The organism is Paraburkholderia sp. BL27I4N3, from assembly GCF_003386115.1.
Taxonomy (GTDB): domain Bacteria; phylum Pseudomonadota; class Gammaproteobacteria; order Burkholderiales; family Burkholderiaceae; genus Paraburkholderia.
This window is the reverse complement of record NZ_QREJ01000001.1, coordinates 7,870,957-7,985,044: the sequence shown is the minus strand read 5'-3', so window position 1 is coordinate 7,985,044 and position 114,088 is coordinate 7,870,957. Positions and strand designations below refer to the sequence as shown.

General features: G+C 63.7%; 105 protein-coding genes and 3 pseudogenes (1 of these 108 cut by a window edge). 46 read left to right on the top strand and 62 right to left on the bottom strand.

Annotated features, from left to right (window positions below; genetic code table 11):
- The 4 genes and pseudogenes from B0G71_RS36230 to B0G71_RS36215 form a co-directional block, all read right to left on the bottom strand.
- A pseudogene (locus B0G71_RS36230) lies at window positions 1-2,626 on the bottom strand (efflux RND transporter permease subunit) (it extends 452 nt beyond the left edge of the window).
- Between the two features lie 53 nt (window positions 2,627-2,679).
- A complete protein-coding gene (locus B0G71_RS36225; protein WP_116148003.1) occupies window positions 2,680-3,789 on the bottom strand; it encodes an efflux RND transporter periplasmic adaptor subunit in 1,110 nt (369 codons plus the stop codon).
- Window positions 3,779-5,350: an efflux transporter outer membrane subunit gene (locus tag B0G71_RS36220; RefSeq protein ID WP_116148001.1), complete on the bottom strand. Its 1,572-nt coding sequence runs from the start codon at window positions 5,348-5,350 to the stop codon at window positions 3,779-3,781. The genes B0G71_RS36225 and B0G71_RS36220 overlap by 11 nt, the downstream gene beginning before the upstream one ends.
- 112 nt (window positions 5,351-5,462) lie before the next feature.
- Entirely contained in the window at window positions 5,463-5,753 is a 291-nt protein-coding gene (locus tag B0G71_RS36215) for a hypothetical protein (RefSeq protein WP_106282331.1), read from the bottom strand.
- Between the two features lie 410 nt (window positions 5,754-6,163).
- On the opposite strand from B0G71_RS36215, the gene B0G71_RS36210 reads away from it, so the two are divergent.
- Both B0G71_RS36210 and B0G71_RS36205 read left to right on the top strand, forming a co-directional pair.
- Window positions 6,164-6,499 carry a hypothetical protein gene (locus B0G71_RS36210; RefSeq protein ID WP_106282332.1) on the top strand — a complete coding sequence of 112 codons (336 nt, stop codon included), beginning with the start codon at window positions 6,164-6,166 and terminating at the stop codon, window positions 6,497-6,499.
- Between the two features lie 371 nt (window positions 6,500-6,870).
- Complete coding sequence (locus B0G71_RS36205; protein ID WP_116147999.1) at window positions 6,871-7,116, top strand: hypothetical protein; 246 nt, start codon at window positions 6,871-6,873, stop codon at window positions 7,114-7,116.
- Window positions 7,117-7,164: 48 nt separating this feature from the next.
- Here B0G71_RS36205 and B0G71_RS36200 read toward each other — a convergent pair whose 3' ends face one another.
- A complete protein-coding gene (locus B0G71_RS36200) occupies window positions 7,165-8,415 on the bottom strand; it encodes an arsenic transporter (RefSeq protein WP_116121920.1) in 1,251 nt (416 codons plus the stop codon).
- A gap of 147 nt (window positions 8,416-8,562) precedes the next feature.
- Complete coding sequence (locus tag B0G71_RS36195; protein ID WP_116147998.1) at window positions 8,563-9,588, bottom strand: sensor domain-containing diguanylate cyclase; 1,026 nt, start codon at window positions 9,586-9,588, stop codon at window positions 8,563-8,565.
- Between the two features lie 208 nt (window positions 9,589-9,796).
- Between B0G71_RS36195 and B0G71_RS36190 the strand changes: the two genes are divergently transcribed.
- The 3 genes from B0G71_RS36190 to B0G71_RS36180 all read left to right on the top strand — a co-directional run bounded on the left by B0G71_RS36190 (window position 9,797) and on the right by B0G71_RS36180 (window position 11,639).
- A complete protein-coding gene (locus tag B0G71_RS36190) occupies window positions 9,797-10,351 on the top strand; it encodes a cytochrome b (protein ID WP_116147996.1) in 555 nt (184 codons plus the stop codon).
- Between the two features lie 88 nt (window positions 10,352-10,439).
- A complete protein-coding gene (locus tag B0G71_RS36185; RefSeq protein ID WP_106282543.1) occupies window positions 10,440-11,015 on the top strand; it encodes a YceI family protein in 576 nt (191 codons plus the stop codon).
- Between the two features lie 45 nt (window positions 11,016-11,060).
- Window positions 11,061-11,639, top strand: coding sequence for a YceI family protein (locus B0G71_RS36180; RefSeq protein ID WP_116147995.1), 579 nt, complete (start codon window positions 11,061-11,063; stop codon window positions 11,637-11,639).
- A 106-nt stretch (window positions 11,640-11,745) separates the two neighbouring features.
- Here the strand turns inward: B0G71_RS36180 and B0G71_RS36175 are convergent, their stop codons facing one another.
- Complete coding sequence (locus B0G71_RS36175; protein ID WP_116147993.1) at window positions 11,746-12,729, bottom strand: hypothetical protein; 984 nt, start codon at window positions 12,727-12,729, stop codon at window positions 11,746-11,748.
- Between the two features lie 432 nt (window positions 12,730-13,161).
- Here B0G71_RS36175 and B0G71_RS36170 point away from each other — a divergent pair, with 432 nt between their 5' ends.
- The 3 genes from B0G71_RS36170 to B0G71_RS36160 all read left to right on the top strand — a co-directional run bounded on the left by B0G71_RS36170 (window position 13,162) and on the right by B0G71_RS36160 (window position 16,139).
- Window positions 13,162-13,767, top strand: coding sequence for a hypothetical protein (locus B0G71_RS36170; RefSeq protein ID WP_258875798.1), 606 nt, complete (start codon window positions 13,162-13,164; stop codon window positions 13,765-13,767).
- A gap of 362 nt (window positions 13,768-14,129) precedes the next feature.
- Window positions 14,130-15,029: a hypothetical protein gene (locus tag B0G71_RS36165; protein ID WP_116147989.1), complete on the top strand. Its 900-nt coding sequence runs from the start codon at window positions 14,130-14,132 to the stop codon at window positions 15,027-15,029.
- A gap of 189 nt (window positions 15,030-15,218) precedes the next feature.
- Entirely contained in the window at window positions 15,219-16,139 is a 921-nt protein-coding gene (locus B0G71_RS36160) for an AEC family transporter (RefSeq protein WP_116147987.1), read from the top strand.
- Window positions 16,140-16,202: 63 nt separating this feature from the next.
- On the opposite strand, the gene B0G71_RS36155 is transcribed toward B0G71_RS36160, so the two are convergent.
- Window positions 16,203-16,586, bottom strand: coding sequence for a hypothetical protein (locus tag B0G71_RS36155; protein ID WP_116121927.1), 384 nt, complete (start codon window positions 16,584-16,586; stop codon window positions 16,203-16,205).
- Between the two features lie 246 nt (window positions 16,587-16,832).
- On the opposite strand from B0G71_RS36155, the gene B0G71_RS36150 reads away from it, so the two are divergent.
- The 3 genes from B0G71_RS36150 (at window position 16,833) to B0G71_RS36140 (ending at window position 18,490) form a co-directional block, all read left to right on the top strand.
- A complete protein-coding gene (locus B0G71_RS36150; RefSeq protein ID WP_106282544.1) occupies window positions 16,833-17,276 on the top strand; it encodes an Hsp20/alpha crystallin family protein in 444 nt (147 codons plus the stop codon).
- Between the two features lie 28 nt (window positions 17,277-17,304).
- Window positions 17,305-17,712: an Hsp20/alpha crystallin family protein gene (locus B0G71_RS36145; RefSeq protein WP_116147985.1), complete on the top strand. Its 408-nt coding sequence runs from the start codon at window positions 17,305-17,307 to the stop codon at window positions 17,710-17,712.
- A gap of 214 nt (window positions 17,713-17,926) precedes the next feature.
- Window positions 17,927-18,490: an Hsp20/alpha crystallin family protein gene (locus B0G71_RS36140; protein ID WP_116147983.1), complete on the top strand. Its 564-nt coding sequence runs from the start codon at window positions 17,927-17,929 to the stop codon at window positions 18,488-18,490.
- Window positions 18,491-18,718: 228 nt separating this feature from the next.
- On the opposite strand, the gene B0G71_RS36135 is transcribed toward B0G71_RS36140, so the two are convergent.
- Window positions 18,719-21,127, bottom strand: a complete 2,409-nt coding sequence (locus B0G71_RS36135; RefSeq protein WP_116147981.1) for a PAS domain S-box protein — start codon at window positions 21,125-21,127, stop codon at window positions 18,719-18,721.
- A 136-nt stretch (window positions 21,128-21,263) separates the two neighbouring features.
- Here B0G71_RS36135 and B0G71_RS36130 point away from each other — a divergent pair, with 136 nt between their 5' ends.
- Window positions 21,264-21,617 carry a HAMP domain-containing sensor histidine kinase gene (locus B0G71_RS36130; protein ID WP_258875734.1) on the top strand — a complete coding sequence of 118 codons (354 nt, stop codon included), beginning with the start codon at window positions 21,264-21,266 and terminating at the stop codon, window positions 21,615-21,617.
- On the opposite strand, the gene B0G71_RS36125 is transcribed toward B0G71_RS36130, so the two are convergent.
- Window positions 21,580-22,755, bottom strand: coding sequence for an aminotransferase class V-fold PLP-dependent enzyme (locus B0G71_RS36125; RefSeq protein ID WP_116147977.1), 1,176 nt, complete (start codon window positions 22,753-22,755; stop codon window positions 21,580-21,582). The two genes, B0G71_RS36130 and B0G71_RS36125, sit on opposite strands and share 38 nt — an antisense overlap.
- A gap of 270 nt (window positions 22,756-23,025) precedes the next feature.
- Here B0G71_RS36125 and dinB point away from each other — a divergent pair, with 270 nt between their 5' ends.
- Complete coding sequence (dinB, locus tag B0G71_RS36120; protein WP_116149188.1) at window positions 23,026-24,171, top strand: DNA polymerase IV; 1,146 nt, start codon at window positions 23,026-23,028, stop codon at window positions 24,169-24,171.
- A gap of 80 nt (window positions 24,172-24,251) precedes the next feature.
- On the opposite strand, the gene B0G71_RS36115 is transcribed toward dinB, so the two are convergent.
- The 6 genes from B0G71_RS36115 to B0G71_RS36090 form a co-directional block, all read right to left on the bottom strand.
- Complete coding sequence (locus B0G71_RS36115; RefSeq protein WP_116147976.1) at window positions 24,252-25,709, bottom strand: heavy metal sensor histidine kinase; 1,458 nt, start codon at window positions 25,707-25,709, stop codon at window positions 24,252-24,254.
- Window positions 25,706-26,392 (bottom strand): heavy metal response regulator transcription factor, encoded by a 687-nt coding sequence (locus B0G71_RS36110; RefSeq protein ID WP_064269182.1) that lies wholly within the window; start codon window positions 26,390-26,392, stop codon window positions 25,706-25,708. Before B0G71_RS36110 ends, B0G71_RS36115 begins: the two co-directional genes overlap by 4 nt.
- A 112-nt stretch (window positions 26,393-26,504) precedes the next feature.
- Window positions 26,505-28,001, bottom strand: a complete 1,497-nt coding sequence (locus B0G71_RS36105; protein ID WP_116147974.1) for an efflux transporter outer membrane subunit — start codon at window positions 27,999-28,001, stop codon at window positions 26,505-26,507.
- Window positions 27,998-29,221, bottom strand: coding sequence for an efflux RND transporter periplasmic adaptor subunit (locus tag B0G71_RS36100; RefSeq protein WP_116147972.1), 1,224 nt, complete (start codon window positions 29,219-29,221; stop codon window positions 27,998-28,000). The genes B0G71_RS36105 and B0G71_RS36100 overlap by 4 nt, the downstream gene beginning before the upstream one ends.
- Before the next feature lie 74 nt (window positions 29,222-29,295).
- Complete coding sequence (locus B0G71_RS36095) at window positions 29,296-32,526, bottom strand: efflux RND transporter permease subunit (protein WP_116147970.1); 3,231 nt, start codon at window positions 32,524-32,526, stop codon at window positions 29,296-29,298.
- A 321-nt stretch (window positions 32,527-32,847) separates the two neighbouring features.
- The gene (locus B0G71_RS36090) at window positions 32,848-33,282 is read right to left on the bottom strand and encodes a VOC family protein (protein WP_012427720.1); all 435 of its coding nucleotides are present in this window, start codon (window positions 33,280-33,282) and stop codon (window positions 32,848-32,850) included.
- A gap of 145 nt (window positions 33,283-33,427) precedes the next feature.
- On the opposite strand from B0G71_RS36090, the gene B0G71_RS36085 reads away from it, so the two are divergent.
- From B0G71_RS36085 to B0G71_RS36075, 3 genes are all read left to right on the top strand, one after another.
- Window positions 33,428-34,312 (top strand): LysR family transcriptional regulator, encoded by an 885-nt coding sequence (locus B0G71_RS36085; RefSeq protein WP_116149186.1) that lies wholly within the window; start codon window positions 33,428-33,430, stop codon window positions 34,310-34,312.
- A 164-nt stretch (window positions 34,313-34,476) separates the two neighbouring features.
- Window positions 34,477-35,115 carry a LysE family translocator gene (locus B0G71_RS36080; RefSeq protein WP_116147969.1) on the top strand — a complete coding sequence of 213 codons (639 nt, stop codon included), beginning with the start codon at window positions 34,477-34,479 and terminating at the stop codon, window positions 35,113-35,115.
- Between the two features lie 70 nt (window positions 35,116-35,185).
- A complete protein-coding gene (locus B0G71_RS36075) occupies window positions 35,186-35,530 on the top strand; it encodes a hypothetical protein (protein WP_116147967.1) in 345 nt (114 codons plus the stop codon).
- Window positions 35,531-35,579: 49 nt separating this feature from the next.
- On the opposite strand, the gene B0G71_RS36070 is transcribed toward B0G71_RS36075, so the two are convergent.
- Entirely contained in the window at window positions 35,580-37,292 is a 1,713-nt protein-coding gene (locus B0G71_RS36070) for a SulP family inorganic anion transporter (protein WP_116147965.1), read from the bottom strand.
- A 491-nt stretch (window positions 37,293-37,783) separates the two neighbouring features.
- Here B0G71_RS36070 and B0G71_RS36065 point away from each other — a divergent pair, with 491 nt between their 5' ends.
- Complete coding sequence (locus B0G71_RS36065) at window positions 37,784-38,641, top strand: PA4780 family RIO1-like protein kinase (RefSeq protein WP_116147963.1); 858 nt, start codon at window positions 37,784-37,786, stop codon at window positions 38,639-38,641.
- A gap of 63 nt (window positions 38,642-38,704) precedes the next feature.
- Here the strand turns inward: B0G71_RS36065 and B0G71_RS36060 are convergent, their stop codons facing one another.
- The 8 genes from B0G71_RS36060 to ftrA form a co-directional block, all read right to left on the bottom strand.
- On the bottom strand, window positions 38,705-39,748 hold the full coding sequence (locus tag B0G71_RS36060) for a substrate-binding domain-containing protein (RefSeq protein ID WP_116147961.1): 1,044 nt from the start codon (window positions 39,746-39,748) through the stop codon (window positions 38,705-38,707).
- 50 nt (window positions 39,749-39,798) lie between these two features.
- Window positions 39,799-40,962: an ABC transporter ATP-binding protein gene (locus B0G71_RS36055; RefSeq protein WP_181916887.1), complete on the bottom strand. Its 1,164-nt coding sequence runs from the start codon at window positions 40,960-40,962 to the stop codon at window positions 39,799-39,801.
- A 4-nt stretch (window positions 40,963-40,966) separates the two neighbouring features.
- Window positions 40,967-41,884, bottom strand: a complete 918-nt coding sequence (locus B0G71_RS36050) for a carbohydrate ABC transporter permease (RefSeq protein ID WP_116147959.1) — start codon at window positions 41,882-41,884, stop codon at window positions 40,967-40,969.
- A complete protein-coding gene (locus B0G71_RS36045) occupies window positions 41,884-42,831 on the bottom strand; it encodes a carbohydrate ABC transporter permease (protein WP_106282546.1) in 948 nt (315 codons plus the stop codon). The genes B0G71_RS36050 and B0G71_RS36045 overlap by 1 nt, the downstream gene beginning before the upstream one ends.
- A 9-nt stretch (window positions 42,832-42,840) precedes the next feature.
- Window positions 42,841-44,079, bottom strand: coding sequence for an ABC transporter substrate-binding protein (locus B0G71_RS36040; RefSeq protein ID WP_116147958.1), 1,239 nt, complete (start codon window positions 44,077-44,079; stop codon window positions 42,841-42,843).
- A gap of 85 nt (window positions 44,080-44,164) precedes the next feature.
- A complete protein-coding gene (locus tag B0G71_RS36035; RefSeq protein WP_116147956.1) occupies window positions 44,165-45,577 on the bottom strand; it encodes a GH1 family beta-glucosidase in 1,413 nt (470 codons plus the stop codon).
- Between the two features lie 263 nt (window positions 45,578-45,840).
- Window positions 45,841-47,055, bottom strand: coding sequence for a DUF2252 domain-containing protein (locus tag B0G71_RS36030; RefSeq protein WP_116147954.1), 1,215 nt, complete (start codon window positions 47,053-47,055; stop codon window positions 45,841-45,843).
- Window positions 47,056-47,218: 163 nt separating this feature from the next.
- On the bottom strand, window positions 47,219-48,184 hold the full coding sequence (gene ftrA / locus B0G71_RS36025) for a transcriptional regulator FtrA (RefSeq protein ID WP_116147953.1): 966 nt from the start codon (window positions 48,182-48,184) through the stop codon (window positions 47,219-47,221).
- A 132-nt stretch (window positions 48,185-48,316) separates the two neighbouring features.
- On the opposite strand from ftrA, the gene B0G71_RS36020 reads away from it, so the two are divergent.
- The 3 genes from B0G71_RS36020 (at window position 48,317) to B0G71_RS36010 (ending at window position 51,800) form a co-directional block, all read left to right on the top strand.
- On the top strand, window positions 48,317-48,751 hold the full coding sequence (locus B0G71_RS36020; RefSeq protein ID WP_116147951.1) for a rhodanese-like domain-containing protein: 435 nt from the start codon (window positions 48,317-48,319) through the stop codon (window positions 48,749-48,751).
- A gap of 80 nt (window positions 48,752-48,831) precedes the next feature.
- Window positions 48,832-50,901 carry a bifunctional diguanylate cyclase/phosphodiesterase gene (locus tag B0G71_RS36015; protein ID WP_116147950.1) on the top strand — a complete coding sequence of 690 codons (2,070 nt, stop codon included), beginning with the start codon at window positions 48,832-48,834 and terminating at the stop codon, window positions 50,899-50,901.
- Between the two features lie 92 nt (window positions 50,902-50,993).
- Entirely contained in the window at window positions 50,994-51,800 is an 807-nt protein-coding gene (locus B0G71_RS36010) for a hypothetical protein (protein WP_116147948.1), read from the top strand.
- A 25-nt stretch (window positions 51,801-51,825) separates the two neighbouring features.
- Here the strand turns inward: B0G71_RS36010 and B0G71_RS36005 are convergent, their stop codons facing one another.
- The 4 genes from B0G71_RS36005 to dapA all read right to left on the bottom strand — a co-directional run bounded on the left by B0G71_RS36005 (window position 51,826) and on the right by dapA (window position 55,024).
- Entirely contained in the window at window positions 51,826-52,266 is a 441-nt protein-coding gene (locus B0G71_RS36005) for a polymer-forming cytoskeletal protein (protein ID WP_116147946.1), read from the bottom strand.
- 136 nt (window positions 52,267-52,402) lie between these two features.
- A complete protein-coding gene (locus B0G71_RS36000) occupies window positions 52,403-52,801 on the bottom strand; it encodes a hypothetical protein (protein WP_116147944.1) in 399 nt (132 codons plus the stop codon).
- Window positions 52,794-53,777, bottom strand: a complete 984-nt coding sequence (locus B0G71_RS35995; RefSeq protein WP_116149182.1) for a M23 family metallopeptidase — start codon at window positions 53,775-53,777, stop codon at window positions 52,794-52,796. Before B0G71_RS35995 ends, B0G71_RS36000 begins: the two co-directional genes overlap by 8 nt.
- A 323-nt stretch (window positions 53,778-54,100) precedes the next feature.
- Entirely contained in the window at window positions 54,101-55,024 is a 924-nt protein-coding gene (gene dapA / locus B0G71_RS35990; protein ID WP_116147943.1) for a 4-hydroxy-tetrahydrodipicolinate synthase, read from the bottom strand.
- Between the two features lie 385 nt (window positions 55,025-55,409).
- Between dapA and B0G71_RS35985 the strand changes: the two genes are divergently transcribed.
- Entirely contained in the window at window positions 55,410-56,702 is a 1,293-nt protein-coding gene (locus B0G71_RS35985; protein ID WP_106282371.1) for an aspartate carbamoyltransferase, read from the top strand.
- A gap of 54 nt (window positions 56,703-56,756) precedes the next feature.
- On the opposite strand, the gene B0G71_RS35980 is transcribed toward B0G71_RS35985, so the two are convergent.
- Window positions 56,757-57,608 (bottom strand): alpha/beta hydrolase family protein, encoded by an 852-nt coding sequence (locus B0G71_RS35980; protein WP_116147941.1) that lies wholly within the window; start codon window positions 57,606-57,608, stop codon window positions 56,757-56,759.
- On the opposite strand from B0G71_RS35980, the gene B0G71_RS41105 reads away from it, so the two are divergent.
- Window positions 57,600-57,827 (top strand): hypothetical protein, encoded by a 228-nt coding sequence (locus B0G71_RS41105; RefSeq protein ID WP_147308741.1) that lies wholly within the window; start codon window positions 57,600-57,602, stop codon window positions 57,825-57,827. The two genes, B0G71_RS35980 and B0G71_RS41105, sit on opposite strands and share 9 nt — an antisense overlap.
- Window positions 57,828-57,842: 15 nt before the next feature.
- Here the strand turns inward: B0G71_RS41105 and B0G71_RS35975 are convergent, their stop codons facing one another.
- Window positions 57,843-58,334 carry an Lrp/AsnC family transcriptional regulator gene (locus tag B0G71_RS35975; protein WP_116147940.1) on the bottom strand — a complete coding sequence of 164 codons (492 nt, stop codon included), beginning with the start codon at window positions 58,332-58,334 and terminating at the stop codon, window positions 57,843-57,845.
- Window positions 58,335-58,673: 339 nt separating this feature from the next.
- On the opposite strand from B0G71_RS35975, the gene B0G71_RS35970 reads away from it, so the two are divergent.
- The 5 genes from B0G71_RS35970 (at window position 58,674) to B0G71_RS35950 (ending at window position 64,310) form a co-directional block, all read left to right on the top strand.
- A complete protein-coding gene (locus B0G71_RS35970) occupies window positions 58,674-59,342 on the top strand; it encodes a haloacid dehalogenase type II (protein ID WP_116147938.1) in 669 nt (222 codons plus the stop codon).
- Between the two features lie 240 nt (window positions 59,343-59,582).
- A complete protein-coding gene (locus B0G71_RS35965; RefSeq protein ID WP_220377336.1) occupies window positions 59,583-60,581 on the top strand; it encodes a phosphotransferase in 999 nt (332 codons plus the stop codon).
- A 127-nt stretch (window positions 60,582-60,708) separates the two neighbouring features.
- Window positions 60,709-62,025, top strand: a complete 1,317-nt coding sequence (locus tag B0G71_RS35960; RefSeq protein ID WP_181916946.1) for an aspartate aminotransferase family protein — start codon at window positions 60,709-60,711, stop codon at window positions 62,023-62,025.
- Window positions 62,026-62,247: 222 nt separating this feature from the next.
- Entirely contained in the window at window positions 62,248-62,982 is a 735-nt protein-coding gene (locus B0G71_RS35955) for a cupin domain-containing protein (RefSeq protein WP_116149180.1), read from the top strand.
- A gap of 2 nt (window positions 62,983-62,984) precedes the next feature.
- A complete protein-coding gene (locus tag B0G71_RS35950) occupies window positions 62,985-64,310 on the top strand; it encodes an FAD-binding oxidoreductase (RefSeq protein ID WP_116147933.1) in 1,326 nt (441 codons plus the stop codon).
- A 17-nt stretch (window positions 64,311-64,327) separates the two neighbouring features.
- On the opposite strand, the gene B0G71_RS35945 is transcribed toward B0G71_RS35950, so the two are convergent.
- Both B0G71_RS35945 and B0G71_RS35940 read right to left on the bottom strand, forming a co-directional pair.
- On the bottom strand, window positions 64,328-64,543 hold the full coding sequence (locus B0G71_RS35945) for a hypothetical protein (protein ID WP_116147932.1): 216 nt from the start codon (window positions 64,541-64,543) through the stop codon (window positions 64,328-64,330).
- 40 nt (window positions 64,544-64,583) lie between these two features.
- Window positions 64,584-64,781: pseudogene (locus B0G71_RS35940) on the bottom strand (RidA family protein); the annotation flags it as partial.
- Between B0G71_RS35940 and B0G71_RS35935 the strand changes: the two are divergent.
- Window positions 64,765-64,875 (top strand): annotated as a pseudogene (locus tag B0G71_RS35935) (LysR family transcriptional regulator); the annotation flags it as partial. The pseudogenes B0G71_RS35940 and B0G71_RS35935 sit on opposite strands and share 17 nt — an antisense overlap.
- Before the next feature lie 140 nt (window positions 64,876-65,015).
- Here B0G71_RS35935 and B0G71_RS35930 read toward each other — a convergent pair.
- Window positions 65,016-65,894, bottom strand: a complete 879-nt coding sequence (locus B0G71_RS35930; RefSeq protein ID WP_116149178.1) for an aldo/keto reductase family oxidoreductase — start codon at window positions 65,892-65,894, stop codon at window positions 65,016-65,018.
- 105 nt (window positions 65,895-65,999) lie between these two features.
- Between B0G71_RS35930 and B0G71_RS35925 the strand changes: the two genes are divergently transcribed.
- The gene (locus tag B0G71_RS35925; protein ID WP_116147930.1) at window positions 66,000-66,899 is read left to right on the top strand and encodes a LysR family transcriptional regulator; all 900 of its coding nucleotides are present in this window, start codon (window positions 66,000-66,002) and stop codon (window positions 66,897-66,899) included.
- 102 nt (window positions 66,900-67,001) lie between these two features.
- Here the strand turns inward: B0G71_RS35925 and B0G71_RS35920 are convergent, their stop codons facing one another.
- Complete coding sequence (locus tag B0G71_RS35920) at window positions 67,002-67,361, bottom strand: PleD family two-component system response regulator (RefSeq protein WP_116147929.1); 360 nt, start codon at window positions 67,359-67,361, stop codon at window positions 67,002-67,004.
- Window positions 67,362-67,642: 281 nt separating this feature from the next.
- On the opposite strand from B0G71_RS35920, the gene B0G71_RS35915 reads away from it, so the two are divergent.
- Window positions 67,643-68,860: a sensor histidine kinase gene (locus B0G71_RS35915; RefSeq protein WP_116147927.1), complete on the top strand. Its 1,218-nt coding sequence runs from the start codon at window positions 67,643-67,645 to the stop codon at window positions 68,858-68,860.
- A gap of 23 nt (window positions 68,861-68,883) precedes the next feature.
- Window positions 68,884-69,372 (top strand): GNAT family N-acetyltransferase, encoded by a 489-nt coding sequence (locus B0G71_RS35910; RefSeq protein ID WP_116147926.1) that lies wholly within the window; start codon window positions 68,884-68,886, stop codon window positions 69,370-69,372.
- A 471-nt stretch (window positions 69,373-69,843) separates the two neighbouring features.
- Here B0G71_RS35910 and B0G71_RS35900 read toward each other — a convergent pair whose 3' ends face one another.
- From B0G71_RS35900 to B0G71_RS35875, 6 genes are all read right to left on the bottom strand, one after another.
- Window positions 69,844-70,860 (bottom strand): hypothetical protein, encoded by a 1,017-nt coding sequence (locus B0G71_RS35900; protein WP_116147922.1) that lies wholly within the window; start codon window positions 70,858-70,860, stop codon window positions 69,844-69,846.
- 296 nt (window positions 70,861-71,156) lie between these two features.
- Window positions 71,157-72,143, bottom strand: coding sequence for a lipoyl synthase (gene lipA / locus B0G71_RS35895; protein WP_116147920.1), 987 nt, complete (start codon window positions 72,141-72,143; stop codon window positions 71,157-71,159).
- A 1-nt stretch (window position 72,144) separates the two neighbouring features.
- Window positions 72,145-73,257 carry an acetoin dehydrogenase dihydrolipoyllysine-residue acetyltransferase subunit gene (locus B0G71_RS35890; RefSeq protein WP_116147918.1) on the bottom strand — a complete coding sequence of 371 codons (1,113 nt, stop codon included), beginning with the start codon at window positions 73,255-73,257 and terminating at the stop codon, window positions 72,145-72,147.
- A gap of 3 nt (window positions 73,258-73,260) precedes the next feature.
- Entirely contained in the window at window positions 73,261-74,265 is a 1,005-nt protein-coding gene (locus B0G71_RS35885; RefSeq protein ID WP_106282388.1) for an alpha-ketoacid dehydrogenase subunit beta, read from the bottom strand.
- Window positions 74,266-74,304: 39 nt separating this feature from the next.
- A complete protein-coding gene (locus B0G71_RS35880) occupies window positions 74,305-75,288 on the bottom strand; it encodes a thiamine pyrophosphate-dependent dehydrogenase E1 component subunit alpha (protein ID WP_106282389.1) in 984 nt (327 codons plus the stop codon).
- Window positions 75,289-75,328: 40 nt separating this feature from the next.
- Entirely contained in the window at window positions 75,329-76,393 is a 1,065-nt protein-coding gene (locus tag B0G71_RS35875; protein ID WP_116147917.1) for an ATP-NAD kinase family protein, read from the bottom strand.
- Window positions 76,394-76,804: 411 nt separating this feature from the next.
- Between B0G71_RS35875 and B0G71_RS35870 the strand changes: the two genes are divergently transcribed.
- On the top strand, window positions 76,805-78,793 hold the full coding sequence (locus B0G71_RS35870; RefSeq protein ID WP_116147915.1) for a sigma-54-dependent Fis family transcriptional regulator: 1,989 nt from the start codon (window positions 76,805-76,807) through the stop codon (window positions 78,791-78,793).
- Between the two features lie 344 nt (window positions 78,794-79,137).
- Entirely contained in the window at window positions 79,138-79,518 is a 381-nt protein-coding gene (locus B0G71_RS35865) for a DUF2917 domain-containing protein (RefSeq protein ID WP_116147914.1), read from the top strand.
- A 133-nt stretch (window positions 79,519-79,651) separates the two neighbouring features.
- Here the strand turns inward: B0G71_RS35865 and B0G71_RS35860 are convergent, their stop codons facing one another.
- The 9 genes from B0G71_RS35860 to B0G71_RS35820 form a co-directional block, all read right to left on the bottom strand.
- Window positions 79,652-80,224, bottom strand: coding sequence for a hypothetical protein (locus tag B0G71_RS35860; RefSeq protein WP_116147912.1), 573 nt, complete (start codon window positions 80,222-80,224; stop codon window positions 79,652-79,654).
- Between the two features lie 513 nt (window positions 80,225-80,737).
- Window positions 80,738-81,940 (bottom strand): 3-oxoadipyl-CoA thiolase, encoded by a 1,203-nt coding sequence (gene pcaF, locus B0G71_RS35855; protein WP_116147911.1) that lies wholly within the window; start codon window positions 81,938-81,940, stop codon window positions 80,738-80,740.
- Window positions 81,941-82,308: 368 nt separating this feature from the next.
- Window positions 82,309-83,289: a D-erythronate dehydrogenase gene (gene denD, locus B0G71_RS35850; RefSeq protein ID WP_116147909.1), complete on the bottom strand. Its 981-nt coding sequence runs from the start codon at window positions 83,287-83,289 to the stop codon at window positions 82,309-82,311.
- Between the two features lie 16 nt (window positions 83,290-83,305).
- Entirely contained in the window at window positions 83,306-84,094 is a 789-nt protein-coding gene (gene otnI, locus B0G71_RS35845) for a 2-oxo-tetronate isomerase (RefSeq protein ID WP_116147907.1), read from the bottom strand.
- Window positions 84,095-84,163: 69 nt separating this feature from the next.
- Window positions 84,164-85,501 (bottom strand): MFS transporter, encoded by a 1,338-nt coding sequence (locus tag B0G71_RS35840; RefSeq protein ID WP_116147905.1) that lies wholly within the window; start codon window positions 85,499-85,501, stop codon window positions 84,164-84,166.
- A gap of 77 nt (window positions 85,502-85,578) precedes the next feature.
- Window positions 85,579-86,241, bottom strand: coding sequence for an aldolase (locus B0G71_RS35835; protein WP_116147903.1), 663 nt, complete (start codon window positions 86,239-86,241; stop codon window positions 85,579-85,581).
- Window positions 86,238-87,548: a 3-oxo-tetronate kinase gene (gene otnK, locus B0G71_RS35830; RefSeq protein ID WP_116147901.1), complete on the bottom strand. Its 1,311-nt coding sequence runs from the start codon at window positions 87,546-87,548 to the stop codon at window positions 86,238-86,240. The genes B0G71_RS35835 and otnK overlap by 4 nt, the downstream gene beginning before the upstream one ends.
- Before the next feature lie 13 nt (window positions 87,549-87,561).
- Complete coding sequence (ltnD, locus tag B0G71_RS35825) at window positions 87,562-88,452, bottom strand: L-threonate dehydrogenase (RefSeq protein WP_116147899.1); 891 nt, start codon at window positions 88,450-88,452, stop codon at window positions 87,562-87,564.
- 68 nt (window positions 88,453-88,520) lie between these two features.
- A complete protein-coding gene (locus B0G71_RS35820; protein ID WP_106282401.1) occupies window positions 88,521-89,225 on the bottom strand; it encodes a FadR/GntR family transcriptional regulator in 705 nt (234 codons plus the stop codon).
- A gap of 204 nt (window positions 89,226-89,429) precedes the next feature.
- Between B0G71_RS35820 and B0G71_RS35815 the strand changes: the two genes are divergently transcribed.
- Window positions 89,430-90,254, top strand: coding sequence for an IclR family transcriptional regulator (locus B0G71_RS35815; RefSeq protein ID WP_116147897.1), 825 nt, complete (start codon window positions 89,430-89,432; stop codon window positions 90,252-90,254).
- A gap of 46 nt (window positions 90,255-90,300) precedes the next feature.
- Here the strand turns inward: B0G71_RS35815 and B0G71_RS35810 are convergent, their stop codons facing one another.
- On the bottom strand, window positions 90,301-91,602 hold the full coding sequence (locus tag B0G71_RS35810) for an MFS transporter (RefSeq protein ID WP_116147895.1): 1,302 nt from the start codon (window positions 91,600-91,602) through the stop codon (window positions 90,301-90,303).
- A gap of 63 nt (window positions 91,603-91,665) precedes the next feature.
- Window positions 91,666-92,856 (bottom strand): M20 aminoacylase family protein, encoded by a 1,191-nt coding sequence (locus B0G71_RS35805; RefSeq protein ID WP_116147894.1) that lies wholly within the window; start codon window positions 92,854-92,856, stop codon window positions 91,666-91,668.
- Window positions 92,857-92,991: 135 nt separating this feature from the next.
- Between B0G71_RS35805 and B0G71_RS35800 the strand changes: the two genes are divergently transcribed.
- Window positions 92,992-93,912 carry a LysR family transcriptional regulator gene (locus B0G71_RS35800; RefSeq protein WP_116147893.1) on the top strand — a complete coding sequence of 307 codons (921 nt, stop codon included), beginning with the start codon at window positions 92,992-92,994 and terminating at the stop codon, window positions 93,910-93,912.
- Here B0G71_RS35800 and phnN read toward each other — a convergent pair.
- The 3 genes from phnN to phnF are packed head-to-tail and all read right to left on the bottom strand — an operon-like array spanning window position 93,906 to window position 95,940.
- Complete coding sequence (phnN, locus tag B0G71_RS35795) at window positions 93,906-94,460, bottom strand: phosphonate metabolism protein/1,5-bisphosphokinase (PRPP-forming) PhnN (RefSeq protein ID WP_106282406.1); 555 nt, start codon at window positions 94,458-94,460, stop codon at window positions 93,906-93,908. The genes B0G71_RS35800 and phnN overlap by 7 nt on opposite strands.
- Window positions 94,461-94,462: 2 nt before the next feature.
- Entirely contained in the window at window positions 94,463-95,185 is a 723-nt protein-coding gene (locus B0G71_RS35790) for a DUF1045 domain-containing protein (protein ID WP_116147891.1), read from the bottom strand.
- Complete coding sequence (gene phnF, locus B0G71_RS35785; protein ID WP_116147889.1) at window positions 95,182-95,940, bottom strand: phosphonate metabolism transcriptional regulator PhnF; 759 nt, start codon at window positions 95,938-95,940, stop codon at window positions 95,182-95,184. The genes B0G71_RS35790 and phnF overlap by 4 nt, the downstream gene beginning before the upstream one ends.
- A gap of 181 nt (window positions 95,941-96,121) precedes the next feature.
- Between phnF and phnG the strand changes: the two genes are divergently transcribed.
- The 7 genes from phnG (at window position 96,122) to B0G71_RS35750 (ending at window position 102,095) form a co-directional block, all read left to right on the top strand.
- On the top strand, window positions 96,122-96,619 hold the full coding sequence (gene phnG, locus B0G71_RS35780) for a phosphonate C-P lyase system protein PhnG (protein WP_116121977.1): 498 nt from the start codon (window positions 96,122-96,124) through the stop codon (window positions 96,617-96,619).
- On the top strand, window positions 96,619-97,230 hold the full coding sequence (gene phnH / locus B0G71_RS35775; RefSeq protein ID WP_116147888.1) for a phosphonate C-P lyase system protein PhnH: 612 nt from the start codon (window positions 96,619-96,621) through the stop codon (window positions 97,228-97,230). The genes phnG and phnH overlap by 1 nt, the downstream gene beginning before the upstream one ends.
- A complete protein-coding gene (locus tag B0G71_RS35770; RefSeq protein ID WP_116147886.1) occupies window positions 97,230-98,372 on the top strand; it encodes a carbon-phosphorus lyase complex subunit PhnI in 1,143 nt (380 codons plus the stop codon). Before phnH ends, B0G71_RS35770 begins: the two co-directional genes overlap by 1 nt.
- On the top strand, window positions 98,369-99,301 hold the full coding sequence (locus B0G71_RS35765; protein WP_116147884.1) for an alpha-D-ribose 1-methylphosphonate 5-phosphate C-P-lyase PhnJ: 933 nt from the start codon (window positions 98,369-98,371) through the stop codon (window positions 99,299-99,301). Before B0G71_RS35770 ends, B0G71_RS35765 begins: the two co-directional genes overlap by 4 nt.
- Window positions 99,298-100,068 (top strand): phosphonate C-P lyase system protein PhnK, encoded by a 771-nt coding sequence (phnK, locus tag B0G71_RS35760; RefSeq protein WP_116121981.1) that lies wholly within the window; start codon window positions 99,298-99,300, stop codon window positions 100,066-100,068. Before B0G71_RS35765 ends, phnK begins: the two co-directional genes overlap by 4 nt.
- A gap of 8 nt (window positions 100,069-100,076) precedes the next feature.
- Window positions 100,077-100,841: a phosphonate C-P lyase system protein PhnL gene (gene phnL / locus B0G71_RS35755; protein ID WP_116147882.1), complete on the top strand. Its 765-nt coding sequence runs from the start codon at window positions 100,077-100,079 to the stop codon at window positions 100,839-100,841.
- A gap of 120 nt (window positions 100,842-100,961) precedes the next feature.
- Complete coding sequence (locus B0G71_RS35750; protein WP_116147880.1) at window positions 100,962-102,095, top strand: alpha-D-ribose 1-methylphosphonate 5-triphosphate diphosphatase; 1,134 nt, start codon at window positions 100,962-100,964, stop codon at window positions 102,093-102,095.
- A 93-nt stretch (window positions 102,096-102,188) separates the two neighbouring features.
- Here the strand turns inward: B0G71_RS35750 and B0G71_RS35745 are convergent, their stop codons facing one another.
- The 5 genes from B0G71_RS35745 to B0G71_RS35725 form a co-directional block, all read right to left on the bottom strand.
- Window positions 102,189-102,635: a lytic transglycosylase domain-containing protein gene (locus tag B0G71_RS35745; RefSeq protein WP_116147878.1), complete on the bottom strand. Its 447-nt coding sequence runs from the start codon at window positions 102,633-102,635 to the stop codon at window positions 102,189-102,191.
- A 55-nt stretch (window positions 102,636-102,690) separates the two neighbouring features.
- On the bottom strand, window positions 102,691-103,044 hold the full coding sequence (locus tag B0G71_RS35740) for a hypothetical protein (RefSeq protein ID WP_241974902.1): 354 nt from the start codon (window positions 103,042-103,044) through the stop codon (window positions 102,691-102,693).
- A gap of 11 nt (window positions 103,045-103,055) precedes the next feature.
- Window positions 103,056-103,364, bottom strand: a complete 309-nt coding sequence (locus B0G71_RS35735; RefSeq protein WP_116123805.1) for a hypothetical protein — start codon at window positions 103,362-103,364, stop codon at window positions 103,056-103,058.
- Window positions 103,365-103,757: 393 nt separating this feature from the next.
- Window positions 103,758-105,566: a diguanylate cyclase domain-containing protein gene (locus B0G71_RS35730; protein ID WP_116147877.1), complete on the bottom strand. Its 1,809-nt coding sequence runs from the start codon at window positions 105,564-105,566 to the stop codon at window positions 103,758-103,760.
- A complete protein-coding gene (locus tag B0G71_RS35725) occupies window positions 105,566-106,714 on the bottom strand; it encodes a PotD/PotF family extracellular solute-binding protein (RefSeq protein WP_116147875.1) in 1,149 nt (382 codons plus the stop codon). Before B0G71_RS35725 ends, B0G71_RS35730 begins: the two co-directional genes overlap by 1 nt.
- A gap of 383 nt (window positions 106,715-107,097) precedes the next feature.
- Here B0G71_RS35725 and B0G71_RS35720 point away from each other — a divergent pair, with 383 nt between their 5' ends.
- The 3 genes from B0G71_RS35720 (at window position 107,098) to B0G71_RS35710 (ending at window position 110,039) form a co-directional block, all read left to right on the top strand.
- Window positions 107,098-107,460: a hypothetical protein gene (locus B0G71_RS35720; protein ID WP_258875733.1), complete on the top strand. Its 363-nt coding sequence runs from the start codon at window positions 107,098-107,100 to the stop codon at window positions 107,458-107,460.
- 434 nt (window positions 107,461-107,894) lie between these two features.
- Complete coding sequence (locus B0G71_RS35715) at window positions 107,895-108,677, top strand: ABC transporter substrate-binding protein (protein WP_116147874.1); 783 nt, start codon at window positions 107,895-107,897, stop codon at window positions 108,675-108,677.
- Window positions 108,678-108,923: 246 nt separating this feature from the next.
- Entirely contained in the window at window positions 108,924-110,039 is a 1,116-nt protein-coding gene (locus B0G71_RS35710; RefSeq protein WP_116149172.1) for a succinylglutamate desuccinylase/aspartoacylase family protein, read from the top strand.
- A 119-nt stretch (window positions 110,040-110,158) separates the two neighbouring features.
- On the opposite strand, the gene B0G71_RS35705 is transcribed toward B0G71_RS35710, so the two are convergent.
- Window positions 110,159-110,965: a MetQ/NlpA family ABC transporter substrate-binding protein gene (locus B0G71_RS35705; protein WP_116147872.1), complete on the bottom strand. Its 807-nt coding sequence runs from the start codon at window positions 110,963-110,965 to the stop codon at window positions 110,159-110,161.
- A 292-nt stretch (window positions 110,966-111,257) separates the two neighbouring features.
- Here B0G71_RS35705 and B0G71_RS35700 point away from each other — a divergent pair, with 292 nt between their 5' ends.
- On the top strand, window positions 111,258-112,412 hold the full coding sequence (locus B0G71_RS35700) for a porin (RefSeq protein ID WP_106282421.1): 1,155 nt from the start codon (window positions 111,258-111,260) through the stop codon (window positions 112,410-112,412).
- Between the two features lie 100 nt (window positions 112,413-112,512).
- On the opposite strand, the gene B0G71_RS35695 is transcribed toward B0G71_RS35700, so the two are convergent.
- Window positions 112,513-113,994: an alkaline phosphatase family protein gene (locus B0G71_RS35695; protein ID WP_116147870.1), complete on the bottom strand. Its 1,482-nt coding sequence runs from the start codon at window positions 113,992-113,994 to the stop codon at window positions 112,513-112,515.
- Window positions 113,995-114,088 lie beyond the last annotated feature (94 nt).

Genomic DNA, 114,088 nt, shown 5'->3' with positions numbered 1-114,088 from the left:
GCCAGCTTTCGTATTGCGCGGCCAGCACGCAAAACACCAGCAGCACGCCCACGGCGAACACCCAGTACGCCGAATTGCCGACCAGTTTCTCCTGATACGACATCGCGGTCCACTCATAGCCAATGCCCGCCGGCAGAACACGCGCGGCTTCCTGCTCGAAGGCCTTGATCGCGTCGCCCGTGCTGTAGCCCGCCGCCGGATTGCCGTTGATGGCCGCGGCGGGCGCGAGGTTGTACAGCGTCGCCACTGCCGGGCCGACGCTCGTGCGCGCGTCGATGAAGGTGCCGAGTTCGACCATGTGGCCGCTGTTGCTGCGGATCTGCAAGCGGCGAATGTCGTCGGTTTCGCGGCGGAATGCGCCGTCGGCCTGCACGAACACGGGGAACGTATGATTGAAAGTGGTGAACTGGTTCACGTAGCTCGAGCCGACATAGTCCTGCAGCAGATCGAACACATTGCCGACCGGCACTTGCAGCGACTCCGCCCTGGCGCGATCGAGCGTGAGTTCGACGGTCGGCACGGTCGCACGGAACGGGCTGAACACGCGCTGCAATTCGGGCCGTTTCGAGACGCCGGCGATCAACGCGTCGGTCGCGTCCTGCAAGCGCCGATAGTTTTGCGAGCCGTCGGTCAGCATGACCTGCATCTGCACGCCCCCGCTGTTGCCGAGGCCCTAGATCGGCGGCGGCACGATCACCACGGAGCGGATGTCCGGCAGCTTCGCCAGCTCGCTATTCATGCGCAAATACAGCGAGCGCAGGTCTTCGCCTTTGCCGCGTTTGCTCCAGTCGTCGAGCGTCACGTAGATCAGCGCGGAATTCGGCAGCGAGGCGTTGTTGTCCAACGGCGAGATGCCGCCAATCGACACCACATGGCTCACGCCCGGAATAGCGCCGACGCGTTTCTCGATCTGCGTGCTCGCCTCGCGCGTGCGTCCGAGCGAAGCGGCGTCGGCGAGTTGCGCGGCGATCAGCACGTAGCCCTGATCTTCGAGCGGAATGAAACTGGTGGGTATGCGCGTCAACAGGAAAGCGGAGCCCGCGCCGAGCACCAGGGCGATCACCAGCGCAAGCCCGCAGCGCGCGACGAACCACGACACGACCCGCACGTAGCCCTTTTCGACGCGAGCGTAACCCTTGTCGAACACGCGATACACGATATTCGGTTTGCCGGGCCGCGCATGCCGCAGCCAGCGCACGCTTTGCACCGGTTTGAGCGTCACCGCGTTGATCGCGCTGATCACAGTGGTGGCGACGACCACCAGAGCAAATTGACGGTACATCTGCCCGGTCACGCCGCCGAGAAACGCCGACGGCAAAAATACCGAGACCAGCACCAGCGTGATGCCGATGATCGGCCCAAGCAATTCATGCATCGCGTCGATGGCGGCCTGCTTCGGCGTCTTGCCCTGTTCGATATGCTGCGTGATGCCTTCGACCACCACGATCGCGTCGTCCACCACGATGCCGATGGCCAGCACGATCGCGAACAGCGTCAGCAGGTTGATCGAGAAGCCAAGCATATAGATTGCACCGAACGTGCCGATAATGGTCACCGGAATCGTCGTGGCCGGCACCAGCATCGCGCGCCAGTTCTGCAAAAACAGCAGGATCACCGCGAGCACCAGCAAGGCCGCTTCGAACAGCGTCTTGTACACGTCGATCACCGATTGCCGCACGAAGGTGGTCGTATCGAACGGCAGCTGATAACTAACGCCTTTCGGCATGTCTTTCGCGAGGCGCGCCATAGTCGCCTTCACCGCGTTGCCCACTTCCAGCGCATTCGCTTCGGGCAACTGATAAATGGCGATGCCCGCGGCCGGCTTGCCGTCGAGATTGAAGAACTGTCCGTAACTCGACGAGCCGAGTTCGGTACGCCCCACATCGCGAATCCGCACGAAATGGCCGCCACTATCCGGATCGGCCTTGACGATGATGTCGTCGAATTCGCGCGGATCGGAGAGCGCGCCGTGCATCGTCACCGTGAGCTGGAACGCCTGGCCGCCCGAGTTCGGCTCGGAACCGAGTTGGCCCGCGCTCACTTCCCTGCTCTGGCTCTGGATCGCGTTCATCACATCGGCGGCGGTCAGATTGCGTTCGCTCAGCTTCTGCGGATCGAGCCATACGCGCATGCTGTATTGCCCCGTGCCGAACACGGTCACGTCGCCCACGCCCGGCAAACGCGCGAGCGTGTCGCGCAGATAGATCACCGCGTAGTTGCTCAGAAACAGCGAATCGTATTTCGGATCCGGCGATTGCAGCGTGTAGAGTTGCAGGATCGCGGTCGAACGCTTGCGCACCGTCACGCCCTGCTGCTGCACCGCCTGCGGCAGTTGCGCGGTCGCCGCCGAGACGCGGTTCTGCACCAGCACCTGCGCCTTGTCGACATCCGTACCGACGGCGAAGGTGACGGTGAGCGTATAGGTGCCGTCGTTGGTGCTGGTCGACTGCATGTACAGCGCGTTTTCCACGCCGTTGACCTGGGTTTCGATCGGCAGCGCCACACGGTCGATCAGCGTCGCGGCGCTGGCGCCGGGAAAGCGCGCCACCACTTGCACAGTAGGCGGCGTGATGGGCGGATATTGCGCGATCGGCAGATTGATCAGCGCGACGGCGCCAAGCAGCATCACGATCAGCGCGATGACATTGGCGAAGACCGGCCGCTCGACGAAGAAGCGGATCATGACTGGCCTTGCGTGTCCGCGGCCACCACTTGCACCCTGGTGCCCTGCGCCACCGCTAGCGCGCCGCCCGTCACGACCTGATCGCCTGCGTTCAGGCCCGACGTGATCGCGCGCAGCGAGCCGAACAGTCCGCCCGTCACGACCGCGCGTTTCTCGATCACGCTCGCGCTGTTCACGATCAGCACGAAAGCGCCGGCCTGTTCGCGCAGCAATGCAGTGTCGGGCACCAGCAAGACATTTTGCGGCGCGCCGGCGGGAATATGCACCTCGACCGACATGCCGGGAATCAGATGCGCGTCTTTGTTCTCGATGTCGGCACGCAGTCTGAGCGTGCCACTATTGGCGTCGACCCGCGTATCCACGAATTCCAGCGCGGCGTCCTCGCCCTTGCCCGCCGGCGCGCCGAGCACGTTCACCCGCACCGTGTGCGGCGGTTTGGTGAACAGGCCGATGCGGTTCGCGTCGCGTTCGTTCAGCGTGAAGTTCACGTACACCGGCTGGATGCGATCCAGTGTGGCGAGCTTGGTGGAATCGGACGCGCCCACCAGATTGCCGACGTCGAACGACCGCGCGCCGATGCGTCCCGCGAACGGCGCGCGAATTTCCGTGTAGCCGAGATTGATGCGCGACATATCGCGTTTGGCGAGCGCCTGGTCGCGCGTGGTCTGCGCTTTCTGCAACGACGACTCCGAGGTCGCGTTATCGGCAGTGAGCTGCTTCTGGCGGGTCAATTCCTGTTCGGCGTTGACGAGTTCGGCCTGATCGTAAGTGAGCTGCGCGCGGTACGTGTCCGGCTCGATGCGGAACAGCAACTGCCCTTGCTTGACGTTGGCGCCGTCGCTGAAGCCGATTTCCTTCAGCACGCCCTGCACGCGCGCCACCAGCGTGACGGTGGCCGAAGGCGCGACCGTGCCGCTCAGATCGAGCTGTTCACGCACCTCGCGCGGCTGCGGGCGCATCACGCTCACTTGCGGCAGGGGAGCAGTGTGGACGGCCGGCGCGTTGCCGTCGCGGCAGGCGGCCAGCGCCATGGCGAGCACGATGCATATCCCCACCACCACACGTCTGGCTATCAGACCGTTTTCTGCCATTTCGTTATTTCCCATTCTCGGGCTCGCCTCCGCTCGCGCGCGCCAATGCGGAATTCGCGGGCGGGTTCAACAGGCGGCCCCAATCCGTGCGCCGCGCCATCTGCTCGGCAATCTGTTCGCTCACCACCTGCTGCCCTTGCGCCACTTCCCAGCCTCCGCCGAGCGCGCGATACAGCGCCACTGCGGCGATCGCCGCGAGCCCCTGGTTCTGCGCGAGCGAATCGCCGTCACGCAAAGCCGAGCGCGACGCGTCGAGCACCGTGTCGTAAGTAACGGAGCCCGAGCGATACTGCGCGTTGGCGAGCCGCAGCGCGCGCTGCGAGGCGTCCGACGCGCGCGCCGACGCGGCCAGCGCGTCGAGCGTGGTGCGCAGTCCGGCAATCGCATCTTCCACTTCTTTCTGCGCCTGCAGCACTGTGTTCTGATAGTCGAGCACGGCCTCCTGAAAGGTCGCGTCCTGAATCCGCACGGCGTTTTTCAATTGACCGCGATCGAAGATCGGCAGCGTGATGCCCGCGGAAAAGAGGCCGATGGTTTTGCCGCCCCACTGCGTCAGTCCAATGCCATGCTGTTCGCCCGACGACAGCCCGAACAGGCCCGTCAACGACAAGGACGGATACAGCTTCGCCTTGGCCGCGCCGATCAGCGCCGATTGCGCCGCCGCGTTGAGCGCGGCCTGGCGCACGTCGGGCCGGCGCCGCAGCAGATCGGCGGGAATGCCGACATCGATCTGCGTGGGCGGCACGGGAATCGCGCTGCTGCCTTTGAGTTGCGCGTCGACGGCGTCGGGCGGATCGGCGAGCAGCACGGCCAGCGTGTCGCGGTCCTGCGCGCGCGCCTTGATGAGCGGCGGAATCTGCGCCTCGGTTTCCGCCACCAGCGTGGCGGCCTGCTCGACATCGAGCTGGCTCGACGCACCATGTTTGTAGCGCGCCTGGGTCAACGTGAGACTCTGCTGGACCGACTTCAGATTCTGCTGCGCGACGACGATGCGTTGTTCGAGCGCACGCAGATCGATGTACGCATTGGCGACGTCGCCGAACAGCGACACCAGCGCGTTGTCATACGCGGCTTCCGACACGCGCAGTTGCGCGCGGTCCGATTCGATCTGCCGGCGGTATTTGCCCCAGAAGTCGATCTCCCAGCCGGCATTCACGTGCAAATGCTCGGCCCACAGATGGGCGGGCGGAATCGGGCCGACGCCGCTCGTGTTGATATGTTCGGCACCCACCGACACGCTGCCCGACTGCGGCAGCAGATTCTCCGTACTGGTCGCGAGCTGCGCGCGCGCCTTGAAGATATGCAGGCCGGCCACTTGCAGCGACAGGTTGCGCTCATACGCGCGCTGCTCCAGCGCGGTGAGCACGGGATCGTTGAAGGCGGTCCACCAGGCGGCTTGCACGGCAGGTGTGGCTTTCGCCTCACCGGGCAGACTTTCGAGCCACTGGTTTTCGAGGGTCGCCTGCGGTTGCTTGAAATCCGGGCCGACGCTCACGCAACCGCTCAGCGCCGCGCTGATCGATACGACGATCGACGCGCCGGCGATACGCAGATAGCGGGACGTGGCAGGTTTCATCGCACGTTGTTATTGGTTCGGGGGACAGCCGACGGTTCGGCGGGACGGCTCGTGCGCCGGCGGCAGACCGCGCCGCGCCACGGCCTCATGGTCCCGCCAATGCCCGCGGGGCTCAGTGCGCTGCCCCGCGTTCCTGCATGAATGCCTCGATCTGCGGCAGAGTGATGTAGCCCGCCTTCTGCGTATCGATCTCGTCGAAGTGCTTGGCGACCATCGGCATGCCGGCGGCGGCCTGATCTTTGGTGAGCTTGCCATCGTGCGTGGTATTGGCGTTCGCAAAGCGCGATTGCAGCTGCTGCACCATACGCTCCATGCGCTGCGGATTGCCACCTTGCGGTGCGGCTTGAGCGAACGTGACGGTGGATGCGCAGCACAGCAACACGATAGCGATCAACTTCTTCATGACTGACTCCTTCGATTGAGCCACCGGGCGTCGCCTGCCGTTTGCCGCGATCCGTTTCGATGACAGGCCGAATTCTTGGGGAAGCGCCGTCGCAAGGCAACTTCAGAATCATGTCGATTCATGTCACGGCTTTTAAGGCATCCCCTCGAGCCGCCACGAACACGGCCACGAGCCCGCACCGCAATGCAGCATGCGCTCCCATTACCCGCACCCATGCCGCAGCGCCGCCGCGGCGTGACATGGAATGAAATGAGTTTGCGATACCGTTTTGACGGCGCTTTGCGTATCTTTCGTCTGCCGGCGCCGTCAGCGCCTCGCCGCAACGGCTGAGTTCTCACGTCACCCGAATCAGCCGGCCCGCTTCTTCACCCGAAGACGCCTCGCGCTGCTCAACGCATCAGGAGTACCAATTGACTATCCGTCTCGTCTGCGCCTCAACTGTCACCGCCATCGGCCTCGCCTGTTCGTCGACAGCGTTCGCCCGCGTGGTCGTCTATCTGCCCGCCGCCGTGGTCTACGCCCCGCCGCCGCGCCCGGTCTACTACTCCGTGCCGGTGAATCCCGTGTACGTGGTGGCGCCGCCGCCAGTGCCCCTGCCCGTGGCGGTTCCGGTCGCGGCCGCCGTGACGGCGCCGAAGCCCATCCCCCTGTACACCACCGTCGTCGTCCCCGCGCCGACCAACTATGCGGTCGTACCCGCCCCCGCGGTGACCTACGCCCAGCCCCTCATGATGATGCCGCGTTAGGCGCGCGTGGCGCGTCACCAGTGAATGTGCCAGTTACAACCCAGGCTGTGGAATCAGCATAGGACATGCTGCCGCCAGCATGCCTGGTGGATTCCCGCTGTCTTGGGCACCGTCCGGCGGCGTGACGTGAGCGCGAATCCGTGCTGCAAAACCGTGAATGTGCCCTTGGAATAAAGCGGTGCGTCTGGCGGTTATAGAGGAAGGCCGAACGCAGCACGACTCCGTTCCAGACGATGTGGAACATCGCTTGCTCACTGTTCGCCATGACCGGGCGCATGTCCATTCGTTGGACACGTCCGTCCAACCTTGGGACTCTCAAGCGGCCTGCGGGCAGATTTCGGGCAGGCCACCGCCCTTTGCGGATACATCAGATGAACTACCAGGAACTCGACAGGGAGATCGCGCACCTCGAACGCGTATTCGAGATGATCTCCGCCAACGATCGCATTCCGCTGTCCTACTGGCACAGTCGCCTGCGAAATCTGCCCAGACCGATGTTGATGCCGATCCAGCGCGCGCGCATCGCGCGGCTGGAGGCGACGCTGCGCTCGCTGACTGAAGCGCACGAAGCGTCGTTCGCCGAACCGCCATTGCGTCCCACCGGCACGCGGTCGTAACGCGGCGGCCCGGACCGGCCGCCGCCCTCGAAACGGGATGCCGCTCCGTCAACCCGTCAGGATTCGCGCGCCGAGCGCCAGCACAAGCGCCGGCAGCATCACCAGCGCGCCCACCTTCAGAAACTTCATGAAGCTCACGTCTTCGCCTTCGCGGCGAATCGCGTTGAGCCAGAGAATCGTCGCCAGCGAACCGGTAATGGACAGGTTCGGCCCGAGGTCGACGCCGATCAGCAGCGCGTCGATCACACGCTCCGGACTGTGCGCCTGCATCACAGTCGAACTGGCGATCAGGCCCGCCGGCAAGTTGTTCATCAGATTGCTGCCGATCGCGATGACGGCGCCCGCCCAGCCCGCCGTGGCCAGTTCGTGCTGCTGCGCGGCGCGCTGCGTGAGTTGCGCCGCCGCCGTGATCACACCGGTGTGATCGAGCATTTCGACGAGCACGAATAGCGCGGCGACCAGCGGCAGCACGCTCCATGAGATTTCGCGGATCATCGGCAGCGGCGATTTGCGCTCCAGAATCAGCACGATCAGCGCGGTCAGCGCGCCGAGTATCGCGGTCGGCATGCCGAGCGGAACGTCGAACGCGGAGACAGTCAGCAGCACGGCGGCCGTCACCGCGATGCCAGCGAGCGCCACGCGGCCGCTGGACGACAGCTCGACCGGATCGAGATTGGCCTCGCAGGTGCCGGCGAGCGCGTCGCGCTGGGTCCAGCGCAGCATCACGTAGGTCGCGACGATCGACAGCAGCGACGGCAGCGTGAAGCGCATCAGCCAGGCGCCGAGCGCGGGCGTGTGGTTGCCGTACAGCACGATGTTGGCGGGATTGGAGATCGGCAACACGAAGCTCGCCGCATTGGCGATAAACGCGCAGACGAACAGCAAAGGCAGCGGATGCGTCTTCGCCTTTTTGGCCGCGGCGAACACGGCCGGCGTAAGGACGACGGCGGTGGCGTCGTTCGAAAGAAACGCGGTGATCACCACGCCGACCAGATAGACGAGCAGGAAGAGTTTGCGCGGCGAACCCTGGGCATGATTGACCGCGAGCACAGCAACCCAGTCGAACAGGCCTTCACGGCGCCCCACTTCCGACAGCAGCATCATGCCGAAGAGGAACAGATAGACGTCGGTGCCCTTGCCGATCGCCTCGAGCGCCAGATGGACCGGCAATAGCCCGAGCGAGACCAGCAGCAGTGCGCCGGCCACGGCCCACACGGCTTCGGGCCATTTGAACGGCCGGGTGATGACGCCCGCCGTGGCGGCGGCGGCGATACCCCAGGAGAGGAAAACGGAATTCACGAAGTGAGCCTTGAATCATTGATGACGCGCGAGCGCGATATCCGGCCTGGCCGGGCGAACGTGCCGATGAGACGGCGGATGCAGGCGCTGATATAGCAAGTTGCGCGCCCATGGCAGCGCCGACGCGCGCGCTTCATCCCACGCGCTTCATCCCACCCGGTTCACCGCCGCGATGCAATCGCGGCCGTTGTCCTTCGCGTGATACAGCTGCGTGTCCACCAGATTGACGAAGGCCACCGGATTGGCCGCCGCGGCGGGAATCGTGGTGCCGACGCCGAAGCTGGCGGTGATGGTCTGCCGGAACGGCGAGCGCTCATGCGGGATCTGTTCGGTCGCAATGCGGTCGCGGCAACGCTCGGCCACCTGGCGGGCGGCATCGGCGCCGGTGTTCGGCATGATCAGCACGAACTCCTCCCCGCCGAAGCGGCCGACAAAGTCGCCCGGCCGAACCGCGTCGGCCAGCACGCCGGCGATCCGCCTCAGGCACTCGTCGCCCTGCACGTGGCCGTAGTAATCGTTGTACGACTTGAAGAAGTCGATATCGACCATGACCAGCGAGAGCGGCGCCGCATGACGCAAAGCCGCGCTCCATTCGCGCTGCAGACTGGCGTCGAACGCGCGGCGATTGCCGACGCCCGTCAGGCTGTCCTTGAACGACAGCGCCTCGAGTTCGCGCTGCAACGCGGCCAGTTTCTCCTCGGTCTTCTTGCGCTCGCTGATATCGAACATGAAACCGACCAGCGACTCCACGTTGCCGCGCGCGTCGCGCACCACATGCACCACGTCGCGCAGCCACACGTATTCGCCCCGGCTCGTCAACGCGCGATAGTCCGCTTCGTGATCGGTGCCCGCCTGCGATTGCGCGACACAGAATTCGACCACTTTCTCGCGGTCCTCGGGATGCATGCGCGCGGCCCAATCCTGCACGGTTTTCCAACTGGACGGCGCCCAGCCCAGCAGGGCTTCGATCTGCGGGCCGATATAGGCGAACTCCATGGTCGCCCAATCGATCTTCCACGGAATCGCTTTGGTCGATTCGAGCAACGTGCGGTAGACAGCCGCGTCGTGCTCCATGTAGCCTTCCACCCCGACCGCGGCAGATGCCGCAGGTGTACTCTCGTGCCGCAGAAAATCCGCGCCCAGCGCGATATTGTTGTTTTCAAGCCTGTTCATCGGTCCCAACTCTCCTCGCGGTTCAGCCGGCAAATTAACACAGCGGACGACCTCCCGGCCCTTTGCAGCCGCCGCACCGTTTTATTCCAGCGACATTAGCGTCACGGCTACAACAATCTGTTCCCTTCTCCCCGGCTATTCAGCTTCCATTGGCATCCCTACTATTCGCACTCACCTGCAATACCCGATAACCCTAGAACGTCAAAGTATGAATTCCAGCCCTGTCCGTTCAGACCGCTACCACGGCGCCGCCATTGCCTTGCATTGGCTGATCGCGGCGTTGATCATCTGCGGCTTCTATATCGGCTGGATCATGAGCGATATTCCCGGCTTCACGCCCACCAAGCTGAGGTATTTCTCCTGGCACAAGTGGATCGGCGTGACGGTATTCGTGCTCGCCGTGGCGCGTGTGCTGTGGCGCGCCACCCACCGCGCGCCGGCGCTCGACAGCGCGACGCCCGCATGGCAGAAGGCCGCGGCTCACCTGGTGCATGGCGTGCTGTACGTGCTGATGCTGGCGATTCCGCTGTCCGGCTATTTCTACAGTTCCGCCGCCGGTATTCAGGTGGTGTATCTCGGCGTCGTGCCGCTGCCGACCATCATCGGCCCGGATCAGGCGCTCAAGGCGAGCCTGCGCACCGTCCACGTGCTGCTCAATTACACGTTGCTGGCACTGGTGGCGATGCATGTGGCGGCGGCGCTCAAGCATCAGTTCGTCGACCGCGACGGATTGCTGGCCCGAATGATTCCCTTCCTCAAATAACAGCCAGCGATTGGCTACGGCTTGTTGGCAATCTAATTCCCAGCCGTGTGCAATTAGCGCACACGAGTTCGATAGGATGCGTACCACCATGAAAACAACCCTTTACCACTCCGTTCAACGCGTAACGCTCGCCGGCATCGCGGCCTTCTCGCTCTTCGGCGCAAGCCTCGCGCATGCCGATGTCGATACGAGCAAAAGCAGCGTGATCGCCACCACGAAACAGATGAACGTGCCCGTCGACGGCAAGTTCAGGAAGTTCTCGGCGCAACTGAATTTCGATCCGGCCAGGCCGACAGCCGGCAGCGCCAATGTGTCGATCGACACCGGCAGCTACGACCTCGGCGCCGACGACTACAACAAGCAGGCCCAAGGCAAGGAATGGTTCGACAGCGCCACCTTCCCGGCCGCGACCTTCGTCTCCAGCGCGATCGCGCCGGCGGGCGGCAACCAGTACAAGATCACCGGCAAGCTCACCATCAAGGGCAAGTCGCAAACCGTCGTGGTGCCGGTCACCATCGCCAGCCAGGGCACTACGCAGACCTTCGACGGCGCGTTGCCGATCAAGCGCTCGCAATTCGACGTCGGCACCGGCGAATGGAAAGACACGTCGGTGGTCGCCGACGAAGTCGTCATCAAATTTCACATCGTCGCTTCGAAGAAATAACTCGATACGAAGCGTCGCAACCCAATCTGAAACCTGGAGAACACCTTGAAGAAACAACTTTCGCTCGCCGCGGGCGCGCTGGCCGCCGCATTGTCGTTCAACGTCATGGCAGCCGATACTTATCAGCTCGACCCGACGCACACCTACCCGAGCTTCGAAACCGACCACTTCGGCGGCCTGTCGATCTGGCGCGGCAAGTTCAAGAAGAGCAGCGGCACCGTAGTGCTGGATCGCGCCGCGAAGACCGGCACGGTCGACGTGACGATCGACATGAGTTCGGTGGATATCGGCAATGACAAGCTCGACGCGGAACTGGTCACGGACAAGTTCTTCGACGCCGCCAAGTACCCGAGCGCCACCTACAAGGGCACGCAGATTCGCTTCGACGGCGACAAGCCTGTGGAAGTAATCGGCACGCTGACGATGCACGGCATCACCAAGCCGGTCAATCTGAAGATCGAGTCGTTCAAGTGCTTCGTGAACCCGATGCTCAAGCGTGAAGTGTGCGGCACGGAATCGACCGCGACGTTCAATCGCGACGACTTCGGTGTCGACTTCGGCAAGACCTACGGCTTCAAGATGCAGACCACGCTGCACATTCAGGCCGAAGGCATCAAGCAGTAAGCGCCTGCCTGTCAGGCTTGCGTTTCGCGGTTGCGGCAACCGGTCTTTCGACCGTCACGTTGCCGCGACCCGCCCCCCTACTATCCACGTCCGCTCGTTGTTCCGCTCAGCCGCTGATCAGCGCGCGGAACGTGTCCGCGCTTTCCGTGTAGGTGCCCGTCTGCCCATTCGACGTCACGGTGATGCCGACCGTCGACGCATCTTTCGGCGTGATGGTCTCGACGGTATCGCTCGTCGAGAGCTGAATCACACCGGCCTGCACGTTGCCGCCGCTGATCGTAACCGGTGCCGGCGTCGCGACATTGAAGGCGATCACCGCGTCGGCCACGTTCACGCTAATACTGCCGCTGGTAGTGAGCATGTCCGTGACCGGATCGGTGCCGTGCACGCGCGAGTAATTCAGCGACGTAATCGTGATGGTGCCGCTGATGTTGCCCGAGCCCGCCGGCTGCGAACGGCTGAGCGTCACGCTCGGCGCGCTCGCGGTGGTGGTGGTGACACCCGTCTTCGCGTCGTAGCTCATGGTGAAGTTGACCGTGCCGTTCACCACGGTCGTGCTGTTCGCGGAAACCAGCGTCAACGCGTTGGCCGTTTCAACGGCGGTGTACGACCAGTTGCTCGACGCGCTGCCGACCACGCCCTGCGAACTCTGAATCTGCACGCTCACCGTGCCGGTAATCGAGGCGCTGTTCGATACGCCGGGCGCCTTCAGCTGTCCGACGCATTGATTGAAGCTGACGGCGGCGCTTTCACCGCCTTGCAGGCCGCTCGCGCCCGCGTTCTGTGTCGCCACGTTGATCGACCCGCCTGCCGGGCAAGCGGTCGTGCTATTGGGCGTCCCGGCTGTGACATCGCTCACCAGCGACTGCACCACCGAGGTATAGATTACCGCGACGCCCGGCCCCGACAGCATGCCGAATGCGCCGGCATAACGCGCGACGTGCTCGCTTTGCACCGCCGAAGACAATTTCAGCACGTTGCTGCCGCTACCGGCGCTACCGCCGCCCGAGCCGCCGCACGCGCTGAGTAGAACCGTTGCGGCGACAACCACGGCTGCGCCGAACGATCGTGATGTTTGAGACGAAAACATAACTGCTCCAGATCCAGAAAAGCGGTCGCGCACACCATCACGACACACCCAAGACGAAGCGCAACGCGCTCCTTTTCTCAGACGAATAGACCCATTTCCCGAGTACCGTGTGCGTGGCAAACGGGTCATCTGCGAGAGTCATTATCAGAGCGCGGCATTCTGTTCGATTCACCGAATATGCCTTTAAAACGGGGCTATTCCGCGCACCACTCGCGATTCAATCGTTCGTTCGGCAGGATTTACAGGTCATAAATTCCGTTTTCCTCAAACCACAAAACTTGAGCGCGAGGAACTGCCATAACTGCCCGCTATTCGTTCCTTTGAACCGCATGGTTAAACCGTACAGTCGCCCCACGGAAATGATCCTTGTCGGGAGACGGTGCGGTGAAACGGGTAATAAATGCAGCTGTCGTCGCGGCGTTCGCGACGGTGATGGTGGGAGCGGCGCAGGCGCAGGAAATTTATGTGCATGGCGGCACGCTCGGCGCGGGTGTCGGCGCCGCCTTGCCGCTGAATTCATGGGCGGGCGTGCACGCGGAAATCGAGGGTTTCGGCCTGTCGCACTCGGTCAACGCCAGCGGCAACGAGTACGACGGCCACCTCAAGCTGTTGCAAGGCGGCCTGTATCTCGATCTGTTCCCGTTCAGCTCCAGCGGCTTTCGCGTGACGGCCGGCGCGCTCATCAACGACGACGAACTGAGCGCGCATGCCGTGCCGAACGCACAAGGCAACTACAAGATCGGCGACGACTTCGTGCCGGCCGTGGGCGCCGCGCCCTCGGCGACGGTCACGCTGCCGCGCGTGATGCCTTACCTCGGCATCGGTTACGGCCACAAGCCGGTCTCGAAAGGCTTCGGCATGACGGTCGATCTGGGTGTGGCATATGGCCGCCCGCGCGTCTCCTACAACGTGCCGGCCATCTATTCGATGTTCACGCCGCAGTCGAACATCGACGAACAGGAGCGCAAGATCACCGACCATGTGGAGCGTTACAAGCTCTATCCAGTGCTGCAGATCGGGGTGAGTTACCGGTTCTGAGCAGCTTTGGGACATGGCAATGAACTCGCCTGCAACCCTTACGGTTGCGGGCTGCTCTGGCACGCACGCGTCCAGCAGGACGAAGGTAGTCGCCGGATGCGCGCGGCTGGTGATCGATCTGTTCGTGGACGCGACAACGCACGTGCGCAAGAAACAAAGTCTGCGAGAAAAAGAAATGAGACCGGCCAGTTGCCTTCAGGCATGCGTGCTACTCATCGCTTCTGCTCGGCCGCGAGATCATAGCTCGAAGCGACCTTCGGTTCCGCTTCGGCTGTAACATTCATACGGCAGGTCGCATTGTGGCGGCGAGCGGCCGCGCTGCCCGAAGCGCACATTCATCCAACTGGCAGGAGCGTGTTGTCATGAACATCCAGCGGATCACGCGAATCATCAAACGGCTCGCACTCGTCGTGCTCACGCTGTCGGGTCTCTGGCCCGGCGGCCTCACATGGGCCGACGACAACGCCGCCGCGCTGAGGGGCGAGTACGACACGCTAGCGCCACAGCTGAAGTCGAACGTGTTCCATCGTCCAATCCATCTTGATTCGCAGGAAGCGCAGAACGCGCTGAAGGGCGATATCTACGCCGTAGTCGATTATCCGTTCGCGACCGTCAACAGCGCCTTCAACGACCCGCAGCGAGGCCCCGCGACCTGGTGCGAAGTGCTGATCCTGCATCTGAACACGAAGTACTGTCATGCCACTTCAGGCAGCAACGGCGCGACCATCAGCATGAACGTCGGGAAGAAGACGGAACAGGAACTTGGCGACACCTCGCGTGTGCAGCTCAACTACCGTTCGGTCGCGACCAATCCCGACTACTTCCAGGTCGATCTGAGCGCCGCGGAAGGACCGCTCAGCACCAGGGACTATCGCATCGTGCTGGAAGCCGTCGATATCGGCAAAGGGCGCACGTTCCTGCATCTCACATATTCATACGGATTCGGCATGGCGGGACGCATCGCGATGAAGACCTATCTCGCGACCATCGGCAGCGCGAAAGTGGGCTTTACGCAGGCGTCGAACGGTGATTACGTGGGCGGTGTGCGCGGTCTCGTCGAGCGCAATACGATGCGCTATTACCTCGCCATCGACGCGTACCTGGGCTCGCTTTCCCTGCCCGCCGACAAACGCGTCGAGCAGCGCTTTGCGACATGGTTCGATGCGACGGAGCAGTACCCGCGCCAATTGCACGAGGTGAGCCGGCAAGAATATCTGCAGATGAAAAAGAACGAATACCAGCGCCAGCAAACGGCGCAATAGAAGAACCGGCGGAGGTCGCCGCGTGCATGTCGAGAAGCCGGTTGCGGGCGGACCGCGCCACCGTCAATGACCGGTTGTCGGCTTGAGGCTAGCACTGCGTTGCCCGTCGCACCACGTTTTCTCCGATAATGAGGTCCGGTCAGGGATGAGCGTTGATGCGCCCAGGTCCCATCGCTACAGGAGATCGCGATGCATCTCGCCGGCACAATACTGCCGATCTTCGCCATCATTCTAACGGGGTGGGTTGCCGGCGCCTCGGGCTACATGCCGCGCGCGCTGGCCGCGCCGCTGATGCGCTTCGCCTACTACGTGGCGATGCCCGCGCTGGTCTTCCTGACGATCGCCGACGAGTCGCTTCACTCGCTCCTTGACTGGCGCTTTCTGGCCGCGTTCGGCGGCGGCTCCATGATCTGCTTCGTGGCGGTCACGATGTTCGTGCGAACGGCGTGGAGCGCGGGCGTCGCGAAGAGCGGAATACTGGCTGCGGCCGTGTCGATGACCAACACCGGATTCGTCGCGCTCCCTATATTGAAGACGCTTTTTGGCCAACCGGGCGTACTCGCGGCGGCGATCGCGACCGTCTTCGTCGGCGCCGTCATGTTTCCGATACTGGTTCTGCTGCTTGAAATCGGGCGATACGATACGTCGCGCAACATACGCACGGGTGCGCTGTTGCGGCAGATCGCGACCAATCCCGTCATTCTCGCGACAATCTTCGGACTGCTTGCGTCGATCCTCAGTCTGAAGCTGTACGGACCGGCCGTGTCGTTTCTCACCATACTCGGCGAAGCGTTGACGCCATGCGCGCTGTTCGCAATCGGACTCGAGCTGACCATCGCCGAACTGCGCGAGCGGCTGGGTTTGTATGCGTTGCTGACGGCCCTCAAGCTGGCCATCATGCCGCTCGTGGTCTATGGCCTTTGCCTCGCGGCCGGGCTCGACCGGACTGCGACCATTGCCGCCGTCGTGTGCGCTGCCGTGCCTACAGCCAAGAGTGCGTATGTGCTCGCGGTCGAATACGACGTCGAAAAGAACGTAGTGGGTGCCGTGATCTCGATGTCTACGCTCTTTTCAGTCCTCACCTTGCTCGCCTGGCTTTACGTTTTGTAGCGTGGATACCACCGCAGCAGCCATCCCGACAACCGCGCTCCTTGCCGTCGTTCTGCCGGGCGATCACTGGATCGGCGGCACCACGCCAAGCTTTTCGGCCAGCATTCTCTCGTAGACACCGAAGTGCAGATCGACCTCCTCCTGCGTCACTACGGTTACCAAAATATTGATCTGCGCGGGTTGCAGACCCAGGACTGTCGCGATCGCCGCTTCCAGCTGCGGCGCGCAAAGGCGGTCGTCGGCAAACGTGGTGCCGACAGCGATTTCGTAAGCGGATTCCCGGTGAAATACCACTTCAACCAGGCGCGCGCGGGCGCTCATATTGTTGTCGATTGCCAGCCGGATGACTTCGACCGCGGTGCGCATCGTCTCGGTCGGAAAGCCCTTGGTTGAGCGCAGCCGGATCCGGTGCCGTCCCAGTGTCAGCCAGTCGTATTCGAATTCCATGGTGTCCTCGCATGGTTCGTCAGGGGTGTCCTGGAGGTAGGGATACGGCCGCCCAAATTCAAGGATAAAAAGTGGCGATACCCTCTTGAAATTTCCGCACGGGATTTCTATCTTGAATTCCGCTGAGGCAGTCGCGCCAGTAGTCCGGCGCGCTGCGTGTTTCTATTTGTTTGCCCGCAGCACGGCAGACGGACTGGAGCGCGTAGACCGGTTCGTCTTCCTGCTGGCTTGAAGGAGGAAATGACCATGAGCGATCTCTACTTCGGGACCGATCTTTCCAGCGAGCTAGACCGTCTGCAACGGCAGATGGCGAGCCTGTTTGGCGGCTTCCCGTCCAGCATCCGTTCCGGGCGCTCCGGCGCGTTCCCGCAGGTCAACATCGGCTCGACCGACGACTCGATCGAGATCGTCGTATTCGCGCCGGGCGTCGATCCGGCGAATCTCGATGTGTCGATCGACAAGGGACTGCTGACCATCAGCGGCGAGCGCCGGACCCCACAGCCGGAAGCGGCCGGCGACGACACCCGTACCTATGCGCAGGAGCGGTTCGCCGGCGCTTTCCGGCGCGTCATTGAACTGCCGCAGCACGCGGACCCCGACAAGGTCACGGCGCAGTACACCAATGGCTGCCTGACCGTGAGTATCGGTAAGCGGGAAACATCAAAGCCGCGGGCCATCACCGTTCAATGAAACCGGTCACAGAACTGAGGAGGACATCATGAACGACACCACAGAACTTGCCAGGAAAGACGAAAAGGCGATGGCGCGGCGCGCAGACGACCCGTCACAACGCCGGATCACGCTAACGCCGCCCGTGGACATCTTCGAGGATAGTCAGGGTGTCACTTTGTGGGCGGATTTGCCCGGCGTGACAAAGGACCGGCTCGATGTGAAGGTGCACGACGGCAACCTGTACATCGAGGCAGAGGCGGTCGTACCCACGCCGGCGGAACTGCGCCTGCACCACGCGGAAATCCGCCAGCCTCACTTCGCGCGGGCGTTCGCTCTTGGGGTTGACTTCGACCCGACGAAAATCGACGCCAACCTGAAGGACGGGGTGTTGACGCTGAGGATACCGCGCCGCGACGAAGCCCGGCCGCGGCGGATAGAAGTGCGCACGGCCTGAACCCGGCAGACAGGCGACAACCATAGGAGAGAACCCGGTGGCGGCCACCAGGCCGCCACCTTTCACTGTGAGGTCAGGACGCTGGAGTGAATGTACTGGCAGCTCGCGGGCAACCGGAAACATCGACGCTCACGCCACTGTTCGCGCCGAATGACCGGCATCCGGCTCTCCTGCCAGACCGGCCTTAAGGAGAAAACTACCGGAGGAAACTACGATGAACACGGATCTGAAGAAGTGGAATCCTTTTAAATTCCTTCGACGCGCAGGGCACAAGTCCGATGCGGACAGCCCGGAAAGCCCGCCGGCCACCGACCCGTGGCGCGCCTCCTGGCCCGACCTGCCGGGATTGTTCATGCGCGAACCCTGGCGCGTCGTGGAGGAGTTTTTTCACGACCCCTTCGCGGGCCGCGGCGCGCTGGAACGATGGTTTGGGGACTTCAGTTCATCGCGCTTCCAGCCGCGCATCGACGTGGTCGACGAAGGAAAAGTGCTGCGCGTGACCGTCGAACTGCCCGGAATGCAGCGGGAGGATCTGACCGTCACCGTCGAGGATGGGGCGTTCGTGTTGCGCGGCGAGAAAAAGCAGGATGTGCGCAGCGAGGAAGACGGATGCTACCGGCTCGAGCGCGCCCATGGCAGCTTCGTGCGTACGATCCCGATGCCGGAGAACGCCGATCCCGATCATGCCCTGGCAAAGTTCGACAACGGTGTGCTCACGTTGACCGTACCGAAATCGGAGCCGCTGCGGTCCGTGGGCCGCACGATTGACATCGGGTAGCCCGGGCGCCGGCAGGAGCCGTCATCGAGGCTGATCGGAACTTCGTCTTGTGGACGGACGCGAGGGCGACAGCGTGATCGCACTGTTCGCCGGAAAAAAGAGGGGGCCGCACGGTTCTTTACGTAGCGGCCTCACGCACAGTTCGACGGGCATCGACGGCAATTCGCGCTGCGCCACAAAACACCAGTTACCGCCAGGCGACCGGGCCGCGCCACGAAGCCTGTCCTTTTAGTTGTCCCGTGTCCGCGCCTGTCCATCGCCGGCGCGCCGCTTCGCCCGTGAGCTGTGGGCCGGCGGCAAGGCGGCGCGCAACTGGTCAAGCGTGAAAGGTTTGCGCAGCGCCGACCATTCGAAGTCAAACCTCTCGTGCGCCGGAACAACGTTTCCGGAAGCGAAAATGATCCGGAGTGCCGGGCGGGCGGCAGCCGCGCGTCGCGCGAGCTCGGTGCCCGACATGTCCGGCATGATGACATCCGTGAACAGGACGTCATAGTCGTCCGCTTCCAGCGCATTCAGCGCGGCCGCCGCGCTTTCTGCGCGCTGCGGACGCATCCCGATCAGCATCAGCAGTTCGCAGGTTGCGTCCAGCGACGCGACGTCGTCTTCCACGACCAGGATGCGCAGGCCCTCGCCGTTTCCGCCCGGCCCGACATCCTCGCCTCGACGCGTATCGGCCGCACCCGCTCCGGTCGCTTCGGTATCGCTTTTACCGAGCACCTGTCGCACCTTGGAGGCGAGCTGCTGGCGGCTGTACGGCTTGCTCAGCAGTTCCACGCCGGGATCGAGCCGGCCACCATGCACGATCGCGTTCTGCGTATAACCCGACGTGAAAAGCACCTTCAATCCAGGCAGCATCTGGACTGCCCTTCTGGCCATTTCCGGACTGCGCAGTGCGCCGGGCATCACCACGTCGGTAAATAGCAGATCGATGTGCACGCCGCTCGCCACGACGCTCAGTGCCTGCTCTGCGTCGTTGGCTTTGAGTACCGCATAACCAAGACCGCTGAGAAGTTCAACGACGGTCGTCTGGACCTTCAGATCGTCCTCCACCACCAGGATCGTCTCGCTGCCGTGCTTGAGGACACCGCCGGTGCTACGTCTGGTTTCAACCGCCGTGCCGCTTGAGCGGGGCAGATAGATCCTGACGGTCGTTCCCTCACCGAGCTCGCTATAGAGGCGGATATGGCCGCCGCTCTGCTTGACGAAGCCGTAGGCCATGCTCAGGCCGAGGCCCGTGCCGCGGCCCTCCGGCTTCGTGCTGAAGAACGGGTCAAAAGCGCGCTCAATCACTTCCCGGCTCATGCCGGTCCCCGTGTCCGTGACAGCCAGCATCACATACTGCCCGGCTGAGACGTCGGTAAGCGCTGAGACGTACTCGTCGTCGAGCGTCGCGTTGGCGAGTTCAAGCGTGAGCTTGCCGCCGTCCGGCATCGCATCGCGCGCATTGATGGCCAGATTCAGGATCACGTTTTCAAGCTGATGGGGATCGGCGATGGTATTCCACAGGCCGCCGGCCACGACGGACTCAATCTCGACCCGCTCGCCCAATACCCGCCGCAAGAGGTCGTCCAGCGCCTGCAACTGACGCGCAGGGTTGATGACAACGGGCTCAAGAGGCTGCTGGCGACCGAAGGCCAGCAGTTGCGACGCGAGCTTCGCGCCGCGATCGACCGCGTCGAGCGCGTTGCCCAGCCGCTCGGCGCTCCAGCCGTCACGGCCGTGCCGGCTTTCGAGCAGTTCCAGATTGCCGCGCATGACCTGGAGAACGTTGTTGAAGTCGTGCGCCACGCCGCCCGTCAGTTTGCCCAGGGCTTCCATCTTCTGTGCCTGGAACAGGGCTTTCTGCGTTTGCTCGAGTTGCTCGCTGGCGCGCCGTCGCTCGGTGATGTCGCGTGTGATTTTTGCAAATCCGACCAGCTCACCGTTTTCATGAATGGCGTCTATCACGACATGCGCGAAGAAACGGCTTCCGTCGCTGCGCACGCGCCAGCCCTCGGCCTCGAAACGTCCCTCCCGCCGTGCTGTGCCCAGGCCCCGGAAGGGAACGCCCGCCGCGACATCCTCCGGGGTGTAGAACCGGGAAAAATGCGAGCCGATGATCTCCTTCTCGGTGTAGCCCTTGATCCTGCGCGCCCCCGCGTTCCAACTGGTGATGTGCCCGTCGGGCGAGAGCATGAAGATGGCATAGTCGGTAACGCCCTGGACCAGCAGACGGAAGCTGCGCTCGCTCTCGAGCACCGCGTCGTGAGCGGCCTTCTTGTCGCTGACGTCGCGGACCACCTTGCCAAACCCGATGAGCTTGCCGCTGCTGTCGCGCAGCGGTGTCATGACGACGTTCGCCCAGAACGACGTGCCATCCTTGCGCACGCGCCAGCCCTCCGCGATGTAGCGCCCGCCCGCGGTGGCGGCGCGCAGCGCGGCCTCGGGTGCGCCCGCGGCACGCTCTGCCTCGGGGTAAAAAAGGGCAAACGACCGGCCTATAATTTCGTCGGGGCGATAGCCTTGAATGCATTCGCCGCCTGGGTTCCAAGTGAGCACCGTGCCTTCCGGCGAAAGGGCGAAGATGGAGTAGTCCTGGGTGGATTCGGCCCAAAGCCGGAGCCACACAGAGCTAAAGGCATCGGATTGCGGGGTCATGGAAGTCATTTCTGATTGAGGCGTGCAGTGGATCTGCCCGTCGGGTGCCCGGCAACAATAGATGCGGGCGCACTTTAGTCCAGATACGGTAGCAATTATCGAACCCGGCGCAGCGGGCGGCCGATCATTGCACCAAATGGTCGATCTTGGCGCGCTGGTGGCCGCCGAACTGGACCAGTTGTGCGCCGCGCACGCGGGCCGGAGGGTCGCGCTCGAGATCACTGGCGAGACCCGAACCACGTGCGACGGTCGGCGCATCCAGCAGATGCTGGGCAACCTTGTCGGAAATGCGTTCAAGTACGGAGAACCGGCCACCGCTGTGAAGGTGCTTGGCGCCGGGAGCGGTGAAGACGTGTCGATTGAGGTGGTAAACCAGGGCCCGGCAATACCGCCGTCAGCAATGCGCCGTATCTTCGAGCCTCTTGAGCGCGGTCCGGAGGCCGAAACGGTATTTACGGTGCGTCTGCCGCGCCATTCTGCGAGTCCGTAAGACGCGAGCGCAGGTTAATACGATCCAGCGCCTTTGCAAGCCTCTCCACCGCACCCTCAACGTCATGCAGTTTGTCCAGGCCAAATAACCCAATGCGGAAGGTCTTAAAATCCTCAGGCTCGTCACATTGCAGCGGAACTCCAGCCGCGACCTGCAACCCTGCATCCGCGAACTTCTTGCCGGATCGAATCCCATCATCGTCCGTGTAACTGACAACCACGCCCGGAGCCTCGAAGCCTTCGGCCGCCACGCTTCTGAAACCGTTGTCCGCAAGGAGTGCGCGAACGCGCTTGCCGAGTTCAAGCTGCTCCGCTCTCACTTTATCGAAGCCGTATGTCTCGGTCTCCTTCATGACGTCCCGCAAGACCGCGAGACCGTCCGTGGGCATCGTTGCGTGATATGCGAACCCGCCGTTCTCGTAGGCTTCCATGATCTGCAGCCATTTGCGAAGATCGCAAGCGAAACTGGTGCTCGTCGTTCCGTCGATTCTTTCGCGTGCAAGCGGGCTCAGCATGACCAGCCCGCAGCACGGTGAAGCGCTCCATCCCTTTTGCGGCGCGCTGATCAGAACGTCGACGCCGCTCGCCTTCATGTCGACCCAGACCGTGCCGGAGGCAATGCAATCCAGTACGAACATGCCGCCGACGGCATGCACAGCGTCGGCCACCGCGCGCAAATAAGCGTCCGGCAGCATGATCCCGGACGCGGTCTCGACATGCGGCGCAAACACCAGATCCGGCTTGTTCTCCCTGATCGCAGCGACCACGTCTTCGATCGGCGGCGGTGCGTAGGCCGCCTGTCTCCCTTGTTCGACCGGGCGCGCCTTCAGCACGATCGATTCAGACGGAATGCCGCCCATGTCGAAAATCTGCGTCCAGCGATAACTGAACCAGCCATTGCGGATGACCAGACATTTCCTGTTCGTTGCGAACTGCCGGGCAACGGCTTCCATGCCGAAAGTCCCGCTGCCCGGGACGACCACGGCCGACTTCGCGTTGTAGACCTTCTTCAGCGAATCGGAAATATCGCGCATGACTCCCTGGAAGAGTTGCGACATGTGATTGATGGATCGGTCGGTGTAGACGACTGAATATTCGAGGAGCCCCTCGGGGTCGACATCGGGAAGTAAGCCTGGCACGTTGGTCTCCGGTTTTAGAAATATAAGGATCGAAAACAGATTCTAACGAAAGCGATCTATGGCTGAGGCAAAAAGCATTTTGCCATTCGGATCGAAGCCCAAAACAGTTCCCGAGGGCCGACGACCTGACAAAAATACTGTATGAATGTACAGTCTAGGTATTTGCGCCGCAGAACGCGACTTCTCGCTATATCGACGTTCATGACTGGGGTCCAGATAAGCGCCCATTGGCCAAGCCAGACCGTGAACGCTATTTTTGAGTATCAAGGCATGCCAGATGACAGGCGCATAGCCCATATTGACATGGACGCATTCTTTGCGTCCTGTGAACTTTCGCAGTATCCGGAACTGCGGGGCCAAGCCATGGTGGTTGCCGGCCGTCGTTCGGACGCGCCCCGAATGAACGCCGATGGGACGCGTGACTTCGCGCGCTTACGCGACTATACGGGCAGAGGCGTCCTGACGACCGCAACCTATGAAGCACGAGCACTCGGAGTTCATTCCGGGATGCCCACCATGCAGGCAGCCCGGCTGGCGCCGGATGCCATTCTCCTTCCAGTGAACTTTGATCTCTATCGAACGTACTCACGACTGTTCAAGGACGCAATCCGGTCTGTCAGTCCGACAGTCGAGGACGTGGGCATCGACGAGGTCTACGCCGATCTATCGCTTCTGAACGACGAATCGGAGCAAATTGCACGGAAGCTGAAATCGGCCGTCTTCGAGGCGACCAATCTCACATGTTCGGTTGGCATTGCGCCTAATAAGCTTCTGGCAAAACTATGTTCGGACATCCAGAAGCCAGACGGCATCACCATTCTGCGGCGTGAGGATCTGCAAGCCAGGATCTGGCCGATGGCTGCCGCAAAAATCAACGGTATCGGGCCGAAGGCTAACGCCAAGCTGACGTCTCTAGGGATAACGACCATCGGTGACATTGCCGCATGCAGCGAGCAATGGCTAATCGAACAGTTCGGACGGAGCTATGGCGCATGGCTTCGCAGAGTTTCCCATGGGCTCGATGACAGACCAGTGGTCACTTATAGCGAGCCTGTCTCGATGAGCCGCGAGACCACCTTCGAGCAGGACCTGCACGCCGTACGACACAGGCGGGAACTCGGTACTGCATTTACCCGTTTATGCGAACAGGTGGCGTCGGACTTGCAGCGTAAAGGCTATCTCGCGCGCAGGATCGGGATCAAGCTCCGCTTCAACGACTTTCAGACAGTGACGCGTGACGTCACACTCCAGGAGCCGGTTGCGGACGCCAAGGCACTGCGCCACGCGGCCACCCAATGTCTGAAACGGGTCGAACTGGTTAAATCCATCAGGTTGCTGGGCGTGAAGGCAGGCGGCCTCCAACGCGCGGGAGCGACAGAGAGCGACGCGCCGGCTCAATTCACGCTGGATTTCTAGTCCATGTATCGGCTTGCCGGGCGAATGTATCGCGACGAGCCGCGAGACGACCTTCGAACGCCGCTGCGGTGTCTGGCGATTCAGGCTGACTTGCTCTTCACCAGTGGCGGATAACCGGTTCCGTCAGCAGCCGCACCCGAATTCGAGCGCGCCGCCGGCACGCCGGCTTCCGTCGGCGAAACCGCCGCGACCGAAAACACAAAGGTGTTGATGCCGTGCGCGCTTTGCGCCGACACGCTGCCGCGATGCATCTCCGCGATCGCCTTCACGATCGCGAGCCCGAGGCCGTGATTTTCGCGGCTATTCGTGCGTGAGACTTCCGCGCGGTAGAAGCGGTCGAACAGATGTTCGAGCACATCCGGCGAGATCGGCTCACCGGGATTGGCCACCGCCACGCGCACCTGACTCTCGTCACTCACGATCGTCACGCTGATCTCGGCGTCCGGCTCGCAATGCTGGATAGCGTTCATCAACAGATTGGTGCAGGCGCGGCCGAACAGCGAGCGGTTCACGCGCGCCAGGGCGTCGCCGCGCAAGTGTGCCCGTACCCGCGCTTCTTCGAGCGGTATCTCCAGAAACTCCAGCGTATGCGCGACTTCCGCGGCCAGCGACACGTCGACGAGACCCGTCGCGCGCTCGCCCTGATCGGCGCGGGCGAGAAACAGCATGTCGTTGATGATCGCCCGCATGCGCTCGTATTCTTCGAGATTCGATTGCAATGTGTGGCGCAGATCGTCGACCGAGCGATTGCGTGTCAACGCCACTTCCGTCTGGCCGATCAGAATCGTCACCGGCGTGCGCAGTTCGTGGGCCACGTCCGCATTGAACGATTCGAGGCGGCCATACGCGCCGTCGAGCCGCTCTAATGCACCATTGAAGGAGTTGGCCAGGTCGTTCAGTTCGAGCGGCAGCGAGGCCGTATTCAGACGCTGCGAGCGGTTATTCGGACTCACGGCGGAAGCGTCGCGCGTGAGACGCGTGAGCGGCGCGAGACCGAGCCGCGTGACCGAATAGCTAAGCAGCAACACGCCAAGACTGCCGAGCGCCGACAGCGCGGCGAGCGCCGAGCCGAACACGCGCATGGTGCGCACATTGGGCGAATAGCTCGCGGCCACCTGCAACTGCACCGCCGGACGCGCGCCGTAAGCCGGAATTGTCACCGTGGAGCTCAGCATGTCCTGGCCGCCGCCCGCCGGCGTCACGCGTGAATAGCCGCCGGCCCAGCTCGTGACCACCGAGCCGCCGACCGGCGTGCCGTAATGGAAATACGGATCGGTGCTCGACACCGCATATACCGTGCTGCCGTCGCGCGGCGTCATGTCGGTAAGCTTTTCGCGCGCCATGCGCCACTTCTCCGGCGTCACGGCGTGATACACGATGATGCGCGCGATCTGCGTGCGGTCGTCGAGCGACTCGCGCAGATGGTGTTCGAGCTGCGTGCGCAGCACCAGAAAGAGCCCCGTGCCGACCAGCGTGAACACGAACAGCGCGACCAACGCGAACATCAACGCGAGGCGCCGGGCAATCGACCTGTTCATGGCTGCTCCGCCTCTTCGCGCACTTCGAGCACGTACCCCATGCCGCGCACGGTATGCAGCAGTTTCGAGGGGAACGGGCCGTCGAGCTTGGCGCGCAATCGTTTGATCGCGGTCTCGACCACGTTGGTATGGCTGTCGAAGTTGACGTCCCAGACGAGTTCGGTAATCGCCGTCTTCGACAGAATGTCGCCTTGCCGGCGCGCCAGCACGCTGAGCAGCTGGAATTCCTTGGCGGTGAGATCGAGGCGCACGCCGTCGCGGGTCGCGCGCCGGCCGATCAGATCGACGAACAGATCGCCGACGGAAATCAGCGTCGACTCCTGCGAACGCGTGCGGCGCGCGAGCGCATGAAGCCGCTCGACCAGTTCGAGAAACGAAAAGGGTTTGGTGAGGTAGTCGTCGGCGCCTTCGCGCAGGCCGCGCACGCGGTCGTTCACGTGATCGCGCGCGGTGAGCATGATGACCGGCGTGGACTTGCGCATACGCAGCGCCTTCAGCACGCTGAAGCCGTCGCGTTTGGGCAGCATCACGTCGAGGACGATCACGTCGTAATCGAATTCGGTGGCCAGATGCATGCCTTCCTCGCCGTCGAGCGCAACGTCGACGACCCACCCCTGCTCTGTCAAACCGGAGCGCAGGTAGTCCACCACCTTGTGCTCGTCTTCAACAATCAGCAATTTCATGCGCGTCCCCTTGTATGTGCATTATACGAAACGCCTTGCAATCGTCTTGCGCACCGCCGCGTGCTCCCGCTGCTGCCCCTGCTGCTGCCCTGCTGCTTCATGATCCGCCAGCTCACCGCGCGGGAGCCATCGCCTCCTTCGTGTCGTCGCGCTGCGCGCCCGCGGGCGTATTCGACATGTCCGCGCCGACGTCCCAGCCGCCGCCGAGCGCCTTCACGAGCGAGACCGACAGCGTCATCTGCTGGCCGTGAATCTGCACGTCCTGGCGCTCGCTGGTGAGCAGCGACTGCTGGGCGGTGATCACGTCGAGGTACGCGACGAGGCCGCCCGAATAGCGGTCGTTGGCGAGCGCCAGCAGATGCTGCGCATCGGTGACGGCCTCGCTCGACTGCTTCGCCGCGCCGTCCAGCACGGACAGTCCGGTGATGCCGTCCTGCACCTGCTGGAACGCGGTGAGCACGGTCTGGCGGTAGTTCGCCTCGGTGGCCTTGTAGCCTTCGCTCGCGAACTTCACGTTGGCCGCGCGGCGGCCGCCGTCGAACAGCACCTGGCTGACTGCCGCGCCGAGCGTCCACATCAGCGTCGGCGCGCTCAGCAGACTGGCGAACTGCGTGCTTTCCCAACCGATGCTCGGCGCCAGCGTGAGACTCGGGAAGAACGCCGCCTTGGCGACGCCGATCTGCGCGTTCGCCGCGGCCATCGCGCGCTCCGCCGAGGCGACATCCGGCCGTCGCTGCAACACGTCGCTGGGCACGCCGAGCGGAATCGACGGAACCTGAACCGCGAGCACCTTGGGCTCGATCGAAAACTGCGGCGCGGGCACGCCGACCAGAGCAGCAATCGCATGTTCGAACTGCGCCCGCTGATTCAGCAGCAGTTGCGCCTGCACGCGCGTCGAGTCGAGCAGCGACTTCTGTTGCAGCACGTCGAGCCCGGACACCGAACCGAGATCATGTTCCGTGGTGACGTAGTCGAGCGCCTTCTGCTGCAGTTTCACCGACCGATTCAGTACGTCGATCTCGGCGTCGAGTTCACGCAGCGAGAAATAGTCGCTGGCGAGATCGGTGGTGAGCACGAGCCGCGCGTTGGCCAGATCGTCCGCCGATTGCTGCGCGGAAGCCGCCGCGCCTTCCACTTCGCGACGTATCCGGCCGAATAGATCGGTGTCGTAGCTGATCGTGGGGCCGAGCTGCACATTGTTTTGCACCGTCGACGTCGTGGGCGTGCCGTAATTCGTCTGTGGACGGTTCTGCGAAATCCGGAAGCGCGATCCCTGCGCCGCGAAATCGACTTCGGGAATCTGCTGTGCGCGGTTATTCGCGAGCGTCGCCCGGGCCTGCTCGTAGTGTGCGCTGGCCGCGACCAGCGTCTGATTCTGCGCGAGCGCCTGCGTTTCCAGCGTGGCGAGCGTCGCATCGCTGAACGCGCTCCACCAGTCCGGCGAAATCGGTGCATGAGACGGCACGGCCACGCGCCAGTACGAATCGGTTTGCCAGCTGGGCGGCACCTCGGCCTGCGGCCTTTCGTAATTCGGCCCGACCGTGCACGCGGCCAGCAGCGCCGCGCCCGCCAGCGTCGTCAACGCACGGCATGTGGCCACGTGCTTCACGACGCCCCCTTGCGGTTGGTTTGCGGCTGCTGGATCTGCACGTGATCGCCGTCCGCGATCGAATCGCTCGGGTTGATGATGATCTTGTCGTTCGCCTCGACGCCGCTTTCGATTTCAAGCGACTGTCCGAGATCCTGCGCAATCACGATCTTGTGCAGCTGCACGTTGCCCTTCGCATCGACCACCGCGACGCGCGGGCCTTCGGCACGAAACAGCAAAGCATTGCCCGGCACCGTCAATCGCGCATGCGCCGAGGCCGGCACCGCCACCTGGACATACGCGCCGGGGCGCAGCTTGTCGTCCGGATTCGGCAAGGTCACTTCGACCTGCAGCGAACGGGTGGGCACGTCGATCGCGCCGGAAATGTGCGTGATCGTGCCGTGGAATTGCTGGCCCGGCAGCTCGGCCTGCGTCACCACCACCTTCTGCCCCGCCGACACGTTTTGCGCATACGCCTGCGGCAATTGCACATAAACGCGCAGCGGATCCGACTGCGCGAGCGCGAAGAGCGCGCGGCTCGTGCCGCTGCCCGCGTCGATCAGGTCGCCGACATCCACATTGCGTTGCGTGACCACGCCCGCGAACGGCGCCACGATCCGCTTGAACGATTCGAGTTGCTGCAGGCGCTTGACGTTGGCGTCGGCAGCGGCGAGATTGGCGACGTCCTGCGTATAAGTGCTCTGCCGTTCGTCGAGTTCCTGTTGCGAGACCGCATCGCGCTGACGCAATTGCTGCCAGCGGTCCAGTGAGCTCTTCGCGAGGCCGAGGCTCGAACTGGTTTGCTGGCGCTGCGCCAAAGCCTGCGCGAGTTCCTGATCGATTTCCGGCGTATCCAGATCGGCGAGCAACTGGCCCTGCTTCACTCGCGCGCCGATATCGGCGTACCAGTGCAGCAGATAACCAGTGGAGCGCGCAAAGATCGGCGATTCGACGTAGCCGCGCAGCGTGCCCGGCAGCAAGGTATCGCCGCCGCCTTCGGTCTGGGTCGGGCTCACCACGTTCACATACTGCGTGGCGTTCTGCTTCGTGGTCTCCGCCACCGCATGGTTTTGCATGACGTTGGCGATCACGGTGCGCAAGGCCCCCGCGGCCAGCAGCGCCAGCACGATCCACACGGCGAGTTTGGCGCGCTTCCATTCTTGATGGCGCGGTGGCAAGGCGTGGCCGCCTTCCGTCTCTCGCGCAGGAATCGCTAGCGATGCATGAGTTTTTTCGGTCATCTCAGTCAGCCATCTCAGTCAGCCATCTCAGTCAGCCATCTCAGTCAGCCATATCAGTCAGCCGTCATTTAACTTTACGCGGGCTTGCCAGCGCCGCCGTGCTCGGGCGCGGGGCCGTCGTCGTGGGAACCCGTGTGATTCGCGCCGCCATGGTCATCGTCGCCGCGGTGGCGGCGCGCGAGGCGGGAGTGAATCGCCGCGAACACCAGCGGCACGAAAAACAGTGTGGAAACGGTGGCGAACAGCAAGCCGCCGATCACCGCGCGGCCGAGCGGCGCATTCTGCTCGGCGCCTTCGCCCAGGCCGAGCGCCATCGGAATCATGCCGATGATCATCGCGAAGGCCGTCATCAGCACCGGCCTGATCCGGCTTGCGCCGGCTTCGAGCGCGGCGGTCAGCGGCGGTGCGCCAGCCGACAGACGCTGGCGCGCGAACGACACCATCAGAATACTGTTGGCGGTAGCCACGCCCATAGTCATGATCGCGCCGGTCAAGGCCGGCACGCTCAGGTGCGTGCCGGTCAGGAACAGCATCCACACAATGCCCGCCAGCGCCGCGGGCAACGCGCTGACGATGATCAGCGGATCGACCCACGACTGGAAGTTCACGACGATCAGCAGGTACACCAGCACGATCGCCATCGCCACGCCGAGTCCCAGCCCGAAGAACGAACTGCGCATGGTCTTCACCTGGCCGCGCACGGTAATCTGACTGCCGCGCGGCAGCGACGCGCGCACGTTGTCCACCAGCTTGTCGACCTGATTCGCCACGCTCCCCAGGTCGCGCTTCTCGACGCTCACATACAGATCGATCACCGGCCTGATGTTGTAGTGCGTGACTTCGGCGAACTGCGTCTGCGGTGCGACCCGCACCAGGTTGCCGAGCAGTTGCGTCGGGCCGTTGGCCGAACCGGAGACCGGCGTGCGCAACAGTTCGTCGATCGACGACACCTGGTACTGCGGCGTTTGCACCGCGACGTTGTATTCCACGCCGTTGCGGTTGTTGAACCAGAAACCCGGCGATGTTTGCGAACTGCCCGACAAGGAAATGAGCACGTTTTGCGCCACATTGCTCGCGCTCAGATTGAGTTGCTGAAGCCGCGTGCGGTCCATCTGAAGATTGATCGCCGGTTCGTCCAGTTTCTGCTGGATGTGCGTGTCCACGGTGCCGGGAATCATGCGCACCTGTTTCAGCAGTTTGCGCGCAACGTCGAAGTTGCCCTCCTGATTCGTGCCGGAAATCTGCACGTCCACGGCAGCAGGCAAACCGAAGTTAAGAATCTGAGTGACGATGTCGGCCGGCTGGAAGAAAAACTCGACGCCCGGAAAGCGCTGCGGCAGAATCGCGCGCAGTTTGTCCATGTAGATTTGCGTGGGCTTGTGATCTTCATTGAGCGCCACCTGGATCTCGCCGTCGAGCGTGCCGATCGTGCCCGCATTGCTATACGAAAGGTTGATGCCGCTATAGGGCAAACCGAGGTTGTCGAGAATCGTGCCGAGTTCTTTCCGCGGCACGACTTCGCGGATCACCTTTTCGACTTCGTCGGCGAGACGCGCGGTTTCCTCGATGCGCGTGCCGGTCGGCGCACGCATATGCAGGCGAATGTCGCCGGCGTCCACGCTTGGGAAGAAGTCTTCGCCGAGCACGAAAATCAGGCCCATCGAGACGACGCAAAAGCCGAGGAACACGCTGCCGAACATGCCGCGACGCACCAGCAAGCTGCTCAGAATCATGATGTAGCCGGCGCGCATGCGCTCGAAGCCACGATCGAAGCGGTGATAGAGGCGCATGAACAAATTCGGCTTCGCACCCTGCTTCGGCTTGTGCGCGTGCCCCATCAGCAGCATCGCGAGGGTCGGCACCAGCGTACGCGAGAGAATGTACGACGCCAGCATGGCGAACACCACCGCTTCGGCGAGCGGCACGAACAGATAACGCGCCACGCCGGTCAGGAAGAACATCGGCACGAATACGATACAGATACAGAGCGTGGACACCAGCGCTGGAATCGCAATTTCACCCGCGCCGTCGAGAATCGCGTCGTGCAGATTCGTGCCCATATGCAGATGCCGTTCGATGTTCTCGATCGTCACCGTGGCATCGTCCACCAGAATCCCGACTGCCAGCGCGAGACCGCCGAGCGTCATGATGTTGATGGTCTGCCCGAGCGCATGCAGCGCGATCAGCGAGGACAGGATCGACAGTGGAATCGAGATCGCGATAATGCAGGTGCTGCGCCAGTTGCCGAGGAACAACAGGATCATCGCGGCGGTCAGCGCGGCGGCGACCAGCGCCTCGCGCACCACGCCCTGCACCGCCGCTTTCACGAACACCGACTGATCGAACAATGCAGTGATTTTCAGATCGGGCGGCAATGCCGCTTGTGCGTTCGGCAGCAGCCCTTTCAGCGTATTCACGATGGAGAGCGTCGACGCGCTGCCGTTCTTGAGCACCGACATCAGCACGCCGCGATGCCCGTCCTGCCGCACGATATTGGTCTGCGGCGAGAAACCGTCGCGCACATGCGCAACTTCACGCAGATACGTGGTCGCGCCGTTGAGCGTGCGCACTGGAATATCGTTGAGCCCTTCCAGCGTGCTGGGCGAGCCGTTCATGTTGATGGTGTATTCCTTCGGTCCGATCTTCGCCGTGCCGGTCGGCAAGATCAGGTTTTGCGCGTTGAACGCGCTAACCACATCGGAAGGCGTCAGGCCTTTGGCAAGCAGCGCGCGTGTGTTCAGGTCGACCGAGATCAGCCGCGACTTGCCGCCATACGGATACGGCACGGCCGCGCCGGGAATCGTCACGAGTTGCGGGCGCAGAAAGTTCAGCGCCGTATCGTTGAGCGCCTGCTCGGAGAGTTTCGGGCTCGACAGGCCGAGCTGGATCACCGGAATACTTGAAGCCGAATAGCTGATCACGAGCGGCGGCGTGGCGCCCGGTGGCATCTGCTTGAGCTGCGCCTGTTCGACGGCCACCGTTTGCGCGATTGCAGTCTGAATGTTCGCGTTCGGCTGCAGGAACACCTTCAGGATCGTGATGCCCGCGAGCGATTGCGATTCGATGTGCTCGATGTCGTTGACCGTGGTGGTCAGACTGCGCTCGTTGACCGAGGTGATGCGGTTGGCCATGTCCTGGGCCGACAAGCCCGTGTAGGTCCAGATGATACTGACCACCGGAATATTGATTTCCGGCAGCACGTCGACCGGCGTGGTGAACAGCACGTACGGCGTCGCCAGCAAGATCAGAATGGCCATCACGATGAACGTGTAGGGCCGCTTAAGCGCAACGTTGACGATCCACATGAAACGCGCCCGAATGAATGCAGGTAAGGGATGGTGAATCAGCGCTTATGCTAGATCGCTAGCACCAACGCCTGCATGGCGCCAAAATGGCGGAATTGTCAGGAAGGCTAACGTAAGGAAAAACGGTGCTTGAACTGCGAGGAGTTTGCCGGCAAGCAAACGTTTGATAAGAGAAGATAGCCGGAATTGAGGTGCCGCTTCAATGCGATGTCACGCGAGCGCGTCGCGAAACATCGCATGGATTGTTTTGCGCGAAGCAAATACTTCACGCGCATTCAAAGCCTGGTCGATCCTCGACCCTTTGCCACGCCGCTACCGGCGTTACTTCGCGAACAACGCCGACATATCCGCGAACGCCTTGAATTCCAGCGCATTGCCCGACGGGTCGAGGAAGAACATGGTCGCCTGTTCGCCGACTTCACCCTTGAAACGCACATGCGGCTCGATGATGAAGTCGATGCCGGCCGCTTGCAGCTTGTCCGCGGCGGCCTGCCATTGCGCCATCGAGAGCACCGCACCGAAGTGGCGGACCGGCACGGCATCGCCGTCGACCTTGCTGGTATGACGATGGCCGATTTCCTCCGGCGCGAGATGCGCGACGATCTGATGGCCATAGAAATTGAAATCGACCCACGCGTCCGAGCTGCGCCCTTCCGGGCAGCCCAGCAGTTCGCCGTAAAACTCGCGCGCGGCGGCAAGGCTATGAACAGGGAACGCCAGATGGAACGGCGGCAAGACGGTATCGGCAACGCTCATGATGGGGAAACTCGCTGATTGGAATTGGGTGGAACGTGCGGGCACTTTGAACACCTCACGCGTGAAGCAAAGTTTAACCATGACTAAAAATGGGGAAAAACGATATATATTTGATCTGACTATCACCAAATTCGATCAATCCAACATGCTAAGCGAACTCAAGACTTTCATCGCTGTGAGCCAGTACGGCACGTTTTCGAGCGCCGGCGCGCGCATCGGGCTGACGCAATCCGCCGTGAGCGCGCAAATGCAACGGCTCGAAGAAGAACTCGGCTTCGCGCTCTTCGACCGCACCGGCCGCTCCGCCACACTCAACGACGCCGGCCGCGAAACGCTCACGCTCGCCGAGGAAATGATGACGCTCTACGCGCGGCTTTCCGAACGTGGCGCGGTCGCGGCGGAAAGCGGCATGCTGCGGGTAGGCGCCATTGCATCCGCGCAAGTGTCGTTTCTCGCCGACGCACTCGCGCGCTTTCGCGACGACCGTCCCGGCTGGCGCATTCGGGTCGTGCCCGGCGTGTCGCTGGGCTTGCTGGGGCAAGTCGATTCCGGCGAACTGGACCTGGCCGTCATCATCAAACCGCCCTTCGCGCTGCCGTCCGAACTCGAATGGCGCACGCTCGTCACCGAGCCGTTCGTGCTGCTCGTGCCCAAGGCGCTCGTGCGCGGCAAGGGCGCGCCGCGGTCCTGGCGCGAACTGCTGCGCAGCGAGCCGTTTATCCGCTACGACCGCGGCTCGTTCGGCGGCAGGCTGGTCGACCGGTTTCTGCGGCGCTCGCGGGTCAATGTGCGCGACGTGATCGAGCTGGACGAGCTGCAAGGCATCGTGCAACTGGTCGCGCGCGGTATCGGCGTGGCGCTCCTTCCGAATAGCGCGGGACTCGGCAAATGGCCGGCCGGCGTCGTCGCACTCGAACTCGGCGAGGCGACGTTTCAGCGGGAGATCGGCCTCGTGCAGCGACCGCGGCATAGTCGCCAGGCGGTGGCGGGCGCGCTCGCGGATTGCATCGGCATGGCAGCCGGTGCGTGAGCCCAAGCCGCCGCGTCCGCGCGATTGTGCTGTTGCTGGAGCAACGAACTGTATCTTTGAGATTCTTCCGCCCGCGCGCAAAATCTGCGTTTGCGCGACGACTCGCGCTCCTTACCCGTGTGCGCTGCGAGCCGCACGCCCTGCCCGCCGCCGAGGTCCAGCCCATGATCGCCAGCAGTTTCCTCACCGCCGATGTCCTGATCGCTTACAGCGCCTACTTCGTCGGTACGGCGAGCCCTGGGCCGAGCAATCTCGCGATCATGTCGCTGGCGATGAGCGCGGGCCGCCGTTCCGCGCTCACCTTCGCGCTCGGCGTGGTGTCGGGTTCGTACTTCTGGGCGCTGCTGGCGTCACTGGGTTTGTCGGCCGTACTCGCCACTTATTCGGAATGTCTGGTGGCGATCAAGATTGCCGGCGGTCTGTATCTGTTGTGGCTCGGCTTCAAATCCGCGCGCTCCGCGTTCCGTCCCAAGGCATTGCCCACGGGCGCGACGCGTGACAACGAACCACTCAAGCGTCTCTATCTGCGCGGCCTGCTGCTGCATCTCACCAATCCGAAAGCGATTCTGGTGTGGCTCTCGATCGTCTCGCTGGCCATGTCGCCGGCCGGCGGCACCTCGCATACCACGCCGGTGGTGCTCGGCTGCATGTGCATCGGCGTGTCGGTGTTCAGCAGCTATGCGGTGCTGTTTTCGACCGCTTCCGCACGGCGCATCTACGCGTCGATCCGGCGCTGGCTGGACGGCTCGCTCGCCATCATGTTCGGCATTGCCGGCATCAAGCTGCTGACTTCGAAAAGCTGAGCGCGTCCAGGAGACGCCCGCCGCTCTGCGATACTGTCGCCGTGATAATTGAAGCGGATAGACGAATACGATGAGCGGCGGTAATGAAGTGAATCCGGCAGCGCAGCGCTCGCCATGGCGCCAGCGGCTCTACCTCGCGGGCATCACGGCATTCGTGGCCGGCGTGGTTCTGGCCGTGATCATCTATGCGACCACGCCGCCGGACAGCGCCGTCTCCATGTACAGCGTGGCCGATCCGCGCTATCAGATCGAATTGCAGCGTATTGGCGGCAATGCGGCGGTGCTGATGGCGCAGCTTCATCAGTGGTTCGACGGGCTGTGGCACGGCACGGCGCTCGCTTATACGGTGGCTGTGCTGGGTGCTGTTATCGCGGGCGTGTGTTTCTTCATCGGCTATTTCTTCGCTGACGAATAGCCGCCACACCAGAAGCTGCGCATTGCGCTGCCCTCGCGCAATCCCGCGCTTACGTGGCCTCTTTCACATGCCGGTCGGGCTTCTCCACACCGGCCGTGCGCAGCGCTTCGTGCAATGTGTTGAAAATGCGACCTTCTTCGACGATCGGCGTGATGCCGTGCCGGTCCATGTCCGACCGCAAGTAGGGGTTCACGCGCGCGAACAATACCTCGATGCCCTGGCTTTTCAATGTCTGGCACAACTCGCCAACCGAGCGTGAGGCCGAATAGTCGATGTCGGTGATCGCGCTTGCGTCGATCACGAAACAGCGCACCTTGCTCGGGGCAAGGTCGATCAGGCGCCGGGTATCGTCGACGAAAAAGTGGTCGTTCGCGTAAAACAGATCGGCGCCGAAGCGGTAGACGATCAGGCCCGGCGCGGTCTGGACGCCGGGCACAGCGGGCACCGGCACCCAGACGTCGTCGTCACCAGGGGCGAGAATCATCGTATGCGGACGGTAGCTGTGGCGCACGTGCCGCAGCAGCGAGAGCGCCACCGCCACCAGAATGCCGTGCTCGACGCCAATCAGCACCACGGCCGCCGCGGTGAACACGGCCAGCGCGAATTCGCCAGGGCTCTCCCGGCGAATCGCGAACAAGGTTTTCAGATTGATCAGGCCGATGGCGATCGTAAACACGATGCTGGCGAGAATGCAGTGCGGCAGATACTGCAAAAAGCGGCTGAAAAACAGCAGCACCGCCACCACCACGGCCGCGAAGACCAACTGCGCAAACTGGCTGCGCGTGCCGGCCAGGTCGGCCATGGCGGTTTGCGTCGGACTGCCGTTCACCACGAAGGCGCCTGAAAACGCCGCCGCCGCGTTGGCCGCGGCGATGCCGAGCAAGTCGGCGTTGGTATCGACCGGTTCGTGGTGACGCTCGGCGAACACGCGGCTCGCGGCAGCGCTCTGCGCGACGATCATCACGAAACAGGACGCCGCCACGGGCAGCAGATCGAGCATCTGCTGCCATGTCACCGACGGTACGCGCAGCGGTGGCAAGCCGCCCGCCACCGGGCCGAGCACGGCAATGCCGTGGGCCGGAAAGCGATACATATCGCTCGCCGCAATACCCGCCACGACGGCGATCAACGGCACCGGCACGCGTGGCAGAAAGCGTTTGCACGTCAGAATGGCGACGACCACCAGCAGCGAAATGGCGAGCGTCGGCCGATGGACCTGGCTAACTTCGCGCACCACCAGCATGAGCTGATCGACGCTGCGCGCGGCGTGTCCGGGCAAGCCGAGCATGTCGCCGAGCATCGCAATGCCGACCTGCACGCCAACGCCTGCAAGGAAGCCGACCAGCACGGTGCGCGACAGAAAATCGGCGAGAAAGCCCAGTTTGAAAATCCGCGCGATGAACAGCAAGGCAGCGGTCAGCAAGGCGACCATCGCGGCGAGCGCGGCGTATTCAGCGCTGGAGGGCGGCGCCATGGTGGCAAGCCGGCTTGCGAAGATGGTGGCGGTCGCGGAGTCCGCGGCGACGACCAGATGCCGCGAGGCGCCGAAAAACGCAAAGGCGATCAGCGGCAGAAAGACCGTGTACAAGCCCGTCACAGCTGGCATGCCGGCAATACGCGCGTAGCCGAGCACTTGCGGAATATCCATCGACGCAAGCTGCACGCCGGCCAACGCATCGCGCGCCGCCGCGGCGCGGTTCAGAGGAAGGACGCCCTTCAGCACGCTGGCGCGTGCCGCAAAAGTCGCCAGAAAATCTCGCATACGCGATACCGCCCTAATCGAGGTTATCGCGCATCGTGCCGCGACTCGACACTCAAAGGCAAGACTTGTAGCGAGATCGGCTAAAGAAAGTGAACACGCAACACGCGCCCGATTGGCGCTGCGGACAACATCCCGCTGCCTGACTTACCGCTTGAATCGTCCCGTCACCGGATGCACGTACCGCGCGAAACCGAACAACGCGGCAATGCAGATCGGACAGGCAATGAAGAACACGGCCAACATCTCGCACCCCGTAACGTCTTGTTCCTGCGAGTTTACGCGATGGGCATGCGAACTGAATGGGGGAAAACAGCAAATGACTGTGTCGGCGATTACAACAAACTCGCGCGAGTCCGCAGCCGTTTCACGGCCGCTTTTTATGCTCGAGGCAGTCTCCCCGTATAATCCCGCATGACCCGAATCCCGCATCACCTGCCCTCGCAGCCGGCCGCGTATCGCCGCCGCGCCGACCACCGCTCTTCGGCGGTCGCATGAAAACCCCGAAACGTCTGCTCCCGCTCGTCGAAGAAGGCCTGATCGACGAAGTCATCTCCCAGTTGATGAGCGGTAAGGAAGCCACCGTCTACGTGGTCCGCAGCGGCGACGCCACGCGCTGCGCGAAAGTCTACAAGGACGCCAAACAGCGCAGCTTCCGCCAGGCTGCGTCCTACCGCGAAGGCCGCAAGGTCAAGAACAGCCGCCAGCAACGCGCGATGGAAAAAGGCAGCCGCTATGGCCGCGAAGTGCAGGAACAGGCCTGGCAGAACGCCGAAGTCGACGCGCTGTTCCAGCTCGCGAACGCGGGCGTGCGCGTGCCGCAGCCTTTTATCTGCACCGACGGCGTATTGCTGATGGAGTTGGTGACCGACGCCGACGGCAACGTCGCGCCGCGTCTGAACGATGTCGAGATGACCGAAGAGCGCGCGCTCGAACTGCATGCGCGGCTGGTGAACGAGGTGGTGCGCATGCTGTGCGCCGGCATGATTCACGGCGACCTGTCCGAGTACAACATCCTGCTTGCCGCCGACGGCCCGGTCATCATCGACCTGCCACAGGCCGTGGATGCCGCCGGCAATCTCGAAGCGCCCGCCATGCTCGAGCGCGACGTCAACAACCTCGCCACGTATTTCGGCCGCTTCGCGCCGGCGTTACTGGAGACTAGTTACGGCAAGGAAATCTGGTCGCTCTACGAAGCGGGCGCATTGCATGTCGACGCGGCGCTGACCGGCCGCGTCGCCCTCGATACCACGCCGATCGATCTGGAAGCCGTGCTTCAGGAACTCGAAGATACGCGGCTCGATGAAGAAGCGCGCCTGCGCTACGAGCAGTCGCTGCGCAGCGGCACCTGAACCTTCACGGGCGGCCGGGCAGCGAGGTCAGCGCTTCCCGCCTCGCCGCCTCACGAGAAGCAGCTACGACGTACTGCTCAACCGCGCCGCCTGCATCGCCCCCTGCGCCGGTCCCACCGACTCCCGCATCGTCACGCTCACCGGAAACTCGCGGAAAATCTCCCATGTGGTCCGGTAGCACTGATTGACCAGCCAGCGCACGGCGTTCTGCGTTAGTTCCGCAGTCGGAATATGCACCGAGGTGAGTCCGGGCGCGGCATACGCGGCCGAATAATCGTCGTCGTAACCGATCACCGAGACTTCACGGGGCACCGAGATCCCCGCCTGGTGAAAACAGGCCAGCGCACTCACCGCCATCGTATCGTTCGCGCAGAACAGACCGGTGAAACGGCGCTTCGTGCCGAGCAGCTTTTGCGCGGCGGCGTAGCCGCCTTCCGGTGAAAAGTCCGATTCGATCAGCGTGACTTCGTCGCGTGCAATGCCCTCGCGCGCCAGCTCGGCGAAAAAGCCCTCCAGACGCATCTGGTTGTCCGAAGAAGTGAAAGGCCCGGAAATCACAGCAATCTCGCGATGCCCGTGATCGAGCAGCGTGCGCGCCGCCAGTTCGCCGCCCCGGTGGTGGTCGGCGCAAAACGACGCCTCCGGCAACTGGTCGAACGCGCGGTTCAGAAACACCATTTTCGGGTGCATCTTGTGCAGCATGATCAGGTCTTCGTCGTGCAGATCGTGGCTGATCACCACTACGCCGTCGCAATCGCGGCCGATCAGAAAGCGCACCGCCTCGATGGCCTGCTCGCGCGGCGAGACTTCTCCGCAGCCGGTCGCCACCACCACGTGACGGCGCACCGCGCGCAGTTCCTCGTCGGTCTGTTTGAGGATCGTGCCGTAGTAGGAACCGAAGAACGTCGGCACGAAAATGCCGACCATGCCGAGCGACTGCGTGGCCATGGCCCGGCCGATGGAAGACGGACGAAAGTTCAACTGTTCGATGGCCGCCTTCACGCGCGCGGCGGCATCGGCTGAGATGGGTCCCTTACCTGAAATGGCACGCGAGGCGGTCGACATGCCCACGCCGGCCAGTGCCGCGACATCTTTGAGTGTTGCCACGCGGATCTCCGTCAAGCATGTTGTATTGTCAGCGACGCCGCGTGCCGGCGCTACAAACGCGCGCCGCCCGCTTCGTCGAACAGAGAGACATGGGTACTGTCGAACGAAAACGCCGCGGTTTCCCCTATCGCCACCGGCGTCTTCGTCTGGTCGATCGATGCGACCTGCACTCCATGATAGTCGAGCCAGATGACGCGATGGTTGCCCATCGGCTCCACCAGCGAAACTTTTGCGTGTTCGCTCGCGCCTTCGGCGAGCCGCACGTCTTCGGCCCGCACGCCGAGCACGCACGGCAAGCCGTTCGCGGGCGCGATCTTGAACGAGTACGCCGACACGTCGAGCCGCCAACGCTCCGTGCAGAAGTGGAGCGCGCCGTCGTGCGTTTCGAGCGTGCCCTTGAGCAGGTTCATCGCGGGCGTGCCCAGAAACGTCGCGACGAACAGGTTGTCGGGGCGCGCGTAGACTTCGGCGGGCGTGCCGAACTGCTGGATGACGCCGCCGCGCATCACCGCCATGCGGGTGGCGAGCGTCATTGCCTCGACCTGATCGTGCGTGACGTAGATCATCGTCGCGCCCAGGCGCTGGTGCAGTTGCTTGAGCTCACGGCGCAGTTCGGTGCGCAATTTGGCGTCGAGATTCGAGAGCGGCTCGTCGAACAGGAACACGTCGGCTTCGCGCACGATCGCCCGGCCAATGGCCACCCGCTGCCGTTGGCCGCCTGACAGTTGCGCCGGTTTGCGCTTGAGCAGCGGTCCGAGTTGCAGCATGTCCGAGGCGCGCGCCACGCGCCGCGCAATCTCCGCCTTCGGCGTGCCGTTGATGCGCAGCGCAAACGACAGGTTGCGCTCCACGCTCATGGTCGGATACAACGCGTACGACTGGAACACCAGCGCGATGCGACGGTCTTTCGGGTCGGCCCAGGTCATGTCTTCGCCGGCAATCTCGATGCTGCCGTCGGTCACGTCGATCAAGCCGGCAATGCTGTGCAGCAAGGTGGATTTGCCGCAGCCGGACGGTCCGAGCAGCACGACGAATTCGCCGGCCCGCACGTCGAGATTCAGATTCTCGATCACCGTGTTCGCGCCGAGTTGAATCGTCAGATTGCGCACGGCGACGTTGGCCGGATTCGTGAGGCCGGCGGCGTCCGCCGCATCGGGACTGCTCGCCACACCCGCCATGTCCGCCGCGTTTGCCATATTAGCCACGTTTGTCATCGCCCTATCCCTTGACGGCGCCGGATGCAATGCCGCGCACGAACCAGCGGCCCGAAACGAAGTACACCGCGAGCGGCACCATGGAAGTCAGAATGGTCGCCGCCATATTGACGTTATAGAGGCGTTCGCCGGTCGTCGTATTGATGATGTTGTTCAGTTGCACCGTCATCGGCAGATTTTTGGTGCCGGCGAACACGAGGCCGAGAATGAAGTCGTTCCAGATACCCGTGACCTGCATGATGACCGCCACCACGATGATCGGCGTGGACATGGGCAGCATCAGTTGCAGGAAGACGCGCCAGAAGCCGCCGCCGTCGATGCGTGCCGCCTTGAACAGCTCCTGCGGAATCGACACGTAGTAGTTGCGGAACAGAAGCGTCATCACCGGCATACCGAAGATGGTGTGAATCACCACAATGCCCGGCAACGAACTGAACAGATGCACGCTCGCCAGCACGCGCACGAGCGGGTACACCATCACCTGCACGGGAATGAAGGCGCCCATCAGCAGCACGCCGAACAGCAGGCCCGCGCCGCGCGGCCGCCAGAACGACAGCGCGTAGCCGTTCACCGCGCCGATCGCGATCGAGAGAATCGTGCTCGGCACGACAATGCGCACCGAATTCCAGAAACCGACCTGAATGCCGTTGCAATCGAGCCCGGTGCAGGCGGACTGCCACGCGGCGCTCCACGCGCTGAGCGTGAAATGCGCGGGAAATGCCAGCAGATTGCCGAGGCGGATCTCGCTCATCGGCTTGACCGAAGTGACGAGCATCACGTAAAGCGGCAGCAGGAAGAACAGCGCCGCCGTGAGCAGAAACGCGTAGACGCCGAGCCGCGCCGGGGTGAACGCCGAGCGGCGGCGGCGTTGCTGCGCGCGGCGAGGCGTGCCGCTTTTCAACGGCGGACTGAGCGTGTTCATCACACCTCCTTGCGCAGGGCGGCGCGGCTGCGGGCATAGAAGAACGGCGCGAGAATCGCCAGCACGGTGGCAAGCAATACGATCGACGCCGCCGACGCAAGCCCGATATTGGCGCGGCCGAACAGATAGTCCATGATGAACTTCGCCGGCACTTCACTCGCCGTGCCGGGGCCGCCTTGCGTCATCGCGACCACGGCGTCGTAGAGCTTCACGACCATCACGAACAGCAGCACGAAGGCAGTGGAGATGGATGGGCCCAGCATCGGCACGACGATGCTCACGTAGACGCGCCAGCGCGGAATGCCGTCGATGCGCGCGGCTTTCCATAACTCGTCGTCGATGCCGCGCAGGCCCGCGAGCAATAGCGCCATCACCAGACCCGAGGCCTGCCATACCGTCGCAATCACGATGGTGTAAATCACCCAGTCCTGATCGACGATCCAGTCGAAGCGCGCGTGCGCGAAACCGAGCTTGTGCAGCACGGCTTGCGCGCCCAGTTCAGGGTTCAGGATCCACTGCCAGACGAGCCCCGTCGCCACGAACGACATCGCATACGGATACAGAAACACCGTACGCAACGCGCCTTCGGCGACCACACGCTGATCGATGAAAATCGCCAGCAGCAAACCGATCACCATGCACGCCACGATGAAACACGCGCCGTAGATCACGATGTTCTGCAACGAGAGCAGCCACCGGTCGTTATTGAAGAGACGCGCGTATTGCGTGAAGCCCGCGAAATCGCCGGAAGGAAACGTGCGCGAATTGCTGAGCGACACGCGCGCGGTCCAGACCATCGTGCCCAGATAGGCGAACACGACGGTCAGGACCATCGGCAGCAGCGCCAGCCATGCCGCGAACGGAAAACGCTTCTTGAGCGGCTTTTTGAGCCGCGCCTGGCGAGCCTTGGACGACGACCCGCCGGCGGGCAGCTTGAGCGCGTGCATGCCGCGCACCTAGCTCTTCAACGCGCTGGCGAACGCTTTCTGCGCGTCGTCGACCGACTGGTTCTTGTTCCAGAAGTTGGTGATGACGTCGATCAACGCGCCCTGCGTGTCGGGCGAGAGCAGCATTTCCGGATTCGGCAACTGCCGCGACTTGTCCTTCATGATCGCAATGCCCTCCTTCGCGCAGATGTCGAGGCTGCCGGCGTCCACGTCGGGACGAATCGGAATCGAGCCTTTCTTCGCGCTGAATGCGACTTGCGCCGACGGCGAGGTCATCACCGTGGCAAGCAGATTCTGCGCCTTGATCGTGGTGGGATTGTCCGTTTTCGGGAACACGAACACGTCGCCCGCGACCAGATACGGCGAGTGCGGACCGAAACCCGGGAAGCAGCCGAAGTCCTTGCCCGCGCTCTGATTGGCCGCGGAGAACTCGCCCTTGGCCCAGTCGCCCATGATCTGCACGCCCGCCTTGCCGGAAATCACGAGCGCCGTGGCATCGTTCCAGTTGCGGCCGGGCGAACCCGGGTCGACGAAATCGTGCAGGTGTTTGAACGATGCCAGCACTTTCTTGAACGCGTCCGACTTCACGGCGTTCATGTCTCGATCGCGGTACACCTTCATGTAGAGATCGGCGCCGCCCACGTCCGCCAGCACCGCGTCGAAGGTGATTTTCTCCTGCCAGGGCTGGCCGCCGAGCGCGAGCGGAATCACACCCGCGGTTTTCAGCTTGCCGAGATCGGCGATGAACTCGTCATAGCTTTTCGGCTCGCCTGCAATGCCCGCTTTCTGGAACACCGGCTTCGAGTAGAAGAACCAGGCGGGCATATGGATATCGACCGGCGCGGCGTAGTAATGTCCCTTCACCTTGATGCTGTCGAGAATCGATTGCGGGAACACGCCGTTCCAGTTCTCTTTCGCGGCGACGTCGTCGACATTGTTCAGCAGGCCCTGGTCGATCAGGTCGTGAAACTGCCTGGACGTATTGAACTGCGCAGCCGTGGGTGGGTCGCCGCCGACGATCCGGTTGATCGCCGTGGAGCGCGCCTGATCGGCGCCGGCCACCGCGTTGTCGACCCACTGGCCGCCGGCCTTGTTATACGCATCGGCAAACTGGCGGATCGCGGCCGACTCGCCGCCCGAGGTCCACCAGTGAATCACGTTGGCCTTCAAAGGCTCCGCCTGCGCAACGACGCCATACAACGCCAGTGCCGCAACCACGCCTCGCAAGACCAGTTTTTTGCTGTTCATTCCGTCTCCTCTCGATCATGCAACCAACTTGCGCCAAGCCTTGGCACCCGTGTTTCAAGTCGACATACAAACCAGCTTTCACCTGCTATTCCGTGCGTGCCTTGCGCTCCTTCAGGAATTTCGACACCAGCTCCGCGCTGCGTTTGATCGTGCGTTTCTGGGTAGCGTAATCGACATGCACGATACCAAAGCGACGCTCGTAGCCGAAGGCCCACTCGAAGTTGTCCATCAGCGACCAGAGAAAATAGCCGCGAATCTCCACGCCGGCCTTGATCGCCTGATCGACCGCGGCGAGATGGCGTTTGAGGAACGAGATACGCTGGCTGTCCTCGACCTGAGCGTCGATCACCTTGTCGTCCGAGGCCATGCCGTTTTCCGTGATGTAGATCGGCGGCAGGTTCGCGTAGGCGGCCTTGAATCCCGTCAACAGATCGCGCAGGCCGTCCGGATACACCTCCCAACCCATCTGCGTGCGCTCCACGCCTTCGAGCGGCACATCCTTGAAGCGGTGCGCGCCGTCGCTCGCGACGTTCGTGCGGAAATAATAGTTGATGCCGAGGAAGTCCAGCGGCGCGGCGATGGTTTGCATGTCGCCGGCGAGCACCAGCGGCTCCGTGCCCGGCCACAACTCGAACAAGTCCTGCGGGTAGCTGCCCTTGAGCAGCGGATCGAGAATCCACGCGTTGTGCTGGACTTCGAACAGATGCGCCGCACGCTGGTCGGCGGCGCTCTCGCTGTTGGCCGTGCCGCGTCCGACGTTGGCGACGATGCCGACTTGCGCCGCCGGATCGTTGGCACGCAACACCGGCGCCGCGAGACCGTGCGCCAGCAGCAGATGATGCATGGCCTGCGTGGCGTAGCGCGCGTCGGCGAGTCCCGGCGCGTGGTGGCCGTTGCCGTAGCCGAGATAGGCCGAGCACCACGGCTCGTTGAGCGTCATCCACGCATCGACGCTGCCGGTCAGTTCGCGGCTCATCAGGTCGGCGTAATCGGCGAAACGGTAGGCGGTATCGCGATTGAGCCAGCCGCCGCGATCTTCCAGGTGCTGCGGCAAGTCCCAGTGATACAGCGTGACGAAGGTCGTGATGCCCTTCTCTTTCAGCCGCGCCAACAGGCGTTGGTAGAAGTCGATACCTTTGCGGTTCGGCGCGCCGGCCGCGTCCATCACGCGCGGCCAGGCGATCGAGAGCCGGTAGGCTTCGAGGCCGAGGCCGACCAGCAGGTCGATGTCGGCTTCCCAGCGATGATAGTGATCGCAGGCCACCGCGCCGGTGTCGCCGGCCAGCACTTTGCCGGGCTTCGCCGAGAACGTGTCCCAGATGGACGGCAGGCGGCCGTCTTCGTTCACAGCGCCTTCGATCTGATACGACGCGGTGGCCGCGCCCAGCAGGAAATTCTTGCGCCACAGCGACGAGTCCGCGGGCGGCGTGAATGGATCGGCGAGTGATGACGAATGGGGAGAGAGAACGTCGGATACAGCGGATGTGTCATTTGCCACGGATTCCTCGCTGAGGTCGTTGAACCGGGTACGGTGGAAGCCGGAACGCCCATCCCCGGCACCTGGGGTGGAAGCGCTTCCACAACACCCGCGAACGATAGCAGCGGCGGATTCGACGCAGCAATCAGGGTTTGTCTGGAGCGATGGCTGGCATGCCCGGCGCGGCGATGCGCCGGGCATTGCAAGAGCCTTTGTCAGCGGTAGCGCGAATCTGTTGCAAGCGTGGCGGGCGCAATCTCACACGCGACCTGCGCGACGCAATCTCACGGCTGTGCGGCCAGGTTGAACGCGCCGCTGTCATACGCTTCGCAGTAGGTTTTCCAGTCCGCCACCACCTGCGCCTCGCACTGCGTCGCGCTTTCCACCAACGGCAACTGCCAGTCCCGGCGATTGCCGAACGCGATCAGATCGTCGGCGATCGACGACTTCTGCCGCCCGCCGCTGCGCAGATGCGCCCACGCGCTCAACTCGGCCATGCTGCCGACCACCTCTTCGAGACGCGGCAGCTTGCCGTCCCAGTCGCTCAGGGCCACGCGATCTTCGGAAGGCTGCAAGCTGCGCAGCACATACGAGCGCTGATTGAATTCGACCGCATGGAGGAACGCCTGCGAGACCGCCTGATTGCGCCGCTGGATTTCGACGACGCGTTGCGCTTCCGTCTGCCACGCCGGCTGCGGCGTGCCGACGTGCGGCGTCACGGAAGAAGGCAGCGCCTCTTTCAGATCGATCAGATAGTTGCCATCCGGCGAGCCTTTGCCTTCGACGAGAATCACGTAACGATCCACGCCCAGGCTCCCCGTGCCGGCAATCCGGCGCGCCACGTCGAGAATGCGGAAGAAGTCGGGATTGGGCTCGCCCGCGGCGAACTTCTGCATGAACTGCGTGACGGCGGCACGCTGCGTGTCGCTGACCGCCAGCGCTTTCTTGCCGTCCACTTTCAGCGTGCGGGTCTTGCCCTTGAGCACCGTGCGCCGGTCCAGATGCGCCACCCGCGTGCGGCTGGCAAGCGCGACGAACAGATCGCGCACCATGCCGGTCGCGGTTTCCGCTTCGATCCAGCGTGATTTGCCGTTCGCCAGCGCCGCGCCATACTTTTCCAGCGCGACCTGGCACAGCGCCAGCGCCTGCGCGCGGCTCAGCTTGAGATCGCTCGCGCCGACCAGCACGCTCGTCAACAGGCGCACCAGCTCGTAAAGGTTCGGCGCGAGGCAGGCTTCGTCGAAGTCGTTGTTGTCGAAGTAGATGAGCCGGTTGTCGCCCTTGTAGCTGCCGAAATTTTCCAGATGCATGTCACCGCAGATCCACACCGGCGGCGCGTCATCGAACACCTTGGCTTGGGGCAGGCGTTCGTAAAACAGGTGACACGTGCCGCGCAAAAACACGAACGGCGACGTGCGCATGGCTTTGTATTTCATCGCGAGCCGTTCGGGATCACGACCGGCGTTAAAGCTGGCGATCGTCCTGGCAATATCGAACATGAATTTCCTTTGAATGCGAGCATGGCGTGCATTGCGAGGACCGACGGCGTAGACCGTGCGGCGCGGCAACCGACTGTTCGACAGTAGACCACACCGCGCTCCGCAAACACCTGGTTTTGGCATTCACCTTCGACAGCGCTTGCGCGTCGCGCGCATCTGAACGCTAAGCCGTTTCCCGCGCACCGAACTTCTTGCGGTACGCACCCGGACTCGTCAACGCAATGCGCCGGAAGTGCCGCCGCAACGATTCCTCGGAACCGAAGCCCGCCAGTTCCGCGATGCGCGCCATCGGCAGCGGCGCCTGCGCCTCGAGCAGTTCGCGCGCGATGGCCACGCGTTCGCGCACCAGCCATTCATAAGGCGCCATGCCGGTGGCATCGTGAAACTGCCGCTGCAGTGTGCGCGGGCTCATTGCCGCCCGCTCGGCGAGCGAGCGCAACGTATGCGGCAAAGCAGGATGAGTGCGCACCCAGTCCATCAGTCTGGACAGACGGCCGCTGTCGTCCTGCGGCATGGGGCGCGGCACGAACTGCGCCTGGCCGCCCTCGCGATGCGGCGGCACCACGAGCCGCTGCGCGACCCGGTTCGCCACCGCGCTGCCGTGATCGCGCCGCACCAGATGCAGCAGCATGTCGAGTCCTGCCGCAGAACCCGCCGACGTGATGATCTGCCCTTCGTCGACATACAGCGCGTCCGGCTGTACATGCAAGTGCGGATAGCGCTGCTGCAATTTGTCGGCATAGCGCCAGTGGGTCGTGACGGTCTTGCCGTCGAGCACGCCCGCAGCCGCGAGGACGAACACGCCGGAGCAGATCGAACAGAGGCGCGCGCCGCGCGCGTAGGCGGCGCGGATTTTCTTCAGGAGCGGTTCGGGCGGCGCTTCGTCGGCATCGCGCCACCCGGGAATGACAATGGTGTCGGCACGCTCCAGCAATTTGAGCGTATAAGGCGCGGCAAGCGTGATGCCGCCCGCCGCCCGGATCGGCCCCGGCTCGCTTGCGCAGACCGCGAAGCGGTACCAGTCCACGCCGAGTTCCGGACGCTCGAGCGCGAACAGTTCGGTCACGCAGCCGAACTCGAAGGTGCAGAGCCGGTCGTAAGCGAGCGTAACGACGAGATGATTGTGCATGGCGTGATGTTACCGGATATTGACGATTCCGCCACTTATCCCGCATGGCGCGCGGCGCCACAATGAAGGCGTCTGAACCGCGTTCCCAGGCAACCCACACACCTACTACTCCTATCGGAAACTCACGTCACCATGACGACTCTGAACGCCGTTACCCAAATTCCCGCCGCCGACAGCGCCGCCGCGCAAGCTCATTTCCAGGCCACGCTGCAGTTCGAAACCGATTGCGCCGATGTCCACTGCGCGCTCGCGAGCGGCGCGCCCGGCTTTGTGCTGCTCGACGTGCGCGGCCCCGCGCTGTTCGCGCAGGGCCATGTGCCGGGCGCGCTCAATCTGCCGCACGGCAAGATCGTGGCCTCCAGGCTCGCCGACTATCCGCCGCAGACGCTCTTCGTCACGTACTGCGCAGGGCCGCATTGCAACGGCGCTGCGCGCGGCGCGCTGCGCCTCGCCCAGTTGGGGCGGCCCGTCAAGCTCATGAGCGGCGGCATCACCGGCTGGCTCGACGAAGGCTTCGCCCTGACGCAAACGGCGTCCGCCGGCGAGGTGGCCAAAGCCAATGGCTGACTTATTGAGAATCGATTAAATAAAAGCCTCGGGCTGTCGATAACAAGTTCAGCCGCTTCCCCTTCGCGGTTGGACTGAACATGCAGAGCTCATATAATTTTTGGCTGGTCACCATCTCGTTCGCCGTTGCGACGCTGGCGTCGTACACGGCGCTCGACCTGACCGGCCGCATTTTCCTGCTGGCATCGGCGCGGCTTCGGCGCGTCTGGCGGCTGGGCGGCGCTGCATCGCTCGGCTGCGGCATCTGGTCGATGCACTTCATCGCCATGCTCGCCTTCTCGCTGCCGATTCCGCTCGGCTACGACCTGGCGACGACCGCCACGTCGCTCGCGCTCGCGATCGGCGCTTCCTATCTCGCCCTGTGCCTCACGACCCACGAACGGCTCACGGTGGGCCGCCTGCTGGCGGGCGGCGTGCTGATGGGCTTAGGGATCGCCGGCATGCACTACACCGGCATGGCGGCCTTGCAGATGGCGCCTGGCATCCGCTATCGGCCGGGGTGGTTCGCCGGTTCGCTCGCGATCGCGATCGGCGCGTCGACCGCCGCGCTGTGGATGGCCCGCGCGCTCAGCAACGACGACGCGCGCCACGTCGTGCGCAAGCGTGTGGCTGCGGCGCTGGTGATGGGCGTGGCAATCAGCGGCATGCATTACGCCGGCATGGCCGCCGCCGACTTCCTGCCGGGCGCCATCTGCGGCGCGGCCCAAGGCGTGAACGCCACCTGGCTCGCGACTTCGGTGATCCTGCTCACCTTTGCCGTACTGATCGTTACGTTGATGCTGTCGCGCTTCGATGCGCGCAACGCCCTTCTGACCGGTGCCGTGTCCAGGCTCAACGGTCAGATCGTGCGGCTCGCCACGCTCGACACCCTGACAGGACTGCCCAACCGCAGCACGCTGACCGAGCGCATCGAACGCGCGATCCTCGGCGCGCGGCGGCAGCGCACGCTGTTCGCGATCCTTTTCATGGACCTCGACGGCTTCAAGACCATCAACGATTCGCTCGGCCACTCGGCCGGCGACCAGGTGCTGACGGCGTTCGCGCAGCGCCTGCTGCAGTGCGTCCGCGAGACCGACACCGTCGCGCGGCTGGGCGGCGACGAATTCGTGGTGCTGGCCGAAAACCTCGGCTCGCGCGAGGATGCCGGCGCGCTCGCGGAAGGCGTGCTCGAACGCATGCGCGTTGGCGTGTGGACCGACTCGCAGCCGCTGCAGGTCATGCCGAGCATCGGCATCGCCCTCTATCCACACGACGGCGACACCGTCGAAGTGCTGTTGAAGCACGCCGACGCGGCCATGTACGAGGCCAAACGCGCGGGCCGCAGCACCTATCGATTCTTTGAACGCCGCATGAACGAGGCCGCCACGCGCACGCTGCAAATTCAGAACGCTTTGCACGACGCGCTCGCCGCCGGTCATTTTTCGCTGCACTTCCAGCCCAAGTTCGAAGGCAACGGCAACTCGCTGGCGGGCGCCGAAGCGCTGATCCGCCTGCATCACCCGCAACTGGGCACGTTGACCCCGCTCGAGTTCATTCCGATCGCCGAGCGTTCAGGGCAAATCGTTCAGATCGGCTACTGGGTCGTGCGCGAAACCTGCCGGCAGATTCGCCAATGGGTCTCGCAAGGCCTGCCGTCGATGAAAGTAGCGATCAACCTGTCGCCGCGCCAGTTGCTGCAGCCGAACCTCGTGGCGAGCATGCTTGAAATCGTCAACGCCGAAGGCGTGGCCTGCGAGCAGATCATGTTCGAGATCACCGAAACCGTGGCCATGCAGGACGCGCCCAAGACCATCGAAATGATCCGCGAATTCCAGGCGAGCGGCTTCGAGATCGCGATCGACGATTTCGGCACCGGCTATTCGAGCCTTGCCTACCTGCAGCGTTTTCGCGTCAAGCAACTGAAGATCGATCGCTTCTTCACCAATGGGCTCGACGCGCACGGGCCGGAGGGCAGCGCGATCGTGTCGGCGATCATCGCGCTTGCGCACTCGCTGGATATGGATGTGGTGGCCGAGGGTGTGGAAACTGAATCGCAACTCCACATGCTCAAGACGATGAGGTGCGACGAGATGCAGGGCTTCCTGCTCGGCAAGCCGCTCAACGCCGACGACTTTGGCAACCTGCTGCGGGACAGAATGGTGGCCGCATGAACCTGACGATCGTCTGAAGCGCACGGCGCGGCCGGTGCTGGACCTCGTTTCACGAGCAAAAAATAACACGCAGGCCAGGTGTTGGAGACTTCATGAAATTCGATGTAGCGACGTTTACTTCGCTGTGGTTGACCACGTTTTTGTGCTGCGCCTTGCTCACGACCGCGCTGTCGCGCATGTTCGCGCGTGTGAGCGCGTTCCGCCTCTGGGCCGTCGGTTTCTATCTGCTCGCCGCGTCGTCCGCCTGCTTCACCCTGCATCTCACCTGGCGTCACGACGTGCTGCTGATCGCCACCGCGACGCTCGCGCTGCAAAGCCGCATGCTGATCTGGGCCGGCACACGCGAGCTGTTCGGCGCGATAGCGCCGTGGCGCGCCGGTCTGGCCGTCACGGCCGTGTTCTGCATGCTCTATGCCGGCGCGCTGATTTTCAAAGTGCCGACCGTGTTGCGCGCGGTCCTGCTCGCACTGTTTTTTCTGCCGGTTCGCGCCGCCACGCTGTATGAAGTGTGCCGCCGGCGCCGTCCGCACCTCGGGCCGGCCCGTCTGATCGCGATGATCGGCGGCACGATCGTTACACTCAACACCATCGTGCCGCTCGTGCTCGTGCTGCTCGACCGCACCAATCTGTCGTTGTTGCTCGGCAATCCGCAGACCACGTCGGCGCTGTACGCCGTGGTGTTCGCGGGCGATCTGCTGCTGGCGAGCGGCCTGATCGTGCTGGCTTTCAAACTGCAGATCGTCGAGCGGGACATGCTCGCGACGCTCGAACGAGTCGCCATGGAACGGCTCGCCGCGAACCGGGAATTGCGTGCGGAGCGCACTGGGCGCCCCGTGCCCGGCGACCCGCTCGGCCACGACACGCCGGCGCCGCGCCAGCCGCTGCCGGGATCGATCTGATTCGCCGGGTGGGCGCTGCGACGCCCTAGCCGGCCTTACGTTCGTCGAAGGCGCTGTCAGCCACCGACACCAGATGCGGCGTCGCCGCCTGAGCCGCTTGCGCCGCGTCGCGTTTGGTGAGCTTGCCGTCCACCGCCGCGCCGCAATCCATCCGCAACTGCTGGTAGTAGATGTTGCCGGTCACATGCGCATTGCTCTGCAACTCGACGAAGTGATCGGCAATCACGTCGCCGACGATCCTGCCGTTGACCACGACGTCGTAGCCGTGCACGTTGCCTTCGATCGAGCCGCGATCGCTCAGGACCAGCAGGGTCTGGCCGCCCGGCTCGCCGCTGACGTTGCCCGTCACGTGGCCGTCCATGCGCAGGCCGTCGCTGAACTGCAGGTCGCCGGTGATTCGCACGTCGTGAGCGATCAGGGTGGCGAGCTTGGTTTGCTGGATGCCGGTGCTTTTCTTCTTGAACATAACAATTTCCTCGAAATGAAACGGGTCGTCGCGTAATGTTGGGCGTGGCGACGAGCCTGGGGGCGGCTGCTTTGCGTGCCTTGCGGTTTGCAGCTTGCGGTTCGCCTGGTTCGCCTGGTTCGCCTGGTTCGCGCGGTTAGCTGCGCGGCGCGGCGGTGGTGGCGGGAGAACGCCGCTTGCTCTGGCCTCGCAGAAACTGCAATTCCGCGCTGAGCCGCGCGACCTCGGCTGCGGCGCTGTCAGCAGCCTTCTGCACCGCGGCGCGCGCCGCCGTTTCTTGCTCCAGCGCTAGCCGCGTGCGGGCCAACTCGGTCTGCTTCGTTGCTTCGTCGACGGGCGCAGGGGTGCATTGCTCAGGCGGCAAGCCGGCGCGCCTCGCGTGCCAGGCCGTGAGCGCCGCCGCGCCCGCGCATGCGCACAGGACGCACACCACGGCCCACACCGTCATGCGAAACACCACCGAGCGCGTGGGCCGAAGCGTGTAGGCGCGGTGGGTGAGACTGCGCGCGTCGCGCGGAGAGTGCCGTTTAACCATGAGCCGCGGGCGCAAACAGCGCGAGGTAAGCCACCGGGTTGACCGGCGCGCCGTCGACGAGGACTTCGAAATGCAGATGCGGGCCGGTGGAACGGCCGGTCGAGCCGACATCGGCGATGTATTGCCGCGGCAGCACCAGATCGCCGACATGCACGACGATTCGCGACGCATGGCCGTAGCGAGTCATCAGCCCGTTGCCGTGATCGATTTCGACCGCGTTGCCATAGCCCGATTTCTCGCCGGCGAAGACCACGCGGCCGCCCGCCGCCGCCAGAATCGGCGTGCCGGTTTTAGCGACCAGATCGAGCCCGGGATGAAAGCTCAACCGATGCGTGAACGGATCGGTGCGATTGCCGAACGGCGACCCGAAGCGCGCGCCGTCGGCGGGCATGCGGCCCGGAAAGGCGGCGTAGGCGAGAGCGTGATCGGCGGTCTGCTGTTCGAGCGCCGAGAGGGTCGCGGCAAGGCAATCCAGATGCTCGCCCGTGCGCCCGGCATCCGCATGGCGGCCCAGCGACGGCGTGAGGTCGCTACAGCGACGCGGCGGCAAGGCCGGGCCGCCCTCGCCTTCGCTGTCGGTGGCGGAGCTGTCGGCTTCGGACGCCGCGGACGCAGCCGGTGCGACGGGCGCCGCTGATGCGCGCGGCGCGGGCCGAGGCGTGTTCAGGCGTGCTTCGAAATCGCGCAAGTCGCCGACCTGCGCCGTGAGTCGCGCGATGCGCGGTTCGATCTGCGCCACCGACGCGTTCAGCTTGCCAAGCTGGTCGATTGCATAGTCGTGCTCGACGCGGACCGACGCCTGATCGCCGGAACCGTTGCGCGCGAACCAGTGAGCGCCGATCGCGAAGCCCGCGGCAAGCGCCAGCACGGCCGCGCCGCCGGCCGCGCTCACGGCGAGCGTCAGCGCGGTACGGCGTGTGACGAAGCCGACCGAGCCGCTGGAAAGCTGGCTGCCGGCGCGAAACACGGAAGCCATCAGCGGCTCCTCGCGCGTGCCGGGCTCGCGGCGCGCGCCCACCTGTGCGCGCCACGACGCCGGCTCGAAACCGGCAACGCGCGAAGCGCTCCGGCCGTGCGACGCGTGGCGGGCGATTGCAAACGGGACAGAAGATCAGTGAACGGGGCTAACTGCATACGGCATCGACCGGCTACGCGCCGGCCGCGATAATGACTGAGGGCGCCGATTATCCCCTGGCAGCACGAAGCATCATCTCAAATACAGGACGCCAGGACGATGTGCCGCGCGCGGCGTGGATGCCGGGCACTTCATGCCCCCCCGTTTCGCCATGAACGCCCCCGTCAAACCGATACTCCGGTCTCCCGCGACTCGCTCCACTCCCGTTCAGCCAGGGCTTCGAGCCGCTCGACCAGCGCACCGCTGGCGCGCGTCATCGGCATGCGCAGTTCGTCGCGTATCAGGCCTTGCGCAGCCAGCAAGGCCTTGACCGGAGCGGGATTCGGCTCGGCGAACAGCGCCTGGATCAATGGCACGAGCGCGTGAAAAATGCGCCGGCCTTCGGCTAGCCGCCCCGCCGCGAGCGCGCGATACATCTCGACGAAGCGCTCGGGCCGCAGATGCGCGGACGCCGCGATCGCTCCGCTGCCGCCCAGGCACAAGGTACTGAACATATTGATGTCCTCGCCGGCAAGCACCTGCAAGCGAGCGTCGCGGATCAGCGCAAGCGTGGTGTCCGGCGAACCGGCGCAATCCTTCACCGCTTGAATCCGCGGATGCGCCGCGAGCGTGAGCAGCGTGTCGAGTTCGAGCCGCACTCCCGTTCGAGACGGAATGTCGTACAGGACGACCGGCTTCTCGCTGGCATCGGCCAGCGCCATGAAGTGCGCGACGATGCCCGCCTGCGAAGGCCGGATGTAGTACGGCGCGGCCATCAGCACGCCGGCCACCGGCAGCGCGTTCAGTTGCTCGATGCGCTCGCGCATGCGCGCCGTGAGATTGCCGGACACGCCGGCCACCACGGGCAGCGCACGCCCATCCCGCGCCAGATGGGCGGCGGCCTGCGCTTCGTCGAGAATCGTCGCCAGCACGGCGTCCTGTTCGGCGGCGTCGAGCGCGGCGGGTTCGCCGGTCGTGCCGAGCGCCACCAGCCCGGCGATGCCCGCGCCGGTATAGCGCCGCACCAGCGCGCGCAACGCGGCGTGATCGACGGCGCCGTCGGCGAACGGCGTGATGAGCGGAACCCAGATACCCGAAAAAATAGACATGTCTTTACCTCGATGACGACCGTATCGATTCCGTCAGGCGGTGCGAGGGAGGAAAGACAGGAAAGTGCCCAGGCGGGCGTTGACCGGCTGTTCCGTCGCACATCTGACGGAACAGCAAGCTCCGGTCAGATGAGCGGCTGTTTTTTGGCTTTGGCGCCGGCGTTCGAACCCGACGCGCGTGCGGCAACCACGCTCGCGTGAGCGAGACGTGCGGAGGTCGACGGGCGGAGTCTGAGCGTGGGGCCGGAATGCATGAGACGCAGTGTAACCGCGGCCGACGCAGCTTGGCAAAGTGCATCTCGAAATTGCTTGACATCTGCCGCAGGAAAACTAATATACGCACCGCGTACATCAGACCGCCATTCCCTCTTCCGACAGGTGCCCCATGAGCGTCCCGCAACAAGCCTTCCTACGCGATGCGATGCGTCGCCTGAACATGACGCGCGACACATTCGCGAGCCGCATCGGCGTGTCGCGCCGGGCGCTCGACACGTGGCTGCTGCCGGACGACTCGCAGGAATCGCGGGCCATGCCGGAGATCGTCGAGCGCTTCGTGTCGGAAATCGTGGTGCACGGCGAGCCGGGCGAAAAATATACGCAAAGCGTAGACGCGCAATCGCTCGCCAGCCAGATGCTGTTCGAGGGCAAGCCGCAACTGCTTTCGGTGGATCAGTTCTCGCGCGATTCGGTGGAAGCGCTGTTTCGCGTGGCCGACATCATGCAGCCGATCGCCCGCCGCCGCAAAATCTCCCGCGTGCTGGAAGGCGCGGTGCTCGGCAATCTGTTCTTCGAGGCGAGCACGCGCACCCGCGTGAGCTTCGGCGCGGCATTCTGCCGGCTGGGCGGCTCCGTTTGCGACACCACCGGTTTCACGTTTTCGTCGATGGCCAAGGGCGAGTCGATCTACGACACCAGCCGCGTGATGAGCGGCTACGTGGACGCGCTGGTGATCCGCCATCCGGAGCAAGGCTCGGTGGCCGAATTCGCGCGCGCCACCAACGTGCCGGTCATCAACGGCGGCGACGGTCCGGGCGAGCACCCGAGCCAGGCGCTGCTCGACCTCTACACGATCCAGCGCGAGTTCTCGCGCCTGGGCAAGATCGTCGACGGCGCGCATATCGCGCTGGTCGGCGACCTCAAATACGGGCGCACCGTGCACTCGCTGGTCAAGCTGCTGGCGCTGTACCGCGGCATCAAGTTCACGCTGATCTCGCCGCCCATGCTCGAAATGCCGAGCTACATCATCGAGCAGATCTCGCGCAACGATCATGTGATCGAGCAGACCACCGATCTGACCACCGGGCTGCGCGGCGCCGACGTGGTGTACGCCACGCGCATTCAGAAAGAGCGCTTCACCGACGAATCGTTCGAAGGCTACACGCCGGATTTCCAGATCAACCAGGCGCTGGTGGACAGCGTATGCGGCGCCGATACGCTGATCATGCACCCGCTGCCGCGCGACAGCCGGCCGGGCGCGAACGATCTGAGCGTCGACCTGAATCACGATTCACGGCTGGCAATTTTCCGGCAAACCGACAACGGCATTCCGGTGCGGATGGCGATTTTCGCGGTACTGCTGGGCGTCGAGAAACTGGTCCAGCATTCCATGCGCGATGCCGCATGGCGCCCGCCCGCCTATCTCGGCCCGGACGATGCGGTGTTTCACGGCATCGATTGATGGATCAGTGGGCGGCTTTTTGAAACCGGTCCGCCGCACACCAGCACAGTCTCATCAAGCCGCGGCGCTTGCCGCCATGGCGCCGTTGCGCTTGAATGCCCCGGCGAAAAACAGCACCTGATACTGCACCGCGTTGGCCCAGTACTTCCAGGTGTGGCCGCCGGGCCGCTCCGCGTAGTCGTGCGGCACGCCGAGTTCGACCAGCCGCTCATGCAGCGTGCGGTTCGATTGCACCAGCGAGTCGTTGACTCCGCAGTCGATCGTGAGCGCGATATGCGCGTTGCCGAAACTGCGCGCGTTCTCGACGATCGCCTCGTTGTTCCAGAAGTCCGCATGCCGCATCGGATCGCCAAATACCTGGTCGATGCCGGGCTCATCCTCGCAGCCACGCGGATCCACCGCGCCGCTGATGCTGCCCGCGGCGCCGAATTCGTCCGGCCGGTTCAGCGCGATATGCAAGGCGCCGAAGCCGCCCATGCTCAAGCCGGTAATGGCGCGTGCCTGGCGTGTCGCGATCGTGCGGAAATGCGCGTCGACGTAACCCACTACCTCGGTGCCCACATAGGTTTCGTAACGGCTGTGCGGATCGACCGGGCTGTCGATATACCAGCTTTCGTGGCCGCCGTCGGGCATCACGAGGATCACGTGATAGCGGTCGGCCAGCTTGCCGATCTGCGAATTCGTGGTCCAGTCGGTGTAGTCGCCGCCCGAGCCGTGCAGCAGATAGACGACCGGAAAGCGGTCGGCCGCCTTGCCGCGCGCATATTGATCGGGCAGCACGACCGTCGCTTCGAGCGACTTATGCATGGCCGCGCTCGGAATGACGACGACCCGCGACTGAAACGCCCACGCAGGCGCCGTAAAGAGCAGCGTCAGAATGAGCCAGAACGTACGAGCTTGATTCATGGTTTGTCGCTCTTCCCTTTCCAGAAGTCCGAAGAAAACTGTCCGGCATACGGCGGCAAAATTCTGTCGACGACTCTAGCAATGGCGACTTACAACCAAATTTCAGCGAAACATACGATCTCGTCAGCTTGGCTTCGCGAGCGATCGTGCGATCGCGATCCGCTGCTGCTAGCCGCCCAGCTCGATACGATCTTCAAAATCGAGGGCGTGACCGCATGATGGGCGGCGACAGCCTCACTTCGCGGTAAAGAGGGCCTCGAGACGAGCGCGCTTCCTGACGATGGGCGATTCGACGATCACGTAGCTGAAGTACGTCTGGATCCCGATGTCGCGCTCGAGCAGCCCCTCGATCACGCTGTGGTAGTGCGCGATGTCGCGCGTCACGAACTTGAGCAGATAGTCGTAGCCGCCCGTCGCGTGATGGCACTCCAGGATCTCGTCGATGTCGCGAATGGCGTCGATAAAACGCACGAAGTCCTCGCGGCGATGATCCGCGAGTGTGATCTTGGCGAACACGATCTGGACATCGCCGAGCTTCTCGATCTTCAACAGCGCGCCGTAACCCGCGATGTAGCCCGCCGTCTCGAGCCGTTTGACACGCGTCAGGCATGGGCTGGGCGACAGTCCAACAGCGTCGGACAGTTCCACGTTGGTCATGCGGCCGCGCATTTGCAACTCGGCGAGAATGCGCAAGTCCAGCCGGTCGAGTGTGCAATCCGTTCTCATCCCCGCCCTGCCTCCTTTCCGTCAGGCGCCTCCATACGAGCGCCTCGGCGTACTCCACGGGCTCAATAGTAGCCCGGCACGCACGCCCGACGATAAGACGATCCTGCTATTTGCTCCTGATTTTGCATCGCGTCGCTCCTCGCCGCAGGAACTGCCGTGAATCCCCTCAACAACGGGTAAAAACCTGTTTTTTTTCGTCCTTAATTCGGTTTAGTAGCGAAGTCATTCCCGTTTAAATTTCATCTATCGACATTTCCATCGGTGCTTGCCTGAACTGGTGTGCGGCAAGCCCTTCATTCAAGAGTCCCTTGGGATTCGTCACTCATCGAGACTGAAGACATGATCGACTTCGAGCCGAAATTCATCACGTTCGACTGCTACGGCACCCTCGTCAACTTTCGCATGGCCGACACGGCGCGCGAAATCTACGGGAACCGCCTCCACGGCGACGCGCTGGAAAACTTCGTCAAGCTGTTCGCCGCCTATCGGCGCGACGAAGTGCTCGGCGCCTGGAAACCCTACCGCCAGGTCGTCCTGAACGCCGTGCGCCGCGCCTGCGAACGCACGGGCGTGCCGTTCGCCGAAAGCGAGGCCGAAAAGTTCTACCTGGCAGTGCCGACGTGGGGCCCGCATCCGGACGTCCCGGAAGGTCTCTCGCGCCTCGCGAAGAAATACAGGCTGGTGGGCCTGACCAACGCGGACAACGCGCAGATCGCGAGCAACATCGAAAAGCTCGGGGCTCCGTTTCACGCCGTCATCACGGCCGAAGATGCCCAGGCCTACAAGCCGCGTATGCAAGGCTTCGAATACATGTTCAGGAAGCTCGACGTGCAGCCTCACGAAATCCTGCACGTCTCGTCGAGTCCGCGCTACGACCTGATGACCGCGCACGATCTCGGCATCGTGCACAAGGCGCACGTGCTGCGCGGCCATGAACCGGAAGCGCCGGAATACGGTTATACGGCGGTCCGGAGCATCGTCGAACTGGCCGAGCAGCTTGGCCTGTAAGCGATTTGCGCCTCCTTGGCCGACGTGTTCGACGGCGGGCGGGGATTCGCATCGCACGACCGATCTGACGTCTGTCCTCAGGTCGACAGCACGTCGGAAACGTCCTGCTCCACTGCAGTCCACCCTTCTCGCGCCGCATTGCCCATGTTCACGCCCAGCCCTTCCGCAAGCTTATGCACAACGTCCGCCGTTGCGCTCGATACCCTGTTGGAGAGCGGCCTGTCGGTCAGCTTCCCACGCTTGAATACATTCGATGCGCTCGCGATCACGCGCCGTGTGTACGGCATCGACGGCGCGGCTACACGGTTTGCGACCGAGAAGGACGACACGTTCCGCATCGACGCAAGCGACGGCGCGCGCTACGTACTGAAAATCTCAAACCCCGGCGAGACGCCCGAAGAACTCGACTTGCAGGTCGCCGCGATGCGCCACGTTGCCGCCGTCGCGCCGGACTTGCCGGTGCCGCGCGTGCTGCCGGGTATCGACGGACAATTCGTCGTACCCGTGGCGTCGCCCCCGCAGCCGTATCGTACGGCGAGGCTCTATAGCTACCTCGAAGGTGTGCCGCTGGATGCGCTGCGCGGGAGCGCGGTCGATCATTACGGGATCGGTGAAATGCTGGCGCGACTGCAGGCGGCCATGGCCGGTTTCCGCCATCCGCACCAGCATCGCGTACTCGCCTGGGACGTCAAGCATCTGGCGAGTCTAACGGGGCTGCAAGCACATATCGCCGATCCTTCGCATCGCGCCTTCATCAGGGAGGCGTTCGCACGCTTCGCCGCGATCGAGCCGGCCCTGCGGCTCTGTCCCGCGCAAGTCGTACACAACGACTTCAACCGCTCGAACATCGTCGCCAACCCGGGCGGCCGGAACTTCGTCAGCGGAATCATCGACTTCGGCGACACCGTGCACACCGCGGTAGCGATCGACGTCGCCACGGCGGTAATGAACCAGTTTCCGCTCAACTTCGATGCCGACGGCCCGCACGACCTGTTCGCCGACGCGCGCGACCTGCTGCGCGGCTATCTCGCGCGTGCCGAACTCAGCCGCGACGAACTGCTCCTGATCCCGCACCTGGCGATGGCGCGCGTCGCGGCGCGAGCGTTGCTGACTTCATGGCGCGCCATGCTGTTCCCGGAAAACGAAGCCTACATCCTGCGCTTCACCCGGCCGGGATGGGAGCATTTGCGCTGGTTCATGCAGCGCGACCCTGAGACTGTTTCCAACGCCTTGCTCTAGCTCTTCCATCGCACTGCTCACCTCTCCGATTCTGACCGCCCTTATGAACACTACCAGCACGTCGCAGCCGGCCGCCCAAACCGAGGCCGCCGGTACCGGCAAATCCCACGACGCACTGCGCGGCGACATGCCGAACGGCTTCAATCCGGCGTCGCTCGACCACCTCGACGCCGGCACGCAACGGCACATTGCGCGCCGCTTACGGCTGCTCAGTCCGTCGTATCGATTGTTCTACGCCGAGCCCGTCAAAATCGTGCGCGGCGAGAAGGTCTATCTGTACGACGACCAGGGCAACGACTATCTCGATGCCTACAACAATGTCGTCTGCGTCGGGCACGCCAATCCGCGCATCGTCGATGCCGTCACCCGCCAGCTCTCGACGCTCTGCACGCATACCCGCTACATGCAGGAGCCGATCCTCGACTACGCCGAGGACCTGCTCTCGACGTTCAACACGTCGATCCGCGCGGGCCAGATGATGTTCACCTGCACCGGCTCCGAGGCCAACGACCTGGCCACGCGCATCGCGATGCAGTACACCGGCAAGACCGGCGTGATCGTGACCAGCGAGGCCTATCACGGCAACTCGCATCTCACGTCGAGCTTTTCGCCGTCGCTGGGCCGCAGGGCCTTGCTGGGTCCCTACGTGCGCACGGTGCCCGCTCCCGACTCGTACAGGATGACGCCGTCGGAGATCGGCCAGCGCATGGCCGGACAGGTTGAGTTGCAGATCGAGGACATTCGCCGTCACGGCGGCGGTCTGGCGGCATTCATCGCCGATTCATTTTTCTCGTCGGATGGCGTGTTCGCCCACCCGACCGATGTACTCGCACCAGTAGCCGAGGTGGTGCGCCGCGCCGGCGGGCTGTTCATCGCGGACGAGGTGCAGTCCGGCTTCGGGCGCAGCGGTACGCATATGTGGGGGCATGAGCGCCATGGCGTCGTGCCTGACATCGTCACCCTCGGCAAACCGATGGGCAACGGCTATCCGGTGGCGGGCCTGGTCGTGCGCCCGGAGGTGGTCGCGGGCTTCGGGCAGGACATGCGCTACTTCAACACCTTCGGCGGCAATTCGGTCGCGATCGCGGCCGCGCAGGCCACGCTCGACGTGCTGCGCGACGAGCACGTGCTCGACAACGCGCAGCGGGTCGGCGCGGTCCTGCTTGAGGGCTTGAACGCACTGGCAAGGAAATACGAATGCATCGGCGACGTGCGCGGCACGGGCCTGTATTTCGGCGTCGAGATTGTGCGCGATCGCGCGAAGAAGGACACCGACATCGCGACGGCGCTCAAGATCGTCAACGGCTTGCGCCAGCGGCGCGTGCTGATTTCCGCGACCGGGCCGGACGCGAGTGTGCTGAAGATCCGCCCGCCGCTGGTCTTTGGCGCTAACGATGCCGACCGCCTGTTGACGGAGTTGGATACGGTGCTTGCCGCGCTGTGACCGCCGATGACCGGCACGCAAACGTGTCTGGTCATCGGCAAACGGCCTGATGCGAGCACGTTGCCCGTGCAGAAGTGCCGGCAGTCCATCAGGCCCTCGACAAGCGTTTCTGCATTAACCGTTATTTAACGTCCGCTTGTTGGAGCGGTTAATCATCCGGAGATGCTCGCGCCGCATAATTGCGTGCACGAACCATCATCCGCGCAATTCATGGGAGCAGAAGTGACTACAGCATTCGTATTGCACCGCGCCGAAGGTGCGCCTGTTTCGACCGCCTTCCGCAGGGGAGGTTTCGGCCAGAACGATCCCTTCGTACGCCATCGCGAGATCGCGTGGGAAGGGCCCGATTCGATGGCCGCGGGTCGGGTCAGCTTCATCGGCGAGCTCGACGTGGCGAGTTTTCCCCACATCGAAACCATCGTCGTAATGGAAGGCTCGCTCACGCTCGAAGCGCCCGGCATGGCGCCGCTGGTGCTGAGCCCGCAAGAGGGCGCGGTGATCGGCAAGGGTACTGCGCTTCGCTTCAGGGCGGAGTCGCGCGCGCTCTTCGTATTCTGTTCCGCGGCTTCCACCATGCCGACCAAAACAGGCTTGGTCCCGTTGCGCGCGCAAGCCGACTTCAAGCCATCCGCAACGCTTCCAGCAGAGGTACTACTGGGCCCGGCTCCCGAATGTCGCAGCGACAACGTGTTCACCGACGACGACGCGCAGTACAAAGCGGGTACGTGGGATTCGACGCCCTACCATCGGATCGTTCGCCCGCATCGCGTCAATGAGTTCATGCATCTCCTCGCCGGCGGCGTGCGATTCGCCGCGCCTGACGGCAGCGTGCTGTCCCTCGGCGCCGGCGACGCGCTCTTCGTGCCGCAGGGTGTGTCGATCGGATGGGAAAGCAGCGAACGCGTGGCGAAGTTCTACGTTACGCAAACTGTCCAGGCTCCAGCCGAACGAAATTGATCATGTCCCCTCCGCTGACTCACATTCAAACTTCGCCCACACTGCCTGCCGCCGCCGACGTGGTCGTGATCGGAGGCGGCATCATCGGCGTCTTTGCTGCCTATTACATGGCCCAGCGCGGCGTTTCAGTCGCCTTGGTCGAGAAGGGAAGGATTGGCGCCGAGCAGTCGAGCCGCAATTGGGGCTGGTGCCGACAGCAAAACCGCGACGAGCGTGAATTGCCGATCGCAAGCAAGAGCCTCGATCTTTGGGAACGATTTGCCGTCGAATCCGGTGAGGACACGGGCTTTCATCGCTGCGGGCTGTTGTATCTGAGCAATGACGACGCGGAGCTGGCCCGTTGGGCGAGTTGGGGCGACTTTGCAAAGACGGCGGGCGTGACGACCTACCTGCTCGATAGCAAGCAAGCCGCCGAGCGTGGGAAGGCGACCGGGCGAGCCTGGAAAGGCGGCGTCTTCTCGCCCAGTGACGGCACGGCCGATCCCGCGAAAGCCGCGCCCGCCGTGGCAACCGCACTCATGAAGCTAGGCGGCAGCGTGACGCAACATTGCGCGGCGCGCGGCATCGAGTTGGAGGGCGGCCGAGTCTGCGGCGTCGTCACGGAAGCCGGAGTCATCAAGACCCGGACAGTCGTGCTTGCCGGCGGCGCGTGGGCGTCCGCATTCTGTCGCCAGCTCGGCATCCGCTTTCCCCAGGCATCGATCCGCCAATCCATCCTTAGCGTCTCGCCTGTCGAGCATCCCTTGCCGGACGCGTTGTTCACTTCCGGCGTATCGATCACCCGCCGAAACGACGGACGCTACGCACTGGCGATCAGCGGACGGGCGCGCGTGGACGTGACGCCGCAGTTCCTGCGATTCGCCCCGCAATTCGTGCCCATGTTCGCCAAGCGTTGGCGCAGCCTTCTTCCGGGCGGACTGGAAGGCGTGCGCGGCGGTCATGAGACGCTCAAGCGGTGGCGGCTCGACGCGCCCACACCCATGGAGCGCGTACGCATCCTGGATCCGAAACCCGATATGCCTACCGTGAGGGAAACGCATCGCCGCGCCATCGAACTGCTGCCCGAACTTGGCAAAGCGAAAATCACACATGCGTGGGCAGGCTTCGTCGACAGCACACCCGACGGCGTGCCGGGTATCGGCGAAGTGCCGGGCGTACCCGGATTGATCCTGGCTGCGGGCTTCTCCGGTCACGGGTTCGGGATCGGGCCCGGCGCTGGACATCTGATCGCGGATCTGGCCACCGGTGCGACGCCGATCGTCGACCCTATCCCGTATCGGCCTGCCCGATTTGCCCACTCGGCATGGGGCAAGGTCGCTGACTTTTAGAAGGGCGGAAGGCGCGGTCACTGCAACAAGCGCCGTGCCACGAGGAGCGTGGGCACGGCGCTTTTACGGATAACGCGGATTACGCGGTCCGAAGTAACGCTGCGCCAAAGCGACCCGATACTGCCCATGGCCCCGCCGCCCACGACGACGACGTCGCAGCGTCCGCCATGCAGATCAGGCGAATTGCCGACAAATGGCTCGGACGTATCCAGCCAGTAAGAACTGAAACGCATTGCACTCTCCAACGCTGGCGCACCGATTCGATCGGACCGGCTACACCCAAGCCACCGCTTCGACCTCGATCTTCAGACCGAAATGCAGCGCGGGAACCGGAACCACCGCGCGAGCGGGTCTCGCCGCTCCAGCCCAACGCGCATAGATCTCATTGAACGTCGCCTAATACTCGATATCGACGATATAAACACGAACCTGGACCAGTTTCGTGACGTCGCTGCCCGCACCGGTCATCGCCCTCACGCCCACGCGGCAGGGGCTGACGATCCGTCAGCGCGTGTTTCTGGAAGCCGCGAAACAAGCCTTCGATCCAGCGCCCTGGCGGAAATGATCACTCGATTGATCCCGGTGGAACATCAATCGCCCGGAACACTGCAGTTATAGCCCCGGCGGCTCGCTTTGGTTCTGTCGCGCCAGGGATAACAGGCCGAGCATGACGCCGCCTGCACAGGATTCCTTTGTGATCGGCGACTAGAACTGTGTGGCACCACCGATCGCGTCCAGTTCCGCGCACACCTCGGCGGACAACTTCAACTGCGACGCCTGCAGGTTTTCACGCAGATGCCCGACGCTCGACGTGCCGGGGATCAGCAGAATGTTAGGTGCCCGCTGCAACAGCCACGCGAGCGCCACTTGCATCGGCGTCGCGCCGAGTGTTTGTGCAATCTCCGACAGTGCGGACGACTGAATCGGCGTGAACCCGCCCAGCGGAAAAAACGGCACATACGCGATGCCCTTGCCCGCGAGTTGGTCGATCAGCGCGTCGTCCTCCCGGTGAACCAGGTTGTAGTGGTTCTGCACGCAGACGATTTCCGCGATGTGACGCGCCTCCTCGATCTGCGTCGCCGTCACGTTGCTCAAGCCGATGTGGCGCACGAGTCCACGTTGTTGCAGTTCGGCCAGCGCCGTGACCTGCTTTTCGATCGACCCTTCGGCGGGCGCGTGAATGTCGCCCATGTTTCGCATGTTGACGACCTCCAGCGCGTCGAGACCGAGATTGCGCAGATTGTCGTGCACGCCGCGCTCGATATCGTCGGGTTCGAGCGCCGCCAGCCACGCGCCGTCGCTGCCGCGCACCGCGCCCACCTTGGTGACGATCACGAGGTCGGCGGGATAAGGATGCAGCGCTTCACGGATCAACTGGTTGGTAATGTGCGGCCCGTAAAAGTCGCTCGTATCGATGTGGTTGACGCCCGACGCCACCGCTTCGCGCAGCACCGCGAGCGCCGCGTCGCGATCCTTCGGCGGCCCGAAAACGCCGGGGCCGGCCAGTTGCATGGCGCCGTAGCCCATGCGTCGCACCGGGCGGCCGGCGAGCGGAAAGGTGTCCGTGGTGCTGAGATTCGACATGATGCGCTCCTTCGTGAGTGGTTTGAACGCAAGTATGGACGCGGTTGCGCTGTTGAACAAAGCCGTCTAACGTGTACGGGTTGTTAAAAATTTCGCACAATCGCCATGGAATTAAATGATCTGGCTGCTTTCGTCTCAGTCAGCCGCGCGGGTGGCTTTCGCGACGCGGCGCGCATCAGCGGCGTATCGGCGTCGAGTTTGAGTATCGCCGTGCGCCGTCTGGAGGCAAAGCTCGGCCTGCGCCTGCTCAACCGCACCACGCGCAGCGTGGCGCCAACCGAGGCCGGCTTGCGGCTCATCGAGAAGCTGTCGCCGCTCTTCAGCGAAATGGAAGCGGCGCTGGACGTGCTGAACGTGTTCCGGGACAAACCGGCCGGCACGCTCAAGCTCAACGTGCCGTCGAGCGCTGCTCGCATCGTCTTGCCGGGTATCATCGCCGCGTTTCTGAAAACGTATCCCGACATCCGCGTCGAGGTCGTGGTCGAGGATGGTTTCGTCGACGTGCTGTCGATCGGCTGCGACGCCGGGATTCGCTATGACGAGCGGCTCGAGCAGGACATGATCGCGGTTCCGATCGGGCCGCGCGTGCAACGCTTCGCCACGGCGGCGGCGCCGGGCTATCTGGACACGCACGGGCGCCCCGATCATCCCAGCGAGTTGCTTTCGCACGCCTGCCTGCGCGGTCAGTTCGCCGGCGGCGCCATGCCGATCTGGTATTTCGAGCGCGACGGCGAAGTGCTGCAGTTGAATCCATCGGGGCCGCTGCTGGTGCGGCCGGGCGCGGCGATCGATCTCGCCGTCAGCGCGGCCATCGCCGGCGTGGGTGTCGTGCACCTGTTTGAAGACATGCTGCGCCCGCATCTCGACAGCGGCGCACTGGAGCCGATTCTGGAGCCGTGGTGGCAGCGTTTTTCAGGCCCGTTCCTTTACTATCCGGGGCGTCGTCATTTGCCGGCGCCGTTGCGCGCGTTCGTCGATTTTTTGAAGGTGATCAATTCTGACTGATGCAGCGACGCGGAATATGCAGGGCAATATTGCCGACCAGCCCAAGAAACGGCACGCGCGTTTCGGAAGAAATCGCCCATTGCACCGCGAGTCCATCAGTAGTCAGGGCCGCAGTTTGCACAGCTGCGCGACCGTCGTCAGAAAAAGCGTCGCGCCCACCGGCTTTCTCAGACAGATATCCCAGTTCTTGCCCGCACTTTCGTTAGGCGGAACGGCGGTATGCACGATAATCGGAACGTTGGCGAGCGCCGGCATCCCTTTCAGCCGACGGCACAATTCGGCGCCGTCCATGAGCGGCATCATCCAGTCCGTGATGATCAAGGCGGGCACGTGGGCCGCGACGCGCGCGACCGCCTCCACGCCGTTGCTCGCGCAAGCAACTTCGTAGCCTTCGTTCTCGAGTATCAGGCGCCACGCCGCGAGGATTTCCGGCTCGTCGTCCACCAGCAAGATTGAGTGCATCGAGGGCCGCCGGGTTGAACGTCCGGTTGGACGTTGTTGTTACCTCCCGACAGCCCCGCAAGGGGTGTTCCACTATCCGCACTTACACCGATAATGATGAGAATATCCGGTTGTCACCACGTTTTCGGAGCCCGTGATGGCGGAACGCTTGCCGGCCCGGCCTATCGGTCACGGCGGCCCGGAGTATCGGCCTGCCGGACACAACATGCGCGTCCGGTCGGACGCGTCCGAATGCTGCCAGCCTTTTGTCACTTGTAGAAACTTCATCCCACTGCGCCATCATGACCGATACACGCGTTAGCCCTTTGCGCAATTTTGCCGACTTCGTCCGCGCGGAGCGGACCCGACTGACCGAGCAATGGATGCATGCCGTCTTCGGCGACACCGATCTCGTCGAAGCGGACAAACTCACTTACCAGCAACTCGCCGATCATCTGCCGGAAATTCTCGAAGGACTGTGCGTGGCGCTCGATGTCGAAGATCTCGAACGGGTCGAGACAGCCATCGAGCGCGATGCGAGAAAGCATGGCAAGGTGCGCTGGCGCCAGGGCTATCGCATCGAGGAACTGGTGCGCGAACTCGATCTTTTCCATCAGGTGCTGGCCGGGGCGCTCGAAGAATTCGCCGGTCTCGACAGCACCTTCACGCGCCGCCATGAGAGCCGGGCGCGCCGCCTGATCGCCGAAACGTTCAGCATGGTTACGCTCACGTCGATCAAGGAGGTCGTGAGCGAACGGGACCGCAAGATCGACGAGTACACCGGCCAGCTCGAGCGCGCCAATCACGAGCTGGTGCTGAAGCAGCGGCTGGTGAGCGACCTGTACGAGTCGCGCATGCAGATCACACGCAGCGTGGTGCACGATCTGCGCAACTTTCTGAACGCGTTTTCCATGGCGTTGCAATTGATCGCGCGCGCGCCGGCAAAAGCCGAAATGGCGTTGACGCTGGCGAACCGTCAGGCCACCGACATGAAAGAGCTCGTCGAGCAGATGGTCGAGTACTCCGTGGTGCTCGGCGACGGCGCCCCGCTCGCACTCGAACCGGTCGAACCGCGCGAGCTATTCGATGAACTCGTCGCCTCGTCGCGTCCTTCGACCGAAGCAAAAGGACTCACGTTGCGCGCGGTGTGCGATCCCGCTTTGACCGCCGTCATTTCCAATCGTCTCAAGCTCAAACAGATTGCCATCAATCTGCTCTCCAACGCAATCAAATACACGAAGTCGGGGCAAATCGAATTGAGCTTCGCGATGGCCGGTGCGGAGCATTGGTCGATTCGCGTCGCGGATACTGGCGTGGGTATCGCGCCATCGGATGCGGAGCGCGTGTTCGGCGAATTCGAGCGCGCCGCGGGCGACGAGATCCCCGGCACGGGCCTCGGTCTCGCTATCGTCAAGGAATTGTGCCGCGTGTTGAACGGGCAGATCGACTTTGTCTCGCGCGAGGGGGTGGGTACCCGGTTCGAGATACGCTTCCCGCTGGTGCTGGTGGAACCGCAATAGAACCGCGCGGCCAACGAACACCCATGATCGAGATCGCCACCGCCGAATTCCCGCAGCAACTGGAAACGGTCCGGGCCATCTTCCGCGAATATGCCGGGAGCCTGGACATCGATCTCGGCTTCCAGAACTTCGAATCTGAGCTCGCCGGCTTGCCCGGCAAATTCGCCGCACCAAGCGGCCGGGTGCTTCTCGCGTACAACCGGGAAGAACTGATTGGCTGCGTCGCCATGCGGCCTCTCGACGACACCACGTGCGAAATGAAGCGGCTCTATGTCCGTCCATCGGGACGCGGTCTGCGGGCCGGCAGGCAATTGGCAACGCGGATTTGCGATATCGCGAGAGACGCGGGATATCACCGCATTTGTCTCGACTCGCTTCCCACCATGCAGGCGGCGCTCGATCTTTACGCATCGCTGGGTTTCGCACGGATTCCCGCTTACGTCTTCAATCCAATTGCCGGCGCGGTATTTCTGGAGCGCAATCTGGTTCGCCCGGAAAATCAATCGAGCTGATCGGACAATGCCGCACTGATTATTCAGTGCGTTTAGCAATCTTTTTGGCGGCGTGAGTGGCGTGCGTGGCGTAGCGCGAGTGCTGTAGGTGCCGTGAGCGACGCAAGCGACGTGAGCGGCAATCACAACGCTAATCCGCCCTGGCACCGCCCATCGACAAACATTCGCTCATCGCGCCGCCTCTGTCGCTCAGCCCTCGCACGACCACCTCCGATGATTTGCCATCGCGTCTCGCCAATTCCGCAAGATCGAGCAACGCGGCGTAGCGAGCGGAGCATTCTTGCGACGGTTCACTCGCTTCACGTGTATCCACTGGCACGGCGAAGCGGCTCATCGCAAGCGCCGCTCCCGCGGCCACGACAACCGCTGCCAACGCGCCTGCTTTATAGAACCGCCGCGCCGGTGAATCCTTGAGCGACGCTCGGCGCGCCGCAACTGTCTCCCGGGATTTGACTCGCATGGCAGCCCCCCTCAGGACCAGTGCGCCGGCACCCAGACACGCCCGATCCAGTGGCCCGGCACCCACACGACCGGACGCGGCGCCGGCGCGACATAGACGACGCGCGGAGCGACATACACAGCATGCGGCGGGGGCGGCGGTGCGTAGACGACCGGCGGGCGCACATAAGCAACGGGCGGCGCCACCACCACCGGTGCAGGCGTCACCACGACCGGAGGCGGCGGCACATACACAACCGGCGGAGCGACCACGACCGGCTTCGGCGCCACTACCACCGTCGTGCCGCCCGTCGCGACGACACCCGTCGTGGCCACCACCGTTCCACTCGACGTCACCGTGTTGCCGTGCGTGCCAGTCACGCTCGTCGAGGTCGTCACGACGCCCGGTGCGACACGCGTGGCCGAACCTGAGTGATTGACGGTGCCGCCATCCGAACCCGTCACGGTGCCCGAGCGCGAGCATGTCGAGCCGGCGCAGTTCGTCGACGCCGAATGGTTGACCGTGTTGCCGTTCGAGCCCGTCACCGACCCCGACGACGAATACTGTCCCGGGCCGTTCTTCGTGACATCGCCGGACGTGGTCGCCGTCTTGCCGTCGGGTCCGGTAAGCGTGCCGGTGTGCGAGCATGTGCCGCCGGCGCAATTGGTATCGCCTGCATGCTGGACGGAGCTGCCGTAGCGTCCCGTCGCGGTGCCCGAATTCGAGAACTGGCCCGGCGCATTGCGCGTCACCGTGCCGGTGTTGGTCGCGAGACCGCCGTAAGGGCCGGCCACGCCGCCCGCATGCGAGCAGCTGCCACCGCCGCACGAGCCGTAGCGCGCGCCGTTATAGGTGCCGCGCGACGTGTAGGCCGTGCCGTGTTGCGACCAGGCGAATGCCGATGCGCTGCCGAGCGCGAGCACGGCGACCGTGGCGGAGAGCACGAGCTTGCGCAGTGCGCCGCGAGCGGATGAAGGGATCGTCAAGGAGGCGGAAGCGCAGACAGATGCAGCGGCGGTGGCCGGGACGACGAACGAACGATTTTTCACGATATGTCCTTCTGGGATTCGGGCCACTTCTGTCACTGCTGCGTGGCGACGAAACGGACTATAGAAGGACACGCCGACATAATCGACCGGGAAGATATGTCACCCTGTTTCACCACGAGCAAAGCCCGTGCGACAAGGGTTTGCGGGCGTTTTCCGCGCCGCGTGACATATCTCGACATAGATTGTTGCAGGCGAAACGGCGGACCGCGCCTGCTTTTAGAAACGGCGATTGGCGCTCCTCGCTTGTCGTCCGCGACGACAAGCGAGGCTGCCAACTCTTCCAACCCTTCTTCATGTCATTGCGTTGCGCGCGCCACCGCGATATCGGCAATCTGGTCGGCCTGATACGACGAGCGCACCAGCGGCCCCGCCACGACTTCGAGAAAGCCCATCGCCAATCCCGCCTCGCGCCAGGCGTCGAACTGTTGCGGCGTCACGTACCGCCGCACCGGCATATGAAAACGCGACGGCGCGAGATACTGTCCGATCGTCAGGATGTCCACGTGATGCGCGCGCAGATCGCGCATCGCGTCGAGCAGTTCTTCGTCGGATTCCCCCAATCCGGCCATCAAGCCTGATTTGGTCAGCATCGTCGCGTTCGCCTGCTTGACGCGCGCGAGCAGCTGCAGCGAGCCCTGATAGTCCGAGCCCGCACGCGCGGCACGATACAAGGCAGGCACCGTCTCCAGGTTGTGATTGAACACATCCGGCCACGCGTCTGAAAACGCCAGCAATGCGCGCTCGACACGTCCGCGAAAATCCGGTGTCAGCACTTCGACCCGAATGCCCGGCACGCGCTCGCGCAGCAACGCCACACAGCGCGCAAAATGCGCCGCGCCACCGTCGCGCAGATCATCGCGATCCACCGACGTCACCACGACATAGCGCAGGCCGAGCGCCGCCACGGCATCGGCGAGCCGCTCGGGCTCCGCTTCGTCCAGCGGCGCGGGGCGCCCGTGTGCGACGTCGCAGAATGCACAGCGCCGCGTGCAGATACCCCCCATGATCATGAACGTCGCGGTGCGCCGCGCAAAACATTCGCCGATGTTCGGACACATGGCCTCCTCGCACACCGAATGCAACCGGTGCTCGCGCAGGATCGCCGCAATGCCGGCGACCGTCTCGCTCATCATCGGCTTCGCGCGCAGCCACGGCGGCTTCGGCAAGACCTCGCCGTCCGTGGCCGGCACGATCTTCACCGGAATCCGCGCGAGCTTGTCAGCGCTGCGCTTGCCGTGCTGACCGAGCGCGGTGACGCTGTCGCCATGCAATGCGGCGTCCATTTCAGCGCCCCAGAAAATCGTTGAGCAGACGATTCACTTCGGACGCCGCTTCCATCTGCACCATATGCCCTTTGCCTTCGAGCACGTGAACCCGGATGTCGCCCGGCAGGCCCTGCGCATGCGCGGCCGGGATGATCTGATCTGCAGCGCCCCAGATCACGAGACTGCGCGGCGCGAGTTCCGCGAGCCGGTCCCGATAGCTCGTGCGCTGCGCGTTGCCGTCGAAGGCCGACGCCGATATCTTGCGCAGCGCCTCGGGCACGCCTTCGAGCCGCTTGTACTTGACGATGTCCTCCACCAGTTGACGCGTCACGAGACCCGGGTCGGCGAAGAGTTTCGCCAACTGCGGCTTGAGCGCATTGCGATTGCTGCCTTCAGTGAAACCGTTGATGTAGTCGCCGTTGATTTCCGTGCCCAGTCCCGCGGCCGAAATCAACGCCAGCGACGCCACACGTCCCGGCGCCTTTGCCGCAACGGTCATGGCGACCAGTGCGCCCATGGAGTGACCGATCAACTGCACCTTGTCGATGCCGCGATCATCCATGAAGGCGATCACGCTGTCCGCGAACTCGTCGGCACTGCCGGTCTCGAGCGCCTTGCCGGATTCGCCGTGACCCGGCAGATCCAGCGCCCACACCGCCCGATGCGCGGCGAGGTCGGCGTGATTGAACAACCAGTTGTTCAGATCGCCGCCAAAACCGTGAATCAGCAGCGCGGGCGTGCCGCCCTCGCCGAGTTTCAGATAGCGCACCGTGCGCCCGCCGATCTGCGCTTTCTCCGGTTGCGGTCCACTGTCGCCATCCGCCGATGTGGCCGGCACGAAGTCGCGCTGAAACGCTTCGACTTCGGCGTCGATCTGCGCGTCCGGCGTTTCGGCGTCCGCCACCACGGCCAGCAATGCACCGATGGGCAGCGTGTCGCCCTCCTGCGCGATCTGCCGGCGCAAGATGCCCTCGAACGCACACTCGACGCCCGACGAGATCTTGTCCGTTTCCACGTCCAGAATCTCGTCGCCCTTCACTACCTTGTCGCCGATGGCCTTAAGCCAGCCGTTGACCTGTCCCTGCTCCATCGACAAGCCCCATTTGGGCATCGTGATCATATGGATCGGCATCGCTCAAGCCCTCACTTTCAGTACGGCCTCGGCGATCTGCGCAGCCGACGGGATATACATGTCTTCGAGCACGCCGGCAAACGGCGTGGGCGTATGCGGCGCGGTCACCATTTCGATCGGCGCCTTGAGCGAGTGGAACGCGCGCTGCGCGATCAACGCGGAAATGTCGGTGGCGATCGAGCAGCGCGGATTCGCTTCGTCGACCACGACCACGCGTCCGGTGCGGTTCGCGCTCTCCAGGATCGTTTCTTCGTCGAGCGGCGAGGTTGTCCGCAAGTCGATCACCTCCACCTGGATGCCGTCCTTCGCGAGCTTTTCAGCGGCTTCGGTGGCGTAATGCACCATGCGTCCGTAGGTGACGATCGTGGCGTCGTCGCCGTCGCGCACCACGTTCGCTTCGCCGAACGGAATCGCATACGACTCTTCGGGCACCTCGCCTTCGCGGCCATATAGCAACTTGTGTTCGCAGAAGATCACCGGATCGTTGTCGCGGATCGCCTGAATCAGCAGACCCTTCGCGTCATACGGCGTCGACGGGCAGACCACTTTCAGTCCGGGAATGTGCGTGAACAGCGAAGTCAGCATCTGCGAATGCTGGGCCGCCGCGCGCAAGCCCGCGCCCTGCATTGCGCGAATCACGACCGGCGTCACCGCCTTGCCGCCGAACATGTAGCGGAATTTGGCGGCCTGGTTGAAGATCTGGTCGAAACACACGCCCATGAAATCGATGAACATCAGCTCCGCGACCGGCCGCATGCCACAGGCCGCCGCGCCGACCGCCGCGCCGACATAGCCGCCTTCGGAAAGCGGCGTGTCCAGCACGCGGCCCGGATACTTGTGAAAGAGTCCCTTCGTGACGCCGAGAACGCCGCCCCACGCGTCCTGTTCACCAGGCGAGCCGGCGCCGCCCGCGTTGTCCTCGCCCATCACGATGACGGTTTCGTCGCGGGCCATTTCCTGACTCAGGGCTTCGTTGATTGCCTGAGAGAATGTGATCTTGCGTGCCATGTCTGTCTCCAGAATCGTTTAGATGTGCAATGCCGTGCGTTACGGATAAGACACGTAGACGTCGCTCAACAAATCTTCCGCAGTCGGCAGCGGCGCAGCCTTGGCTTCGGTCACCGCACTGTCGATCAGACTCTTCACCTCGGCATCCACGCCGCGCAACTGATCCGCGCTCAGCATTTCGGCGCGCACCACGCGCTCTTCGAAACGCTTCAGGCAATCCTTCTCGTCGCGCAGTTTCTGCACTTCGCCGGGCGCGCGATAGGTTTGCGCGTCGCCTTCGAAATGGCCGAAATAGCGTGAGAATTTCACTTCGACGAGCGTCGGCCCACCGCCATGACGCGCGCGTTCGATCGCTTCACCGAGCGCTTCATGCACCGCAAAGAAATCAAAGCCGTCCACGATCACACCCGGCATGCCGAAGCCGCTCGCGCGATCCGCAATGTTGTCGGTTGCCACCGACCACGTCGACGATGTCGCTTCCGCGTAGCCGTTGTTCTCCGCCACGAAAATCGCCGGCAGCCGCCATACCGAAGCCAGATTCAACGATTCGAAAATCACCCCCTGATTCGAAGCACCGTCGCCGAAAAAGCACACGCCCACGCCGCCCGATTTCTTGTACTTCGCCGCCAGCGCCGCGCCGCAAATCAACGGCCCACCCGCGCCGACGATACCGTTCGCGCCCAACATGCCTTTCGACAGGTCGGCGATATGCATCGAGCCGCCTTTGCCATGGCACACGCCGGTCTTGCGGCCGTAGATCTCGGCCATCATGCCGCGCACGTCCACGCCCTTGGCGATGCAATGGCCGTGACCGCGGTGCGTGGTCGCCACATAATCGGCGTCGTTCAGATGCAGCATCGTGCCGACGGCGGACGCCTCTTCACCCGCGTACAGATGCACGAAGCCGGGAATCTCGCCGGTCGCGAATTCCACGTGCAGACGCTCCTCGAACTCGCGGATCGTGCGCATCATGCGATACGCCTTCAGTAGTTCTTCCTTGCTCAACTCAGTTGAAACCGACATGGTGTGTCTCCTTGGAATGAATGCACTGCCTGCCTACAACCTACTTTTGATGCGCAACCACGTTCGCCACTTCCCGCACCAGTTGACGTGACGCCGCGAAACGCAGCGTGCGTTCGACGTCAACGGTCAACGGCCCTTCCCAGTCCAGCGCGATCTCATAGCGGTCGCCGCGCTCCAGTTCGATTTCGCGCTCGCCGTCGAAAGCGAGCGTGCCGTGCTCGGTGTCGAGCGGCCGCCACACGCCGACTTCGACGCGTTCGCACGTGCGCATAAGCACGCGCTCGACGCGGCCAGGCGCAATCGGCGCCACCAGCGGCACGCCGGATTCGCCCGGTGCGGCAAAGCGCAGATGCAAACCGTGCGACGCGGTGCGCTCCACGGGCGCCCACGCTCCGCCGATCGACGAAAGGCCGGTGCCGTCGGGCGAGGCAAACGTGAGAAAGAGTTCTTCGATATCGGCCGGATCGGACACGGCCCGCGCGCCGACAAAGCGCTGGCGGCTCACGCAGACATCGACGAGCGCGATCTCCTCGCGACCGCGATTCGGCCCGGCCGTGCAGCGCACCACGAGCCGCTTGTTGCGCATCAGCGCCGCGTCCGGCGGCACCGCGCCCGACGCGACAAGCGCGCCCGCAAGGCCGGCCACGGTCGCTTCGCGCAAATCCGGAAAGGCGTTATTGGTGCCGGTGGACAAGGTCAGCAGCGGCACTCTCCCGCAATGGGCGGCGACGGCGCGATGCGTACCGTCGCCGCCGAGTACGGCGATCAGTTCGACACCCGCCTTCAGCATCGCGGCGACCCCGGCGTGGGTATCGGCGACGCTGTCGGTGATCGGCTGCTCGATGAACTCGACGTCGGGCCAGCGCTGTTGCGCGGCGACGGCATCGTGCGTGTCGAGCGCGCGCAGCAGCAGCGCCGCCACGCCGGTCCGGTCGCGCAAACACAGCACGCGGGTCACGCCGAGCACACCGAGCCCGGCCAGCAGGCGCACCACCATGTTGGCTTTTTCGGAGGTCGGAAACACCGACGCGTAGGAAGTAAGACGACGAATGTCGCGACCCGACGCCGGGTTCGCGATCACGCCGACGGTGATGGGCGATGGCACTGTGCTTGTCTCCTTTCTACGCCGTCGTCGAACGGCGGCGCTTTGTCATGCGCAGGACACTGCAAAGGGTGTGCCAATTTGCTGAAAAATCGTGACGCCACACGAAAGTGCCGTATTTAAAGGGCTCTGCGCATTGCCATGCGGGCGAGACATCGAACCACCGCCGCGCGATGCAGCGTCACGGGCGTCTCACGCCGACCGCTTGCGACGTTCGCAACCGGCACGACGCAACCGAACACGCCGCGCAAACCCTTCAGCCGCCTCGATCCGCGCGGCAAGCCTCAACGTCTCACCCGAGACTGAGACAAACGTCTCACGCGTCTCGCGTGCTGCATTGCAGTGTGATTCATCAAGCGGGATGTGATACAAGAAGCCCTGATCTCACTGTGTGTCGCTCGCCTGGAGCCGACCATGCCTTACCTCTCGCAGACCCAGCACATCGATCGCGTGCGTGGCGCCATTGAAGGACGCCTGCCCGCGCCTGCCGATTCTCCGCGGCTCGTCTCGTCGTGGCAGCGTTCGTTCGAACAGTACCGGCTCGACCCAGGCGCCGTGATCGGACCGCGCGTGCTGACGTCCGCCGAATTGCGCGAAGTGCAGGGCAAGGAAGAGGACTTTCTGCGTGCGTCCGGGCAATGTCTGTCACGTCTGCACGACATGATTCGCGTCGCCGACTATTGCGTGATGCTCACCGACGCGCACGGCGTCACCATCGATTACCGGATCGACCGCGAACGCCGCAGCGATTTCAAGCATGCAGGGCTGTATATCGGTTCATGCTGGTCGGAGCGCGAGGAAGGCACCTGCGGTGTGGCGAATGTACTGACCGACCTCGCGCCGATCATCGTTCACAAGACCGATCATTTCCGCGCTGCGTTTACCACGCTCACCTGCAGCGCGGCGCCGATCTTCGCACCGACCGGCGAGATGATCGGCGTGCTCGATGCATCCGCCGTGCAGTCGCCGGATAACCGCGACAGTCAGCGGCTCGTGTTTCAACTGGTGCGGCAAAGCGCCGGTCTGATCGAAGACGGATACTTCCTCAATCAAACTAGCCAGCACTGGGTTCTGTTCGGCCATTCGAGCCGCAACTTTGTCGAGGCGCAGCCCGAAGTGCTGATTGCCTTCGACGAGTGCGGCAATCTCGTCGCCGCCAATCGCAAGGCGCGCGAGTGCATTCCGGCGCTCAATGGTCCACGCCACATCGACGATGTATTCGACACATCGGGCTCGCATCTGCACGACATCGCGCGCACGGATGCGATTGTCGGCTTACGCCTGCGCGCAACCGGGACCACGCTGTATGCGCGGATTCGTGCGCCGCTCAGGCGCGTCTCGCGCTCGGCGTCCACGATGAACGGCGGCGCCGCACGGTCGTCGCAAAGCGCGTCGCAAGACGATCTGCAACTCGGTGCGCTCGGGCGTTTTCTGCACAGCGCGGAGCCGCAGATCGCGCACAACGCAGCCGTGGCGCTGCGCGTGATGGGCAAACGTCTGCCGATTCTGATTCTCGGCGAGACCGGCGTCGGCAAGGAAGTGTTTGCGCACGCGGTGCACGATTCGGGCGCGCGGCGTGCGAGGCCGTTTATCGCCGTGAATTGCGGCGCGATTCCCGAATCCCTGATCGAAAGCGAATTGTTCGGCTACGCGCCCGGCGCCTTCACCGGCGCACGCAGCCGCGGCGCGCGCGGCAAGATTGCACAGGCACATACAGGTACGCTGTTTCTCGATGAAATCGGCGACATGCCGCTCGATCTGCAAACGCGTCTGCTGCGCGTGCTGGCCGAAGGCGAAGTGACGCCGCTCGGCGGCGATGCGCCCGTGCGCGTGGATATCGACGTGATTTGCGCCACGCACCGCGATCTCGCGCAGATGGTCGCGGCCGGCACGTTTCGCGAAGACCTGTATTACCGGCTGAGCGGCGCATGTTTGCCGATGCCGCCGCTACGCGAGCGCGCGGATATCCGCGACGTGATCGACGCGGTCTTCGACGAAGAAGCGCAAATGGCCGGCCACGTGCTCACGCTGGATCCACAACTCGCCGAACGTCTTGCAGGGTTCGCATGGCCGGGCAACATTCGCCAGTTGCGCAACGTGATGCGGTACGCGTGCGCGATCTGCGACAGCGCACGCGTGGAATTGCGCCATGTCGCACCGGATATGGCGGCGTTGCTCGCGCCCGAGGCCGTGCACAAACCGGCGTTATTGCGGATCGATCCGCAAGACGGCCGGCGACGCGACGCGCGGCAGGATCCGCACGAGGAGCGTGCGCGCATTATCGACGCACTCACCCGCCATCAATGGCGGCCCAACGCGGCAGCGCAAGCGCTCGGCATGTCGCGCGCCACTTTGTATCGGCGTATTGCGTCGTTGGGCATCGTCGCGCCGCATCGACGTTGAAGCGCTCGTTGTCAGTGCGATGCGCCGCCACGCGCAAGACGCCCGAGTCGCCATTGCCACTACGCGTTTTCGTATTCCATTTCACATACCCGTTTGTATGGATTGCGATCTTTTCGATTGACAAGACCTGCGGCAAAACGGCACACTCGATCTCATGTTGACGCACATCTCCATCGCGAATGCGATTACACACCCGAAGCGAGCCATCATCGGCTGGCCATTGGGAGTACGTGCGCGTTAGCAGTCTGAATCTGCGTAACACATCCCCAAGGCCCCGCCGGTAACGGAAGGGGCCTTTTGTTTTGTGGGCGCCTCCGTCAGCCGGCTTGATGACGGAGAACGAGATGGATCAGGCAAGCCCGCAGTGCATGGATGATGACTCGAGTCTGGTGGCGTATCGGCAGGACGAGCGTCTGCCGAGGCTGGTGCTGCATTTTTCAGTGACGCCAGGTGCGACGCTGAGCTGGCGTGTGGAGGCCGATAGCATGCTCGCCGTGCAGGGCGCACGCCTCTGGCTCACACGCGTCAGTTCACCTTACGATCATTGGCTCGATCCGGGCCACACATTTCAACTCCAACGCGGCGAGCGTGTGTGGCTGAGTACCGATGGCGAATGCGTCGCGCGCGTGTCGTTGAGCTATGCGTTGCCGGCGCGAGGCGGTCTGCTCAGACGCTGGCTGGGACGACTCGCGTGGTTGAGTCTGGGACCGCCTGCGCCACGTTAGCCGAGTTCGTGACAGCGCGGCTCCGCGAGGCATCACACGCGGCGGGAAAGACACAAACACCCCTGCAAACGAGGGGTGTTTGCTCGCACGCTCTTTTGCATGTACGCGCGATGGCGCAAGACTGTTTATATGCTTACTTCGGCGTCACCTGCACGGCCGCCGCTGAAACGAATACCGCGTGGATCGTATCGCCGACCTTGACGTCTTTCAGATCGACGTCCGGACCGGCTTCGAGGGTTTGCGTCTGATACGCGCCGCGCAGCGTGACCAACCGCTTCTTGCGATCGATCTTCTGCACGGTGGCGAGCACTTCGATCTGGCGCGCCGATTCGAAGCCGCCCGAAGCCGGGGCATACACCTGCGTGTCGACACGCGCGCGAATGCCCTTGTCCTTGCCGGTGACCTTCTCGGCCTTCACGAGCAGCGCATTCTTGTAGAGCACGTCGACCTGATCACCCACTTTCAGGTTGTCGAAACCCTCCACCTGCTGGCTCACGAGCACGACCACCACGTTGCCGCCCGACCCCTTGAGCGTGAGCGTACGTGTGCCTGGATCGATACCGACGATCTGCGCCCGCACGTGCACCGGCTCCACCGAGCTGACGACGCCTTGCGCGGCACTGGCCATGGCATCTTGCGCCCAGGCGGGCTGGGCTGCGGCCAACGCCGCGAACACCAACGCTGCTCCAATGGTCGTTGCCTTCATATGCATGCTCCTCGAGAAATTGTTTGATGCAGCGTGACGGCGATCTGAAACCGCGAGATGCCGATTGATAACTCCATGAGTGCCTGTGTGTCTTCAGGATGATAGTTTTCAAAAGGTACGGCGCAAATGATTTTACATGCCTTACAACGGCCCGCAATTGATTGAATTGTGATTTTCAAATAAATGCACGCAGCCCTCTAATGTGCCGCGACGTGGCGTCGCAGCGGCGTCCTGCCAGACGACAACGACGCGAGATTGCCACCGCCATTCAAAACGAACCACAGGTTTTAAATGCACCCAGCATTAAGCGGATACTGCATGGTTGCCGAATCGGCAATCAATATTTTTCTGGATATTCAGGCATTATCGCGCGTGTCATTAGATCGGATTCGATGCTGATTCGATATGCGCCCCATGCGCGTTGAGCACAAAGAGAAACAGCCTCGTCGCGTGAGCAACGAGGCTGTTTCATCCAGCAGCTTCAACCGTGACGCGGACTAAGCCGCTGAACGATCACACCCGCTCGATCGCGATCGCAATGCCCTGGCCGACGCCGATACACATCGTGCACAGCGCAAAACGGCCTTGCGTGCGATGCAGTTGATACATCGCCGTGGTCACGAGACGCGCGCCGCTCATGCCGAGCGGATGGCCCAGTGCGATCGCGCCGCCGTTCGGATTGACGCGGGCGTCGTCGTCGGCCACGCCGAGTGCGCGCAGCACCGCGATGCCTTGCGAAGCGAACGCCTCGTTCAGTTCGATCACGTCGAATTGATCGATGGTCATGTTCAGACGCGCCAGCAGTTTCTGCGTGGCGGGCGCCGGGCCGATCCCCATCACGCGCGGCGCAACGCCGGCCGTGGCGATACCCAGCACGCGAGCACGCGGCGTCAAGCCGAAGCGCTTGGCGGTCTCTTCATTCGCGAGCAGCAGGGCCGCCGCGCCGTCGTTCACGCCCGACGCGTTGCCCGCCGTAACGGTGCCGTCCGGACGCACTACGCCCTTGAGCTTGGCGAGCGTTTCGAGGCTCGTCTCACGCGGATGCTCGTCTTGCAGCACCGTGATCGGGTCGCCCTTCTTCTGCGCGATCGTCACGCCGACGATTTCCTGCGCGAGCGTGCCGTCGCGTTGCGCGCGCGCCGCTTTCTGCTGGCTGCGCATCGCGAAAGCGTCCTGATCGGCGCGGCTGATGTTGTAATCCGTGGCGACGTTCTCGCCCGTTTCCGGCATCGAATCGACGCCGTACAGTTTCTTCATCAGCGGATTGACAAAACGCCAGCCGATGGTCGTGTCATGGATTTCGGCCTGGCGCGAGAACGCGGTGGGCGCCTTGCCCATCACGAACGGCGCGCGGCTCATGCTTTCCACGCCGCCCGCCACCATCAACGCGGCCTCGCCGGACTTGATGGCGCGCGCCGCGATGCCGACCGCGTCCATGCCCGAACCGCACAGGCGATTCACCGTCGTGCCCGGCACACCCTGCGGCAAGCCCGCCAGCAACAGCGACATGCGCGCGACATTGCGGTTGTCCTCGCCGGCCTGGTTTGCACAGCCGTAGATCACGTCGTCGATTGCGTTCCAGTCGACGTCCTTGTTGCGCTCCATCAACGCCTTGAGCGGCACGGCGCCCAGATCGTCGGCGCGTACCGACGACAGCGAACCCGCATAGCGGCCGATGGGGGTGCGAATCGCGTCGCACAGGAATGCTTCGGTCATGTGATGTCTCCAGTTGATGTGCTGCGTGCGCCGCGCCGCGGCCGGAACTGAGGCCCGGTGCGAACCGGACGCGCCGGAAAGCGGCTGCTGGGCAGCGGCGGCATCAATTCAGCTTAGCGCAGGATGATGAACGGTGGGCTCGAGAATGTCGCAATATGTTCTTGATACGAACATGCGGTCATATATCGAACAACTTGACACGATAATAGGCGCGCGGCCGAAACCATGTCAAGCACGGCCAGGCCCGCACCAGGGAATACGTGCAGGCCGCGTGCGTTTTCTCGAAGGATCAGACGAATCATGCGCCCCTGCCGGCGGCCCGTTTTCCAGGCGCCGGCACGGGGCTGAAGACTGCGTGGCGCGTGTTTCTAGCGGAGCTGGATATGCTCGTCCTCGATATAGCTGCGGATTACATCGGCAAAATTGCGCTCGCCGCTCAACCCCAGCCCTTCCGCACGAGACGTATCCCACCGTCCCGGCCAGCTACCCACGATTTTTTCGACGCGCGCATCCGGTTCGAACACGATCCGCGCGGCAACCGCGTCGCCCGCGACCTCGCGCAGCGCGGCGACCATCTCGTCGACGCTCACCGAAATACCCGGCAAATTCAACACGCGCTGGTTACCGAGCGCGGCGGAATCGAGTTCGAGTCCGGCGATCAGGCTCTCGATCGCCTTGCGCGGCGACAGCAGCCACAGGCGCGTCGAGCCCGCCACCGGGCACACCGCCGCTTCTCCGTTCAACGGCTCGCGAATGATGCCGCTCGCGAACGACGACGCCGCCGCATTCGGCTTGCCCGGCCGCACGCTGATGGTGGGCAGCCGCACCACGCGGCCATCGACGAATCCGCGCCGCGCGTAATCGTTGAGCAGCAACTCCGCGATCGCCTTCTGCGCGCCATACGACGACTGCGGATTCAGCGCGGTGTCGTTCTGCACGACCTCGGGCAATTCGCCGCCGTACACGGCGACGGAACTCGTGAACAGCACGCGCGGCCGGTGGCCACGTTGCCGGCAAACTTCGAGCAGCAGCCGCGACGCATCCAGATTGATGCGCATGCCGAGATCGAAATCCGCTTCGGCCTGGCCGCTCACGACTGCGGCCAGATGGAAGATCGCCGAAGTCTGGTCGTCGATCACGCGCTCGAGCACGCCGCGCTCGGCGATGTCGCCCACTTCCGCGCGCACGCGCTTATCGCCGAAATCGTTGGCTTGCACGACGTCGAGCAGCACCAGTTCGGTGATCGCTTGCGGCGTGCCTTGCGCGTCTTTCAGGGAGCCCCGCGCGAGCAGTTCACGCGCGAGACGCTGGCCGAGAAAGCCCGCCCCGCCGGTAATGAGTACTTTCATGATGTGTTCGTCCTTGTTAGCGGGTCGCGTTCAGATACGGTTTGAGCCAGCCGAGGCCGGCCGACGTGCCCGCGCGCGGCCGGTATTCGCAGCCGATATAACCGTCGTAGCCGAGCGAGTCGATCAGTTCGAGCAGGTACGGGTAGTTCAGTTCGCCCGTATCGGGCTCATGACGCTCGGGCACGCCGGCGATCTGAATGTGGCCGATGCCGGCCATATCGCGCTTGAGTTTCACCGCGAGGTCGCCTTCGACGATCTGGCAGTGGTAGCAGTCGAATTGCACCTTGAGATTTTCAGCGCCGACTTCCGCGCAGATCGCTTGCGCTTCGTCCTGACGGGTCAGAAAGAAGCCCGGCATGTCGCGCGTATTGATCGGCTCGATCACGACGGTGATGCCCTCGGCCTGCGCCGCCTTGGCGGCATGCGCGAGATTGCTCAGGTACACCTCGCGATGTTTCGCGCGCGGCTGATCCGCGCCGATCAGGCCGGCCATCACATGCAGTTTGCGATTGCCGAGCACGCGCGCGTAGTCGAGCGCGGTATCGATACCGCGGCGAAATTCATCTTCGCGGCCCGGCAGCGAGGCGATCCCACGTTCACCGCCGGCCCAGTCGCCGGGCGGCGCATTGAAAAGCGCTTGCGTCAGACCGCTCGCGCCGAGGCGCGTCTTGATCTCGTTGGCGGGGAAATCGTACGGGAACAGAAACTCGACCGCTTCGAAGCCGTCTTGCGCCGCGGCGGCGAAACGGTCGAGGAAAGCGTGCTCGTTGTACATCATCGAGAGATTGGCGGCGAAGCGAGGCATGGCAGCGACTCCTTGAAAACGGTGTGATGCGGCACGCGGCAGCAACGCATGCCGCGCGGGCGTATCGATTTATCGGTTGACCAGTTTGGCCGGCGTGAACCACGTGGCGATCGCGCCGATCACGAGCATGCCCGCCAGCACATACATGCCGGTTTGCGTGCTATGCGTCATATCCTTCAGATAGCCGATCATGTACGGGCTCGCGAATCCCGCGAGATTGCCGATCGAATTGATGATCGCGATGCCGGCCGCAGCGGTCGCGCCCGACATGAACGCGGTGGGCAGCGACCAGAAGAGCGGCGCGCAGGTCAGCACGCCGGCAGCGGCGAGCGAAAGAAACGCGATCGACACCACCGTGTTGTCCGCGAACGAAGCCGCGACCGTGAAGCCGATTGCACCGAACAGCGCCGGCACGATCAGATGCCAGCGGCGCTCACGACGCTTGTCGGCACTGTGCCCCATCAGATTCATCACGACGATTGCGCACAGGAACGGAATCGCGCTCAGCAGGCCGATATTGAATGCGCCTGTCACACCCGTCGATTTGACGAGCGTCGGCATCCAGAACGTCAGGCCGTATTGCCCCGTGACGAAAGCGAAATAGATCAGCGACATCCACCACGTGCGCGGATCGCGGAACACCGCGCCGAGCGAGTGCGCCTGGGCCTTTTCCTTCGGCTGCGCGGCGGCGATTTCATCGGTGAGCAGGCGCTTTTCGCGTTCGCTCAGCCACTTCGCGCTGGCGATGCCGTTGTCGAGATACAGGATCGTGGCGATGCCGATCGCAATAGCCGGAATCGCTTCGATCAGAAACATCCATTGCCAGCCCGCGAAACCCGAGCTGTTGTGGAACGTCTGCATGATCCAGCCGGACAGCGGGTTGCCGAAGATGCCCGACACCGGAATCGCCGACATGAACACCGCAATGATCTTCGCGCGCCGATGCGACGGGAACCAGTAGGTCAGGTACAGGATCACGCCGGGATAGAAACCGGCTTCGGCGAGGCCGAGAAGAAAGCGCAAGATGTAGAACTGCATCGGCGTCTTCACGAACACGAACACGGCCGAGAGCAAGCCCCACGTAATCATGATTCGCGCGATCCAGATGCGCGCGCCGAGCTTGTGCATGAGAATGTTGCTCGGCAACTCGAACAGAAAATAACCGATGAAGAACACGCCCGCGCCAAGACCGAACACCGTTTCGCTGAATGCCAGGTCTTGCGACATCTGCAATTTGGCAAAGCCGACATTTACGCGGTCCAGATAGGCGACCACATAGCAGAGCATCAGAAACGGCACGATGCGCCAGAATACTTTCTTATAGGTGCGCTCGACTTCAGCGGCGCCGGGTTGTCCCGCGGCGGCTGCTGAAATCGGCTGGCTCGAGGTGGCCTGATACGAACTCATGCATTGTCTCCTTCAGTGGATAGCCCGATGCGTCATGTGGAGCGCAACGTGACCTGGCTGTGTTTTGTCGGCTGTGACTACCAGCTAGCGCCGAATACGGTGCGCAGTTCTTCGAGTGCGGCTTCGTCGAGCGGTGCGGGCCGCGGGTTCGTCATCAACCATAAACGCGCGGTCTCTTCGAGTTCTTCGAGCGCATACGCGGCTTGCGCCACGGAACGCTCCCACACCACCGGACCCAGACGTTCGAGCAGCACCGCGCGAACGCTGTCGGCCAGCGCGGCGATCTGTTCAGCGACTTGCGGATCGCCGGGCCGCCTGTAACGAATCAGGGGGACGTGGCCCACTTTCATCACGTAGTACGGCGTGATGGGCGGCAGCACGTCGGTCTCGCGCCAGACGCCCGCTAGAGTCAGCGCGACCAGATGTGTCGAATGCGTGTGGACGATGCCGCGCGCCGCGCCGTTGCGCGCGTAGATGCCGCGATGCAAGGCCAGCGTTTTCGAGGGCCGGCCGCCGGACACCGCGTTGCCGTCGAGATCGACTTTGGCGATATCGGCGGGGTCGAGCCGGCCTAGACAGGCATCGGTCGGCGTGATCAGCCAGCCGTCGTCGAGCCGCGCGCTGATGTTGCCGGCGGTGCCGACCGTGTAGCCGCGTTGATAGAGACTCGCGCCGGTTACGCAGATTTCCTCGCGAACGCGTGCTTCGTCCGTGGTGTGGAGTGCGGGTGCGCCGGTCATTGCGCGGCTCCGTTCAGATGACGCAGTGCTTTTTCGAAGAAGTCGGTCGTGCCGAAGTTGCCGGATTTCAGAGCGAGCGCGAGCGGTTCGGCGCCGGTCGTGGCGGTGGCCGGCACGCCGGGATCGATCTGCGCGCCGATGCGCAGCGTGTGCACGTCGAGCGCCTGCACCACTGCGCCCGAGGTCTCGCCGCCTGCCACCACGAACTTGCGCACGCCGCGTTCGTGCAGACCGCGCGCGATCGACGCCAACGTGTTTTCAACCAGATGCCCTGCTTCATTCACGCCGAGCTGACGTTGTACCGCCTTGACTTCGTCGGGCGTGGCGGTGGCATAGATCAACATGGGCTCGGCTTTGTCGAGGTACGGCTGCGCGAAAGCCAGCGCCTGCTCGACGACGTTCTCGCCGCGTGCGGCCGCAAGCGGATCGACGCGGAACGCGGGCCGTGTAGAGCGCCACTGCGCGACCTGTTCGTTAGTCGCTTTGGATGCGCTGCCGGCCAGCACCGCCGACAATCCCCTCACCTGAGGCAATTGCGCGGCATCGGCCTGCTCCTTGAGCAAACCCGCGCGGCGGAAGTTGGCGGGCAAACCCAGCGCGATACCTGAGCCGCCTGTGATCAACGTGAGATCGGCGCACGCTTCGCCGAGTACGTAGAGGTCGGCATCGGACACCGCATCGGCAATCGCCATGCGCACGCCTTCGTTACGCAACCTATCGAAAGCGTCGCGCACGGCCGACACGCCTTGCGCCACGGCGTCATAACGCACGAGCCCGACCTTCGACTGCGTCTGCCGCTGCAGCACGCTCACGAGGTTCGCGTCGCGCATCGGCGTGAGCGGATGGTTCTCCATGCCCGACGCGTTAAGCAACGTGTCGCCGACGAACAGATGGCCGCGAAAGATCGTGCGGCCGTTCTCGGGAAATGCCGGACAGGCGATCGTGAACGCGCCAACGCTGCCGTCGCCGGACAATGCGTCGAGCAACGCATCCGTGACCGGGCCGATATTGCCCGCGTCCGTCGAATCGAAAGTCGAGCAGTATTTGAAAAAGAATTGCCGGCAACCTTGTGCGCGCAACCAGTCGAGCGCAGCGAGCGATTGCGCGACCGCATCGGCGGCGGGAATCGTGCGCGATTTCAGCGCGACCACCAGCGCGTCCGCCTCCACCGTTTCATTCGATGCGGGCACGCCGATGGTCTGTACCGTGCGCATGCCGCCGCGCACCAGCATGTTGGCGAGATCGGTGGCGCCGGTGAAGTCGTCGGCGATGCAGCCGAGCAGCGCGCGTTTCGTTGTAGCCGTCATGACGCTGACCTCCTCACTTCGCCGCCGGCACGTCGATGCCGGGGAAAATCTTGATCACCGCGGAATCGTCCTCGCCGCCGTGACCGGCCGTGGACGCCATCATGAACATCTGATGCGCCGCCGCCGACAGCGGCAACGGGAATTTCGAGCGGCGTGCGGTATCGAGCACGAGGCCGAGATCCTTGACGAAAATATCGACGGCCGAGAGCGGCGTGTAGTCGCCGTTCAGAATGTGCGGCACGCGGTTCTCGAACATCCACGAATTGCCCGCGCTGTGCGTAATCACTTCGTACAGCGCATCCGGATCGACGCCCTCGCGCAAGCCGAGCGCCATCGCCTCGGCGGCCACCGCGATATGCACGCCGGCCAATAGTTGATTGATGATCTTCACCTTCGACCCGGCGCCGTGTGCTGAGCCGAGGCGATACACCTTGCCCGCCATCGCGGCCAGCACGTCCTCGCATGCAGCGTAGGCCGCAGCGGGACCGGACGTCATCATGGTCATCTCGCCGGAGGCTGCGCGCGCCGCGCCGCCGGAGACCGGTGCGTCGAGCATCTGCAAACCGGCCGCCTCGATCCGCTTGCCGAGTTCGATCGCGAAGTCCGGCGCCACGGTCGCGCTGGCGATCACCACCCCGCCCGGTTTCATCGCCGCAACCGCGCCCTGCTCGCCGAACAGCACAGCTTCGGTTTGCGCGGCATTCACGACCAGCGTGACGACCACCTCGCACTGCGCGCCGAGTTCGGCGGGCGTTGCGCAACCCACGCCGCCTTCCGCGACGAACGCATTCAGCACCTCGCTGCGCAGATCGCACGCATGGACCCGCAGACCCGCGCGCAACAACGAGCGCGCGACACCCAGGCCCATTGCGCCAAGACCGATGACACCGACATTTCTGGACATGCTTGACCTCTATGAATTCGTTGGACGCTCGCGCGGAACACTGGGCGTTTCAAGCTCGGCAGCAAAGCTCAGCAGATCCCCGCTTCCGCGAGACGCCGTGCCGCGTTGTACATATGCGTTCGCGCCGCATTGCGCGCCGCCATCGGATCGCCCGCGCGAATCGCGGCGGCGATCGCCGCATGCTCTTCGCGCACCTGACGCGAAAAGTCCTCGCGCAACGCTTCGTTGCGGCGCGTGACGACCGTGCCGGCCTCAAGGTACTGATTCAGGAACGTGAGGGTTTTGAGGAAATACGGATTGCCGGTAGCCGCCGCAATCGCGCGATGGAACGCGACGTCTTCAGCCACACCGTCCTCGCCTTCGGCCACCGCCTCGTCGATCTTCGCGAGCGCCGCGTCGATCGACATCATGTCGGCGTCGCTGCGGCGCATCGCGGCTTCCGAGGCGACTTCCGCCTCGATGGCCCGCCGCAGCGCGAGTATCTGCACCACCGAGCCGGGCTCGACCGCTTCCGCGTAGTCGATCCGCAGCGGCCGCACCGTGCCGTGCGCGGCGACGAACACGCCGCTGCCCTGGCGCGGCTCGACCACGCCCTCGTTCTTCAGCCGCGAGATCGCCTCGCGGATCACCGTGCGGCTCACGCCGAACTGCTGCGCCAGCACGGCCTCGGTCGGCAGCTTGCCGCCGCGCTCGAAAGTGCCTTTGTCGATCTGCTTGAGCAGCTGTTGCGCGACCGTGTCGCTCAACGCTCTCGCAGGAATCTTCTCGAACATCGATGCCTCGATTGATCATGTTATCGGGTCATCATACAAATTTTAGATGCGGGCTGCATCCATGCAAACCCTGGGATTTTTGTCCATCAGGCGGCAAAGTTGGCGAAACAGAAGGCTTAAGCTATCGTCACGCCTTTAGCGCGCCGCTCGGGGAATCCAAGTGCCGCGCGGGTCCGCAGTTCTTCGAACGCATCTTCAAGGTCCATGAGCAAAGCCCTGCCGCCGTCTTCCGCCGTTCCCGTCAGCGCCGAACCGGCCCCGGACAAACCGGGCGATTCGTATGTGCAGTCGTTCGCGCGCGGCCTCGCGGTGATCCGTGCGTTCGACGCCACGCGCCCCGAACAGACGCTCACCGACGTCGCCGCCGCCACCGGTCTCACACGCGCCGGCGCGCGCCGCATTTTGCTGACCCTGCAGACGCTCGGTTATGTGGAGGCCGAAGGCCGCCTGTTCCGCCTCACGCCGAAGATCCTCGATCTCGGCTTCGCGTATCTGACCTCCATGCCGTTCTGGAACCTCGCCGAACCGGTAATGGAACAACTGTCCGCGCAGGTTCACGAGAGCGTCTCGGCAGCCGTGCTCGATCGCACCGAGATCGTCTATGTGCTGCGCGTGCCGACCCACAAGATCATGACGATCAACCTGTCGATCGGCAGCCGCTTGCCGGCCTACTGCACGTCGATGGGACGCGTGCTGCTGGCCTCGCTCGACGACGAAGCGCTCGAGGCAACCCTGGGTTCGACGCCGCTCTACGCGCACACGCCGCGCACGGTCACCGACAAGGAAGAGTTGAAGAAGCTGATCGCGCAGGTGCGCCGCCAGGGCTGGGCGATCGTCGATCAGGAACTGGAAGGCGGTTTGATTTCGCTGTCCGCGCCGATCCGCAATCGCCAGGGACGCGTGATTGCCGCGATGAATATCAGCGGCAATGCGCAGCGCAATTCCGGCAAGCAGATGGTGAAGGCGTTTCTGGAACCGTTGCAGCAGGCCGCGCAAACCGTATCGGAGATGGTGGCGCGGCGCGGGTAATCTCGAACGCGGGGCTCCGCGCGATGGCAACGCCCTGTTCAAGCAATCAATCGATCGGCTTGTCCGCCGTTTCCTTCAGCATCGAGACCGCGATCAGCGACACCACGACGCACGCCGCCACATAACCGGCCGGCGCCAGCTTGCTGCCGGTCAGCTTGATCAGCCACGTGGCGACGAGCTGCGCGGTCCCGCCGAACACGCACACGCTCAACGCATACGCGATCGAAATGCCGGTGGCGCGCACGCGCCGCGGAAACGACTCGCACATCAAGGCGAATTCCGACGCCGAGCCCATCGAGTAAAACAGCAGCATCAGCGCGGTCAGCGACATGATGACGGGCAACTGCGGAAAGCGGTTGATCAGCATGAAGGCCGGAAACAGCAGCAGCACCAGCACGCCGCGTCCGAACAGAATCGGCCGCTTGCGGCTGCCGATGCGATCCGACAGCATGCCGAATAGCGGACACGTGATCAGCATCACGAAACCCGAGGCGACGCCGACCAGCATCGACAGCGACATCGGCAGGCCGAGCGTGTGGATTGCGTAGGTCGGCATGTAGAAGGTCAGGATGTAGGTCGAGACCGTGCCGCCCATCACCGTCAGCGTGATCAGGATGAGCGGGCGCACATGGCTGGTGAAGAGTTCGCGCAGCACGCCGCGTTCAATCGCATGGCTGTGCGCGCTGGCCGCGTCGTCGGCGAGACGGCGGCGCAGATACATGCCGACCGGCGCGATCAGCACGCCGAGCAGGAATGGAATGCGCCAACCCCAGCTTTCCAGCGAGTCTTTCGGCAACGCGCCGGACAGCGCCGCCGCGATGCCCGAGCCCATTAACGCCGCGCCGCCTTGCGTGGCGAGTTGCCAGCTTGCGCGAAAACCGCGCCGCGTGCCGCCGCCCTGTTCGAGCAACGTGGAGGTGGCCGCGCCGAACTCTCCGCCTTGCGAGAAGCCTTGCACGAGACGCGCGAACACGATCAGCAAAGGTGCCGCCAAACCGATCTGCGCATAGGTCGGCGCGATTGCGATCAGGCCGGTGCTCACCGCCATCAGCATGATGGTCAGATTGAGCGCGGCTTTGCGGCCCTTGCGGTCCGCGTACACGCCGAGCATGACGCTGCCGAGCGGCCGCGTGATGAAGCCCGCCGCGAACGTCGCCACCGACAACAGCAACGACGTGGTCGGATCCGCCGACGGGAAATACAGCTTGCCGATGATCACGGCAAAAAAACCGTACACGGTGAAGTCGAAGAACTCGAGCCAGTTGCCGATCACGGCGGCAGCGATCGCGCCTCGGCTGTTGGTCCGGCTCGCCGCGGCGGCATGGCTCGCATCGGTCGTGGTACTCATCGCGTGGTCTTCCTCGTTGTTATGGTTGTAAGGCTTGACTTGGGCGCGGCTCGCCGCGCCGGATCACTGGCCCAGATAGCGCTCCACCAGCCGCGTCCAGAACGCCGCGCCGACCGGCAGATTGCGGTCGTTGAAGTCGTAGTGCGGGTTGTGCACCATGCAGCCGTCTTCCCCTGCGCCGTTGCCGATGCGCAGGAACGTGCCCGGCCGCTTCTGCAGCATGAAGGCAAAATCTTCGCTGCCCATGAGTATCTCGGTCTGCGCGACCACCTTGTCGTCGCCGACCAGTTCGCGCGCCACCTCCACCGCGAAATCCGTTTCGGCATCCGAATTGACGACCACCGGATAACCTTCGATATATTCCACGATCGCCTTGCCGCCGTAGCTCGCGGCCTGCGATTCAGCGAGTTCGGTAATGCGCTTCTTCAGCAGCGCGCGCACCTCGGGACTGAACGAACGCACGCTCAGTTCCAGCTTCGCGCTGCTCGAAATCACGTTGTTCGCGGTGCCCGCATGCATCGAGCCGACCGTCACCACCGCCGGCTGCGACGGATCGACGTTGCGCGCGACAATCGTCTGCAACGCCATCACGATGCTCGCCGCCACCACGACCGGATCGACCGTGAGGTGCGGACGCGCCGCGTGGCCGCCGACGCCTTCGATCGTGATGATCGCCTTGTCGCCCGCCGACATGAACGGCCCTTTACGGAACAACAGCACGCCCGGTTCTTCGCCAGGATGGTTGTGCACGCCGAACACGGCGTCGCAGGGAAAGCGCTCGAACAGGCCGTCGTTGATCATCTTCAGCGCACCGCTGTCGATGCCGCTCTCCTCGGCCGGCTGAAAGTACAGATGCACCGTGCCCGAAAAATTGCGCGTGGCCGCGAGGCGTTGCGCGGCGCCGAGCAGCATCGTCGTGTGGCCGTCGTGGCCGCATGCGTGCATCTTGCCGTGCGTGCCGCTGGCATACGGCAGGCCGGTCTGCTCGATGATCGGCAGCGCGTCCATGTCGGCGCGAATGCCGATACTGCGCTTGCCGTCGCCTACTTTCAGCGTGCCCACCACACCCGTCTGGCCGACGCCGCGCGTGACCTGCCAGCCCCATTGATCGAGCTTGTCCGCGACAAGCGCGCTCGTCTGGTGTTCCTCGTAGGCCAGTTCCGGATGATGGTGAATGTGATGGCGAATCTCGCGCAGGCTCTCGGCGACGGGCGCCAGGTCGGACACTTCGGTAAAACGCGCGGCTTCGCTCATCTCCAGGGCTCCAAGGATTCATGGCCGCATCAAAAACGCGGCAAACAGGCGAGCACTATAGCCACGCCGTTTTGTTCGAATAAGATGCTGTTTTTTTCACCCCGATTAACAATCGTTATATACGGGATTACCCCAATGAAACCGCAGCAGTTACAAGCGTTCGTGGCCGCCGCCCATCACCGCAGTCTGCGCGCCGCCGCGCGCGAGCTCGGCGTGACGCAACCGGCCGTCACGCATACGATCCGCGAGCTTGAGAGCGCGTTGAATGCCGAGCTGATGGTGCGCAGCGTACGCGGCATCGAATTGACGGCATGCGGGCTCGCGCTGCTGCCGCGCGCCGAGCAGTTGCTCGGCGACATGCGGCGTACGGTCGAAGCGGTCGAACAGGTCAAGGGAGAACTGGCCGGCAGGGTCAGCGTGGGCACCATGCCGTCGATCGCGCTCACGGCGCTGCCGCACGCGGTCTCGAAGTTTCGCCGCGCGATGCCGCGGGTCAATCTGCACCTGGAGGAAGTGACGATCCCGGACGCCGTCGCGCGTTTGCGCAACGGCGCGCTGGATATCGCGGCGATCCATCACGTGCAGGCGCTGGACAGCGATCTGGTGCAGGCGCCGCTCTACTCGACGCAGTTCGTCGTCGCCATGCGCGCCGGGCACCCGCTGGCCAATGTGACGCGCCTGCATGAGTTGCTCGACGCGGAGTGGATCGTGACCGTGGGTGCCGATCACTTCCCGCACAGCGTGATGATGGCCATGTTTGCCGCGCACGGCTTGCCGGTGCCGAAGCGGCTGGTACGTGCGCCGTCGTCGTTCGCGGTGACTCTAGGACTGGTGTCGCAAACCGACGTGATCGGCTGCTTCACGCGGCCGCTCGCGCAAATGGTCGCGCCGCTCGGCATTCGCGTCGCGCAGATCGAAGAGGCGCTGCCGAACTACGATCTCAGCATCATTTCGCGGCGCGGCCTGCTGCCGACGCCGGCCGTGCGGCAGTTCGTGTCGTGTCTGCAGGATGCGACACGGGAAAGTATGGCGGCGGCGGATAGTACGGCTTACTGAACGTCGGCTTCCGCCTTTAAAAACGCAATCAACTCATGTCCGGCTTCGTCGAGCGCGCCGGAATTATCGATCGTGGTGCAGCGCACGCCGTCCGGCAACGAGAACGGCGCGCGGCGCGCGAGCCGCGCTGCGACCTGTTCCGCCGACTCACGCGCCCGCGCGCCGAGGCGGGCTTCGAGAATGTGCGGCGCGGCGTCCACGTGCACCACTTCCGTATGCGGATAGCGCGCCAGCACGTGCTGCAAATGCTGCCGTGAGCCATTGACGACCACCGTGCAGCCGCGTGCAAGCCACGCATCGAGTTCGACACCGATGCCATAACGCAGCGAATGGCTCGACCATTCGAGCGCGAACAGGCCGAGCACGGAACGCGCCGCGAACTCTTCCACGCTCAATGCCACATGCGCCTCGCCGTTGCCGCTCGGCCGCGTGATGTAGCGATGCGCGAACAGAATCGGCTCGCCCATCAGGTGCTTGCGCGCGAACTCCAGCAACGAATCCTTGCCCGCGCCGGACGGTCCCATTACGTAGATCAAGCGACCTGTCATTGTTATTTCACCTCGCCGGTCTGAAACGGCACGCGCTGCCACAACACGAACGGCTCACCGGGCGCCGGTTCGACGAAGAGCGCCGCCTGATCGACCAGCAGCGGCCCGAGCGCGGGCGTTCGCGCTCGCCACCATGCGACCAGCGTGGCGCGCTCCTCGGCATCGGCGAGTGAACTGGAGAGCGTCATATGAAAACGGAATTCGTCGAACACGTATGGATAACCCCATTCGATCAGCAACGCACGTTGCCGTTCGCTTAACGGGGCCGCCAGACGCCGCGCCCGATCGGCGGCGGACTGCGGCGCGCGCAAGCTGCCGAGCGTTTGCAACGCGCTCGCGGCCACGGCGCGAATGCCGGCCTCACCTTGCGCATCGGCGGGCCGCAACGCAACAAAGTCGCCGAGCGTCGCGGCTTCCACCGGCAATGCAAATGCGCTTTGCGTCCGTGCCCACTCACGCGTGGCTTGCAATACATGTGCCTGCGTCAGGCCGTCGGCGAGTCGAAACGGCGCGACCAGTGTGCCGTGCCAGCCGTAGCGGCGCGGTGCTTCGGTCAGTTCGACGAGTGGACGTGCGAGATCCGAAGGTTGCGGCGCCTCGCACCGCTCGCCGCTTTCCGCGTCGCGCGCGAGCCATTCCGACCCGGCTCGCCACCACGCCGATTCGCGCGAGGGCGCGTAATACACGGCAAAACGAGCCTCGGCGCTCCATTCACCGCCGCTCATAGGTCGTGCTCCACTAGCAGTTGCACGCGATCCGCAGCGAAGTGCGTGAAGCCGTATTTGACGGGCGTGCCTTGCAGATCGACATCGACGTTCTCGACCCACAGCACCGGTTGCTGACGGTTGATATTCAACCGCCGCGCCACCTCCGGTTCGGGCAGCACACTGCCGATGCGACTCCACTTGCGCAAATAATCGTTCACGCCGAATTCCGCCATGGCCTTGGTGATGCCGCCGGTGCGCTCCAGCACTTGCGGCAGGTCAGCGAACCGCGCCGCGGGATACCAGTTGCGCGCGAACGTGAGCGGCACGCCGTCGGATTCGTGCAGCGATTCGATCCGGTAGACCGATGCACCGGCCCGCAGACTCAAGGCCTTCGCGACGCTCGGCTCGGCCTTCACGCGCGCGGCCGACAACATCGTGCCCGCCGCCGCGTGATGCTGCTGGCGCAAGTTTTCTGTAAACCGCGTGCGGCGTCCAATCGTATAGTCGATGGCGCCCGGTTGCACGAAGGTGCCGCGCCCCTGCTCGACGCTGACGAGGCCCAATGCGGCAAGACCCAGCATGGCCCGGCGCACCGTATGCCGGTTCACGTCGAAGCGTTTGGCCAGTTCGCCCTCGCTCGGCAGGCGCCCTTCTTCGCCAAAGCCGCTGGCGGCGATTTCCGCCGCCAGGATCTGCTCGATCTGCCGCCAGACGGCAACGCCCGCGCCGCGTTCGAGCATCGTGCCCGGCGTCGCGTTGTCGTTCGATGTCATGGTGCTGTCATTCCCCTGGGTTCAAATATTCGCTATGACGTGCATTGTAGTGCGCAAGCCGTGATGGAAATATGAAACGGCCGTCATACGCTACACGGCTCGACAAGCATACCCCTAAACGTCTAGACGTTTAGATGAATAGATGGTCAAATGTCTACTCGCTGGATCAACAGGAATTTCGATGAGTGCCACTTCCGCCTCGCCTTCCTCCGCTCCGTCATCGGCTGTCCGGCGCGCATGGATGGCCGTGCTGGCGCGCACGCCGCGCGCCGATCTCGAAGCCGCGCTCGAACGCGCGCTGCGGGACATCCCCACTCCCACGTATGACTGGTTGCGCCCGCCCGAGATCGGCCTCGCGATGGTGCGTGGGCGCGTCGGCGGCAGCGGCGATCCGTTCAATCTCGGCGAAGCGACGGTCACGCGCGCCACCTTGCGCCTGCGTGCTTCGGGCGACGCGGCCGCCGCCGTCGGCGTGGCATGTCATCTCGGCCGTGACCGCCGGCGCGCCGAACTGGCTGCGCTAGCAGACGCGCTCCTGCAAATGCCGGAGCATCACGCCGTCTTGCATAAGCAACTGATCGAGCCGTTTGCCGCGCAGGTGGCCGTGAAACGCGCCGGGCGGCAACAGGACGCCGCGGCCACGCGTGTCGAATTCTTCACGATGGTCCGGGGCGACTGATGGAAAACTCACAGATTGCATTGTCTACTTTGACGCCGGGTTTCGCCGACCCGGTGCATGACACCCAGGCGGTGTTCCGCACCCTGCTCGACGCGCTGTCGCGGCCAGGCACGGTCGGTGTAGTCGAGAACGTGCTGCCCGAAGTGCGGGCCACGCGCGCCGAACTTGCCGCCTTCGCGGCACTGCTCGCGCTGTGCGACTACGCGACGCCCGTATGGCTTGCGCAACCCGATACGGCCTTGGCCTCGGCGCTGCGCTTTCATACCGGCGCGCCGCTCGTCGACGAACCGGGACACGCCGCATTCGCTTATATCCACGATGCCGGCGCGTTGCCGCCGTTGGACTGCTTCGCGCTCGGCGCGGCGGAATCGCCCGAGCAATCGGTCACGCTGCTGATCCGCGTCGAAGCGCTGACGGGTGGCGCGCCAGTCGTCTTGAGCGGCCCCGGCATCCAGTACACGGCCACGATCGCGCCGGTCGGCCTGCCCGAGCGTTTCTGGCGCGAACGCGCCGCGCTCGCGCCGCTGTTTCCTTGCGGGGTGGATTGTTATCTCGTCTGCGGCGCGCGTCTGATCGGCCTGCCGCGCACAACTGAAGCGAAGGTGAACTGATGTACGTTGCCGTCAAGGGTGGAGAACGCGCGATCGAAGCGTCGTGGCGTCTGCTCGACAAGGCACGCCGCGGCGACACGCGGCTGGCCGAACTCAGCGTCGCGCAAATCCGCGAACAGTTGCGCCTCGCGGTGGCGCGCGTGATGACCGAAGGCTCGGTCTACGACGAAGAACTCGCCGCGCTCGCCATCAAGCAGGCCGCCGGCGATCTGGTCGAAGCGATCTTCCTGCTGCGTGCGTATCGCACCACACTGCCGCGCTTCGGCTACACGCGGCCGATCGATACCGAAGCGATGCAAACGGAGCGTCGCATTTCGGCGACCTTCAAGGACGTGCCGGGCGGCCAGCTGCTCGGCGCGACTTATGATTACACGCAGCGTCTGCTGGATTTCGCGTTGCTGGCCGAAGGCGATACGGCTGTCAACGCAGCGTCGTCGTCGCCGAATCAAGCCGCCGCAGTGCAAACAGAACCCATGCCGCGCGTCGTCAGCCTGCTCGACAAGGAAGGCTTGATCGAACAGGAACGTCCCACGCCGAACGCGCCGGAACCCGGCGACCTGTCGCGTGAGCCGCTCGCCTTTCCCGCGAGCCGCGCTACACGTCTGCAAAATCTCGCACGCGGCGACGAAGGCTTTCTGCTTGCGATGGGTTACGCCACTCAGCGCGGCTACGCGAATTCGCATCCGTTCGCGGGCGAGATCCGCTTCGGCACGATCGCCGTGGAAATGGAACTCGACGAGCTAGGCGAAACGGTCGAAATCGGCGACATCGACATTACCGAATGCCAGATGATCAACCAGTTCGCCGGCAGCGGCGAGGTGCCGCCGACGTTCACACAAGGCTACGGTCTCGCGTTCGGCCACTCGGAACGCAAGGCGATGGCGATGGCGCTCGTCGACCGCGCGTTGCGCGCCGAAGAACTCGGCGAAACGCTTGCCTCGCCGACGCAGGATATCGAATTCATGCTCTCGCATAGCGACAACGTCGAGGCGTCCGGTTTCGTGCAGCATCTGAAGCTGCCGCATTACGTCGACTTTCAATCGGAACTGGAACTCGTGCGCCGTTTGCGCGCGAAGCACGCCATGCAGAGCCAGGAGGAAGGTACGGATCAACCCAGCGGTCAGCAGGAGCAGGCAGCATGAACGCGCCCGACACATCTTTCGCTACCGCGCCCACGGCGTCATACGACAGCGCCGCCAACGGCTACAACTTCGCATACCTCGACGAACAGACCAAACGCATGCTGCGCCGCGCCTTGCTCAAGGCCGTGGCCGTGCCGGGTTATCAGGTGCCGTTCGCCTCGCGTGAAATGCCGCTGCCGTTCGGCTGGGGCACCGGCGGCATTCAGGTCACCGCGGCGATCATCGGCAAACAGGACACGCTGAAGGTGATCGATCAGGGCTCCGACGAAACCACCAACGCGGTCAACATCCGCCGCTTCTTCGCGCGCACCACCGGCGTGGCGACCACGCGCCGCACCGTCGACGCGACGATCATCCAGACGCGTCACCGCATTCCCGAAGCACCGCTCACCGAGAAGCAGATTCTCGTCTATCAGGTGCCGATGCCCGAGCCGCTCTTTCGCCTCGAGCCACGCGTCGCCGAATGCAAGAAGCTGCATGCGCTCGCCGATTACGGCCTGATCAGCGTGAAGCTCTATGAAGACATCGTGCATCACGGCAGCATCGCGACCACGTACGACTACCCGGTGATCGTCAACCATCGCTACCTTGCCTCGCCCTCGCCGATTCCGAAGTTCGACAATCCGAAGATGCATATGAACCCCGCGCTGCAATTGTTCGGCGCCGGCCGCGAGCGGCGCATTCACGCGATTCCACCGTACACGCCCGTGCGCAGTCTCGACTTCGACGATCATCCGTTCGAAGTGCAGAAATGGCAGCACGCGTGCGCGCTGTGCGGATCGACGGAAAGCTTTCTCGACGAAATGATCGTGGACGACGCCGGCAAGCGCATGTTCGTCTGCTCCGATAGCGACTACTGTCACGAACGCCGCGGCGACGCCGATCTCGATCTGCCGGCGCGCGAAGCACGCAAGGGAGAGCCCGCATGACGCCGCTTCTGAGCGCCCGCTCGCTCACCAGACAATACGGCGGTCGCAACGGTTGCAGAAACGTCAGCTTCGATCTGTATCCGGGAGAAGTGCTATGCATCGTCGGTGAATCCGGCTCGGGCAAGACCACGCTGCTCAACACGCTCGCGCTGAAAAACGAAGCCGATAGCGGCTCCCTTCACTACACGGCCACGCGTGGCGACAAGCTCGATCTGCTCGCGTTGTCCGAGCCGCGCCGCCGTTTGCTGATGCGCACGGAGTGGGGCTTCGTCCAGCAGAATCCGCGCGACGGACTGCGCAGCGGCGTCTCGGCCGGCGCGAATATCGGCGAGCCGCTGATGGCGGTCGGCGCGCGCCACTATGGCGACATCCGTTACGCGGCTACGCAGTGGATGGAGCGCGTCGAACTCGACGCTTCGCGCATCGACGAATTTCCCGCAGCGTTTTCGGGCGGCATGCAGCAGCGTTTGCAGATCGCGCGCAATCTCGTCACTAGCCCGCGGCTCGTCTTCATGGACGAACCCACCGCCGGTCTCGACGTGTCGGTGCAGGCGCGTCTGCTCGATCTGCTGCGCACGCTGACGTCCACGCTGCATCTGTCGGTGCTGATCGTGACGCATGATATCGGCGTGGCGCGTCTGCTCGCGCATCGGTTGATGGTGATGCAGGGCGGCGAAGTCGTCGAGGCGGGCCTGACCGATCAGGTGCTGGACGATCCGCAGCACCCGTACACGCAAACGCTGGTTTCCTCGGTTCTGCCGGTTTGAGGCTCACAATGCGATCCATTGAAACAAGCAGTGAAGCGCGCGCCGGCGAGCACGCGTTCATCGACAATGCCGCGCTGATGCTGCGCGCGGTCGGCATCGGCAAGACGTTTACGTTGCATGGCCAGGGCGGTGTGCGGATCGAAGCGCTCGCGGGCGTCTCGCTCGATGTCGAGCGCGGCGAGTGCGTGGTGCTGGTCGGGCCGTCTGGCGCCGGCAAGAGCACGCTGCTGCGCTGTCTGTACGGCAATTACCTGGCGAGCAGCGGCTCAATCGTGGTTCGCGATGCGGCGAATGACGGCCAGCCCGTGTCGATCACCGGCGCCGAGCCGCACGACGTGTTGCGTCTGCGCCGTGGCGTGGTCGGTTATGTGAGCCAGTTCTTGCGCGTGATTCCGCGCGTGCCGACACTCACGCTAGTCGCCGAACCGCTGCTCTCGCGCGGCGTGCCGGAGGACAAAGCGCGCGCGCGTGCGGCCGCGCTGCTAACCAGATTGAATGTGCCGGAGCGGCTGTGGTCGCTTGCGCCCGCCACGTTCTCCGGCGGCGAGCAGCAGCGCGTGAATATCGCGCGCGGTTTGATCGCGGAGCACCCGCTACTGTTGCTCGACGAACCGACGGCTTCGCTCGATGCGGAAAACCGCGACGTGGTCGCCGATCTGATCGTCGAGGCACGCGAGCGCGGCGCGGCGATCGTCGGCATTTTCCACGACGAAGATACGCGCAGCAAGGTGGCCACGCGCCGCCTGGAACTGCAGCCGCCGCTGCGTCACTGACGCGAATCACATTAAGCGGCGCGAGTGCCGCGCGAAACAGCACTACACTGACGCATGCGGCATCGATGCAAAAACACCCATACAGCCACACTCAAGTCTGACTGACTACGGAGCAAGTCGATGTTGATCAGGAACGCTCGCATCGTGACGCGAGACGAAGTATTCACCGGCGTGCTACGCGTCGAAGACGGCGTGATTCGCGACGTCGAACGCGGCACCACCAGCGCGCGCGAAGCCGAAGATTGGGACGGCGACTATCTGTTGCCCGGCCTGATCGAACTGCACACGGACAATCTGGAGAAGCATCTCGCGCCGCGTCCGGGCGTGCAATGGAACACCGATGCCGCCTTCGTGATCCACGACGCGCAAGTGGCCGCGGCCGGCATCACTACCGTGTTCGATGCGCTCGCCATCGGCTCGCGTACGAACGTGGGATTGCGGGGCCGCGATCTGCAGACGCAATGCGCCGCGTCGCTCGCGCGGTTTTCCGAGCGCAAGCTGCTGCGCGCCGAACACTTCCTGCATCTGCGCTGTGAAATCGCCACCGCCGACGTGGTGGAAGTGTTCGACTCATTGTGCGCGCATCCACTGCTGCGGCTCGCCTCGGTGATGGATCACACGCCGGGGCAGCGCCAATGGCACGACCGTGAGCAATGGCGCCGCTTCCAGGAACGCAACGGCAAGTTGAGCGACGAACACGTCGAGACGGCGCTGGCCGAACTGTCGGTGGAACAGGCGCGTTACGCCGATGCGCACCGCCGCGAGATCGTCGCGCGTTGCAACCGGCTCGGCATTCCGGTGGCGAGCCACGACGACACGCTGATCGAGCACGTCGAACAGGCCAGGCAGGAAGGCATCGTGCTCGCCGAATTCCCGACCACCCGCGTCGCTGCCGAGGCCGCGCGCGAGCACGGCATCTCGACCATCATGGGCGCGCCGAACATCGTGCGCGGCGGCTCGCATTCGGGCAACGTGTCGGCGCTCGAACTGGCGAAGGCCGGCTTGCTCGATATCCTGTCGTCGGATTATGTGCCGTCGAGCCTGATGACCGCTGTGTTCGAACTGGTCGACAAAGCCGGCTGGACCTTGCCGCGCGCGATGCGAACGGTCTCCGCCGAACCGGCGCGCACCGCCGGTTTGCACGATCGCGGCGCGATCGAAGCGGGGTTGCGCGCGGACTTCGTGCGCGTGACGATGCTCGACACGTTGCCGGTGCCACGCGCAACGTTTCGCGGCGGGGCACGGATCGTTTGAAGTTTGAAATGTGCAGAAAAGACCTTGTTTCAAGGGTCTTTCGCTGTTCGCCGGGCGTGTGCGAGGCGTGTGCCTCACGCCTCGCGGACGGCCTCAGGGCGCGGACGGCAACTGCCCCCACGCCACCAGCACCTTCTGAATTCCACGCGCATAGGCATCGCGCTGTTTCGGCGTTTCCGAGTGGTAAGCGCCGATCGCGCGCCACGTATTGCCGTGCTTGACCATCTTCTGTTTCAGCAGCCAGGCCGCCACGTACACGTTCACGCACGGATCGATCAGCGCGCGATGCGGCACGCCTTCGCGCGCGAGATCGTCGAAGTGAATCGAATTGATCTGCAACTGACCCACGTCGATCGAACCGTTGACGTTTTGCCGTATCGCGCTCGCGTCACCCTTCGATTCATACCACGCCAGCGCTCGCAGCACCCACGGGTTGACGCCTTGATAAGCCGCGGCTTCGTTGAAACAGTCGTCGGCCGCTTGCGCGGCGCCGCACACTGACAGGCAGGCGAGTGCGGTCAGGAGGATCTTCAGGGACATGATGCATCCTTCCGCTTGTCAGCGATAAAGAGGCGAGCGCCGCAGCGCCGCCGGATTACTTCGCCAACGCCTGTTCGATCTGGCGCTGCACGGAGTCGAGATAGGCATGCGAGGCGTCGGATACGACGATGCGCACCACCGGCGTCGGCGGACTTCTGCGCTCTTGCGTGGGCGCCGCCGCATGCTGCTTCTTGCGATGCGTCGCCGGCTTGAGCGGCAACGTGTCGTCGCCCGCGCCCGGCGGCGGCAGCATCGCGAGCGACGGCAACGGTGGATACACCTTGTCCGCCGCAGCCGGAAATGCGGCCGGGATTGCGCCGCCGGATTGCGGATCGGCGCCCGGCTGACCGGCGAAGGCCGGCGCGCTCAGCAGCATGGCCAGCGCGAGAAAAACGATGCGAACCGTCACGGTGCCCTCCTTCACTGAACCGTCCTGATGGACACGCTATACGGCTGACCCAACCCGGCGGTGCGGTTCTCGAAGTTCACGCGCGCGGTGCGCTGTGCCGGCACGCCCTTCCACACCGCCTGATTCAGATACGCGAAGTCCTGTCCCAGCGCGGTCACGAGCACGACCGTGGACTGTGGCTGCGCGGCAGCCAGCGCGCCCGCCTTGGCGAGCACGGCGGCGAGTTGCGGATCGCGCGCACCGAGCGCATCGGGCGGAATATCGAAGCTGATCACCTCGTTCGGCGCCTTGTCCGGATGAGCCGCAGTGGGCGCAGGCATCTGCGCGCATCCGGCGACCGCGAAAACGGCAGCCAATAACCCTATCTGTCGCTTCACGGAAGTCTCCCTTCAGATTCGTTGCTATATCGGAGTTTTCGGCAGGCTCGCGGCAAAGTTGATATGGCGGAAACGCTTCGCTGAAAATCAAAAAGACTTGCCTCAAGATCGGCGCAAACGATTGCTTCGGCGCTCGGCAAAGCGAGGATCGAGGCAAACTTGCCTCGCGGTTTTGGAGGGAAGAGAGAAGCCGGCGACAGAGATAGAAAGCAGTTGGAAAGAACACGGAAAGCTGAGAGCAAAGTCGCTTACCCGCAGCAAGCGATGCAGACGGCCACAGCGACGCCCGTCAGAAGCGTCGCCAATCCAGGCCGGCAGCCCGCGTGTTCAGCCAGATCACGCCGTCGGCTCGGCCTCGTGCCCTTGCGTCGCGCCAACGTCCGCCTGCGCCTGCTCGAACTGTTCGCGGCGGCGCATGTCGAGCACATCGTGGTAACGCATATAGCCGCAGCGTCCGCCGGATTTGGCCGCGTACATTGCCGCATCCGCGTTGAGCAGCAGTTCCTCGGCTGTGCCGCTGTCGTCCGGGAACTGGCTGATGCCGATGCTCGCGCCCACGGTCATGCCCTGCCCGTCCACCTGGAGTTCCTCGTTCAACGCCGCCATGATGCGCGAGGCAATGGCGGGCGCCGCCTCCGCAGAACGCGGCCCTTCGATCAACACGATGAACTCGTCGCCGCCCAGACGCGCCACCACATCCGCGGAACAGAGCACCTGTTTCAGCCGGCGTGCCACCGCGACCAGCACCTTGTCGCCAACGGCGTGGCCGAACTGATCGTTGATCTGCTTGAAGCGGTCCAGGTCGACGAACAGCACGGCCAGCCCTTCCTCGCGCCGCGTCGCTTCGTCGATCGAGTTTTCGAGCTTCTCCATGAACAGCACGCGGTTCGGCAGGCCGGTTAGCACGTCGTGGGTGGCGAGATGCACGAGTTCGCGTTGCTTGGTGTGCAGCGCGTCCATCTGCGCCTTGATTTCGCGGCGCAACCGGTCGAAGCAGCGCGCCAGCACGCCGATCTCGTCGGTGCGTTTGAGCGGCAGCGTTTCCATCGCGTGCTCGGCGAACAGATGCGTCGCCGCGTACGCGAGACTATGCAGCGGCTTGGTCAGCGCGCGCGCGAACAGAACCGCGAGGAACAGCGCCAGCACGCTAAAAATCAGCACCATGCGCACGATTCTGTCGCCGAGCAGATTCGCGCCGGACAAGACGTCTTCGAGCGGTTTGGCGAGACCGAGCACGATGAAGCGGTTGCCCTCCAGATCGCCGAACGGCCTGCGCACGAAAGCGAGCACCTGGCCGGCGGCCTGGTGCGGCCGCGCAAGACCGTTGACCAGCGCCTCGCTTTGCGTCTGTTCGAAAAGCGGCTTGGTGACGGAGAAACTGTCCTGCATCAGCACGCGCCGGCCGCGATCGAAGCCGAAGGTTTTCGAGGCGTCCGGATTGACGAGGAAATCGCCCCACTCGTTGGCCAGATAGACCTGATAGTCGCTCGGCAAATCGCTTTGCACGCGCTTGAACAAACCCGCCAGATCGATGTCGATCACGACCACGCCCACCACCGTGCCGTTACCGTTCGACACCGGCGTGCCGAGCCGCAAGGTCGGCTTGCCCTCAGCGGCATGTGAGCCGTATTCATGGTTGACCAGAATCGGCGAGGTGTAGATGCGGCCAGGCGAAAACGCCAGCGTGTCGAACACATACGCGAACTGGCCTTTCTCCTGCAGTTTGTCCCCTTCGACGCGCACGAGGCCGTCAGCGTCGCGGTCGAAACGAACCAGTTCGAGTCCATAGTGCTGACGCGAAATCAGCCGGACTTGCAGGTACTCGGGGTGATGCACCATGAAACTGGAATACACCTGCGCCAGCCGTTCGCGTGCCGCGCTCGGGCCGGCACCGTCGTCGGTCTGCGCGAGCTCCGCCGTGGACGGCATGCTCGCGAGCACGAGCGCGTCGGCGGCGACATCGTCGATCGAGGTGGAGAAGCGCTGGCCGAGCAGTTCCGTCGACATGAGCAGGCTGCGCTCGGCTTCGTTCACGAGCATCGTGCGGTTTGCGCGATACGCGTAATAGCCGGTCGCGCCGGACGCGAGCACGCCGATGCACGCGAGCAGCACGGATAATTTGAAGGTCAGCCCGGGCCGCATCATCAAAAACGCTCCGACCGGTCCCCGGACACGATTCGGGCCCACAGGTCCTCGCGCCGCTGAATATCTTCCACCGGGCCGATCCACACAATGCGCGCGTTATCGGTGTTTTCCGCGGGCGCCGTCAACGTGTTCGCGAGTCCCTGGCGTTGCGTGAGCAACGCGCTGACCTCCGGTTCGAGCATGTAGTTGATCCACGCGAGCGCCAGCGGCCGATCGGCCGCCGCGCGCGTCATCGACCAGCAATCCAGCCACGCGAGCGCACCTTCGTCGGGAATCACGTAGCCGACATCGGCGCCGGCGCGGCGCAGCAATTCGACCTGCTGGGTGCCGTAGTTGCCGAACATCAGCGCGACCTTATGCTGGATGAAAAACGCGGTCGCCTCCTCGGGCAACGTGTAATAGGTCAGCAGATTGCGGCGCAGATCGACGAGCTTGTGAGCAATCGCGCGCATTTGCGCGGCATCGAGTTGAAAAGGATGCGGATAGCCGAGCGCCAGCGCCGTGAACGAGAAATTGTGCTGCGCGCTATTGAAGTCGAGCACCTTGCCGCGATAGCGCGGATTCCACAATTCGCGCATGGAGCGCGGCGCCACGGCGACCTGCTTGCGGTCGTAGATCAGGCCCATCGACGAATACGTAAACGGAATCGCGTATGCCTTGCCGCCCGACGTGATGCCGCCGATCGAGGCAAGCGCCTGGAAGCGCGGCAGTTGTCGTTTGGTGTTCGGCACGCTCGCGAGATCGAGCGGCGCCAGCAGATTCGCTTGCGTGTAGCGCTGGATTTCCGCTGTATTGGCGGCGAGCACGTCGAAAGGCGGCGCATTTCTGGCGTGCATCTGGGCCCACAGCGCCTCGTCGGAATCGACCAGCGTCACTTCCACTTTGGCTTGGTAGCGCGCCTCGAAATTCTTGACGACGTCGGCGTCTGCATAGCCGGGCCAAGCCAGCACGCGCAAAATCTTCTCGTCGGCTTTAACCGGCGACGCCGAGAAAAGGCCCATGCCGATAAGCGTGCCGATCAAATATGTTAAAAATCCCCGACAAACGCCACAAAACGACAAACGTGGGCGCGCCACGGCAGCAGCGATTCGCGAATGGAAGAATCGTTTAAAACAGCGCTTTGCATCTGCCGTCAACATCATGTGCATAACCAACACCGTTTAGCAGAAGGCCTTTCTGACGAGCGCAAACACGCGGACTCGATCCGCGGACAGGTTGCCCGGTGACTTTCTTCAGACAGAGACGCTCGATGCTGCATGTGGCTGAGCGCGAGGAGCATCGATAATAGCGCTAAGAAAACCATTTTTGGTTTTTGGCTCAGCCACAGTCGAAAAAAATTGCCAGTCGGATGCGATGCAGCAGACCCGCTCATCTGCATTTGACGGCAAGTTTTGCGCAAACTTTAACTCGCCATTGATAGATTGAAACGCGCGAACACGTGAACCGCGCGCGGTAATGCCGCGCGACAGTCCGTCGCTTGATCATGGCATTCGGAAGTTGACAGCGGCGCTTCTAAAGAAGACCCGCGCCGATGCCGATAAACGATCTCTTGCCCCAAGCCGCCGGCGGCGACAGATGGCAGACCGCAGCGTCGCCGGATGCCACGCGGCCTGTCTCCTGGGCAATCGAAGAGACGGACAAGAAACAGATCATGCGCCTGAGCAAAATAGAGTGGATGTGGGTGGCCGTCGCGGCCGGTTCGATCGCGTGCTTCGGCAGTTGGCTGCAGGGCGAAATGAACCGGACCGCGCTCGCGCGCGCCGAGCGCGAGACGCAGGACATGCGCGGCACCTGCGCAGGCATGTCCGCGCATGAGGCGCAGATGATGACCAAAGGCGAGCTATGGTGCGGCGAGGTCGGCGCAGCGCGCGCGGAAGCGCTCGGCAAAGAGTAAACAGAGTAACCGGCCGCGTTGTAGTCCACCGGCACTCGGGCGCCTTGAGGCGTGCTTGAGTCGCGCTTGAGTCGTACATGAGTCGTACATGAGTCGCACATGAGTCGGACAGACGCGATCGGCAGACGCAATTAGCCAACTTCATTACCGGGCGATTACAAATCCGAGGCGCGCAGCTTATTCCACCCATTCCCATGCAATACGCACCGCAGCCGCTTTCGAATCTCCACCACATTCAAGCACTAAAAGCTATCCTCATGCGCCATCCGGTGTTTCACTAGCTACCCAATCTTTTTGAACTGATAAGCTTGGCGCGCGCTGCTGGCCGCCCCGGCTGGCAGCTTCAACCCAAGCCCGGTCGTGAGTCGCGCCGGGTGCCCCGCAGCGGCACAATCGCATGCGGGCGAATTTGAACTACACCGAGGAGTTAAACAGTGAAAAAACTGCTAGCGGCTTTGACGGTTGCTCTGCTTGCTACCGTCTCGATTGGCGCACACGCTAAAGATTGGTCGACCGTGCGTTTCGGCGTTGACGCCAGCTATCCCCCGTTCGAGTCGAAGGGCGCGGACGGCAAGCTCGTTGGCTTCGATATCGACCTCGGCAATGAAATCTGCGCGCGCATGAAGGCCAAGTGCGTGTGGGTGGAAAACGACTTCGACGGCATGATCCCGGCTCTGAAGGCGAAGAAGTTCGACGGCGTGCTGTCGTCGATGTCCATGACGCCGCAACGCGCCGAGCAGATCGCCTTCTCGAACAAACTGTTCAACACGCCGACGCGCCTCGTGGCGAAGAAGGGTTCGGGCATTCTGCCGACGGCCGACTCGCTCAAGGGCAAGACGGTTGGCGTGGAACAAGGCACGATCCAGGAAACCTACGCGAAAACCTACTGGGAACCGAAGGGCGCGAAGGTCGTGCCGTATCAGAACCAGGACCAGGTCTATGCCGACTTGCTGTCGGGCCGTCTGGACGCAGCGCTGCAAGACGCGGTGCAAGCTGAAATCGGCTTCCTGAAGACGCCGCGCGGCGCTGGCTTCGAATTCGTCGGCAAGAACCTCGACGATCCGAAGATCCTCGGCAACGGCGCAGGCATCGGCATGCGCAAGGAAGACACGGATCTGAAGGCGAAGGTCGACAAGGCGATCGCCGACATCATCAAGGACGGTACGTACAAGAAGCTCGAGAAGAAGTACTTCGACTTCGACGTGTACGGCGGCTAAGTCGGCCATGCGCGTCTGAGCGCGCGCATGCCGGTTGGCAGAAACGGGCTCCGCCACAGGCGGAGCCCGTTTCATTTGCGGCGCCGCATAAAACCACACACTGCGTCATATCGGCTAAGATCGTGCGATCGAGGCGCCCGCGAGGCGCCGCCCACCGGCCCGCCATTGACCGGCCGCGAAGCAAATTCCCCACTGTTATCAACGAGATAGCGCGGCGCGCCCCACTTGGCCGCGGATTTGAAAACCATGCAAACCCAAACCCATCCGCTGATTGCCCCGACGCTCGGCACCGCCCGCAACCTCACGAGTTTCCACTACGGTCCTGGCGGCGGCCAGAAGATCTATATCCAGTCCTCGCTGCATGCCGACGAGTTGCCCGGCATGCTGGTGTCGTGGGCGCTGCGCCGCAAGCTGGCCGCGCTGGAAGCAGCCGGCAAGATTCGCGGCGAAGTCGTGATCGTGCCGGTAGCCAACCCAATCGGCCTGAATCAACACTTTCTCGGCCATCTGACCGGACGCTTCGAAACCAACACCGCGCAGAACTTCAACCGCAATTTCCACGATCTGTCGGCGCTAGTGCAACCGGTGATCGAGTCGCGCCTGAGCGACAGTCTCGAGGCCAACCGCACCGCCATCCGCACCGCCATGCGCGAGGCGCTCGACGCGCAGAAGCCGGCAACCGAACTCGAATCGCAGCGCCTCGCACTGCAAAAGCTCTCGTACGACGCAGATGTGGTGCTCGATCTGCATTGCGACTGGGAAGCCGCGATGCACCTCTATACGAACCCCGATCTGTGGCCCGAAGTCGAGCCACTCGCCTGCTATCTGGACGCCAAAGCGTCGCTGCTCGCGCTCAATTCGGTAGGCAACCCGTTCGATGAAATCCACAGCTTCTGCTGGTCGGATCTGCGCGGCCGTTTCGGCGACCGCTTCCCGATTCCGAACGGCTCGATCTCGGTCACGATCGAACTGCGCGGTCAGCGCGAGGTGTCGTATGAGTACGCCGAGCACGATGCCCAGGCGATCATCGAATATCTGACCTCGCGTGGCGTGATCGATGGCACGGCCGCGCCGCTGCCGCCGCTCGAATTCGCCGCCACGCCGCTCGCCGGCGCCGAGCCGATCGTCGCGCCGATCAGCGGCGTGCTGGTGTATCGCTGCGAAGTGGGCAGCTGGATCGACGTCGGCCATGAGATTGCCGATATCGTCGATCCGTTGACAGAGCAAGTCGTCACGCTGAAAAGCACGGTGGCCGGCGTGCTGTACGCACGGCATCTGACGCGCTTTGCGACGGCCGGACTGGAGTTCGCGCGCATCGCGGGCGCGAAGGCGTTCCGCAGCGGGTCGCTGTTGAGCAACTAACTCTTCGGGCGGTGCCGCGCTGTTGCCCGTCGCCCTCGTAAGTGCCTGAACCGAAAAGCAAATCGCCCGCTATTCAAGCGGGCGATTTGCTTTGGGCGCGTCGTTTATCGAAACCCGGATCAGAAGGCAGGAATGATCGCCCCTTTGAATTGCGTATCGATGTACTTGCGCACTTCGTCCGACTCGTACGCCGCCACCAGCTTCTTCACCCACGGCTGATTGCGGTCCTGCTCGCGCACCGCGATCAGATTCGCGTACGGGCCCTTGAGGTCCTCGATCGCGATCGCGTCTTTGGTCGGCTGCAGGCCGGCCTTGACCGCGTAGTCGGTATTGATCGACGCCGCGTCGAGATCGCCGAGCGCGCGCGGCAGTTGCGCGGCGTCGAGTTCGACCAGCTTGATCTTCTTCGGATTCTCAGCGATATCCAGCGGCGTCGCGTTGACGCCGTTCGTGCCGACGCCCGCCTTCAACTTGATCACGCCGTACTTCTGCAAAAGCAGCAGCGCGCGGTTGCCGTTGGACGGATCGTTCTGGATGCCGACCTTCGCGCCTTCCGGCAAGTCCTTGAGCGATTTGAGTTTCTTCGAATAGAAGCCCATCGGCGACACATAGGTCAGGCCGACATTGACGATCTTGTAACCGCGTTGCTTGATCTGGCTGTCGAGAAACGGCTGGTGCTGAAAACCGTTGGCTTCGAGGTCGCCCGCGTCCAGCGCAGCGTTCGGCTGAATGTAATCGTTGAATTCGATGACCTTGATGCTCAAGCCTTCGCGCGCCGCCACTTTTGTCACGACCGTCCAGATTTGCGCGTCCGGACCGCTCATCGTGCCGATCTTGAGTTGTTTGTCGTCCGCGTGCGCGAACGTGGCCGTCAGCGAGACGGCGGCGATAGCGAGCAGTTTCTGGATGATTGTCCGGCGTTGCATGCGTTTCCCCACTGGCGATTTGTCGATAGGCGCGCATCGTCGCATGCGGACGCGGCGTCCGAAACCAATCGTTTTTCACACGCTTATGCCCGATCCGGAAAAAGCTTATACGCGCATGCCCTGCGCGATTTGCGCCGGCAGCGCTATGTGAGTGTCGCGTAGTCACGACAGATTGCAAAAATAACCATGCTGTCACATACCTTACTCTGCGTTCCCTTAAATTGCGGGCCATCGCACGACCTGACCAAAGAGTTCGGCGTCGCGATCGCTTAATTTTTATTCGGAGAAAGTCTTGAACAAGAAACTATTGACCGCCGCTACTCTCGCCGTCTTCGCCACCGCCGCCCATGCGCAAAGCAGCGTCACGCTGTATGGCGTGATCGATGCCGGTATCAGCTACGTGAACAACTCGAAGACCGCAACGGGTCACGACAACCTCTTCAAGTACGACGACGGCGTTGCGCAAGGCAGCCGTTGGGGCCTGCGCGGCACGGAAGATCTGGGCGGTGGCCTGAAGGCGCTGTTCGTATTGGAAAATGGCTTTAACAGCGGCAACGGCACGCTCGGCCAGGGCGGCGCGCTGTTCGGCCGTCAGGCTTATGTCGGTCTGTCGCAAAACAACATCGGCTCGCTGACGTTCGGTCGCCAGTACTCGTTTTCGACCGACTACCTGGGTGGCAACTACTCGACCGGCGGCCAGACCGTCGCGGGTAACTACGCTTACCACATCAACGACGTCGACCAGCTGACGTCGAGCCGTATCAACAACGCAGTCAAGTTCAGCAGCGCGAATTTCGCGGGCCTGACCTTCGGCGCGATGTACGGCTTCTCGAACCAGGCTGGCGCGTTCGCCGGCTCGCCGACGGTCGGCACGACCGCGGGTTCGTCGCGCGCTTATAGCTTCGGCGTGAACTACGCAAACGGCCCGTTTGGCGTCGGCGCGGCTTACACGGACATCCGCTTCCCCTCGCAATCGACGCCGGCATTCTCGACGGCGATGGCCAACGTGACGACGGGCACCGTGCGCGATCTGCGCACGTTCGGTGTCGGCGGCCGTTACACGATCGCGGCAGCCACGCTGTGGGCGTTGTACACGAACACGCGTTTCGAGCCGATCACGGGTGGCACGACGACGTTCGCCGCCTATGAAGCAGGCGCGAAGTACGCGTTCACGCCGGCTCTGACGGCAGGCGCGGGCTACACGTACATGCACCTGAGCAACGCGAACAAGGGCCACTGGAACCAGGCGGACCTGAGCGTCGACTACGCGCTGAGCAAGCGTACGGACGTGTACGCGCTGGGTATCTACCAGATCGCTTCGGGCCACAACGCGGCAACGGGCGATGTGCAGGCGCAGATCGGTTCGAGCACGAGCTACTTCAGCACGTCGGGCACGGGTTCGGATAACCAGTTGGCGTTCCGTGTCGGTATCCGTCACAAGTTCTAAAGCGAGTCTCTCGCGGCGGGGAACGCGAGTTCGCTGCTGCGAGAAATTCTGGAAAAACGCCCCGCGGGGCGTTTTTTCTTTTGGGCAATGGCCCTGCTTGCTACGGACGCGGGAAGCCGAGCGCGTCCGCCTGCGTTCTCAGCTCCGCAAAGCGGCCGCCCACCGCGCTGACTGCCGTATTGGGGACGGCGCTTTGCGGCGTGACCTGACTTTTGTCCAGCTGTCCGATGCCGGTCGCGGTCGAGGCGCCAGTGGCCGCAGACGCCGTGCACGCCGCGCCGTAGACACCCGGCGTGACGGCAATGGCCGGCACGTCGGTGCGCGGTGCGTCCGCCAGATCCAACGCATACGCGAGGTTGACCGTTGCCGGATCGCTGCCCCGCGCGCCGAGTGGATCGAGTCCAAAGCGCCAGGCAAGCAGTTGGTGGATCGAACTGGGATCGAACGGGTAACGCGACACACTGTTCGCACGTACGCGCGGTCCGAGCAGTACGCACGGCACGCGAAACCCGAGCCGCCCGTCGTTGCCCAACGCGCTTTCCGCGGCCGATACCGGCCTGACAGGCGGCGCGACATGTTCCATGAAGCCGCCCCACTCGTCGTAGACGATGATCACGAGCGTCTTGCTCCAGTTCGGGCTCGTGCGCAGCGCGTCGTAGATCTGCCCCAACAACACCTGGCCATTGCGCACGTCCGCATGCGGATGATCGTCGTTCGAGGTCCCTTGCGATTCGCCGCCGAAACTCGGATCGACCATGCAGAACGACGGTAGCGTGCCCGCGGCGGCATCGGTGAGGAAATCGGCGAACAGCTTGGAACGTCCGACATAGCGGGTGCCGTAAAGCGCCGTGAACGGCACGTCGTGGAAGTAATACGTCGACGAGATGTTCTTCGCGTCCAGCCGGTCCCAGATGGTCGGCAGCGACGAGACGTCGAGCGTGTCGCTCAGACGGTCCGTTTCACCGCTATGCAGGTAGACCCGGTTCGGGTAAGTGTCGGCGAGAATGCCGCTCATGTAATAGTCGCACACCGTGTACTGCGTGGCGGCCCCTTGGTAAAACTCCAGATCCGCGGACTGGAAATAGCCGACCGGCAGCAAGTCGCCGGGCGTGAGGCTGGTGGCCGGCGTTAGCAGAAAGCCGTTCATCGCGCCGTTTGCGAGGTGGACGCGCCCGGCTTCGTACGCGTGATTCGGGTCCGCATAGGCGCAACCCTGGAAGCCATAGGCCGCATTGGCGGTGAGCGCGAACGACGCACGCGCCGTGCCGAACGCATCGGTGAACGTGCGGCCTGCCTGTGTGCCTTCGGCGTTCGGCACCCATCCCAGCAAATGATCGAAGGAACGGTTTTCCATCGTGACCAGCACGATATGGTCGATGCCGGAAGTCGACGGATCAGGCAGAGGAGGACGCGGAAGATTGGCGCGATCCGGCGGGATCGTTCCGATCGCAGGCGGGGTCGACCCGTCTGACCCGGAGCCGCTGCCGCGCCCGCCACATGCCGACAATGCAATAGAACTTGCCAGCGCGGCGAGAATTTTCCGGCGCGCAAAATCAGGCGGATTCGGGGGCCGAGTGTTCATTTTTTCGTCTCCTGGGTCTATGTGTGTATCGTGAGGGCGTGTTCGCTCGTACCGCTGCTCGACTGCGTCGAGAGAGGTAGCAGTTAACGTTCCT

Coding starts and splice junctions, on each gene's coding strand:
- B0G71_RS36005 (WP_116147946.1), bottom strand. CDS start 52,266: ATGTTCAAGAAGAAAAGCACCGGCATCCAGCAAACCAAGCTCGCCACC.
- B0G71_RS35805 (WP_116147894.1), bottom strand. CDS start 92,856: ATGAGCGAAGCCGCGCGTTTTACCGAAGTGTCCGACCTGGCGCCCGTC.
- B0G71_RS35890 (WP_116147918.1), bottom strand. CDS start 73,257: ATGCCGATCCATATGATCACGATGCCCAAATGGGGCTTGTCGATGGAG.
- B0G71_RS35920 (WP_116147929.1), bottom strand. CDS start 67,361: ATGCACTCAATCTTGCTGGTGGACGACGAGCCGGAAATCCTCGCGGCG.
- lipA (WP_116147920.1), bottom strand. CDS start 72,143: ATGGACGCCGCATTGCATGGCGACAGCGTCACCGCGCTCGGTCAGCAC.
- B0G71_RS35770 (WP_116147886.1), top strand. CDS start 97,230: ATGTACGTTGCCGTCAAGGGTGGAGAACGCGCGATCGAAGCGTCGTGG.
- B0G71_RS36030 (WP_116147954.1), bottom strand. CDS start 47,055: ATGTTCGATATTGCCAGGACGATCGCCAGCTTTAACGCCGGTCGTGAT.
- B0G71_RS36205 (WP_116147999.1), top strand. CDS start 6,871: ATGAACTACCAGGAACTCGACAGGGAGATCGCGCACCTCGAACGCGTA.
- phnN (WP_106282406.1), bottom strand. CDS start 94,460: ATGACAGGTCGCTTGATCTACGTAATGGGACCGTCCGGCGCGGGCAAG.
- dinB (WP_116149188.1), top strand. CDS start 23,026: ATGCCAGATGACAGGCGCATAGCCCATATTGACATGGACGCATTCTTT.
- B0G71_RS36075 (WP_116147967.1), top strand. CDS start 35,186: ATGAGCGGCGGTAATGAAGTGAATCCGGCAGCGCAGCGCTCGCCATGG.
- B0G71_RS35930 (WP_116149178.1), bottom strand. CDS start 65,894: ATGTCGAATCTCAGCACCACGGACACCTTTCCGCTCGCCGGCCGCCCG.
- B0G71_RS35750 (WP_116147880.1), top strand. CDS start 100,962: ATGTTGATCAGGAACGCTCGCATCGTGACGCGAGACGAAGTATTCACC.
- B0G71_RS36055 (WP_181916887.1), bottom strand. CDS start 40,962: ATGACAAACGTGGCTAATATGGCAAACGCGGCGGACATGGCGGGTGTG.
- B0G71_RS36100 (WP_116147972.1), bottom strand. CDS start 29,221: ATGACCGAAAAAACTCATGCATCGCTAGCGATTCCTGCGCGAGAGACG.
- B0G71_RS35950 (WP_116147933.1), top strand. CDS start 62,985: ATGTCCCCTCCGCTGACTCACATTCAAACTTCGCCCACACTGCCTGCC.
- B0G71_RS36225 (WP_116148003.1), bottom strand. CDS start 3,789: ATGGGAAATAACGAAATGGCAGAAAACGGTCTGATAGCCAGACGTGTG.
- B0G71_RS35880 (WP_106282389.1), bottom strand. CDS start 75,288: ATGTCGGTTTCAACTGAGTTGAGCAAGGAAGAACTACTGAAGGCGTAT.
- B0G71_RS35980 (WP_116147941.1), bottom strand. CDS start 57,608: ATGAATCAAGCTCGTACGTTCTGGCTCATTCTGACGCTGCTCTTTACG.
- B0G71_RS36020 (WP_116147951.1), top strand. CDS start 48,317: ATGACGACTCTGAACGCCGTTACCCAAATTCCCGCCGCCGACAGCGCC.
- B0G71_RS35975 (WP_116147940.1), bottom strand. CDS start 58,334: ATGAGAACGGATTGCACACTCGACCGGCTGGACTTGCGCATTCTCGCC.
- B0G71_RS36130 (WP_258875734.1), top strand. CDS start 21,264: ATGGTCGATCTTGGCGCGCTGGTGGCCGCCGAACTGGACCAGTTGTGC.
- phnL (WP_116147882.1), top strand. CDS start 100,077: ATGCGATCCATTGAAACAAGCAGTGAAGCGCGCGCCGGCGAGCACGCG.
- phnF (WP_116147889.1), bottom strand. CDS start 95,940: ATGACATCGAACGACAACGCGACGCCGGGCACGATGCTCGAACGCGGC.
- B0G71_RS36080 (WP_116147969.1), top strand. CDS start 34,477: ATGATCGCCAGCAGTTTCCTCACCGCCGATGTCCTGATCGCTTACAGC.
- B0G71_RS36170 (WP_258875798.1), top strand. CDS start 13,162: ATGGTGGGAGCGGCGCAGGCGCAGGAAATTTATGTGCATGGCGGCACG.
- B0G71_RS35945 (WP_116147932.1), bottom strand. CDS start 64,543: ATGCGTTTCAGTTCTTACTGGCTGGATACGTCCGAGCCATTTGTCGGC.
- B0G71_RS36160 (WP_116147987.1), top strand. CDS start 15,219: ATGCATCTCGCCGGCACAATACTGCCGATCTTCGCCATCATTCTAACG.
- otnK (WP_116147901.1), bottom strand. CDS start 87,548: ATGACGGCTACAACGAAACGCGCGCTGCTCGGCTGCATCGCCGACGAC.
- denD (WP_116147909.1), bottom strand. CDS start 83,289: ATGAAAGTACTCATTACCGGCGGGGCGGGCTTTCTCGGCCAGCGTCTC.
- B0G71_RS35870 (WP_116147915.1), top strand. CDS start 76,805: ATGCCTTACCTCTCGCAGACCCAGCACATCGATCGCGTGCGTGGCGCC.
- B0G71_RS35910 (WP_116147926.1), top strand. CDS start 68,884: ATGATCGAGATCGCCACCGCCGAATTCCCGCAGCAACTGGAAACGGTC.
- B0G71_RS35735 (WP_116123805.1), bottom strand. CDS start 103,364: ATGCCTGCGCCCACTGCGGCTCATCCGGACAAGGCGCCGAACGAGGTG.
- B0G71_RS35695 (WP_116147870.1), bottom strand. CDS start 113,994: ATGAACACTCGGCCCCCGAATCCGCCTGATTTTGCGCGCCGGAAAATT.
- B0G71_RS35835 (WP_116147903.1), bottom strand. CDS start 86,241: ATGACCGGCGCACCCGCACTCCACACCACGGACGAAGCACGCGTTCGC.
- B0G71_RS35820 (WP_106282401.1), bottom strand. CDS start 89,225: ATGTTCGAGAAGATTCCTGCGAGAGCGTTGAGCGACACGGTCGCGCAA.
- B0G71_RS35995 (WP_116149182.1), bottom strand. CDS start 53,777: ATGGCTTCCGTGTTTCGCGCCGGCAGCCAGCTTTCCAGCGGCTCGGTC.
- B0G71_RS35730 (WP_116147877.1), bottom strand. CDS start 105,566: ATGATGCGGCCCGGGCTGACCTTCAAATTATCCGTGCTGCTCGCGTGC.
- B0G71_RS36165 (WP_116147989.1), top strand. CDS start 14,130: ATGAACATCCAGCGGATCACGCGAATCATCAAACGGCTCGCACTCGTC.
- B0G71_RS36185 (WP_106282543.1), top strand. CDS start 10,440: ATGAAAACAACCCTTTACCACTCCGTTCAACGCGTAACGCTCGCCGGC.
- B0G71_RS35705 (WP_116147872.1), bottom strand. CDS start 110,965: ATGCAACGCCGGACAATCATCCAGAAACTGCTCGCTATCGCCGCCGTC.
- B0G71_RS36040 (WP_116147958.1), bottom strand. CDS start 44,079: ATGAACAGCAAAAAACTGGTCTTGCGAGGCGTGGTTGCGGCACTGGCG.
- phnH (WP_116147888.1), top strand. CDS start 96,619: ATGGAAAACTCACAGATTGCATTGTCTACTTTGACGCCGGGTTTCGCC.
- B0G71_RS36065 (WP_116147963.1), top strand. CDS start 37,784: ATGAAAACCCCGAAACGTCTGCTCCCGCTCGTCGAAGAAGGCCTGATC.
- B0G71_RS35960 (WP_181916946.1), top strand. CDS start 60,709: ATGCCGAACGGCTTCAATCCGGCGTCGCTCGACCACCTCGACGCCGGC.
- B0G71_RS35970 (WP_116147938.1), top strand. CDS start 58,674: ATGATCGACTTCGAGCCGAAATTCATCACGTTCGACTGCTACGGCACC.
- B0G71_RS35725 (WP_116147875.1), bottom strand. CDS start 106,714: ATGCACATGATGTTGACGGCAGATGCAAAGCGCTGTTTTAAACGATTC.
- B0G71_RS35790 (WP_116147891.1), bottom strand. CDS start 95,185: ATGAGCGGCGGTGAATGGAGCGCCGAGGCTCGTTTTGCCGTGTATTAC.
- pcaF (WP_116147911.1), bottom strand. CDS start 81,940: ATGACCGAAGCATTCCTGTGCGACGCGATTCGCACCCCCATCGGCCGC.
- B0G71_RS36070 (WP_116147965.1), bottom strand. CDS start 37,292: ATGCGAGATTTTCTGGCGACTTTTGCGGCACGCGCCAGCGTGCTGAAG.
- ftrA (WP_116147953.1), bottom strand. CDS start 48,184: ATGCACAATCATCTCGTCGTTACGCTCGCTTACGACCGGCTCTGCACC.
- B0G71_RS35985 (WP_106282371.1), top strand. CDS start 55,410: ATGAGCGTCCCGCAACAAGCCTTCCTACGCGATGCGATGCGTCGCCTG.
- ltnD (WP_116147899.1), bottom strand. CDS start 88,452: ATGTCCAGAAATGTCGGTGTCATCGGTCTTGGCGCAATGGGCCTGGGT.
- B0G71_RS35800 (WP_116147893.1), top strand. CDS start 92,992: ATGAAACCGCAGCAGTTACAAGCGTTCGTGGCCGCCGCCCATCACCGC.
- B0G71_RS36095 (WP_116147970.1), bottom strand. CDS start 32,526: ATGTGGATCGTCAACGTTGCGCTTAAGCGGCCCTACACGTTCATCGTG.
- B0G71_RS36220 (WP_116148001.1), bottom strand. CDS start 5,350: ATGAAACCTGCCACGTCCCGCTATCTGCGTATCGCCGGCGCGTCGATC.
- B0G71_RS36090 (WP_012427720.1), bottom strand. CDS start 33,282: ATGAGCGTTGCCGATACCGTCTTGCCGCCGTTCCATCTGGCGTTCCCT.
- B0G71_RS36045 (WP_106282546.1), bottom strand. CDS start 42,831: ATGCACGCGCTCAAGCTGCCCGCCGGCGGGTCGTCGTCCAAGGCTCGC.
- B0G71_RS36110 (WP_064269182.1), bottom strand. CDS start 26,392: ATGAAATTGCTGATTGTTGAAGACGAGCACAAGGTGGTGGACTACCTG.
- dapA (WP_116147943.1), bottom strand. CDS start 55,024: ATGTCTATTTTTTCGGGTATCTGGGTTCCGCTCATCACGCCGTTCGCC.
- otnI (WP_116147907.1), bottom strand. CDS start 84,094: ATGCCTCGCTTCGCCGCCAATCTCTCGATGATGTACAACGAGCACGCT.
- B0G71_RS36135 (WP_116147981.1), bottom strand. CDS start 21,127: ATGACCCCGCAATCCGATGCCTTTAGCTCTGTGTGGCTCCGGCTTTGG.
- B0G71_RS35810 (WP_116147895.1), bottom strand. CDS start 91,602: ATGAGTACCACGACCGATGCGAGCCATGCCGCCGCGGCGAGCCGGACC.
- B0G71_RS35865 (WP_116147914.1), top strand. CDS start 79,138: ATGGATCAGGCAAGCCCGCAGTGCATGGATGATGACTCGAGTCTGGTG.
- B0G71_RS36155 (WP_116121927.1), bottom strand. CDS start 16,586: ATGGAATTCGAATACGACTGGCTGACACTGGGACGGCACCGGATCCGG.
- B0G71_RS35720 (WP_258875733.1), top strand. CDS start 107,098: ATGCCGATAAACGATCTCTTGCCCCAAGCCGCCGGCGGCGACAGATGG.
- phnG (WP_116121977.1), top strand. CDS start 96,122: ATGAGTGCCACTTCCGCCTCGCCTTCCTCCGCTCCGTCATCGGCTGTC.
- B0G71_RS36140 (WP_116147983.1), top strand. CDS start 17,927: ATGAACACGGATCTGAAGAAGTGGAATCCTTTTAAATTCCTTCGACGC.
- B0G71_RS35710 (WP_116149172.1), top strand. CDS start 108,924: ATGCAAACCCAAACCCATCCGCTGATTGCCCCGACGCTCGGCACCGCC.
- B0G71_RS36195 (WP_116147998.1), bottom strand. CDS start 9,588: ATGAACAGGCTTGAAAACAACAATATCGCGCTGGGCGCGGATTTTCTG.
- B0G71_RS36050 (WP_116147959.1), bottom strand. CDS start 41,884: ATGAACACGCTCAGTCCGCCGTTGAAAAGCGGCACGCCTCGCCGCGCG.
- B0G71_RS36115 (WP_116147976.1), bottom strand. CDS start 25,709: ATGAACAGGTCGATTGCCCGGCGCCTCGCGTTGATGTTCGCGTTGGTC.
- B0G71_RS36145 (WP_116147985.1), top strand. CDS start 17,305: ATGAACGACACCACAGAACTTGCCAGGAAAGACGAAAAGGCGATGGCG.
- B0G71_RS36010 (WP_116147948.1), top strand. CDS start 50,994: ATGAAATTCGATGTAGCGACGTTTACTTCGCTGTGGTTGACCACGTTT.
- phnK (WP_116121981.1), top strand. CDS start 99,298: ATGACGCCGCTTCTGAGCGCCCGCTCGCTCACCAGACAATACGGCGGT.
- B0G71_RS36215 (WP_106282331.1), bottom strand. CDS start 5,753: ATGAAGAAGTTGATCGCTATCGTGTTGCTGTGCTGCGCATCCACCGTC.
- B0G71_RS35840 (WP_116147905.1), bottom strand. CDS start 85,501: ATGAGTTCGTATCAGGCCACCTCGAGCCAGCCGATTTCAGCAGCCGCC.
- B0G71_RS36150 (WP_106282544.1), top strand. CDS start 16,833: ATGAGCGATCTCTACTTCGGGACCGATCTTTCCAGCGAGCTAGACCGT.
- B0G71_RS36190 (WP_116147996.1), top strand. CDS start 9,797: ATGAATTCCAGCCCTGTCCGTTCAGACCGCTACCACGGCGCCGCCATT.
- B0G71_RS35765 (WP_116147884.1), top strand. CDS start 98,369: ATGAACGCGCCCGACACATCTTTCGCTACCGCGCCCACGGCGTCATAC.
- B0G71_RS35860 (WP_116147912.1), bottom strand. CDS start 80,224: ATGAAGGCAACGACCATTGGAGCAGCGTTGGTGTTCGCGGCGTTGGCC.
- B0G71_RS35885 (WP_106282388.1), bottom strand. CDS start 74,265: ATGGCACGCAAGATCACATTCTCTCAGGCAATCAACGAAGCCCTGAGT.
- B0G71_RS36000 (WP_116147944.1), bottom strand. CDS start 52,801: ATGGTTAAACGGCACTCTCCGCGCGACGCGCGCAGTCTCACCCACCGC.
- B0G71_RS35925 (WP_116147930.1), top strand. CDS start 66,000: ATGGAATTAAATGATCTGGCTGCTTTCGTCTCAGTCAGCCGCGCGGGT.
- B0G71_RS35745 (WP_116147878.1), bottom strand. CDS start 102,635: ATGTCCCTGAAGATCCTCCTGACCGCACTCGCCTGCCTGTCAGTGTGC.
- B0G71_RS35915 (WP_116147927.1), top strand. CDS start 67,643: ATGACCGATACACGCGTTAGCCCTTTGCGCAATTTTGCCGACTTCGTC.
- B0G71_RS36175 (WP_116147993.1), bottom strand. CDS start 12,729: ATGTTTTCGTCTCAAACATCACGATCGTTCGGCGCAGCCGTGGTTGTC.
- B0G71_RS36085 (WP_116149186.1), top strand. CDS start 33,428: ATGCTAAGCGAACTCAAGACTTTCATCGCTGTGAGCCAGTACGGCACG.
- B0G71_RS35815 (WP_116147897.1), top strand. CDS start 89,430: ATGAGCAAAGCCCTGCCGCCGTCTTCCGCCGTTCCCGTCAGCGCCGAA.
- B0G71_RS36015 (WP_116147950.1), top strand. CDS start 48,832: ATGCAGAGCTCATATAATTTTTGGCTGGTCACCATCTCGTTCGCCGTT.